The organism is Rhizobiales bacterium NRL2 (assembly GCA_001664005.1).
In the GTDB taxonomy this organism is placed as follows: Bacteria; Pseudomonadota; Alphaproteobacteria; order Minwuiales; family Minwuiaceae; genus Minwuia.
Map to the genome: position 1 here is coordinate 2,457,644 of CP016093.1, position 113,992 is coordinate 2,571,635.

Below are 113,992 nucleotides of genomic sequence, written 5' to 3' on the forward strand. Positions count from 1 at the left end.
CATCCATTGCGGCGCTGCTGCACAACAAGTCCGCGACGATCCGCACGCGCACCCTCGACAATGTCGCCGAGGAGGCCGAGCGGTTCGAGGAACTGCATGAGCCGGTCGTCATGCGTCCGGAACTCTCCCAGCGCGCGATGCGCCGGATCGCGTCGTTCATCTCCCGCTCCCTGCTGGAACAGCTTTCCGAGCGCGGCGGCCTGGACAACAAGACCCGCCGCGTGCTGGCCGAGGCGGTTTCCGAGCGCCTGTCCGAGGATCGGGACGCCGACGGCAAGCTGGACGCGGACTTCGCCGAGCACCTGGCCAGACAGGGCAAGCTGGACGACGAGGTGCTGCGCGGCGCCCTGGAAAAGAACCGCCGCAGTTTCGTGATCCGCGCCCTGGCGCTGCTCGCCGGCCGTTCCGACGCGGGCGTCGAGCGGATCATGGAAATGCAGAACGCCAAGGCGACAACGGCGCTGGTCTGGGAGGCCGGGCTGTCCATGCGCACCGCCCTGATGGTGCAGCAGCGCATTGCCAAGGTGGCGCCGAGCCAGATCCTGCCGGCCCGCAACGGCGTCGATTTTCCGATGACGCCGGAAGAGATGGAAATCCAGATCGCCCACATCGCCGATTGATCCGCGCCGCTTCGCGCGGCCACACTCGGGACATGAGTGATCGTACCGCTTTCGTCACCGGCGCGACCGGGTTCCTCGGGCTGCATCTCGTGGAACAGCTCCGCCGGCGCGACTGGCATGTGGTGGCGCTGCGCCGCCGGACGTCCGATACCCGCCTTCTGGACCGCATGGGCGCCGAGCAGGTGGTCGGCGACATCACCGATATCGACAGCCTTCGCCGCGGCATTCCGGTCGGTTGCGACGCGGTCTTCCATGCCGCGGCGCTGACGTCGATCTGGAAGAAGCAGGCAGAGGAGCAGGAAGCGGTGAATGTCGGGGGCACGCGAAACGTCATCCGCGCGGCGCTCGACAACGGGGTCGGGCGCGTGCTGCACACCTCGACCTGGAACGTCTTCGACTGGTCGGGCGGGGAGATCACCGAGGATACGCCGAAGGGCGGCGACACGGTCTGGATCGACTACAACCGGACCAAGCTCGCCGCGGAGGAAGCTGTGCTGGACGCCGTCGGATCGCAGGGGCTGGACGCGGTGATCCTCAATCCGAGCCACATCATCGGGCGCTACGACCGCCACAACTGGGCGCGGTTGATCTCGATGGCCGCCATGGGGCGGCTGCCCGGGGTGCCGCCGGGAGCGGGCGACTTCGCGCACGGTCCGGCGGTGGCGGCGGCACATGTCGCGGCGTTCGAGAAGGGCGGGCGCGGGCGGAACTACCTGCTCGGCGGGCCGCACGCCCGCTTTCTCGATCTCGTCCGCCTGATCGCCCGCCATGCGCGCCAGGAGAAGGTGCCGAAACGCACGGTGCCCCCGTTCCTGCTGAAAGCGATGGGGCATTTCGAGGAGAAGCTGGCCGCGATCACCGGCTGGACGCCTGAAGTGACGCCGGAGGCGGCGGAGATGGTTTCGCGGCGGGTGACCATCGTCTCCACGCGGGCGCGGGACGAACTGGGCTACGCGCCGACGCCGCTCGATGAGGCGGTGGAGGACGCCTATGTCTTCCTGATGCGGGAAAAGCTCATCACTTCCTGAAGGTTTCGCCGACGCGTTGCGGCGTGGCGACGACGCCGGCGCGGGCGCGGCGCCGTTTCCGCTTGCGCTCCGCCGCCATCAGCGGCGTGGCCGCATAGACCTGTTTCTGCGCCTCCACCATGATCAGCCCGCCGAAGCCAGGCCAGAGCCGCTGGCCCATCCGCTCCAGCAGGCGGTTGGCGCGCAGCACCGGCCGCCAGCGGCTCGGGGGCAGATGCAGCGCCGTCTCGACCCGGACGGAATCGAACATGTTGTCGCGCAGAAGCCGCACGAGCTGGCCCTGGGTATAGGGCTGGCCGTGGCCGAAGGGCGTGTTCTCGGCCCGGCTCCAGAGACCGCGGCGGTTGGGCACCACGAACAGCGCCCGGCCGCCGCTGTCGAGGACCCGCCAGATCTCCCGCAGCATCGGGCGGAGGTTCTCGGCCGTCTCCAGGCAATGCACAACCAGGATGCGGTCGAAGCTCTGATCGGGCAGGGGCAGTTCCAGTTCGTCCGCGAGCATCACCCGATTGGGGCCGGTGCGCGGCCAGAGCCGGACACCCTGGTTGGCGGGCATCAGCGCGAGCGTCCGCTCGGCTTCGTCCGCGAATGGCCTGAGAAACGGCGTGGCGTAGCCGATGCCCAGCACGCGCTGGCCCTTCACGTCCGGCCAGATCCGGCGGATGTCGCCCGTCAGGTGACGGCGCGCCACACGCCCCAGATGGCCGGCATAGAACTGGCCGAGATCGACGATATCCGGACGCCACATGGCGGCAATCTATCACGCGGGCCGGCGGCGGCGCAGCATTTCGCGGGCCGCCAGCGCCGCGCCCCCGGTGATCAGCAGGCAGGCCAGGCCGATCCGCCAGGTCGGCTCCGCCTCCCGTGCCGCAATCAGGATCACCGTCGAGATCAGCGGCGCGAGATAGGCCGACGCGCCGAGGACCCGGATGTCGCCGTGCTTGGTGCCGTGATCCCAGAGGAAGAAGGCGCCGCCCACCGGCCCCAGGCCGAGCCCCAGCACCGCCAGCCACTGCCATGCGGTCTCCGGCCAGACCGTCTGCTCCAGCCCCAGATGAAGGCCGAAGGCGAGGATTGCGGTGACGCCGCAGAAGCCGCCGACTGCGTCGGTCGGCACGCCGGGAAAGCGGCGATTGAGGACCGAGTAACCGGACCATATCAGCGCGCAGGCCATCGCGGCGAAATAGCCGCCGGAGAGCCCGGCGAAGGTGAGGCCGCCCCGGGAGATGATCAGGATGGCGCCGGCGAAGCCCAGAACGGCTCCTGTCAGGTGAAACCAGCGCAGCTGCTCGCCCGGCAGAAGGGCGGAGAACAGCACGATCAGCAGCGGCCAGAGATAGGCGATCAGGCTGGCGTCGACCACGGGCGCGGTGCGCAGCGCCAGGAAGTACATCGCGTGATAACCGAACAGGCCGGTGACGCCCAGCAGCCAGGCCGCCGGCGGCTGCCGCAGGCGGCGAAGTGGGTTGCGCCGTCTGAGGATCCACAGCGCCAGCGCGATCAGGAAGGCGACCAGGAAGCTCATGGCCGTCAGTTGCAGGGGCGGCACGTCGCCGCTGGCGGCTGTGAACAGCGCCAGCAGCGCCCAGAGCAGGACGGCGCCGATGCCGACGAGGGTTGCGCGCGCGCTGCGGGCGTTCATGCTTCCGGTCCGGAGATCTGGTCGGTGATGCGGAAAGCTATGGCGCGGCGGCGGCTGTTGCAATTGATGTTCACCGCCCAGGGATCAACCACACATGCCGCCAGTCATGGCACGGCGAGGGAGTAGTTCGGTGACCGCCCTTATCCTGTTCCACACCGCCGCAAGCAATGTCGCGGTGTTCAGCCGTGTTGCGATGGCGTTTCCCGACGTTCGCCATGTCGTCCGCCCCGATCTGTTGGCCGCGGCCGAAGCCGATGGCGGGTTGACCACCAATGTCCGGCGCCAGGCCGTCGAGGCGATGAGGGCCGAACTTCGCGGCGAACGGATGATCTGCACCTGCTCGACGATCGGTCCGGCGGCTGAGGATCTCGCCGGCGAAGGGCTGCCCGTGCGGCGGGCTGACGCCATGCTGGCGGAGCGGGCCGTCGCCGACGGCGGACGCGTGGCGGTGCTCTATGCGGTTGCGACAACCGAGGCGTCGACACGGGAGCTGTTCGAACGCGTGGCCGCAAAGTCGGGCAACCGCACGGTGGTCGAACTTGTTCTGGTGCCGGATGCCTGGGAGCGGTTCCGGAACGGTGAGGCCACGGCCTACTACCGGGCCATCGCGGCGGCAGTCGACAAACTGGACGAGGGTTTCAACGTGATTGCCCTGGCCCAGGCGTCGATGGCGCCGGCGGCCGAGCTTTGCCGCCGGCGCATGCTGACCTCTCCGGAGGCCAGCTTTCCTTCCGACTAGCCGGCCCGTTCGAGTCCGGCGCCTTCTGTCCGCCAGGCCACCAGATCCTCGATCGAGAGCACCGGCATATCATGGCGCCGCGCGAACGCGGCAATCTCCGGCAGCCGGGCCATGGTCCCGTCAGGATTGGCCAGTTCGCACAGCACAGCGGCGGGCTTGAACCCTGCCAGCCCCGCCAGATCGACGCTGGCCTCCGTGTGGCCGCGCCGCGAAAGGACGCCGCCGTCGGCGGCCCTGATCGGGAAGATATGGCCCGGCCGCGCCAGATGATCGGCGCGGGCCTGAGCCGCAATCGCCGTGCGCACCGTCGTTACCCGGTCCGTGGCCGAGACGCCGGTGGTGACGCCTTCGCGGGCCTCGATGGAGATGGTGAAGGCGGTGCCCATCCGCGAGGTGTTGGCGTCCACCATCTGCGGCAGTTCCAGGCGGTCGATCAACTCGCCCCGCATGGCCAGGCAGACGATGCCCGAACATTCGCGGATCAGCATCGCCATCTGGCGCTCGCTGACCGTCTCGGCGGCGAAGATGAGGTCGCCCTCGTTCTCCCGATCCTCGTCGTCGACGACCAGGATGCCGTTGCCCTGGCGCAGGGCCGAAAGGGCGGCCTCCACGCGCTGCAACGGCGTTCCGAATGATGACAGAAGGGGTTCCTGTCCGAGTGTCTGCATGGTGTCCTCCCGCAGTGTCCAGCGGGTGACTCATGCCCAGGGCGCGGTGGCGGGCGGATGCCCGACAACCGTGAACGCGGCGCGCGCCCGCTCGGCGGGGTTGCGCCGCATGCTCTCTCTCCCATCCGGACTGTTACCGTCGGCCCCGGAATTGCACCGAGTCTGCTGACCCTCAACGTCGCTGAGGCGCTCGCGGGCTTCGAGGCCTGAGCCCCGTTACCGCCGGTCGGGAATTTCACCCTGCCCTGAGAAAGCGTCACCAGTCATGTAAGCGGCAAACGCGCCGCGTCGACAAGGTTAGCGGGGGTTACGTCAACGTCAATAGCCCGCGATCATCGTCTTCAGCATGGCTGCCGTTTCCTGCGGCTTGTCCAGAAGCAGGTGATGATAGGCGCCGGGCATCTCCACGAACCCGGTTCCGGGCGGGGCGATCGATTTCATGAACTCCATCGTTGCCGGCGTGCAGAGCGCGCTTTCGGCGCCCCAGAAGACAGTGGTCGGCGCCTGGACACGCGGGAAATAGTCGCGCTGCTCGGCCCAGAACGCCGGGCCGAAGGCGGGGTGCCCGAAGATGTTGGTGCGCGCCTTCCAGGTCCAGCCCTTCGGCGTCTCCATCACGCCATCCTCGGCAATGTAGCGGACCGCATAGGGTGTCACGACCGGCTGCTCGGGGATCAGGCGAAACCGCTCCAGCGCGATTTCCCGGCTGGGATAGAGGCGCTTCGCGACCCTGGGCGGGCTGTTGCGCGGCGCGTCCGGCGGGTAGACGGGCGAATCCATCATGATGAAACCCCGGATCAGTTCCGGGCGGTCGGCGGCCAGGCGCATCGACATGCCGCCGCCGAAGCTGTGGCCGACCAGAACCGGCGGCGCGGCGAAGTCCATCCCGGCGATGACCTGCACGATATCCTCGACGAACCCGTCGGGGGTGACCAGGGCGCGCTCCTCCGAATCGCCCATGCCGGCGAAGTCCATCGCCGCGACGCGGTAATCCTGTGCGAGCGCGGGCGCAATGAAGTCCCACCAGCCGCTGTGGGCGGCGTTGCCGTGGCACAGCACGACGCCCGGCGCGCCCGCCGCCCCGCGCACGCGGTAGTGAATCTTTGCACCGCCGCTGTCGGCGTAGCGCCTTTCCCAGGGGCTCTCCACCGCCTCGACGAACCAGTCGGGCGCCTCCGCGCGCCATCCGCTCATGAAATCCTCCCCACCTCCGATGCGCTTCCTTCATAATGGCTGCGGACCGGATCGCGAAGGGGAGGATGCGATGACCCACCAGTACAAATCCGCAAGGTTCGACATCGACGGCGACGGGATCGCCCGCTTCACCATGTGCAAACCGGAGATCCTCAATCCGCTGACCGACGATCTGCGCGATGATTTCGAGGCCATGGTCAATACCGTCGAGGGCAACCCCGACGTGAAGGTGCTGATCCTGGCGGGCGAGGGCCGGGCGTTCTCCGCGGGCGGCAACGTCAAGGGCATGGCGGAGCGCAAGGACGCCCAGGCGGCGCAGGCGCGCACGCGTCTCTACGACGCCCACAACTGGCTGCAGCGGCTCTACAACATCGATTGCCCGGTGATCGCAGCGGTCGACGGCCTGGCCTTTGGCGGCGGCTTTGCCTTTGCGCTGGTTGCGGATTTCATCTTCGCCAGCGAGAAGGCGCGTTTCTGCAGCGTGTTCGGCCGCATAGGCCTGATGCCTGATCTGGGCGTGCTCTACACCCTGCCGCGCGTCGTCGGCATGGCGGCGGCGAAGGATCTGATGTTCACCTGCCGCTCGATCGACGTCGAGGAGGCGAAGGCGCTGGGCATCGTCCACCAGATTCACCGCTCCGAGACGCTGATGGGCGCCGTCGATGATTTCGCCGCCCGGCTTGCGCAGAGCTCCAAGGACGCCATCGCCATCACCAAGCGGACGGTCAACGGCGCCTTCGAATCGACCTATGGCGATGTCGTCGATGCCGAGGCCAATGGTCAGGCGGTGATGTTCACCACGCCCTTCCACAAGGAAGCGGTGCGGCGGTTCATCGCCAAGGAGCCGTCGCTCTATGACTGGGACCGGATGACGAAGTAGCCGCCCCGCCGGCTCTCACAACTCGTCGAAGCCGGTGATCGTTTCATCTTCCGCTTCGCGGGCGGCCTCCGCGGCAGGCCTCGGCCTGTCAGGCGCGCCGCCGGCATCGATCCCGTCCGTGCGGGGGGCGGTCTCCGCTGCAGACGCCGGAGGCGGTGCTCCGGTTCCGGCTCCGGACGTATCCTCGTCGGTGCCGGACGATTGGCGTGCGCCGCTCTCCCCGGACCCGGCCTCGATTTCGGCGGCGTTCCCGGATGTTGCCGGCGATAGCTCGGGCGTTGCGGGCGCCGTGGATGGCTCGCTGGCCAGTTCCAGTGCGCCGCCGATCAACGCGTCGCAATCCAGGCTCGGCTGATCGCCGGTCTCGAAGAAGGGCAGGGCGTCCAGCCCGCCGATGCTGTAGTCGGGATCGGAGAGCGGGCCGCTCAAGTGGATGGGCGCGTTCGCATCGATCAGGCTGAAATCCTTGGCGCGCGCCTCGAGCCGCATGTCGATCGTCCGCTGCATCAGGTTGAGACGACCCTTTGCGACCAGGACTGATTCCGCCGCATCAACAATGGCCCGGGTGACGATCAGATCGCTGCTGTCGACTTCCAGGTCGGCGCGCCCGCAGCGGATGGGCAGCATCGCCCGCTCGGGTCCGGCCAACCCCAGCGCCTCCAGCGGGTCGAGGCCGATCCTGCCGAGCAGTTGCGCGCCGATCGAGCCGCCGCGCATGGCGAGCATGCCATCGCCCTGAAGGCTGTCGAGGATGGCGGCGAAGGACCGGCCCCGGCCCTGAAGGTCGATCCGGCCGAAGAAGGCTCCGCCCAGCTCGAGCGCGACCCCCGGCTCGGCAAAGAAGGGCCTGAGGTCCAGATCGCGGAACTCCATGCCGGCATCGGCGGCAAGCGGCGCCGAGCGCCCGTCGAGTTGCATTGCGCCGAAGGCCGTGCCGTCCGCAATGCCGAGTTCCAGCGGATCGGCGCGGAGCAGTCCGTCGGTCAACCGCACCCGCGTATCCAGCGAGCTGATCGGCAGGCGGCCGGAACGGACGCTTTCGGCGCGCCAGCCTATGTCCATGTTCATCGCCTGCAGCCGGCCGGTACGGATCGCCTGGCCGGAGACCGGCCCGGATCCGTCATTTGGTGCGTCGCCGATGTTGCTCGGTTCTCCGGCGCCGGTCGGCGCTCCGAACAGGGCCGCGGCGTCCGTCAGGCGAAGGGTCTGCGAAACGATGTCGGCGGACAGGAACGGTTTGCCACCGTCATGGCGGATCTCGAATGAACCGGCGAGATCGCTCTCGCCGACCGTGCCTGTGAAATCGCTGAAGCGGGTCCGTGCCGGCTCATGGGTGAGATGGCCCTGCAGGCCGTATGGCGGGGTCGTGGGCAGGGGCAAACCGAAGATCGGGTAGATCGCGGCCATGGTCGGGCCCTCGACGGCAAGGTCGAGATCAAGGCCGGCAAGATCCAGCGGCCGTCGGGCGCTGCCTTCGGCCTCGATCGATGTGCCGCCGACATCGAGCGCCAGATCAACGGGATAAGGTTCGTTCCCGCGATTCAGGGCGAACGGCGAACCGCCGGTGAAGACGAGATCGACGGCCTTGTCGCGGAGCTGGCCAGTCAGATCGAGGTGCAATCGTCCCTCGCGGCGGTCGGGTGAGGCAGACGCGGCGATGGCGCCTTCGAGACGCAGATCGTTGCGCGCGTCGCGGTAGACGACCTCGCCGTCGTTCATCTCCATGCGGCCAAGGTCGGGCAGGGCGCCAGTGGCCGGTCCCTCGCCCGCGAATGGGCCGAAGCGCCAGTTCGCCGCGCCATCGGGCGCGATGTAGAGGTCGTAGCGGGGCTGCTCCAGGACCACGCGGGGGAACTCGTAGTCGCCCTGCAGAAGCGGCAGCACCCTGACGTCGATTTCCGTGCGCGCGACCTCCGCGAAAGGCCGCTCCCGGGCCTCCACATTGGCGATCACGAGGCCGGTGAAGATGACGCGGCTGGTCCAGCCGGGCTCCACGTCCAGCGCCTCGATGGTCACCTCGCGCCCGGCGGCGGCGCTCAGCCGGTCCTGGGCGAACGGCTTCAGCCAGTTCCAGTCGAAAACGAGCGCGGCGGCCACGACGATGACGGCCAGCGCCGCCAGCGCGCCGCCGGCGATCTTCAGGGGTCTCATGCGCGTCCTTCCTTCTTGTACGGCGGCGGGCTTGTCGGCGCCCGCGCGAAGGTTCACGCCTGTTGGATATGGGATCGGGATCGCGGCATTCAGCCGCCGGCCGCCGCGACAAACCTACGCCCCGCCGGGTAGGGCGGTTATTCGAGGCGGCTCAGCGCGAGGCCGGCGTTATCGGAGGAACCGGCATAGAGGTACCAGCGCGGGATATACAGGCCCGGACAGGCCGATATAATCCGGCGCTCGAACGGCAAGGGGAGGACCGGGACATTGAGCGACAAGGCGACCGACGTCGAGATCATGGACGTGCGTCCGCACCATCGCTTCGATGAGGGCGCGCTGGAGAGCTACCTCGCGCAGCACGTGCCCGGCTTCCGCGGGCCGCTCACGGTCCGGCAGTTCCAGGGTGGCATGTCGAATCCGACCTACTTCCTGGAGACCCCCTCGCGCCGCTACGTCATGCGCAAGAAGCCGCCCGGGGAACTGCTGAAATCGGCGCACCAGGTCGACCGAGAGTACCGGGTGATGAAGGCGCTTGCCGACACGCCGGTGCCGGTGCCGGAGGTGCTGGCGCTCTGCATGGACGACGACGTCATCGGCCAGGCGTTCTACGTCATGGAGCATGTCGAGGGACGGGTGCTGATCGACCCCGCGGTGCCGTCCATGACCAACGCCGAACGCAGCGCGCTCTACGACCATTTCATCGAGGTCCTCGCCGCCCTCCACAAGGTCGATCCCGAGGCTGTCGGCCTCGGCGATTTCGGCCGTCCGGGCAATTACTACGCCCGCCAGATCTCCCGCTGGTCGAAGCAGTATGTGGCCTCCAAGACCGAGGAGATTCCGGAGATGGAGGCGCTGATGGAATGGCTGCCCGAGAACATCCCGGACGCCGAGGAGGTTTCCATCGTCCACGGCGACTATCGTATCGGCAATTGCGTGCTGCACCCGACCGAGCCCCGGATCGTCGCCGTGCTCGACTGGGAGCTCTCGACCCTCGGCCATCCGCTGGCCGACGTGGCCTATTGCGCGCAGGAATATTACGGGCACGCCGCGGACGGCGGTTTCGCGCACCTGGACGACCCGCGCGAGATCGGCATTCCGACCGAACAGGAATTCCTGCAGCGCTACGCGGATCTCACCGGCCAGGGCGAGATCGAGAACTGGCCCTTCTACATCGCCTACACGATGTTCCGCTCCGCGGCGATCGTGCAGGGCGTCTACCGGCGCGGCCTGGACGGCAACGCCAGTTCGGACGCGGCGAAGAACTTCGCCGGCTTCGCCGAACAGCGCGCGAAATGGGGCTGGAACGTGCTCAGGGACGCGGGCCTGGTTGAACGATGATTCTCCGTCCCGGACCTTGACCGCAGGATCCTGGCAGGCGGCGTTTCAGGGCTGCGCCCCGGGATCAAGTCCCGGGGAGCGCGTACCGACGCCAGCCGACAACCGTTACCCGACGATCACGTGTTCCTTCGTGATCGCGAAATCGAGGCGGTCGTGGTCGATGAAGTTGGCTTCGTCGGCGATGGTCGCCTGGTATTCCTTCGTCGACGGCGAGGCGCGCATGTCGTCCATGGAATCGAACCAGACCATGGCGTAGCCGTCACAGATCGGGCTTCGTCCCCGGTCATAGGCCGACAGGCGGGCATGGTTCTGCACATAGCGCCGCACCTGCGGGATCGACGCCCCGAGGGGGCCGTGGATGTCACGCCAGTGGCGTTGGAAATCCTCGACCGCCATGCCCTTCTTGCGCGGCACGATCTCGACGATCTTGAAGCCGTGATCGGCCACGGGTTCGTCCTTCATCACGTGTTCCTCGACCAGCAGCAGGTTCATGGTATCGCGGTCGACGAAACGCTCCTCGTCGGCGATCAGCGCTTCCCACGCCGCCGTCCCCGTATTGCGCTTCATGGTTTCGGTGTCCGGCCACCAGGTCTCGGCGATGCCGTCGACGGGCAGGTCGCGCTTGGCGTAACCCGAGCGCAGCGGGTGGCTCTGCACATAGCGCTGCAGCCCGTCGAGCTGCAGCACGGCCTTCGGGTGCTCGTTGAGCCAGTAGTCCTGGAACTCGTCGACAGGCATGCCCGGTTTGCGCATGAACGTCAGCACCGATTTGATCATGATTTCCTCCTCCCCTTGGTCGTCGGGCCGTAACGCGCGGCCCGTTCAGACGCGCCGGTCGCCGGGCAGCACTTCGTGCGGCTCGATCACGGGACGTGTCCTGAGCGTTTCATAATAGGGCGTGAAGTCGGGCCGTGTCGCCTCGAAGAGCTGATCGTAGGAACCGATGACGAAATAGGTCTGCTGGTAATGGTCGATGATGTAGTCGGTCTGCATGATACGCATGAGGTCGAAGGCGAGGCGGTTGGGCGTATCGCTTTCCAGGGCGTAGAGCGTCTCGCCCTTCGAGGAGACGATGCCCGAGCCGTAGATGCGCAGGCCCTCCTCGCTCATGATCAGGCCGAATTCGACCGTGTACCAGTACAGCCGGGCGAGATAGCCCAGCGCATCCTGCTCCAGCGCCTTCAGCCCGCCCTGGCCATAGGCCTGCATGTAGTCGGCGAAGACCGGATTGAACAGCATCGGCACATGGCCGAAGCAGTCGTGGAAGCAGTCCGGTTCCTGCAGGTAGTCGAGCTGTTCGGGCTTGCGGATCCAGTTGGTGACGGGGAAGCGGCGGTGGGCGAGGTGATCGAAGAAGACATCGTCGTCGATCAGGCCGCGCACGGCGACGATGCGCCAGTTCGTGGCCGTCTCCAGCCGGTCGGAGAGTCGTTCGAAGTCCGGAATGCCGCCGGCCTCGACCCCCAGCGCATCCAGTCCTTCGATGAACTCCGGCGCCGCGCGGCCGGGCAGCAATTTCGCCTGGCGCTCGAACAGCGTGCGCCAGACGCCGTGATCCTCGCTGGTGTATCGGTCGTGGCCCTGATCGATGACGGCATTGTCGTTCATGGCGCCGCTCCCGTGTCCGGACATGTTGCATCGAATATGGTCATTGCCCGGGTTCCGAAACAGACCGGCGGGATAACGCCGCGGCCCTGCGCCCTTGACTAGCGCCCCCCCGGTCATAAAGTCCGCCGCCTGTACCGCCGTCGACACGGCCAACCGGATCGGAGAACCAAAATGAGCGTGCAGGAGTCCGCGCCCGTCGTCATCACCTTGCCCGACGGCAAGTCCATGACGTTCGAGCGGACGCCCACCGGTCTGGACGTCGCCGAAGCCATCGGCCCCGGTCTCGCAAAGGCGGCCCTCGCCGTGCGGGTTGACGGGGAACTGCGCGATCTGGCCCGGCCGATCGAAGACAGCGCCGAGATCGAGATCGTGACCGCGAAGTCGGCCGACGAGACCGTGCTGCCGCTGATCCGCCACGACGCGGCGCACGTGCTGGCGCAGGCGGCGCAGGAGCTGTTTCCGGACACCCAGGTGACCATCGGACCGGCGATCGAGAACGGATTCTACTACGACTTCGCCCGCGAGGAACCCTTCACGCCCGAGGACCTGGAGGCAATGGAGCAGCGGATGCACGAGATCGTCGACCGCGATCTCGACATCGAGCGCGAAGTCTGGGACCGCGATGCCGCCGTCGAGCATTTCCGTTCCCTCGGCGAGGAGTACAAGGCCCGCATCATCGAGGATCTGCCGGCCGACGAGGAAATCTCGCTCTATCGCCAGGGCGACTGGAAGGATCTGTGCGTCGGCCCGCATCTGCCGTCGACCAGCAAGCTCGGCCACGCCTTCAAGCTGACCAAGCTGGCGGGCGCCTACTGGCGCGGCGACGCCAAGAACGAACAGCTCCAACGCGTCTACGGCACCGCCTGGCGCAATGAGAAGGAGCTCAAGGCCTATCTCACCATGCTCGAGGAGGCCGAGAAGCGCGACCATCGCCGCCTCGGCCGGGAGATGGACCTCTTCCACATTCAGGAGGAGGCCCCGGGGATGGCCTTCTGGCATCCCAAGGGCTGGAAATTCTACCTGGAGCTGGAGCACTACATGCGCCGCCGGCTCGACGCCTCGGGCTACAAGGAGATCCGGACACCGCAGCTCATCGACAGGAAGCTGTGGGAGGATTCCGGCCACTGGGAGAAGTTCGGCGAGCACATGTTCGTCTCGGAATCGGACGAGCGGCTCTATGCGCTGAAGCCGATGAACTGTCCCGGTCACGTGCAGATCTTCCGTCAGGGCCTGAAGAGCTACCGCGACCTGCCGCTCAGGCTGGCGGAATTCGGCTGCTGCCACCGCTACGAGCCGTCGGGCGCGCTGCACGGGCTGATGCGGGTGCGGAACTTCACCCAGGACGACGCGCACATCTTCTGCGCCGAAGACCAGATCAACGCCGAAAGCGAGAAGTTCTGCGATCTGCTGCTGGCGGTCTACCGGGATTTCGGCTTCGAGGACGTGAAGGTGAAGTTCTCCGACAGGCCGCCGGTCCGCGCCGGCTCCGACGAGACCTGGGACCGGGCCGAGGCGGCGCTCCGGGAAGCGATCGAGGAAGTCGGCCTGCCCTACGAGATGAATCCGGGCGAGGGCGCGTTCTATGGCCCGAAGCTGGAATTCGTCCTGCGTGACGCCATCGGCCGCGACTGGCAGTGCGGCACGCTGCAGGTGGATTTCGTGCTGCCGGAACGGCTCGAGGCAAGCTATGTCGGCGAGGACGGCGACCGTCACCGGCCGGTGATGCTGCACCGCGCGATCCTTGGCTCATTCGAGCGTTTCGCCGGCATCCTCATCGAGAACTTCGCCGGCCGCTTTCCGCTGTGGCTCGCGCCGGTGCAGGCCGTGGTCACGACCATCACCTCGGACGCCGACGGCTACGCCCGCGAGGTCGCCGCGGCGGCGGCGGCGCGCGGCCTTCGTGTGGAGGCCGACCTGCGCAACGAGAAGATCAACTACAAGGTGCGCGAGCACAGTGTGGCCAAGATTCCGGTGATGCTGGTGGTCGGCAAGCGTGAGGCCGAGGAAGGCCGTGTTTCCGTGCGCCGGCTGGGCGAAAAGGACCAACAAGTCCTTGCTCTCGAAGACGCGATTGATATCTTAGTGAGAGAGGGGACGCCACCGGACCTGAAGTGACCGGTGTGCGTTCCGTCTCTTGTGGCGAATGGCCCGCACGGATCGGGCCGGATGAAGAAGTAACTGTAAGGAAAAGGGGAAACTCATAGCTCGCCCGCCCATGCAATCAGCGCCGGTCCGTGACGGACCCCGCGCGAACGACATGATCGACAGCAGGGAAATCAGACTGATCGATCATGAGGGAAACAACCACGGGGTCGTGGCCACCGTTGACGCGCTCAAGGCTGCGCGCACGATCGGGCTGGACCTCGTCGAGGTGTCTCCCACTGCGAAGCCGCCTGTCTGCAAGCTGATGGACCTCGGAAAGTACAAGTACGAGGAGCAGAAGAAGGCGAACGTCGCGCGAAAGAAGCAGAAGACCGTCGATGTCAAGGAAATCAAGATGCGTCCGAACATCGACGATCACGATTACACAACCAAGATGAAGAAGGTCGTCGAGTTCATCGGCGACGGCGACAAGGTGAAGGTCACCATGCGCTTCCGCGGCCGCGAGATGGCGCACCAGGAACTCGGTCTGAACGTGATGAAGCGCGTTCAGGAGGAGATGGCCGAAAGCGCCAAGGTGGAGCAGCATCCCAAGACCGAGGGCCGCCAGATGATCATGGTTCTCGCTCCGCGCTGAACCGCCGCGGCGCAGGACGACTATTCAAAGGCCCGTTCGGGAAACCGGACGGGCCTTCGGCGTTTCAGACGAGGTGCGCGAAAAGCGCCGGCTGCGTAACCGGTCCCATATGACCGACACCGGCGATGCGCTCTTGCCGGGCTTGAGGCAGGACCTCGCGCAGGCGCCGGATCACCGCCTTCGCGGTCTCAGGGCCATGCTCGGTTTCGATCAGGGTGACGGGGACGTCGATCATGGCGTAGAAGCCGGCGTGGACATGTTTCAGCGCGCCCGAGGCGGTGTCGGCATGAATTTGCGGCGCCTGACGCAGGATTGCGGTCCGCATGCGTTCGGGTATTTCCGCCCAGGGCTGGCCGTTCCACAGCGATATGAAGTCGCGGATCGCGTCCTCGTGACGGCCTTCGGCCATCGCCGGCGCGATCCTGGCGACCGCCGCGTCATCGGGCGCGAGCGCCGGGGCGTCCTCGGCATGTTCGCGCAAGACGCCGATCGCAACCGGCTCGACGGCGGCTATGGAGGCGATGCCGGCATGACCGCGCGCGGCGGCGATCAGTGCCACCAGCCCGCCCATGGAATGCCCGAACAGTTTCGCGGGCTCGGTCTCCCGCGCCAGCATGGTCATGAGTACCGTGCAATGGCGCTCGATGGCGTCATCGCCGGCTGAAACCTGCGTGCCGCCATAGCCGTCGAAGGCGGGAATGACGACGCGATGACCCCGCGCGGCCCAGGTCTCCGCCAATGGCAGCAGGGTCGGCGCGCCGGCGCCGGAGGCATGAAGCGCCATGATCGCCGGGCCGTGGCCCAGTTCGAAATACTCGATGCGGCCGAATTCGCCTTCGGCGATCCGGGGCGCGGGAACGCTCAAGCGGCCGGATCCACGGGCACGTTGTCGATCAGCCGCGCCTTGCCGAGAAAGACGGCGGCAAAGGCGCGCGCGGGCTGCGTCGGCCGGGTCGTCAGTTCGAGGGTTTCGGCATCCCGCACCTCGAGGTAGTCGAGTTGACCGAACCCGGCGCGGTCGAGCCGCGCCTTGCCCCGATCGATGGCGCGGCGCACGTCCTCGCCCTGGCCGGCGGCTTCGGCAATGTCGGTCAGCACCCGGAACAGGGTGGGGGCCGCGGCGCGCTCGGCTTCGGTCAGGTACCAGTTGCGCGACGACATGGCGAGCCCGTCGGTCTCGCGCACCGTGTCGATTCCGCGGATCTCCGTCGGGATATTCAGATCGCGGGCCATGCGGCGGACCACCATGAGCTGCTGATAGTCCTTGCGGCCGAAATAGGCCCGGTCCGCCAGGCATTGCAGCAGCAGCTTGGTGACGACCACGGCCACGCCGCCGAAATGGCCCGGCCGCGACGCCCCGCAGAGACAGTCGGTCAGGCCGCTCACATTGACGGAGGTCGAGAAGCCGTCCGGATACATTTCCCCGGCCTCGGGTGCCCAGAGCACGTCCGCGCCCGCCGCGTCGAGCAGCGCCGCGTCGCGTGCTTCGTCCCGGGGATAGGCCTCCAGGTCGGTGGCCCTGTCGAACTGTTTCGGATTGACGAAGATCGACACGACCGTGCGGTCGTTCTGGGCCATCGAATTGCGGACCAGCGACATGTGGCCGTCGTGCAGCCAGCCCATGGTCGGCACCAGTCCCACGCTTTCTCCGGCGGCTCGCCAGCCGCGCACGGCCTCACGCAGCTCCGCCACCGTCCTGACGGTCTTGAGATTCATGGCGTCGCCGTCAGCTTTCCTTGACCCGGCTGTCCTTGTCGGCCTTGTCGGAGCCGGTCTGCAGCAGCTTGGGCATCGATGTCGGCAGCGGCGCGCGCGGATCGTCGACCTTGCGGACCTGGCCTTCCAGATGGGCGCCGGCCTCCATGGCCAGGCTGCGGTGAAGAATGTCGCCGACCACCTTCGCGGTCTTTGAGAGGCTGACTTCGGAGCCGCGGACCCGGCCGTTCACCTCGCCGCGGATCGTCACCGCCTCGGCAATGATCTCGCCCCTGACGGTTGCGCTCTCGCCGATGACGAGCTGGTTGCAGTTGATGTCGCCGGTGACCTCGCCGTCGATCTGGATCTCGCCGTCGCTGTGGAGATCGCCGGTTATCGCCAGGCCGCGATTGATCAGGGAAGGGGCCGCCGGGGCCCTGACGGCGGGCTTATCCGCTGGCGTCCTTGACTTTGAAAACATAACGACCTGCCCTCAGGAAATTGGATGGATCGACCTGCTCGCCCTGGAACAGTACCTCATAGTGGACGTGACTGCCCGTACTGCGTCCGCTGGAGCCCATCGTGCCGACCTGATCGTGGAACTCGACGCTCTGGCCGGCCTCCACATCGATGGAGCGGAGATGGGCGTAGCGGGTGACGAAACCATAGCCGTGATCGATCTCGACCAGCCGGCCATAGGCCGACTTGCGCCCGGCGAAGGTCACCAGACCCCGCGCGGTGGTGTAGATCGGCGTGCGCGCCGGAGCTGCGATGTCGATACCCTTGTGCACCGCACGGCGCCCCGTGATCGGGTCCTTGCGGGGACCGAACTCACTGGAAACATAACCCGTGGTCGTGGGTCGGGCGAGAGGCGCGTTCTCCAGCAGCTCCTGCATCGCCTCCCAGCGCAGCAGATCCATTTCCAGGGTGCCGACCATGGATTCGAAGCTCTCGTCCTCGGCGAGACCCTCGTCGTCCAGGGCGATCATCGGTCCGCCGATGCCGGGCCGGTAGGCATGGGTGGTCTCCAGCAGCTCGTTCAGCGGGATCTCGGTCATCTGCAGCGTTGCTTCCAGCGCGGCGATGTTGCGTTGCGCCCTGGATCGAATGCCGCGCAGCAGTTCGAGCTGCGTCTGGCGCACCTGGTCGAGCCGGCCTTCCAGGGACGAGACGGTGCTGGCGAGACGGTAGCCCTTGCGCTCCGCCTCGATCTGTTCCTCGTGGGTGCGGGTCAATGCATCGGCGGTTGCCGCCAGGCGCTTGCGCAGCGAGGCGTTGGAGCGTTGCGTCTGGTCGAGATCGGAAGTCAGTGCGGCGATGCGCGAGGACATCTGGCGGATTTCCGCGCGGGCGACGTCGCGGGAACCCTCCACGGTTTCGATCGCCTGCTGCTGTTCGTAGAGACGCTGTCGGACCACGTCCTGATTGGCGGTGCTCTGCATCAGCGCGCTTTCCAGGGCGCTGAGGCGGCTCTCATAGGCGCGCCGGCGTTCCGCCTCTCGCTGGCGTCCGCTGTTCGCGCCGGCCAGTGCCGAAGCGGTTTCCCGCAGACGGGTCTCCATGAGGTGGTTGGAAGCGACGCTGACCTGGAGACGCTGCCGTAGATGCCCGAGATGCTGGTCGAGTTCCCGGCTTTCGTTCAGCGCAACGTGGAATGCGGTCTCGACTTCGGCCAGACGGGTCTGGGCCTGAACGAGATCGCGCTCCAGCACGCCGCGCGTGGCGATCAGGCGGTGCAGTTCGCGGTACTGACGGACGATCTCAGTGGTCGCGTTGGAATACTGGGCGCGCACGGCCGCCAGTTCGCCGCCCAGCCGGGTCCGGTCCCGCTCCAGCGCGCCCATGCGTTCCTGGCTCTGCGCCAGCATGGCCTGCTGCTCGCTGGCGGTCCATGTGGCGATGCCCGCCCAGAGCAGGGTGCCTAGAGCCACGCCGCTCACAAAGATCTGCAGGCCGGATGAGACGCGCAGGAAGCGCAGCCGGCCGTCGGTTCGCACGAATATCTGTCGGTCCCGGTAGACCCGGCCCCACATGCGCGCAAAGGCTGTCACGGATACGCCCCCTCCGCCAACGGTCTTGCCCCTCGCAAGTCCACGGATAGAACCGGAAGCGCCGCAGTGATTCAACGTCTAAGTTCGGAACGAACTTTCAGCTTCCCCGATTCGGCCCCGGGAAGGTAGCGGGATCGTACAGTTCCGGCGGCATTCCCGCGCGGCGGCGGGCCTCGACATTGAACGGCGGCTTCAGGCCACCGCGGAAATTGTGCGCCACCAGTTCGCGCCAGTAGGACTGCGGTTCCCGTCCGCGCGATCTGGCCAGCCGGTCGAACCAGCGCGCGCCGGCGGCCACGTGCCCGATCTCCTCGTCGTGAATGGTCTGCAGGATATCGGCGCTTTCGCCGTCGCCGGCGCGCCGCAGCCGCGCCACCATCGCCGGCGTCACGTCGAGGCCGCGCGCCTCCAGCACCATGTGGGCGACAGCCAGCCGCGCGCAGGCATCGTGCGCCGTGCCCGAGGCCGCCTCCCACAACCCGTCATGGGCCGGAAGGTCGCCATAGGCGGCGCCGAGATCGGCCAGCCGGCCGGCGAGTATGGTGAAATGCCGCGCCTCGTCATCGGCCACCCCCAGCCAGTCATCGACGAACGCGTCATCTGCGACGACCGGTGCGAACCGGGCCACCATGTCGACGGCGAGGTCGATGGCGTTGAGTTCGATATGGGCGATGGCGTGCAGCAAGGCGATACGGGAGTGCCCGGCGCCGGCCTTGCGGCGCTTCGGCATATCGCGGGGGGCGCGAAGTTCGGGCCGCTCGGGCCGGCCAGGTCGGTCGGGCGGAATGTCGCCGCCCATCCCGGCCAGTTCACCCGCCCGCCAGCGGCGCCCGAGCGATCGCGCGGCCCCGGCTTTCGATGTCGCGTCCGAAGTCTTCAGTACGGCGCAGGCCGCCGCTGTCAGACTGGCGCCATCGTTCATCCGCCCCGGACGGCCTCCAGCACCGCCTCGGCATGTCCGGGCACCTTGACCTTGCGCCAGACCTTCGACAGATGGCCCGCGGGATCGATCAGGAACGTGGAGCGCTCGATCCCCATCGACTTTCGGCCATACATGTTCTTCTCGACCCAGACACCGTAGGACTCGCTGACCGAACCGTCCTCGTCGGCGGCGAGGATGACGCCGAGATCGTGCTTGGCCTTGAACTTCTCGTGCTTGGCGACCGTGTCGCGCGAGACCCCGATCACGACCGCATTGGCCGCCTCGAATTCATCGGCCAGGCCGGTGAAGGCGATCGCCTCCTTGGTGCAGCCCGGCGTGTCGTCGCGCGGATAGAAATACAGAACCACGTTCCGGCCCTGAAGCTCCTTCAGGCTGATCTCGCGGCCGCCGTCCGCCGCCATGGTGAAGTCGGGGGCCTTGTCGCCCGCCTCCGGTTTGCCACTCATGCGCTGTCTCCTGTCGCCATGGTCTCGTTCTCCTCGCCAAGTATCTCCTGGAAAGCCCGATATACGTCGGCCTCCGCTCTGCGGACCGCCGCCCTGACGTCGTCGAAATCACCGCCGCCAACGATCTCGGCCGCCAGCAGGCGGAAATCCTCGGAGGCGTTCTCCTCCTTGAAGCCGTGATGAAAGCAGAGCCGCAGCAGCATCTGTGTTGACTTGAGGACGCGGTTGGCCTCGCTCAACGCCTCGTACTGCGCATCTGTCAGCAGACCCGCCTCGTGCAGGCGGTCCATCGCGGCGCCCACATGGCCCCGCACGACCGCGGGCCGGTCGCTGGCGTGGGCCAGGATCAGGTACTGGGTCAGGAACTCCAGGTCGACCAGGCCGCCCCGCACCTGCTTGACCGACCACGGATCCCGCGTGCCGTGCTGTTTCGCGATCCGCCGGCGCATGTCCAGCACGCTCCGCCGCAGGTCCTCGCCGTCGCGGCGGCGCAGCACGATCTCACGCAGCGTCGTCAGCAGATTCTCGGCCAGGTCCTCGGGCCCGGCGATGATCCGCGCACGGGTGGCCGCCATGACTTCCCAGGTCCATGCGTCGTTCTGCATGTAGGTGGAATAGGCCGACAGCGGCACAGCGACGGCGCTCTTGTTGCCCGATGGCCGTAGGCGCATATCGATTTCGTAGAGCTGACCTTCCGAGGTCATGGTGTTCACCGCGGAAATGAAACGCTGGCTGAGGCGGGAGAAATAGGGCCCGATCTGCAGCGCCGCCGGGCCGTCGGAATGCTTCGCTTCACCGCGGTCGTCGTAGACGAAGACGAGATCCAGATCGGAACCGAAGGTCAGTTCCTCGGCGCCCAGCTTGCCCATGGCGATCACCGCCATGCCGGCGCCGGGAACATGGCCATGGCGGCGGGCCACCTCGTCGGCGACATGGGGCAACAGGGCCCGGATCGACGTGTCGGCGATACGGGTGAGACCGCGGCCGACCGCGTCGGGCGTGAGGCTGCCGTTCAGCAGGCCGACACCGATCTCGAATTTCCGGTCGTTGGCGAAACGCCGGACACCGTCCAGCACGTCCTCGTAGTTCTCCGCCATCGACAGTTCGCGGTCGCAATGCGCGACGATGGCGGACAGGTCGTCCACGGCCTCGTCGCCCGGATCCAGCAGGATGTCGAGCAGACCCGCATTGCGGCTGAGCGTATCGGCCAGAGCCGGCGCGGTGCCCATGATGCGGGCGATGAAGGTCAGCAGTCCGGGATTGGCGTGCAACAGTGACATGAACTGCACGCCCGCGGGCAGGCGGGAAAGGAAGCGGTCGAAGTTCGCCAGCGCGCCGTCCGGGTTGGATGTCCTGGACAGCGCCGTCAGGATCGTGGGGGCTAGGGTCGTCAGAAGCTGGCGGGCGCGGGTGGTCCGCAGGGCGCGGTAGCGGCCGCTGTGCCAGCTCTTCACGCTGCTGATGACGCTGGATGGCGAGCCGAAACCCATGTCGGCGAGGGACTCGACCGTGCCCGGATCGTCGTCGGTGCCGGTGAAGACCAGGTTGCCCTGGTCGGCCGCAAGGCTCGGCTCCTCGGCGAAGAGGTCGGCATAGTGCGCCGCGACGCGGCGCATGTGACCGGTCAGGGCGCCGGCGAAGCCTTCGCTGTCCTCATAGCCGCAGAACCGCGCCAACCGCCGCAGGCCGGCCTCGTCCGACGGCAGCTTCTGGGTCTGGGCGTCGTCGAGCATCTGCAGGCGATGCTCGACCGATCTGAGGTGAACATAGGCCGCCTTCAGTTCCTCCGCCGTGTCCGGTTCCACGCGCCCGGTCTCCACCAGCGCATCGACCGCGGCGACCGTGGCGGGAACCCTCAGCCGCGGGTCGCGCCCGCCCGCGATGAGCTGCTGTGTCTGGGCGAAGAACTCGATCTCGCGGATGCCGCCGCGCCCGACCTTGATGTCGTGGCCAGCGACGGCGATACGGTCATGCCCCTTGCTGGAGTGAATCTGGCGCTTGATCGACTGGATGTCCGCGATCGCCGCGAAATCCAGGCTCTTGCGCCAGATGAACGGGGAAAGTTCGTGCAGGAACATCTCGCCCAGCGCGATGTCGCCGGCGGCGGCCCGGGCCTTGATCATGGCCGCCCTTTCCCAGTTCTGGGCCATGGTCTCGTAGTAGGTCAGTGCGTTTTCCAGCGACACGGCGAGCGGCGAAACCGAGGGGTCGGGGCGCAGCCGGAGGTCGGTGCGGAAGACGTAACCGTCGCCGGTGCGCTCCTGCATGAGCTGCACCAGAGAGCGGGTGAGGCGCGAGGCGTGCTCGGAGATGTCGCGCGCGCCGCGGTAGCGGATCCGTTCGGGATCGTAGACCACGATCAGATCGATGTCGGAAGAATAGTTGAGTTCGAAGGCGCCCATCTTGCCCATGGCGATGGCGACCACGCCGCACGTCTCGGCCGGATCGTCGCCTTCGGGGATCTCGATATCTCCCTTCTCGGCGGACTGGCGGAGCAGCACGCCAAGACCGCGGTGCACCGCCGCATCCGCAAGATCCGTGAGGGCCGAAGTGACCTGCTCCAGCCGCCATGCGCCGCTAAGGTCGGCCAGCCCGATGAGCAGGGCCGCGCGGCGTTTGGCGCGCCGCAGTTCCGGCGCCGCGACACGATTCGACTGGACGGCGGTCACCGGCGCGCGCAGCTCGTCGAGGATGGTTGCGAAAACCTCCTCCGGCGACCGTGTGGCCAGCGACAGCACGACGTCGGTTTCCTTCATCGCCAGCCCGGTCAGATAGGGGCTGCATCCGAAGACTCCGTCCAGCAGGGTGCGGAATCCGTCGTGCGTTTCGGGCCCCACCGGGCCATCATCGCTCTCGGCAGTTGCGGTCCTTGCGGCTGCGCGCCATCTCTCCCAGGCGCGCCCGGCCGCTTCGGCGTCGGACGGGAGAGGGGCACTCCGGATCATGTCGGGGAATGGGGTCACGGCGATCGCTGGTCAGTTGAAAGAGGGGGAGACTGGGGCCGCCGACGGCGAGAATCAAGCCACGCGCTCCCGCTGGCGCCTCGGCTTTCTCATCCCGGTCTACTTCGTCGGCGGCGTATTCGCCTTTGCCGCCGTACTGGCGGTGCTGGCCGCCTGGCGGCTGTCGGAGGGCCCGGTGCTGATCGGCTTTCTGACGCCCTATCTGCAGGAGTCCATCGGCGGGCTGCCAGAGGGCTGGCGGCTGGAGGTGGGGGAAACGGCGATCGCCTGGGACGGCGCCGCGCGCACGGTCAACCTGACGGCCGACAACGTGACATTCGTCAACCAGAACAACCAGCGCGTCCTGCTGGTGCCGGAGATGGCCTTCTCGCTCTGGGGCGACGCGCTGTTGCAGGGCAATCTGCGGCCGCGCGAGGTGACGGCCCGGGGCGTGAGCCTGCTCCTGACCCGCACGGAGGACGGCGGCTTCGCCATGGGATTGACCCGCAGCACCGAGGAGGGCGGCCACCCCCAACGGCCCGTGCCGCAGATTGTCGCCGAACTGTTCGGCGTGGGCGCGGCCGAGGAGGATGCGCTGCGGCGGGTACGTTCCATATCGCTGGTGGACTCCCGGGTGCGCATTGTCGATCAGGTCAGCGACCGCGTCTTCGGGCTGGAGGGGCAAACGATCCGGATTCGCTCCGCCGGCGATCACCTGACCATCCAGGCCTCGGTCGATCTCAGCGCCCGCGACCTCATCCTGCCGCTCTGGATCGAACTGGACTACCGACCCGAAGGCGAGCAGGCGAGCGGCCTGGTGCGCTTCGAAGCCGTCCGGCCTCCGGAACTGGTGACAGCACTCGAAGCGCCGGACTGGCTGGCGGGCGTCCGCTTTCCTGTCTCGGGAGAGGCCCGGTTCGGTTATTCCGCCCGGACCGGCCCGGAACCGCTGACGCTCCGGCTCTATGGCGGGGAAGGGGAGTTCGATCTGCCCGGGCACCTGCCTGCGCCGGTCCCGGTCGCCGCCATGGAAATCGAAGGCGCCGTCGACATCGAGACCCAGTCGATGGAGATCCAGCGTCTGGTCTATGACGCCGGCGCGTTCGTCGCCCGCGCCGAAGGAAGGGTGCGCGTGCGCGACATCGGACCGGATCTCGCTCTCACGATCTCGGGCGTTGAGGTGCCGGGCGACCTGATCGGGGACTACTGGCCGCTGGGCGTCGCCGAACCGGTGCGCGACTGGGTCACCGGGCATGTGCGGACCGCGACCGCCGAAAGGGTGGTCGCCGTCCTCGACATCGCCGCCGAGATGTGGAGCCTCGATCAACCGCCCGGCGAGGCGTTCGACATCGACATCGCCTTCCGTGACGCCACGGTCACGCTCTACCCGCCCTTCGACCCGGTGACGCAGGGCAGGGGCGAACTCACGGTCACCGGCGACAGCTTCGAACTGAACCTCGAATCGGGGCGACTGGGCGATCTCGCCCTGTCCGACGGGCATGTCGCCATCGAGAGCTTCGCGGCGAAGCCGCCGGTTCTGACCACGGAGTTCGTCACCCGCGGAACCATTGCCGAGACCGTTGCCTCCGTGCTGCACGATCCGATCGCGGCCGGCGTGGAAGGCGGCGGTGCGCTGCTCGGGGTCGGCGGTACGGCGGCGACGCGGGTCCGCCTGAACCTTCCGATCCATGCCGGCGTGTCGCTGGAGGACACGGACTTCGTGGCGAACGCCAATCTGACCGGGGTCGTCGCAGACGGACTGCTCGGTGATCTCGCTCTCAGCGCCGAATCGATGGCGTTGAGCGTCGACCGCCGCGGCGCCGAACTGGCCGGCCGGGTCCGTTCCGGGGCGTCGTGGCTGGACATCAACTGGATCGAGCATTTCGGGGTCGAAGCCGGGCGTCGCGAACTCGCCTTTTCCGGTCTGGTGCAGTCGGCGCTGCTGGCCGAGCAGGGACTCGACCAGGCCAGGCGGCTCCAGGGCCCGCTGGGTCTGAGCGGGCGGCTGACGTTCCGGGGCGCGGATTCCGTCGAGGGAGTCGTCGAGGCGGACCTGACCGAAGCGGCGCTTGAGATCGGCGAGATCGGTTGGCGCAAGCCGGCCGGGGAGCCGGGACGGCTCGGTTTCGTCCATGCCCCCGGACCGGGCGGGAACGTCGCGATCCGCAATCTCGACTTCCACGGCGGCGGGCTCGATATCGCCGGCAGCTTGATGATTTCCGGCGCGGGCGAGTTGTTGCGCGCGGATCTGGAACGCGCGCGTCTCGGCGGCAACGACCTCGCGCTTTCCCTGGCGAAGATGGATGACGGCGCCTGGCGAACCCGGATCAGGGGCGCCAGTCTCGACCTCCAGCCGCTTCTGGAAGCCGATGACAGGGAGGGCACTGACCTGACCGCGTTCGAGGGCGCGGCGATCGACATCGCGGTCGACAGCCTGCGGCTCCGCCAGGAAACCGCGCTCGAAAGCTTCACCGGCGATCTGCGGATCGAGCAGGGCATGCCCGTCGGCCGTGCCGAGGGCCGTCTGAACGGCGAGGCGGCTTTGACCTTCGCCGCCGACCATGACGGCTCCGGATGGCGCTTCGACCTTGCCTCCGCCAATGCCGGACTCGCGCTGTCGGCGGCCGGTCTGACCGATGCGATCAGCGGCGGCGACCTGTCGATCGGCGGCGTGGCGGCCGCGCCGGACGTCATCACGGGCGTCGCCACGGTATCCGACTTCACGCTGCGGGAGACGCCCGGCTTTGCGCGACTGCTGAGTCTTGCTTCCTTCACCGGCATTGCCGAGGCGCTGTCGGGCCGCGGCCTGTCATTCAGCCTTGCCGAACTGCCGTTCGCCTATCGTGAAGGCCGTTTGGACGTGCGCAAGGGGCGCATGGTCGGTCCGTCGATCGGCCTGACCGCGGAGGGCTACTACGCGCCGCAGACCGAGCAGATCCGCTTCGTGGGCAATCTGATTCCCGCCTATTCGATCTCGCAGGTGCTGGGCGCGATACCGCTGCTGGGCGAGATCCTGGGCGGTGACCAGGGCCTGTTCGGCGTTACCTATGTGGTCGAGGGCAATGCATCCGACCCACAGGTCGCGGTCAACGCGCTGTCGGCGCTGGCCCCCGGCATCCTGCGCCGGATGTTCCTCGCCCCCGTCGATCCGGTGGAGTCGACGCCTCCGCCCACCGGTTCCATGCAGTCGCCCTAACCGGCGCGCAGCAGGACGTGGCGCTTCTTGCCGGCCGAGAGCTTGGCCGCGCCGTCGCTGACGAGGTCCGCTTGGGAAATGCTGAGGCGGAAATCGTCGATGCGCCGGTCGTTCAGGCGGGCGCCGCCGTTCTGGATCAGCTTGCGCGCTTCGGAGTTGGACTTCGCAAGTCCGGCGCGGACCAGGGCGTCGAGAATGCCGACGCCGGCCAGCAGTTCCGATTGCGGCAGGGAGACTGTGGGCAGGCCTTCGGCGCTCTCGCGCGCCTCGAAGGCGCGCCGCGAGGTCTCGGCCGCCTCGGCCGCGGCCGAGGCGCCGTGGGCTAGCATCGTCGCGGCATCGGCCAGCGCCTTCTTGGCCTCGTTGATCTCGTTGCCCTCGAGGGCGGCGAGGCGGTCGATCTCGTCCAGCGGCAGTTCGGTGAACAGCTTCAGGAAGCGCGCGACATCGGCGTCGGCGGTGTTGCGCCAGAACTGCCAGTAGTCATAGGGGCTGAGCCGGTCCGCATTCAGCCAGATCGCGCCTTCGTGGGTCTTGCCCATCTTCTGGCCGCTGGCCGTGGTCAGCAGCGGCGAGGTCAGGCCATAGAGGTCCATGCCGTCGACGCGGCGGCCCAGCTCCACGCCGTTGACGATATTGCCCCACTGATCGGAACCGCCCATCTGCAGGCGGCAGTTCATCCGCCGGCCGAGTTCCAGGAAGTCATAGGCCTGGAGGATCATGTAGTTGAATTCGAGGAATGAAAGCGGCTGCTCGCGCTCCAGCCGCAGCCGCACCGAATCGAAGCTCAGCATGCGGTTGACCGAGAAATGCCGCCCCACTTCCCGCAGGAAGGGGATGTATTCCAGCTTGTCCAGCCAGTCGGCGTTGTTGACCATGATGGCGTCGGTCGGCCCGTCACCGAAGGTCAGGAATTTTTCGAACACGCGGCGGATGCCGGTCATGTTGCGTTCGATCTGGTCGTCGGTCAGCAGTTGCCGGGCGCTGTCCTTGCCGGACGGGTCGCCCACCCTGGTGGTGCCGCCGCCCATGAGCACGATCGGCTTGTGCCCGGTCTTCTGCATCCACCGCAGCAGCATGATCGGCAACAGGCTGCCGACGTGCAGGCTGTCGGCGGTGCAATCGAAGCCGATATAGCCCGTCACCGTTTCCTTCGAGAGCCTGGAATCGAGATCGTCCCAGTCCGTGCACTGGTGCACGAAGCCGCGGGCGCTGAGAGTCGAGAGGAAATCGGATCGGGCGTCGGTCATCTGTCTTCGAGTTGGTTCTTTGCATTCAGGCGGCGGCGTGTAGCACACTGCTTCAATGAGGCAAAGCACACCCGGATCCCCGACCCGCGCGATCGGGCTGATGAGCGGCACGTCGGCCGATGGCGTCGACGTCGCCTGGCTGGCCAGCGACGGCCTGAGCATCGCGGAAACGGGGCCATTCGAGAGCTATCCCTTCGAAGACGGGGAACGCGCCCGGATCCTTGCCGCCATGGGCGACGCCGCCCCGGGACCGGACGCCGTCCGGGCGGTGACCGAAGCCCATGCGCGGGCCGTCGAGGCGTTCCTGTCCGCCCATCCCGACCTGCGCGGCAGGACCGACGTCATCGGCTTCCATGGCCAGACCACCTTTCACGATCCCGAAAACCACCGCACCGTGCAGATCGGCGACGCCGAGGCGCTGGCCGGGGCCACGGGACTCCCGGTGGTTCATGATTTCCGCAGCGCGGACGTGGCCGCGGGCGGGCAGGGCGCGCCGCTCGCGCCGCTCTATCACGTGGCGCTGGCCGAGGGGCTGACGCAGCCGCTCGCGGTCCTGAACCTCGGCGGCGTGGGCAACGTCACCTGGATCGGTCCGCAGGCGCCGCCCATGGCCTTCGACACCGGGCCGGCGAATGCGCTGATCGACGACTGGATGGCCGCCGGCAGCGGCGAACGCTTCGACGCGGACGGGCAGACCGCCGCCAGCGGTCGGGTCGACCGAAGCCGCCTCGACGCCTGGCTCGGTCATTCCTATTTCGGAAGAAAGCCGCCCAAATCACTGGACCGGAACGATTTCACTGCGTCCGTTGATGGCATGAGCCTGACCGATGGCGCCGCCACGCTTGCCGCTTTCACGGTCGAGTCGGTGGCGCTGGCGCTGGTTCACATGCCGGCGCCGCCTGTGCGCTGGCTGGTCACGGGCGGCGGGCGGCACAACAGGCACATCATGTCGGAACTGGCGCAGCGTCTCGGCGCGCCGGTGGCGCCCGTCGAGGCCGTCGGCTGGAACGGGGATGCGCTGGAGGCCCAGGCCTTCGCCTTTCTGGCGGTGCGCTCCCTGCGCGGCCTGCCGCTCAGCCTGCCCTCGACGACAGGCGTCCCCCGCCCGATGCCGGGGGGACGGCTGGTTCAGCCTACGGGCTCTGCCTCCGAGCGGCGGCCATCGACATATCTGCCGACCAGCCCGTCCACCTCGTCGAGTTCGTTCTCGTAGAAGTGCGAGGCGCCGGCGATCTTTTCGTAGTCGATGACGATACCCTTCTGGGACTTCAGCTTGTCCACCAGCTTGCGCACGTCGGGCTCCGGCACCAGGTCATCGTCCGTGCCGTGAATGATCAGCCCGGACGACGGACAGGGCGCGAGGAAGGAAAAGTCGAACATGTTCGCCGGCGGCGATACGGAGATGAAGCCCTCGACCTCCGGGCGGCGCATCAGGAGCTGCATGCCGATCCAGGCGCCGAAGGAGAAGCCCGCGATCCAGCAGGCGCCGGCGTCGGGCTTGATCTGCTGCATCCAGTCCAGCGCGGAGGCCGCGTCGGACAGCTCCCCCACGCCCTGGTCGAATTCGCCCTGGCTGCGGCCGACGCCGCGGAAGTTGAACCGCAGCACGGCGAATCCGCGCGCCTTGAACAGCTGGAACAGGTTGTAGACCAGCCGATTGTTCATGTTTCCGCCATACAGCGGGTGGGGATGCAGGATCAGTGCGATTGGGGCCGTCTCGTCCTCGACGTGATGATATCGGCCTTCAAGTCGCCCGTCGGGTCCGTTGAAGATGACTTCGGGCATGTTGTTCCGGTACAGCTTGAGGGGGTTCCGGCGCGAAGCCGCCAGCGCGCCTTCATATAGAAACATTATGTCTCGCGCCAGTATTTGTAGCCCTTGGCTTTATTGACGTAATCTGGCTGTGAAATATATTCCGCCAGACCGACAGGCACCCGACAAGGGGGAGGTCCGGCATGTGGCGGGCTCTGAAAGACGACATTGCGGCGATCAAGGAACGCGATCCGGCGGCGAAGTCCGCGCTCGAGATCGTGGTCTGCTATCCCAGCTTCCACGCCGTCATGTTCTACCGCGTCGCCAATGCGCTCTGGCGGCGGCGGCTCTACTTCGTCGGCCGCTTCATCTCCCAGACCGGCCGGTTTCTGACGGGCATCGAGATACATCCCGGCGCGAAGATCGGACGGCGGTTCTTCATCGACCACGGCATGGGCGTCGTGATCGGGGAGACGGCGGAGATCGGCGACAACGTCACGCTCTATCACGACGTCACCCTGGGCGGCGTCGCGCCGTCGGTCGATTCCGCCGCGCAGGTAGGACAGAAGCGGCATCCGACGCTGGAGGACGACGTGATCGTGGGCTCCGGCGCGCAGGTGCTGGGTCCGATCACGGTGCGCAAGGGCGCCCGCGTCGGCGCCAATGCAGTCGTGGTCAAGGAAGTGCCCCCGGGCGTGTCGGTGGTGGGCATCCCCGCGGAAATCGTCGGCAAGTCCAGGCCGAAGCTGGTCGATGACCCGAAAGACGCGCGCCGCGCCTTTGCCGCCTATGGCATGCCCCTGGAAGGCGTCACCAACCCGGTCGACCAGCGCATGAGCGAGATTCTGGACGAGATGGAGCAGCTTCGCGAACGCGTGACCGAGCTGGAAGGACGTCTTGCCGAGCGCGAACCGAAGGTCAGGGTCGTCTCCGGCGGCGAGGACTGATAAACCCCCGCATATGCGGACTGATTTCCATTATCTGGACTGCAACGCCACCGCGCCGCTTCGTCCCGAAGCGCAGTCGGCGATGGCATCCGCCATGGCGGTTTCCGGCAACCCTTCCAGCGTCCACGGACCGGGCCGCGCCGCACGGGCGGTGATCGAGCGCGCGCGGGAGCAGGTCGCGGCGATGGTCGGGGTTCCGGCCGCGGCGGTGCATTTCACGGCGAGCGGCACCGAGGCGAACAACTGGGCGCTGGCCTCTTCCGGCCGGGCGCCGCTGGCCATGGCGAGTTCCCACGATTCCGTCCTGCGGGCGGTGGAGCGCGCGGGCGGCGAAATCCTCGCGGTCGACGGTCACGGCCTTCTCGACCCGGCGGAACTCGGCCGGGCGATGGACGAGGCGGACCTTGCCATCGTCTCGGTTGTGGCGGTGAACAACGAGACCGGCGTGATCCAGCCGCTGGCCGCGATCGCGGAGATATGCCGGGACCGTGGGGCGCTCCTTCACATCGACGCCGTGCAGGCGCCGGGCCGGATCGACATGACCGCGATCGCAAGCGCCGGCGACCTGATCAGCCTCTCCGCCCACAAGCTGGGCGGACCGGCGGGGGCCGGCGCGCTGCTGGTGCGCGAGAGGCTGGACCTGGATCCCCTGATAGTCGGCGGCGGGCAGGAGAAGCGGCGGCGCGCGGGCACCGAGAATCTGATTGGCATCGCGGGCTTCGGCGCGGCCGCCGAGGCCGTGGCGCAGGAAGCCGGCGAAGCGGCGCGTCTCGCAACATTACGGGACAGGCTCGAGCGCCGCTTGAGCGACGTTTGTGAAGCGGCTGAAATCATAGGCCGAAGTGCCGAACGTGCGCCCAACACGACCTGCGTCCGGATGCCCGGCGTGCCGGCGGAAACCCAACTCATGGCGCTCGATCTGGCCGGGGTGGCGACAAGCGCCGGGGCCGCTTGCAGCTCGGGCAAGGTCCAGCCCTCCCACGTGCTCCGGGCGATGGGCTTCGACGAAGAGGCGGCGGGCGAGGCCATCCGCATTTCCACCGGCTGGACCACGACGGAGGCCGACATCGACGCCCTGCTGGCGGCCTGGGAAGCGCTCTGGCGGCGGAAGACGGCGGCATGACAAGGCCCGTCTATCTGGATCATCACGCCACCACGCCGGTCGATCCGGACGTGCTGCAGGAGATGCTGCCCTGGTTCACCGAACGGCCGGGCAATCCCCATTCGCGTCATCACGAGCACGGCTGGGACGCGGAGGCCGCCGTGGATCTCGCCCGCACCGAGATCGCGCGGCTGCTCAACGCCGCCGACGAGGCGGTTGTCTTCACCAGCGGCGCGACCGAGGCCAACAACTGGGCGCTCAAGGGTGCTGCACGGGTTCTGCCCGAAGGCCGGCGGCGCATTGTCGTCTCGGCGATCGAGCATCCCTGCGTGCTGGAAAGCGCGCGCGCCCTGGCGGCGGAGGGCTTCGACGTCACCGAACTGGCTGTCGACGCCGGCGGCGGCGTCGGGCCCGACAAGGTGGCCGCCGAACTGGCGAAGGGCGATGTCGGCCTGGTTTCCGTGATGCTCGCCAACAACGAGATCGGCGCGATCCAGCCCGTCGCCGGAATCGCGCGGCAATGCCGGGAGGCTGGCGCGTGGATGCATTGCGACGCCGCCCAGGCCGTGGGCCGCATACCGGTCGACTTCGAACGTCTCGGCGTCGACATGCTGAGCCTCACCGCGCACAAGTTCTACGGGCCGAAAGGCATCGGCGCGCTGATCCTGTCGGAGCGGGCCATGGCCGATCTGCCGCCGCTGCTCCACGGAGGCGGGCAGCAGGAGGGCCGCCGGTCGGGCACGGTGCCCACGCCGCTGGCGGTGGGCTTCGGCGCGGCTGCGCGCGTCGCGGCCGGGAACATGGCCGACGACCGCCGCCGCATCGCCACCCTGCGCAACACGCTCTGGGCGGGGCTCAGGGAAACCACCGAAGGCGTGCACCTCAATGGCGGCGAGGTCATGCGCCTGCCGGGCAACCTCAATTTCCGCATTGATGGCGCCGACGCCGACGACGTCATCCGGGAAGCGCCGGAGATCGCCGTATCGACGGGCTCGGCCTGCTCGTCGGTCTTGTCCGCGCCCTCCCACGTTCTGGCGGCGATCGGATTGACGGAAGCGGAAATCCGTTCCTCGATCAGGATCGGCATCGGCCGGCCGACGACCGAGGCTGATATCGAAATCGCCATCGTCGCGCTGGCAGAGGCGATCCGGAAGGCGAGAACATGATCACGGTTCACTTCATCGACGCGAAGGGCAGGCGGGTGACGGTCGAGGCGAAGCCGGGCGATTCCGTGCTCGACGTGGCGCATGCCAACGACATCGACATCGAAGGGGCCTGCGAGGGCTGCATGGCCTGTTCGACCTGCCACGTCATCGTCGCCGATCCGTGGTTCGACCGCCTGCCAGACCCGAAGGAGGAGGAGGAGGACATGCTGGATCTCGCCTTCGATCTGCAGGAGACGTCCCGTCTCGGCTGTCAGATCCTGCTCACCGAAGAACTCGACGGTATCGAGTTCCATCTGCCGCGCGCCACGCGCAACCTGCTGATCGGATGAGCCTGTTCCAGCGGTTGAAGGCCGCAGCCGGCGACGACTGGCGCGACTATGTCGAGCACGGCTTCGTCCGCGGCATGGCCGACGGCACGCTGCCCGAGCGCGCATTTCGCCACTATCTGGTTCAGGACTATCTGTTCCTGATCCACTTCGCGCGGGCCTATGCGCTCGCCGTCTACAAGTCCGATAGCCTGGCCGAGATGCGAGCGGCCGGCGAGGTCATGAACGGCATCCTCGACACCGAGATGAAGCTCCACGTGGACTACTGCGCCGGTTTCGGCATCACGCCCGAGGAAATGGAGCGCGCGCCCGAGGATGTCGCCACCATGGCCTATACCCGCTATGTGCTGGAAGTCGGGCTGCAGGGTGACGTGCTGGACCTGCATGCCGCACTCAGCCCCTGCGTCATCGGCTATGGCGAGATCGGCCGCAGGCTGGCGGACGATCCGGCGACGAAACGCGAAGGCAATCCCTACCTCTCCTGGATCGAGATGTATGCTGGCCAGGAGTATCAGGAGGTGATGCAGGGCGCGCTGGCCCATCTGGACCGGCTTGGCGAACAGAGGCTGACCGAGGCCCGCTTCGACCGTCTGGCCACCGTGTTCGCCCAGGCGACGCGGCTGGAGAGCGCTTTCTGGCAGATGGGGCTGGACGCGGCCTGATCGAAACAACGGGGAGGGGGAGGGAAGATGCCCTTTGCGAAGATCCGGGATCTGGACATCCATTACGAGCAGGCCGGCGAAGGGCCGGACATGCTGGTCATCAGCGGCACCGGGGGCGATTTGCGCCGCCATCCCAATGCGATGGACAGCCCGCTTACGAAGCGTTTCCGGGTCACCAGCTACGACCAGCGCGGACTTGGGCAGACGACCAAGCCCGAGGACGGCTACACAATGGCCAACTACGCCGAGGACGCCGGGGCGCTGATGGATCATCTGGGTCTCGCGCCCTGTCCGGTGTTGGGCATTTCCTTCGGCGGCATGGTCGCCCAGAACCTGGCGGCGCGGTATCCGCAGAAGATCAGCCGTCTTGCGCTCTACTGCACCTCCCCCGGCGGCGCGGGCGGCGCGTCCTATCCGCTGCACGAGCTGCCCGAGGCCGATCAGGAGACCGCCTTCCGGCGCATGATGAAACTTTCCGACAGCCGGGTGACGGACGACTGGTTCGACACCGACGCTGCCGAAGTCCTGCGCAAGCGTGCCGACAAGTCCGAGTTCGCCGGCGAGGAGGGTTTCCTGCGCGGCGCGCGTGGCCAGATCCAGGCCCGCGCCGGGCACGATTGCTGGGAGGCCCTGGCCGGCCTGCCCATGCCGGTCCATCTGGCGGGCGGGCTGCACGACCAGATTGCGCTGCCGGAAACGATGCGGCGCATGGCCGAGCGGATCCCAGAAGCCGAACTGAAGCTCTATGACGGCGGGCACCTGTTCTTCATCGGAGACCCGCAGCCCTACAGGGACCTGATCGAATTCCTTGAGCGGTAGCGCCGTGGTTTCAGGCCGGTATCAGCGTCGCCATCAACGCGTAGTGATCGGACAGGGGAACATGGCGGCCAGAGGGCAGGGGAACGGCCGGCTCGGTCAGGATATGGGCGGTTTCCACCCGAAGCGACGGCGCCGCGTCCTTCATGAAGATCAGGTCGATGTCATGCGCGGGCCCGCCCGGCGCGCTGACGGCGATCGGATTGTCCAGCGACCATGTCCGCACGCCGGCGTCGTCATGGGCGTCGGCCGTCTCGCGCAGGTCGCGCCAGCCGCGCGCCGTGGCGACACCATGTCCTGCGGGCTCGCTGGCGAGGCTGAGGTTGAAATCGCCGCCGAGCAGCTTCAGGCCACCGCCGCTGCTTTCCAGCAGATCGAGCGCCTGCCCGACTTCCTCGGCCCGCAGGCCGGGAGCCTTGCGCCGGATGCCTTCACGTCCTCTTCCGTCATAGCTGGCGTGCAGGTTGCCCACCCGCGCCGGGCCGAGCGGGGTTTCCACGTCGATGCGCATGGCCCCCTTGCGCGCGACGACGGTCTCGACCCAGTCCAGCGCCCGGAACCGCACCACCGCCAGCCCGTCCGAGGGCCAGTCCCGGCGCACCAGGACGCAAAGCCCCGTGTCCGCGCTCCTCTCCGCCGCCGCATGCAGACGGAACCCGCTGACCCCGCCGAGGGCGGCGCGCACGCTGTGGTGATAGGCTTCCTGGATCAGCCAGATGTCGATGCCGGGCGCGTTGGCGCTCAGCGCCTCGACAATGCGGGGCAGACGGCGCCCGGCGTGGGCAACCGCGTCCACGAGGGGAACGCCGCCCGCCCGCAGACGGGCAAGACCGATATTGAAAGTGGCAATGCGGAGCATTTATCTCGCTCTGTGCTCGGGTTGCGGCCCGTGGCGGCTGATCCTATATACCGTTGCGACCATAGGGTGGTTTTGAGTCGCTTTTGTCACACCGCCCGCGACAACCTGCAAATCGAACCGTAAGGGGATGCGCGCGGCGCCTGATGGGCCAAGCGCATCGGCCAGAAATGAGAGGCATGAATGTCTAAAGTTATCGGGATCGATCTCGGTACCACGAACTCCTGCGTGGCCGTCATGGAGGGCAAGAACGCCAAGGTGATCGAGAACGTGGAGGGCGCGCGCACCACGCCCTCGATGGTCGCGTTCACCGAGGATGGCGAACGTCTTGTCGGCCAGTCGGCGAAACGGCAGGCGGTGACCAATCCGTCCAATACGCTGTTCGCGATCAAGCGCCTGATCGGCCGTCCGCACGGCGATCCGGTGGTCGCGGAAATGCAGAAGACCGCGCCCTATGACATCGTCAAGGCCGACAGCGGTGACGCCTGGGTCCAGGCGGGGGGCGAGCAGTACGCACCGTCGCAGATTTCCGCCTTCATCCTGCAGAAGATGAAGGAAACCGCCGAATCCTATCTCGGCGAGACGGTCGACAAGGCGGTCATCACCGTCCCGGCCTATTTCAACGATTCCCAGCGTCAGGCCACCAAGGATGCCGGCAAGATCGCCGGCCTGGAGGTTCTGCGCATCATCAACGAGCCGACGGCGGCGGCGCTGGCCTATGGCCTGGACAAGTCCGGCGACGGCAAGACCATCGCGGTCTATGACCTGGGCGGCGGCACCTTCGACATCTCGATCCTCGAGATCGGCGACGGCGTCTTCGAGGTGCGCTCGACGAACGGCGACACCTATCTGGGCGGCGAGGACTTCGACATGGCCCTCGTCAACTACCTGGCCGACGAGTTCAAGAAGGAGAACTCGATCGATCTCAGGAACGACAAGCTGGCCCTGCAGCGCCTCAAGGAGGCTGCGGAAAAGGCCAAGATCGAGCTGTCGTCCTCGACCCAGACCGACATCAACCTGCCCTACATCACCGCCGACCAGTCGGGGCCGAAGCACCTGACCATGAAGCTCAGCCGGGCCAAGTTCGAAAGCCTGGTCGAAGGACTGGTCAAGCGCACCGTCGGTCCCTGCGGCGCGGCGCTGAAGGATGCGGGCCTGCAGGCCGGCGACATCGACGAGGTCGTCATGGTCGGCGGCATGACCCGCATGCCGAAGGTCATCGAGACGGTGAAGGAGTTCTTCGGGCGGGAGCCGCATCGCGGCGTGAACCCCGACGAGGTCGTGGCGATCGGCGCAGCGATCCAGGCCGGCGTGCTGCAGGGCGATGTCAAGGACGTGCTGCTGCTGGATGTGACCCCGCTGTCGCTGGGCATCGAGACCCTGGGCGGCGTGTTCACCCGGCTGATCGACCGCAACACCACGATCCCGACCAAGAAGTCCCAGGTCTTCTCGACCGCCGAGGACAACCAGTCCGCGGTGACGATCCGGGTCTTCCAGGGCGAGCGCGAGATGGCCGCCGACAACAAGATGCTGGGCCAGTTCGACCTAGTCGGCATCCCGTCGGCGCCCCGTGGCGTGCCGCAGATTGAGGTCACCTTCGACATCGACGCCAACGGCATCGTCAACGTCTCGGCCAAGGACAAGGCGACCAACAAGGAGCAGGCGATCCGTATCCAGGCTTCAGGCGGCCTCTCCGACGACGACATCGAGCAGATGGTCAAGGACGCCGAGGCCAACCGTGAGGCGGACGAGAAGCGTCGCAAGGTCGCCGAGGCGCGGAACCAGGGCGAAAGCCTGATCCACGCCACGGAACAGACGCTGTCCGATCTTGGCGACAAGGTCCCGGCCGAAGAGAAGGCCAATGTGGAGAAGGCCGTCGAGGAACTGCGTTCGGCTCTGGAAGGCGACGACGCCGAGGCCATCGAACAGAAGGTCCAGGCGCTCTCCCAGATCTCCATGAAGCTGGGCGAGCAGCTCTACAAGCAGCAGGCCGAAGCCGGTGAATCCGCGCCGGAGGGTGAGGCCGGCGAGAGCGGCCAGTCCGGCAAGGCGGATGACGACATCGTCGACGCGGACTTCGAGGAAGTCGACGACGACGACGACAAGAAGAAGTCGGCCTGACCGACTCCAGACGAAAGGGACGGCCCGCCTCGCGGGCCGTCCCGATTCTGGACCACTGGGAGGGGCTGGCGACTAGATGGCGAAGACGGACTACTACGAGATGCTCGGCGTCGCCCGCGATATCGACGCGAGCGAACTGAAGCGCGCCTACCGCAAGAAGGCGATGCAGTATCACCCGGACCGCAATCCGGGCGATCAGGATGCCGAGCAGAAGTTCAAGGAACTCTCCGAAGCCTATGACGTGCTGCGCGATCCGGAGAAGCGCGCGGCCTATGACCGGTTCGGCCACGCGGCGTTCGAGGGCGGCGGCTTCGGCGGGCAGCAGTCGGGCGCGGACTTCGCGCACTCCTTCTCCGACATCTTCGACGACCTGTTCGGCGAGTTCATGGGCGGCCGCCGCGGCCCGCGGGGCGGCCCGGCCCGCGGCGACGACCTGCGCTACAATCTCGAGATCACGCTGGACGACGCCTTCATCGGCAAGCAGGTGCAGATCACCGTGCCGACGACCGTTGCCTGCGGCAGCTGCGCCGGTTCAGGCGCCAAGCCGGGAACATCGCCGGTGCAATGCACCGCCTGCCAGGGCGCCGGCCGGGTCCGCATGCAGCAGGGCTTCTTCATGATCGAGCGGACCTGCCCTCAGTGCGGCGGTCAGGGCCAGGTCATTTCCGATCCGTGCGACGACTGCTCCGGCCGCGGCGTGATGCATGAGGACAAGACCCTCTCGGTGAACATTCCCGCCGGCGTCGAGGACGGCACGCGGATCCGCCTGACGGCCGAAGGCGCGGCCGGCGCCCGGGGCGGACCGGCCGGCGATCTCTACATCTTCCTTTCGATTGCGCCGCATCCGATCTTCGACCGCGAGGGGCGCAATCTGCATTGCCGCGTACCGATTCCCATGACCTCGGCCGCGCTCGGCGGCACGGTGGAGGTGCCGACCATCGATGGGGGCCGGGCCAAGGTGAACATTCCCGCCGGCACCCAGAACGGCCGGCAGTTCCGGCTCAAGGGCAAGGGCATGCCGCAGCTCCGCGGCGGCGTCTTCGGCGATCTCTATATCCAGACCCAGGTCGAGGTGCCGGTGAATCTGACCAAACGCCAGAAGGAACTGCTGCAGGAATTCGAGAAGGCCGGCGACGGGCACAGCCAGTCGAACAATCCGGAATCGGAGGGGTTCCTGGGCAAGGTCAAGGAATTCTGGTCGGATCTGACGGACTGACCGGCGTGAGGGAAGGGCCCGGCCAATGAGCCAGAACAGCGACATACTCGATCGCCTTCATGCTGTGGCCGAAGAACGGAAGAGTGCCGATCCATCGACGTCCTATGTCGCGAAGCTGCACGCGAAGGGCGTCGGCAAGATCGCCCAGAAAGTCGGCGAGGAAGGGGTCGAAACCGCACTCGCCGCCGTCTCGGAAGGGCGTGAGAAGGTCATCGGGGAAAGCGCGGACCTGATTTTCCACCTTGTGGTCCTGTGGTCGCATCTGGGAATCACGCCCGGCGAGGTGCTGGAAGCCCTGGCCGCGCGAGAGGGCGTGTCGGGGCTTGCCGAGAAGGCGGCCCGCGGGGAATAGTCGGGCCGGTTCGCGGATATCGGGAGGGAAGCGGTCGTGGCCTATGACAGGGACAATATCTTCGCGAAGATCCTGCGCGGCGAACTGCCGTGCTCGAAGCGTCACGAAACCGAATGGGCGCTGGCCTTCGACGACATCGCGCCCAAGACACCGGTCCATGTTCTGGTGGTCCCGAAAGGCGAGTATGTCGATTTCAACGATTTCACGGCCAGGGCGACTTCCGAGGAACAGGCCGGCTTCTGGCAGGCCGTGAAGGAGACGGCGGAAATCTGCGGCGTCGGCGGCGAGGGTTTTCGTCTGACCACCAACAACGGCGAGGTCGCCGGGCAGATCGTCTTCCACTTCCACGTTCACATCTTCGGCGGACGGCCGCTCGGCCGCATGGTGCGCTCCAGCGACGGCTGAACGGCGCGTGAAACCGCGTCTCAACCACCTGCTGGTCCTGCCGTTCCTGCTGGGCGCGGCGGCGATACTGATGCTGCCCGCGGCGGTGATGCCGCCCCAGGCCGCCATGGGCGGCGCCCTGGCCCTGGCCGCCGTCGGGTTCTGGGCCACGGGCGCGCTGCCGGAATACGTGACGGCGCTGATCTTCTTCCTCATCGCCATGGTCTTCGGGATCGCCGAGGCGCCTGCAGTCTTTTCCGGTTTCGCCGCCGGCGCCTTCTGGCTGCTCTTCGGCGGCATGATCCTGGGCACGGCGGTCGGCAAGACGGGTCTGGGTGCGCGGCTGGCCCGTTCGATGGCGCGACGGATGGGGGTTTCCTACACTGGCGTGCTGGTCGGTATCGTCGGCGTCGCCCTCGCGCTGTCCTTCCTCATGCCCTCGGCGACGGGCCGGGCGGTGCTGCTGATTCCGGTCGCGGTCAGCCTGGCCGCCGTCTTCGGTTTTGCGCCGGGCAGCCGCGGCGGCAACGGGATCGCCATTGCGGCGGCCCTCGGCGCGGTCATACCCGGCTTCGGCATCCTGCCCGCCAACGTGCCGAACCTCGTTCTGGCCGGTGCGGCCGACACCATCCACGGCCTGAAGCTGAACTATGGCGAGTTCCTGCTGCTGCATTTCCCGGTGCTCGGGCTCTGCAAGGCGATCGCCATCGTGGTCGTCGTGCGGACGCTGTTCCCCGACCGCATGCCGGACGATCCGGCGGCGGACGAGGAACTCGGGCCGCCCAGCCGCGAGGAATGGCGGCTCGCGCTGATCCTTGCCGGTGCCCTGGCGCTCTGGGCGACGGACTTCGCCCATGGCGTCTCGCCGGCATGGGTGGCGCTGGGCGGCGGCGTGCTCTGCCTGCTGCCGAGGATCGGCATGATCCCGACCGAGAAGCTGGGAGAAGCCGTGCAGATCCGGCCGCTCATCTACATCGCCGGTGTTCTCTCGCTGGGCGCGGTCGTGACCTCGACGGGCTTCGCCGACCGGATGGCCGCCGCCTTCCTCACGGTGGCCGGGCTGACGCCGGGCGCGGGCGCGGCGAACATCGCCACGCTGACCGGCGCGCAGATCCTCACCAGCTTTCTGGGTACCGCGCCGACCGTGCCGGCGGTCTGGACGCCGCTGGCCGACGAACTCGCCGGCGCCACGGGGCTGCCGGTCCGGACCGTGCTGATGACCCAGGTGCTGGCCTATTCGACCGTCATCCTGCCCTACCAGGTGCCGCCGGTCGTGGTGGCGCTGCAACTCGCCGGCGTGCCGATGGCGAAGGCCGTACGCGCGGTGCTGGCGCTGGCGGCGGTGACGCTGCTGGTGCTGCTGCCGCTGGACCTGCTGTGGTGGTCCGTGCTTGGACTGCTGGATGGCTGAACCGGTCGTGCATCTGCTGAAACTCTGCGTCGGCGTCGAGAGCGTGGAACAACTCGAGGCCTTTCAAAAGGCGCGGCTGGCGCGCGGCGAGACGCTGCGGCACGTCACCCGCAACCGGCCGCGGCGCGACGCGGAGGTGCTGGCCGGCGGCTCCATCTACTGGATCATCGCGGGCGCCATCCGGGTGCGGCAGCGCATTGTGGGCCTGGAGAGGGTCGAGACGGAGGTGGGCGTGAAGTGCGGCCTCGTCTTCGATCCGCAACTGATCCGCACGGAGCCATGGGCCCGGCGTCCCCACCAGGGCTGGCGCTATCTGGAGGCGAAGGACGCGCCGCCCGACCTCGCCGAGGGTTCCGGAGCCGATGACCTGCCGCCCGACCTCAGGGCGAAGCTGCGGGAAATCGGAGTCGTCTAGGCTGCCAGAAGGCGTGCCTTTTCGCGGGCTTTCGCGATGACCTCGCGGGCCACGCGGTCGGCCATGCGGTGCGTGGCGACGTCTTCGGCCTCGGCCCGGGCGAAGAGGTCGGCCAGGGTCTGCCGGATTGTCGCGACATGACGCATCGCGGCCGCCCGGTCGTAGTCGGGGCCTTCATGGGTGATGTTGATGACGCCGCCGGCGTTGATGACATAGTCGGGCGCGTAGAGCACGCCGCGCGCCGCCAGCATGTCGCCGTGGCGGTCTTCGGCAAGCTGGTTGTTGGCGGAGCCCGCCACGATTTCCGCCTTCAGTTCCGGGATGCTCCGGTCGTTGATGGTGGCGCCCAGCGCACAGGGTGCGAAGACATCCGCTTCGACGGCATGGATGCGGTCGGCGGCGACGGCCTCGGCGCCGAATGCCTTCGTGGCGCGTTCGCAGACCCCGTCGCGGATGTCGGCGACGAGCAGCTTCGCGCCCGCCTCGTGCAGCTGACGGCAGAGATCCCAGCCGACATGGCCGAGGCCCTGCACCGCGACCCGAACGCCGGCGAGGTCGTCATCGCCGCGGCGATGCTGGAGGGCGGCGCGGATGCCGACGAAGACGCCATGGGCCGTGGCCGGGGAGGGATCGCCCGACAGGCCGGCAAGGCCCGCGACATGGCGCGTGCTCTCGCGGACATGGGCCATGTCGTCCGGTGACGTGCCCACGTCCTCGGCGATGATGTAGCTGCCCCCCAGCTTCTCGACGAAACGGCCCAGAGCCCGGAACAGTTGGGGCGAACGCAGCTTTGCCGGATCGCCGATGATCACCGACTTGCCGCCGCCGCGGCCGGTGCCCGCCAGGGCCGCCTTGTAGGTCATGCCGCGGGAAAGGCGCAGAACGTCCGCCACGGCCTCGTCTTCGCTGGCGTAGGGCCAGAAACGGCAACCGCCCAGGCCCGCACCGAGCGTGGTGTCGTGGACCGCGATGATCGCGTTCAGTCCCGTTTCCGCATCCCGGCAGAAGACCACTTCCTCATGGTCGTCGAAGTGTTCCGAACCGAAAACAGACATGGTGACCTCGCGTAAGCTCGCTGGTTTCTGGTTCCCGAATTCAGCACAACAGGGTTAATTTTCAACTCACGCGACGGAGAGTCCCAAACAAAGCACGAATGCTTTCGCGTCCGGCGCCGAATGGACCCGGCGGTTACTTGCAGGGGTCGCCGCGCGAAATCTTGTTGCGCGGATGTTGCGCTGCGGCATGCGGGATTCCGCCGGTTTCGTCACGCGTGGACGGTTCGATTACACGCCGGAAGAACCTTCGAGCGTCCGCAGCAGCCACCGGTTCGCCGTTTCGGACGCTTCGTAGAACAGCCAGTGCCCGGCGCCCGGCACGACCTGGAAATCCATGTCCGGGTCGAAACGGCGCAGCGCCGCCACCTGTCCGGCGAGGCGTTCCGGATCGGAGAAGGCGTCCGCGCCGCCCCAGATACCCGACAGGCGCGCCCGGACCCGGGGCAGGGCGTCCAGCAGCGCCGTCGTTTCGGGAATCCTGCCGCAGCGGACGCGGGCGGCGGCGATGTTCTCACGCTGGATGCGGACGGCCAGATCGTCGACGCACGCGGGGTCGGCGATCATCAGCCGGCCCAGATTGTGGCGGTGGACGGCGTCGATCTCGGCTTCCGACATGCCTTCACGCACGCCCTTCAGATCGACACCGGGCGACGGCCCGCTCCGCATGCCGAAACCACCCGGTCCGCTGAGTAGCAGACGGCCGACACGGGAGCCCAGCATTGCCGCCAGATGTCCGGCGACGATGCCGCCATAGGAGAAGCCGACGATATCCAGTTCGGCGTCCGGCCCGAGCAGTTCGTCGACGCCCGCCGCCAGCGGCGCCGCCAACCGGTCCGGCAGGTGCGGTTCGGGCGGCGTGTCCGAGCGTCCGTAGCCCGGCATGTCGGCGGCCAGCACGCGGAACCGTGCCGAAAGGGCGTCGATGTTGCGGACGAAATGCGTCCACGATCCGAAATCGCCGTGCAGCAGGACCACGGGACGGCCCTCGCCGAAGCACCGCCAGGCCGTCCGCAGTCCCTGCCATTCGGTTTCCCGGTAGTCGGCCGCGGCCGCCAGCCGCTCGACCGAATTCATTGCCGTCTCGTCCATTCTTCTCCTCCCCAGGAAAGCTCTCGAGTCCTAGGCCAACGGGCGCCGGTCCGCCAATCCGATTCCTGAGCCGGTCACGGAAACCGTCACGGCCTTGTGTGTCGCCGGTGTTCCGCGCCCCTCGCTAGCATCGCCCGACGCACAGGGGAGGCACGCATGCGCTGGTTCATCGCCGTCCTGCTGGTGGCCGGGTCGTTCGCCCAGGCGGCGGCCCAGACAGACGAGCAGTACATACGCCACTGGCAGTCCGAATGGCCCGACACCGACTTCTCGAAACGGTCGGTCGATTTCGACGAGATCAAGTCGGGCGGCCCCCCGAAGGACGGCATTCCACCGATCGACGAACCGGAATTCCGTCCGGTCGGCGAGATCGAGGGGCTGGAGGACGCGCAGCCTGTGATGGGCCTGATCGTCGACGGCGAGGCGAAAGCCTATCCGCTCTCGGTCCTGATGTGGCACGAGATCGTCAATGACGAGATTGCCGGCGTCCCCGTCGCCGTCACCTTCTGCCCGCTGTGCAACGCCGCCATCGTCTTCGACCGGCGACTGGGCGGGCGTGTGCTGGATTTCGGCACCACGGGCAAGCTGCGCAACTCCGACCTGGTGATGTGGGACCGCCAGACCGAAAGCTGGTGGCAGCAGTTCGTGGGGGAGGCGATCGTCGGCGAACTGACCGGCGCGCGGCTGGAGGTCATTCCCTCGCGGGTCGAATCCTTCGCGCGCTTCCGCGAACGCGCGCCGGACGGCCAGGTCCTGGTGCCCGGCGGCCGTTATCGCCGGAACTACGGCCAGAACCCTTATGTCGGTTACGACACGCTGGGCCAGCCTTACTTCTGGCAGGGCGAGATGCCCGACGGCGTGCCGCCGCTCATGCGGGTCGTGTCCCTGGGAGAGCGCGGGGCCTGGACGCTGGAACTGGTGCGGACGAGGGGCGAGGTGCGGCTGGACGACGGCACCGTCATCCGCTGGACGCCGGGGCAGTTCTCCGCCCTCGACGCCAATGTCATCGCCGAAAGCCGCGACGTGGGCAATGTGACGGTCACCCGGGACGGCGCCGACGTCGCCCATGGCGTCGATTTCGCGTTCGCCTATCACGCCTTTTATCCGGACGCGCCGATCCGTCATCTGGCGGATTGAAGCCCGGACGCATAGAAGGAGGGGGTGTCGTTTCTGGAGGGATTCGCGTCACCCATGTCCGCGTCCGCACATGCCATCGTCGTCGGCAACGAGAAGGGCGGTACTGGCAAGTCCACCACCGCCATGCACATCATCGTCTCCCTGCTGAAGGCCGGCCACACCGTCGGCGCGATCGATCTCGACGCGCGGCAGGGTACGCTCAGCCGCTATTTCGCCAACCGCCGGGGCACGGCCGCGCGGCTCGCGCTCGACCTGGAAATGCCGCGCTTCGAGGTCGTGGAGAGCACGGATGATGGCGCGGCCGACCGGGAGCGGCTGCTCGGCGTGCTGGGCGAACTGGCCCCGGCCAGCGATTACGTGGTCATCGACTGTCCCGGCCATGACACGCCGCTCAGCCGCCTGGCCCACAATTTCGCCGACACGCTGGTCACGCCGCTGAACGACAGTTTCGTCGACCTCGACAACCTGGCCGATGTCGACCCGCAGAGCTTCGAGATCCGCCGTCCAAGCCGCTACGCCGAGACGGTCTGGGAGGAGCGCAAGCGCCGCATGCTGCGCGACCGCGGCTCCGTCGACTGGGTGGTGCTGCGCAACCGGCTGAGCCAGCTCGACGCCCGCAACAAGCGCCGTGTCGGCGACGTGCTCGACCGCCTGGCCAGCCGCGTCGGCTATCGCGTCGCGCCCGGCCTGTCGGAGCGGGTGATCTACCGGGAACTCTTCCTGGACGGACTCACCCTGCTGGACGTCATGGAAAGCGATTCCGGCGTCGACGTGACCATGTCGCACGTCGCGGCCAGACAGGAGTTGCGGGCGCTGATGGACGCCCTGCAGCTTCCCGGCGGGACACGCGCTGAGGACGCCGCCTGAAAGCGGCATTTTTGCCCCGCACGGCTTGCCCCGCGCGCTCATTCGGGCTATGAAAAGAAAGTATCTATCTAACTGATTCCCTGACGTTTCGTGATGGTCGCGATGACGTTGCGGCAGGCGCCGGAAAGGCGTCTCCCGCGCATGATCCGGACAGGGACGGAGACGCATCCAATTGGCCGATAACGACGAGACCCCACCGGCTCCGCCGGAGCCGCCGACCGACATTTCTCCGATCTCCATCGAAGACGAGATGCGGCAGTCCTATCTGGACTACGCCATGAGCGTCATCGTCAGCCGCGCGCTGCCCGACGTGCGCGACGGGCTGAAGCCGGTGCACCGGCGCATCCTGTTCTCGATGAACGAGAACGGCTACACCTCCGACAAGCCGTACCGCAAGTCGGCCCGCGTCGTCGGCGACGTCATGGGCAAGTACCATCCGCACGGCGACAGCGCGATCTACGACGCGATGGTCCGCATGGCGCAGGACTTCTCCATGCGCCTGCCGCTGCTGGACGGGCAGGGCAATTTCGGCTCCATGGACAACGATCCGCCGGCGGCCATGCGCTACACCGAGATCCGCCTCGACAAGGCGGGCGAGGCGATGCTGGAGGACATCGACCTCGACACGGTCGACTTCACCGAGAACTACGACAACACCACCGAGGAACCGTCGGTCCTGCCGGCGCGCATTCCCAACCTGCTGGTCAACGGGGCCGGCGGCATCGCCGTCGGCATGGCCACCAACATCCCGCCGCACAACCTGGGCGAAGTCATCGACGCCTGTCTGGCGCTGGCGGAGAACCCGGCGCTGACCGCCGAGGACCTGCTGCAGTACGTCCAGGGCCCCGATTTCCCGACCGGCGGCATCATTCTCGGCCGGGCCGGCCTGCGCGCCGCCCTGCTGACGGGCAAGGGCTCGGTCATCGTGCGCGGCAAGGTCGAGATCGAGGAGATCCGCAAGGACCGCTACGCCATCGTCGCCACGGAAATCCCCTATCAGGTCAACAAGGCGGCCATGCTGATCCGCATTTCCGAGGCGGTGAAGGCCAAGCGCATCGAGGGCATCGCGGAACTGCGCGACGAATCCGACCGCGACGGCGTGCGCGTGGTGGTCGAGCTGAAACGCGACGCGACGCCCGAAGTGGTGCTCAATCAGCTCTACCGCTTCTCGCCGCTGCAATCGAGCTTCGCCGTCAACAGCCTGGCGCTGCGGGGCGGGCGGCCCGAGGTGATGAACCTGCGCGACATGATCGACGCGTTCGTCCAGTTCCGTCAGCAGGTCATCACCCGGCGGACGCGTCATCTGCTGGGCAAGGCCCGCGACCGCGCCCACGTACTGGTCGGACTGGCCATCGCGGTCGCCAATATCGACGAGATGATCCGCATCATCCGCGCCGCGCCCGATCCGTCGACGGCCCGGGCGGAGATCATGGGCAGGGACTGGCCGGCCGAGGACGTCCGCGCCCTGGTCGAACTGATCGACGACCCGACCCACAAGGTGGTCGACGGCCGTTACCGCCTTTCCGAAGGCCAGGCGCGCGCCATCCTGGACCTGCGCCTGCATCGCCTGACCGCGCTCGGCAAGGACGAGATCGGCAGCGAACTGGAAGGTCTGGGCGAGAAGATCGCCGACTATCTCGACATCCTGTCCAGCCGGCCGCGGCTGATGGATATCCTGCGCGCCGAGCTGCTCGAGACCCGCGAACGGTTCGCCAACGACCGGCGCACGGCGATCGAGGATCTGGAGTTCGAGCAGGACGACGAAGCGCTCATCCAGCGCGAGGACATGGTCGTCACCGTCAGCCACAAGGGCTACATCAAGCGCGTGCCGCTCTCCACCTACCGGGTGCAGCGGCGCGGCGGCAAGGGCCGGGCGGGCATGTCGACGCGCGACGAGGATTTCGTGGCCAAGGTCTACGTGGTCAACACCCACACGCCGGTGCTGTTCTTCTCCTCGGCCGGCAAGGTCTACAAGATGAAGGCCTATCGCATTCCCATGGCGCAGCCCAATGCGCGCGGCCGGGCGATGCAGAACCTGCTGCCGCTGGAGCAGGGCGAGGTGATCCAGACGCTGCTGCCGCTGCCCGAGGAAGAGGAAAGTTGGGAGAACTACCAGCTGATGTTCGCCACGCGCTCGGGCAATGTCCGGCGCAATCTGCTGTCCGACTTCGCCAACGTGATGTCGAACGGCAAGATCGCGATGAAGCTCGATCCGGGCGACTACATCGTCAACGTGCGGCTCTGCACCGAGGACGAGGACGTCCTGGTGGCGATGGCCGGCGGCAAGTGCATCCGGTTCCGTGTCGGCGACGTCCGCGTCTTCAAGGGCCGGGACTCCACCGGTGTGCGCGGCGTGCGGCTGGCCCGGGGCGACCGGGTGATCTCGATGAGCATCCTGCGGCACGTCGACACCAGCACGCCGGAGGCGCGGGCCTATCTGAAGCACGCCAACATGCTCAGACGCGGTCAGAACGTCGAGCCGGAAGCACCTGATCTGCCGGTGGAAAGCGATGAGGAAGAAGTCTCGCTGGATTCCGGGCGACTGGCCGAGCTCGGCGCCGCCGAGCAGTTCATCGTCTCGATCACCGAGAACGGCTACGGCAAACGCAGCTCCGCCTACGAGTACCGCGTCACCAACCGGGGCGGGCAGGGCATCGTCAACATCGTCACGGGCGAGCGCAATGGCGAGGTCGTGACCTCCGGACCGGTCGAGGACAGCGATCAGCTCATGCTGGTGACCAATGGCGGCAAGCTGATCCGTATCCGGGTTGACGAAATCAGGATCGCCGGGCGGAATACCCAGGGCGTGACGCTGCTCGACGTCGGCGAGGGGGAGCGCGTCGTTTCTGTCACCCGCCTGTCGGACGAGGATGCCGACGGCGACAACGAGGATGAGGACGGCGATGCAGAAGGCGGGGAGGACGCCTGATCGCCGGCGCTCTTGGGGAGGGGCAAACCAGCATGAACCGTGAAATCGTCGGGCTCTATCCCGGCACATTCGATCCGATACACCTCGGCCATTTCGACATCATCCGGCGCGCTGCGCGGCTGATGGACCGGCTGGTGATCGGCGTCGCCATCAACGCCGGCAAGGGGCCGCTCTTCACGCTGGAGGAGCGCGTCGAGATGGTGGAGCAGGAGGTCGCCGGTTTCGAGGGCCAGGTCGAGGTGCGGCCCTTCGAGGGGCTGCTGATGCATTTCGCCGAGGAGGTTGGCGCCCGCGCCATCATCCGCGGCCTGCGCGCCGTTTCGGACTTCGAGTACGAGATGCAGATGGTCGGCATGAACCTGCGGCTGAACGCCGACATCGAGACGGTCTTTCTGATGGCCTCCGACAGCCACCAGTTCATCGCCTCCAAGCTGATCAAGGAGATCGGCACGCTGGGCGGCGACGTGAAGCCGTTCCTCTCGCCCGCCGTGGCCAAACGGCTCTCGAACAAGATCGAAAGCCGCTAGAGGAGGCGGGACGGGAAGCATTTGAAAGTCGACCTCTTCGATTTCGATCTCCCGTCCGATCGCATCGCCCTGCGCCCCGCCGAACCGCGCGAGAGCGCGCGCCTGCTGGAGGTGCGCGCGGCGGGTCTCGGGCATTTCCGCATCGCCGATCTGCCCGGTCTGCTGCGCCCGGGCGACATGCTGGTGGTCAACGACACACGCGTGATTCCGGCGCGGCTGAAGGGCCGCCGCGGCGAAGCGAATGTCCAGGCGACGCTGCACATGCGGATCGACGGGTGCACCTGGGCCGCCTTCGCCCGCCCGGCGAAGCGATTCAGGCCCGGCGACCGGATCGATTTCGGCGGCGCCCTGTCCGCCGAGGTGGTGGAGAGACGCGACGGCGGGGAGGTGGTGCTGCGCTTCGACCGGGCCGACGACGCCCTTCTTCAGGCGCTGCACGCCGCCGGTGAGATGCCGCTGCCGCCCTATATCGCCTCGAAGCGGCCGGTCGATGCCCGCGATCTTTCCGATTACCAGACCGTCATGGCCGACAGGCCGGGCGCCGTCGCCGCGCCGACCGCCGGGCTGCACCTGACAGAGGCCCTGTTCACGGAACTGGCCGCGCGGGACATTGCCGTCCACCGGCTGACCCTGCATGTCGGCGCGGGCACATTCCTGCCGGTGAAGGCCGACGACACCGCCGATCACCGCATGCACGCGGAGGTCGGTGAGATCGCCGACAGTACCGCCGAGGCGCTGAACCGGGGCCGCGCGGAGGGCGGGCGCATCGTGGCCGTCGGCACGACGTCGCTCCGGCTGCTGGAGAGCGCGGTCGATGCGGCGGGCGACATACGGGCCTTTTCAGGGGCGACGGACATCTTTATCACCCCCGGGCACCGATTCCGGACCGCCGACATGCTGCTGACCAATTTCCACCTGCCGCGTTCCACGCTCTTCATGCTGGTTTCGGCCTTTTCCGGCCTCGAACGCATGAAGGCGGCCTATGCCGAAGCGATCGGGCGCGACTACCGCTTCTACTCATACGGCGACGCCTGCCTGCTGCACCGGGTCGAGCCGTGAGCGCCTTCGGATTCCGGCTGGAGGCGCAGGACGGCCGGGCCCGGGCGGGCCGGCTGGAGACGGCCCATGGCCCTATCGAGACGCCGGTCTTCATGCCGGTCGGCACGGCGGGGACGGTCAAGGCGATGCTGCCCGAATCGGTGAAGGCGACCCGCGCCTCCATCATCCTGGGCAACACCTACCACCTGATGCTCCGGCCGGGCGCGGAGCGGGTCGCCGCGCTGGGCGGGCTGCACCGCTTCATGAACTGGCCGGGACCGATCCTGACCGACTCCGGCGGCTTCCAGGTCATGTCGCTGGCGGGGCTGCGCAAGCTGGACGAAGACGGCGTCACCTTCGCCAGCCATATCGACGGCGCGAAGGTCCGCCTCACGCCGGAGGGCTCGACGGAAATCCAGGATCTCCTGGACGCCACGATCACCATGGCCTTCGACGAGTGCACGGAGTACCCGGCAACCCACGAGGCGGCCGCCCGGTCCATGCGCCTGTCCATGCGCTGGGCCGAGCGCTGCCGCACGGCCTTCCGCCGCCGCGAGGGTTACGGGCAATTCGGTATCGTCCAGGGCGGCACCTTCGAAGACCTGCGCCGGGAATCGGTCGAGGCGCTCACCCGGATTGGCTTCGAGGGTTACGCCATCGGCGGCCTGGCGGTGGGCGAGGGGCAGGCGGAGATGTTCCGCGTGCTGGACGGTACCGCGCCGGCGCTGCCCGCCGACCGGCCGCGCTATCTCATGGGCGTCGGCAAGCCCGACGACCTGGTCGGCGGGGTCGAACGGGGCGTCGACATGTTCGATTGCGTCGCGCCGACGCGCTCGGGCCGGAACGGACAGGCCTTCACCCGCCGCGGCACGGTCAACATCCGCAACAGCCGCCATCGCGACGATCCGCGCCCGCTCGACGAGACCTGCGGCTGTCCCGCCTGCCGCGACTACAGCCGCGCCTATCTGCATCACCTGGTGAAGGCGAAGGAGATCCTCGCCGCCATGCTGCTGACCTGGCACAACCTGCATTTCTATCAGGAACTGATGCGTGGAATGAGGACGGCGATCCTCGCCGGCGCGTTCGCGGATTTCGCCGCCGCGTTCCGCCGCGAACTGGCGCAAGGCGACATCGCGCCGCTCTGACCGCGGCCGCGTCTTGACCGCCGGCGGACCGCGGCCTAGGTTCCGCGCCGCTGTCCGGCGCGCCGCACAGCCACGGTGGGCCCGTAGCTCAGTTGGTAGAGCAGCTGACTTTTAATCAGCGGGTCACAGGTTCGAATCCTGTCGGGCTCACCATTTATCTTATTAAATTCAATATTTTATACGAACGACTGCCAAGCTAATCATCCACAAATTTCGCTGTTGTAATGACTTTGTAATGAGCGTGCGAGAACCTCACTGCCAGGGCGCGCGGCGGCTCATGCGCTGACGCCAACGCGCTCGAACACCGCTTGAGCGATTCGGTTCAAGATCAGGGTCGTTGCTGGCCTTCGACAACGGCGCTCTCGGAGAACATGAGCGATATGGGTTCAGGGGGCTTACCGGAGGCCGTGGTTCCGGGGGCTCCGGGTCACCGGCGTTGGGCCACCTGGGCTGACGACATCACAACAACTTCCTGCACATCATCGCCCGACACCGCGTCCATTATTTGGCGTTGATATTCAGCCCGCGCGGTACTTTGCTTGCCCGGTTCGGCAGCGAGTTCGCCGGGGATGTATGGGTGTTCACGAGCTCATGCCAATACGCTCAGACGTTCCGGCCGGCGCCAGCGTCTTCAATCAGCGCCGAGTTCTTTTGCCGGTGATGTCACCCCTGGCTGACGATTGCAGCGATTTCATCAGCCATCTTTTCCACGTCTAGCTCACCCAGGCATTGGTCCATGCCCTTGGTTAATTTGGCGCGAATGACCTTGTGGTCCTTCTCGCCTGCCACCAGCGGGGCCAGACGCAGGGGGAAGGTGTAAAGCTGGGTGCGAAGGCGGGCCACATAATCCACCATGACCCCGTCCACAACCTCCATGGGTATCAGCCTCCCAGCCATTTCCGCCAGGCGAAGTTCAGCCATTTCCGCATCCGCCTTCGCCTTGCGTTCCTTGCTGCTGTCCAAGGGCACCAGCCTTCCTTGGGCCGCATCCCGTAGGTGGTTGATGTAAGTGACCCGGACTTCATCCAGGTCATAGTCCTTGGCCTTGCCCTTGCCCTCCCCCTTGGGGAGCACTCCCTCGGCCTGAAGCTGGCGAAATCGCCCTATGGAAAGATTCAGGTGTTCCGCCATTTCCCGGCTGGTCGCCATGTCTCACCGGCTCCAGAAGTATATTAGGGGGGTATGTCGGAAACCTTCAAAAGTAGACGCTGTCCGGGGTCGCGCGTTACCCGCAAAGGATTGATCCTGAAAGGACCCGAAGACGGGGGGCCACCCCGTCACCGTCTGGTCCTCATAGCCTGCCGCCATCGCTTCACGAAATGTCGCGCGAAGTCCCGCCGCAGGGTGATGATCGCATCTTCCTCGGGCCTCCACCGCTTGGGGATGTGGGCTGTGTTCTCCAGCACATAGAGCACCTGGAGGGGGTACCGGCCCCGGCCTTTCCGCCGAAGGATCATCAACTGTCCGCTGTTGGCATCCTTGGCCACAAAGGTCCGCTTCCTTCCCAACTGGGTGCGGGGGCGCAAAGCCTTGGGGACACCACGCCTTCCGCGCTTGCCCTCCACAAAGGTGGAAGGAATAGCCAGGTTCCTGCCCCTGGCCTTCCGTGTTCCACCTGTGGCCTGGTCTGAAATTGCGCGAGACTTCAGGCGGTCATAGATGACGGCGGTGAGGGTAGACTTGTTCGCCTTATCCACCCGCATGGCCACACCCAGGAACCGCTTGTTGCGTACCACCACGGCACGGGGCCAGGACTTGTTCACCATCCTGTGCCGTACTCCGAATGCCGTATCATTCAGCGCACCAGCCGCCGCGAATGGGACCTGGTCACCATAGGCCCCGATCCGCCGCTGAAGCCGTCGCAAGTCACTGGATACGTTGACTGTAAATCCGCCTCTAGCCATGCGCTGAAGATGGCCGGATTTGCCCTGATTGCCAACACTTCATGGCCTATGGCGGATGATGGCGGATAAGATAAACCATCCGCCATAGTCATTTCCCCTTATGGCTCAATGGGTTATGCCGATCTATGGCGGATGGCATATGTTTTTTGAAACCTTCACGCAAGACCCCCTACAGGTAATCAATCCGGGATTACCTGTAGGGTGCTACTGGATAAGTTTTGAAACACCTATCCGCCATCCGCCATCCGCCATAGCCAAGCCCGCAGAAAACTGGGAAAGCGCGCTATGGCGGATGCCAGACGTATTAGATGCAGGGGGTCTACAGGTAATCACGCGGTGCGGTTCTGATGGCGGATGCCGCCGTTTCGCGTGGTGCTATTGGAACACATGGGGGTGGGCAGGTAATCGCCCTGGGGTCAGGTGCCGCCCAAACGGAAAGGGCCGCCCCGGTGTTACCCAACGCGGCCCCCTCTGCGGCGTCCGCTCCACCGGCTCTTTATGGGGAGCCGGAAACCCCAACCGTCAGGCGGTAACGTGTTTGACCGCCCACATAACCGCTTCCTCGGCCTTGGTCTTGGCGATGGATAGTTCCCGGCTCACGCCCATGGCCTCGCATTTGGCGAGGAAGGCGGCCCCCAGGTCCTTCAGTTCCACCATGTCCTGTTTTTCTTCATCGGTCAGCTTCCGATACTGATGACGCATGGCGTTATTCACCACCCGCTCATCACTTGCGCTGTCTACCTTGTCGCCCATGTCATCTCTCGAGTAACTGGAAGATTAAGTACTCAATATGATTTACCGGTCGACTGTGGCGTGAGCGCGGTCACGTGATGATTAGTCATCGATCCTAATAGCACCGACCATGCCCCGTTCGAAATGCCCCGGCATGTTGCAGGCGAAGGATAGCTCTGTATTCGTATTGAAACGCCAAACGATTTCGGCTGTGTCTCCTGGTTCCAGAAGTACACTCGAAGGCTCTTTGTGATGCGGACCGGGGCCAGATCGACCATGAACATGCTTGGCGTGATCATGAACATCGGTGCGGGTAACGACCCCTTCCCGAACCAATTTAAGAAGTTCCTCCTGATGCGCCCGATGCACAATATCTGTGCCAATATTAAATTCATGAACATTTTCACCAGTATTTTTTAGATAGAATTCTATAATCTCACCGTTTTTTATATTGATAGCATTTATCGAAAAGAAATAATCTCCTATACTTATTTCGATTCGCCGCTCCGCCATATCGGTGGAAGCGGGCGATCCAATGTTTTCTACATGATGTCCATATGCATGGCCGCTAAGTGGTTCCCCTAGCTGATCATCGAAATTCGCAAACGCCGCCGTACTTGAAACAAGAATGGCGAATACGGTGACCGTCGAGTTGAACAAGAAATCAGATTTTGAGATTCTTGACACAATTGCCTCCAGTTGAACCATATCTGCTGGAAAGTCGGGCAATCAGCGATTGAACCGACTGTGGGCCCCGACACCGATCTGGTATCGGGGCCCGTCGGGCAGCCAAAGAACGCTCAGAACATGAAGCGCGTGCCGATGACGAAGAAGACGGTGCCGGCCTCTTCGCCATCCGCCCGCGCAAGATCGGCGGTTTCGCCGAACTTCCGTTCGTAGTGGACGCCGACATAGGGCGAGACGAGCCGGTCCACCAGGTCGTAGCTGATGCGTCCGCCCACCTCCAGCGTCGGACCGAACGCGCCCTGCCCCGCCGCCGCGTCATCGGTGAACGGCAGGTCGAACTCGATCGACGGCACGAAGACGATCCGGTTGGTGATCAGGCCCTCGTACTCCACCTCGAACCGGAAGGACGGATGGTCCGAGACGAACAGATCCGCGTCGACCTCGAACCACTGCCGGGTCAGACCGTGCAGACCGATCACACCGTGGAGCCGGTTCGGGCCCTTGGGCGTATCGAGCCGCACGCCGGCGACGGCGTCGAAGAATTCCGTCACCGGCGTCTGAAGCCGAAGCTGGTTCTCCAGCGTCTCGAAGGCTTCTTCGCCCGTGGCGTATTCCCCTTCGCTGCGCCAGACGACCTTCAACTCGTCGCTGCCGGCCAGCACGTCGAAATCCCACGCGGCAACGTCCGAACCCTCATCGACCCGGTATTCAGCCTGTTCGACCTGAATGCCCCAGATCAGCGGTTCCGCCTCGGCGGCAGGCACGGCCAGAACGGCCGGGACCAGCGCCCCGGTCAGTCTTTTCCAGAATGTGCGCATGGTTCAGCCGCGCTCCCTTGCATCCAGTTCCGCGGCCTTGTCCTGCGGACCGCCCTCGACGATGACCTTCCGGAACATGCCGGCGTCGGCGTGATAGGACAGGTGGCAGTGGAACGCCCACTGACCCGGCGCGTCGACCTCGGTCTCCATGTAGACCGTGGTCCCCGGCGCCACGCTGATGACGTGCTTGACCGGGTTCCATTCGCCGCTGCCGTTGTCGAGGATCGACCACATGCCGTGCAGGTGCATGGGATGGGTCATCATGGTCGTGTTGACGAACCTGAAGCGCACACGCTCGCCGTACTGCAGCCGGATCGGCTCGGCGTCGGCGTATTTCACGCCGTTGATGGACCACATGTAACGCTCCATGTTGCCCGTCAGCTTCAATTCGATTTCCCGCGTGGCCGGACGATGCGGGTAGAGCGGCGTCCGGGCCTTAAGATCGGCATAGGACAGAAACCGTCCGCCATCCGCCGCCTCAGGGGCAAGGCCGCTGCCCGGCGCATAGAAGGGATCGGGGCCCCGCAGCGGCTCGGTTTCTCCGTGGCCCATTGCCGCGTGGTCCATTTCCGAGTGGTCCATCGTCTCCGGCTTCGGCGCATCGTGCCCCATCGCGGCGTGGTCCATCTTCGAGTGGTCCATCGCTCCCGGCTTCGGCGGCTCGTGCCCCATCGCGGCGTGGTCCATCTCACCATGATCCATGCCGCCATGTTCGCCATGGGCCATGCCCATGTCGGCCATGGTCAGCAGGGGCGCATCGCGCAACGCCGGCACCTCGGCCGCCATGCCTTCCCGGGGCGCGAGCGTCCCGCGGCCATAGGCCGTGCGGCCCATGGATTCGGCGAAGATGGTGTAGGCGCGGTCGTCCTTCGGCTCCACGATGACGTCGAAGGTTTCGGCCACGGCGATGCGGAACTCGTCGACGGCGACCGGCTGGACCTCGTTGCCGTCGGCCTGCACCACAGTCATCTCCAGGCCGGGAATGCGGATGTCGAAATAGGTCATCGCGGAGGAGTTGATGAAGCGGAGCCGGACCCGTTCGCCGGGCTCGAACAGACCCGTCCAGTTCTGCGCCGGGCCCTTGCCGTTGATCAGCGGCGTGAAGCCCTGCAGATCCTCGATGTCCGTCGGCATCATCCGCATGTCGCCCCAGGCCTTGCGGTCGCTCAGGGCCGCACCGAAGCCCTTGTCCTCGGCATCGCCCAGGAAGTCGAACAGCGTCCGCTGTTTCCGGTTGTAGTAGTCCGGCATCATCTTGAGATTGCGCATGATGCGGTTGCCCGAATGGGGGTGCGCATCGGCGAGCTGGACGACGTACTCCCGGTCCCAGGCGTAGGGCTCGGGCTCCTTCGGCTCAATGACGATGGCGCCGTAGGCGCCGTCAGGTTCCTGGAAGCCCGTGTGGCTGTGGAACCAGTAGGTGCCACTCTGCACTATGGGAAAGCGGTAGGTGAAGGTCTCGCCGGCCGGAATGCCGGGATAGCTGATACCCGGCACGCCGTCCTGCTGATAGGGCAGGATCAGCCCGTGCCAGTGGATCGAGGTGCTTTCGGTGAGGTTGTTGGTGACTCTGATGGTCACGTCCTCGCCCTCCCTGAACCGAAGGACAGGCCCGGGGCTGGCCCCGTTGAAACCGACACCCGTGCGGGTGAAATCTCCGGTGTCGATCTTGACCCGGTCGACGGTGATCTCGTACTCGCCCGCCGAGACGGTGCCGGCGCCCATGACGAGCGTTGCCGCGGCGAGCGCGATTGCGAAATTGCGCATGTGTTGTCTTCCCTGTTTCGGATGAAGAGCGATCATTGGTGCAGCCGGATCGGGCCCTTCATGCCGGATTCGTAATGCCCGGGTACATTGCAGGCGAATTCAAGTTCGGCGTCCGTGTCGAAGGTCCAGACGACCTCACCGCTCTCGCCCGGCTCAAGCAGGATGCTGTTGGCGTGATCGTGGCGCATGCCGTGCTCGCCCATCCTGTCATGATGGATCGTGTCGGCGCCCAGCACGCCCTTCTGCATCATCTCCATCATCTCGGCCTGATGGGACGAATGCATGGCCGCGGTGGCGATGTTGAACTCGTGAACCAGTTCGCCCTTGTTGGTGACCACGAAGCGGACAGTCTGGCCCTCCTCGATCGTCAGCTTCTCCGGCTCGAAACTGTTGTCGAGCATGGTGATCTCGACCGTGCGGTCGGCATTCGCCGGGTCGCCGGCGTGGCCGATCGAGCCGCGTTCACCTTTGCCATGCTCGCCGTGACCGTGGCCGCCTTCGGCCTTCTCTTGCTTGTGGCCGTGCCCCCCGTCGTGGTTCCCGGCGGCCAGTGCGGGATGGCTCGCGGCGATTCCCAGTGCGGCGCCGGCCGCAACGGCGATGAAACGCAGATTCCTGATGGTAGTCATGAGACAGTTCTCCTGAACGGGCGCACGCGTGGTCTCGCGGACGCCGGAAAGTCATGGCCGCCGGAGACCGGCGGACGGTGATCGGTTCAGGAGAAGCGTTTCGGAGGTGGCGGAACGGGCCGCAGTTCGCGACCGTCAAAAACGGCCACCGGTCCGGGCTGGCAGGTGTCCCCGCGCCAGGCGTGCGAGGGAGCCGGTGACGCCAGAGCCATGCTGGCGCAATGGCCGTGATCACAGGCCAAGACTAGCGAACAGGGCAGTTCACCGTGATCCATGGCCATGTGATCATTCGGCGCCGAGGCGACGCCGCCGGCATCGTGGCCCGCGTGAGCGGCGAATGCCGTTTCCACGCCGCCGAACGCCAGTGGCGCGAGCAGCAGACAGAGCACGGCCGCAGCGACGTATCGACGAATATTTCGCCACCAGCGCATCATCGGGGAAGCGAACCCCGCACGGCTCGGGCAATCAAGTCAAACGGATGTGAACGATACCGCACGGCTAATCCATCCCGTTGGCACACTGTAAAACACTACCGACATAAACGGAATTCACACCTTCCTCCTGATGGAAGGTCAAGGTCATTGTTAGACGTTCCCGCTGTTCTCGCGACGTTTCGTCCGGACGGCGTTGGCATTTGGCAGGGCGCCGCCTAGCTGTAACTGCAACAACCAATAACGAGGGAAGCCGATGGAAACCCTCCTTGGGCCTGCCGTGCTGGTCGCCGTGGCGGTGGGTCTGGCGATGGTGCTGCAGAAGGTCGGAGGCCGAGCGGGGCTGACCGACCCCGGTTGCGTGCCGTGGCTTGGGGGCGGCACGCCCGAGACGCATGCCTGGCAGCGCTTCCATGTCCGCTACTACCCCATGACGCTGCTCTTCATCGCCTTCGAGATGGAGATGATGTTCATGTACCCTTGGGCCGTGGTCTACGTCGAGGAAGGCGTGAAGGCGCTGGCCGAGATGGGCATGTTCCTGGCGATTCTTTCGCTCGGCATTCTCTATGGCTGGCGCGAGGGGGTCTTCCGGTGGCAGTAGCCCGGCACAGGTTCCTGGCCGGCGGCGCTGCGGCGCCGGTCTTCGCCGCGGTCGGCGAGAACGGACTGGCCTCCGTCGAGGCGCTGGCCCGCCGTCCCGGCCTGCGTCTGGTTCAGAGCCCCCGGCAGGCGGCGATCCTGCTGGTGGCCGGCGAGCCAGGCCGGGCCGTCGAAGAGGCGCTCCAGCGGATCCATGATCAGCTCCCGCCGCCGCGCACGACCTTGTGGTGGGGCGCCCGGCCAATGTTCGAGGGGGAGGCGATTACCTCCGATACGGATCCGCTTCCGACGCTCAGGGCCTTATGGCTCGAACTGCTGGACGGCGCACGGCGCGGCGAAGCAGCGCTGCTGCCGGACGAGCCGCCCAACCCCTGGCGCGGACTGGGCGACCGGGGACATGGCGGCGAGGGGATGATGGGCGGCACACCCTATGGCCGGCCCATGGCGATGACCGCCGAGGATCCCCGCGACGGCCTCGCGCTCGATCCGTACACCGCCCGCTACGGCCCCTTCCTCCCCATGCTGCCGCCCGGCCTTCAGATGGAGATCACGACCCAGGGCGACATGATCGTGGAGGCGCGGGCGCTGCATCCGCCGTTCGGCCAGGAGCCGGCGGCACTGACCCCTTCAGCGCATGCCGCGAGACTGCTCCGCCTGCTCGGCCTGCCGCCGCTTTCCATCCGCGGCGCGCGCTGGCGCGGCGTCTTCCGCGCCATCCCGCCGGGGCTGGGGGTGGACGGCCATGGCGACGACGTCCGCGCGCGGCTCCGTCGCTGGCTGTCGGGGGAAGCGAATGCGCCCGGCGCGCCGCCACTGGGCGAAATGCTGCCCGGCCTGGAATGGCAGGAAGCCATGCTGGTGCTGGCGAGCCACGAACTGGACGCGTTGCGGCTTGCCGTTCTCTCCGTAGACGCGCCCGGGGAGGCGGCATGAACGTCCTCCTGTCGCTGCTTCTCATTGCGCTTTTCATCAGCGCGGGCGTCTGGCTCGCGGCGGTCGTTGACAGGGCGCTCGGCGCCTGGCGCGCCGGGACCCGTCCGGATGGTCTCTTCATGGGACCGTTCAGGGAAGCCGCGGCGATGCTGGCCCGGCCGCGCGCCGAGACCGAGGCCCCCGACGCGCTGTTCCGCCTGCTGGCCCCCGGCTGGTACCTGGCGCTGGCGGCGGTGAGTTTCAGCGTCGTGCCGTTCGCGCCCGGCATCGTGGCAACCGCGCCGAGCACCGGGCTGGTGCTCTGGGGCGCCTGCGAGGCGCTGGTGATCGTGGTGGTCTTCATCCACGGCTGGGCGCCGAACTCGCCGTTCCCGCTCATCGGCGCCTATCGCTACGTCGTCATCGGCCTGCCGGCCATGCTGCCTTCCATGTTCGTGCTCATCGCCGCCGCCCTGCCGGCGGAATCGCTGGCACTGCCGACGGTGGTGGAGAGCCAGCGGGAACTGTGGAACGTGGTGCGGCAACCGCTCGGTATGGTCCTGTTTCTGGCCATCGGGCTGACGATCACCTTGCGCGGTCCCTTCGACTATGCCGATCCGGAAGATCTCGCCGGCGGCACCTCTGCCGAGGAATCCGGCCCGGCGCTGGCGCTTTGGCGGCTGGCGCGGCTGGCCATGCTGGTTTCATTTTCGGCCATGGCCGCCACGGTCTTTCTCGGCGGCTTTCTCGGCCCGTGGTTGCCCGGTCCCGTGTGGCTGGCGCTGAAGGCGCTGGCGGTGATGGTCGCGACCCAGGCCGTGGGGCACCTGCTGCCGCGTATGCCGGCGCCGCGGATGCTGGCGGCGCTCTGGCTGATGGCGCTGCCGCTCAGCTTCGCCGACCTTTTGCTCGTCGGTCTGGAGTCGCTGGCATGAGTCTGTTCGCCGACATCGCCTTCTGGGCGCTCGCGGCACTGGCGGTCTGGAGCGGCTGGCGCGTCTTTCGCGTCGACTCCATGGTCCGGGCCTCGTTCCAGCTGATGACCTCCTTCATTGCCGTGGGGCTGATCGGTGTGCTGCTGGCGGCCCCCTATATCGGCATCGCCACGGTTTTCATGATGGCGGTCGAGATGATGGTCATGGCGCTGTTCATGGTCATGTTCATGATGAACCCCGCCGGCCTCAATCCGATGGTCATGGTCCATCAGCACAGGTTTTCCATCGTGGCGGGAATCGTGGCTTTTCTGGGTCTGGCGGGCGCGGCCGTCCTGACTGAACTGCCCAGCGACAAGGTGCCGGCCGACCGTGAAGTGGTTCGCGACCTGGGCGGCGAACTGCTCGGCGGCTCCATGCTGATCTTCGAGACTGCAGGCGTGACACTGCTGGCGGCGATGGTCGCCGCCGTGGCGCTGTCCGCCCGATCCGGCCGGGCCGGTCCTTCGGATGCCGGATCCGTCCCGCCCGGCCTGGAACCGGGCGGCGACCCGGCCGGGCGGCGGGGGGAGGACGGCGAATGACGCTGCTTTCGGTCCTTGTCGTCGCGGCCGCGCTGATCGGCATCGGTCTCTACGGCGCACTCTCCCAGCAGAGCTTCGTCATGCTGATGATGGGGCTCGAGCTGATGCTGAACGGCGCGATCCTGGCGGCGATGGGCTTCTGGTCGTTCGCCCTCGGCGGTATGCCGGAAGGGCAATTGCTCGCCATCATCGTCATGGCGGTCATGGCCGTGGAGATGGCTGTGGGCTTCGCGCTCGTCGTCGCCGTCTACCGCAAGCGCCAGACCGACATGACCGAGGGGCTGGAGACGCTGAAGCAATGAACCTGTTCCTCGTGCCACTCCTGCCGATTGCCGCCGGGGCCGTTGTCGTCCTTGCCGGCGATCGTTCGCGCGCCGTCCTCGGCTCGGCCGCCGCGGCGGTACTGGCCGGCACGCTGGCGCTGTCTGTCGTGGCGGCGCTTTCGAACTGGAGCGGCGAGTACGCCTGGGCGCCGGGGATCGCGCTGCGGGCCGGGCTCACGCCGCTTTCGGGCGCCGTTCTCGTGCTCGTTCCGCTGATCGCCCTGCCGGTTCTGGTCTTTGCCGCCGCCCATGAGGCGGGCCGAGGCCTCGGCCGGCTGGTCGGCCTCCTGCTGGTCTTCACCGGCGGGATGCAGCTTCTGGTGACCGCAGACGACCTGATGACCCTGCTGATCGGCTGGGAACTGGTCGGCGCCTGCTCTTGGGCGCTGATCGGCCATCACTGGCGCGACCCGGCCAATCCACGGAGTGCGACCTACGCCTTCGTCACCACCCGTATCGGCGATCTGGGGCTTTTCGCGGCGCTGCTGGCGGCGTGGAACGGCGCGGGCTCGCTCGACTACGCCGCGCTGGAACGCCTGGACGGTTTCCATCTGGCGCTTGTGGCCTGGGGCGTGCTGATCGCCGCGGCGGCCAAGGCCGGACAGATACCTTTCGCCCCCTGGCTGTTCCGGGCCATGGCCGGCCCCAGTTCCGTTTCGGCATTGCTGCACGCCGCCGCGATGGTCGCCGCCGGCGCCTACCTGCTGGCGCGGCTGCACCCCCAAATCGGCCACGCCCCCGGCTTCGCCGAAGGCGCCATGACCATAGGCATCGCGACCGCTCTCGCAGGGGGACTGGTCGCCGTCCTGCAGGGCCATGCCAAGAAGCTGCTGGCCGCCTCGACGTCGGCCCATCTGGGACTGATGTTTCTCGCCGTCGGTGCGGGCTATCCGGGTGTCGCCATGCTGCACCTGATCGCACATGCGGCGTTCAAGGCGCCGCTTTTCCTTGCGGCGGGCGTCGCCGGAGAAAAGGCGGGAAGCTACGAGATGCATCGCATGCGCCTTGGTCGGGCGCTGCCGGCGCTGGCGCTGGCCGCGGGCGCCGCCTCAGCCGCTCTGGCGGGCGTACCACCGTTTGGCGCGGCCTGGACCAAGGAGGAAGTTCTCAAGGCAGCCGGCCACGCTGCGCCCTGGCTGGCCCTGCTCGCGATCGTCGCCGGGGGGCTCAGCGCCAACTATGCCGCGCGTTTCCAGCTTCTCGCCTTCGGCCGGGACGGGGAGGGCGAGAGGGGCCGGATGCGCCCAGGGGAGCTCTGGCCGATCGCGGGTCTCGCGCTCTTGACCGTGGCGCTCGGGGTGCTCTGGCAGCCCGGCATTCACGGGCCACTGGAAGAATCTCTCGACGCCACGCTACCTGCCGGAAAAGCCTGGGAAATTGTCGTCTCTCTGATCGTCGTGGCGCTCGGACTGCTGGCCGGGCGGGAGATGGCGCGCTTGCCGCTGAAATACCGTTGGGAACCCGGGGCGGTATGGCTTGGTCTGCCGGTCCTGATTGACCGGGCGGTGGTGCGCCCCTTCAAGGGCAGCGCCGACGCCGCGGGCCGCTTCGACGACAGGTGGCTGGACGGCCTGCCGCGCGGCGCCGTACGCGGAGTCTTCGGTCTCGCCGACAGTCTGGCCGGGCTCGACCGCAGCGCGGTCGATGGTGGCGTCCGCGCCGTTCGCCGCCTGACCGAATGGGTCGCACGGACCGCCGACCGCATCGGCGAAGCCGTCACGGACGGTCTGCCGGAGGGCGCGGGGCGGTTGGCGGGGATTGCGGGGGCCGATGCGCGGCGTCTCCAGACCGGGCTTTCCCATCACTACTACGCGCTGATGGCGGCCGGGCTCGCGGCAATGGTCGCGCTGCTGACCATGGGAGGATGAGATGCTGACGCTCGCCATTCTGATGCCGCTTCTGGGCGCCTGCGTGCTCGCCTTCGTGCCGGCGATCGGCGAACGGTCGGCGCGATGGCTGGCCGTCTTCGTCTCCGCGCTTCCGCTCGCGCTGCTGCTCGCAGTATGGGCCGGCTTCGACCCCGGCCCGGGGGCTGCTGCCTTCCAGGCCGTGGAGGCGCGGACATGGCTGCCATCGCTCGGCGTCGCCTGGCGCGTGGGCGTCGACGGCGTTTCCCTGGCGCTCGCCCTGATGACGGCGCTGCTCTTCACGGTTTCCATCTTCTGGCCGATGAAGGACCTGGCGCGGCCGCGGCACTACTACGCCTGGTTCCTGTTTCTGGAGTTCGCCTCGCTCGGGCTATTCCTCGCCCTCGACCTGCTGGTCTTCTACGTCTTCTTCGACCTCAGCCTCGTGGGCATGTTCTTCCTGATAGGACGCTGGGGCCATGGCGACGCCCAGCACGCCGCGCTCAAGTTCTTCATCTACACCCTGGCCGGCTCGCTCGCGGTCCTGCTGGGGATCATCCTTCTGGCGCTGGCCATGACGCCGATGAGCTTCGACATGCGCGCCATGATCGAGGCTCAGCCGCTCGCCGGGCAGGATCCGCGCGCCGCATTGGTCCTGCTGGCCTTCGTCTTCGGATTTGCCGTGAAGACGCCCCTCTTTCCCTTCCACACCTGGCTGCCGCCGGCTCATGTCGATGCGCCGGGGCCAGCCTCGGCGATTCTTGCTGGCGTGATGCTGAAAATGGGGACCTACGGCCTGCTCCGGATACCGTTCCAGATGATGCAGGAGACCTTCGCCGAATATGCCCTGCCCATCGCCACCATGGCCCTGATCTCGATCCTCTGGGGTGCGCTGGTGGCGTTCGCCCAGCAGAACCTGAAACGCCGTATCGCCTACACTTCCGTCAACCACATGGGCTACGCCGTGTTGGGCATCGCCGCCGCCGGCGCGCTGCTCAACGGGGAGGAAGCGGCCCGGGAGCTGGCGCTGACCGGTGCAGTGGTCGAGATGGTCGCGCACGGTCTGATCACCGGCGCCCTTTTTCTGATCGCGGGCGCCGTCTGGCAACGGGCGGAGGACTACGACCTCGCCCATTTCGGCGGACTGGCCGCCCGCGCGCCGCGGCTGACCGCGCTCACGGTGCTTGCCGCCTTCGCCAGTCTGGGTCTGCCGGGCCTCGCCGGCTTCGTCGGCGAAGTTCAGATATTCCTCGGCGCCTTCGCCATCTGGCCCTGGCTCGCCGCGATCGGGCTGCTCGGCATCATCGTCTCGGCGGCGCTCTTCCTGCGCATGCTGCAGTCCCTGTTCTTCGGCGAACTGCCGAAAAGCCGCGCGGACTTCCCTGATCTGAGCCGCGCCGAAGCGGCGGCGCTGGGCATTCTGCTGGCGCTGGTGGTCTTGATTGGCGTCTGGCCGTGGTGGCTTCTGGAGACCATCAGGACCGGCGCGGCGTTCGCCACCGGGGCGCCCTGACATGCCGATCGGGGACGTGGCGCCCGAGATCGCGCTGCTGCTGGGCGGTTGCGCTGCTCTTGTGCTCGCCCTGTTCGCGCCGCAGCGGGCGCAGTGGCTCTGCAGTGTCGTCGCGGCGCTGGCGCTGGCTCTCGCGGCGGGATTCGCCTGGTCGCAGATGGAGGCGGCGAAGCTGAGTTTCCAGGGCGTCTGGGCGCTGGACGGCGCTACCGGCTGGGCGCGGCTGCTGATCCTGGCCGCAACGGCCTTGTGTCTGCCGCTTTGTCCGCGCTGGTTCGCCACCGACCGGCGCCACGGTGAGTTCTACACCATGCTGCTGTTCTCGGCGCTGGGGGCCGTCGCCATGGCCGGCGCGGCGGATCTGCTCCAGTTGCTCATGGCCGTGCTTCTCTCCTCGGTGACCGGCTACGCCATTGCCGCCTGGCACCGGGACTGGGCCCTCTCCGTCGAGGCCGGCATGAAGTACTTCCTGGTGGGCGCGCTGGCCAATGCGATGATGGCGATCGGCGTCGTGCTGTTGCTCGGCATGTTGGGAAGCAGCGGCTACGCGGACCTCGCTTCGCGGCTGGCCGCGCCGCAGCAGGCGCCGCTCACGGTGCTGGGTCTTGCGCTGACCCTCCTCGGTCTCGCCTTCAAGATGGGGGCCGCGCCGGCTCATGCATGGATGCCGGACGTGGCCGAGGGGGCGCCCGTGCCGGCCGCCGCCTTTCTGACGGTGGTTCCGAAGATCGGCGCGGCGATCGCCATGGCCCGTCTCGTCGCGCTGTTCCCTGAAGCGGAGGCCGGGGTCCGCTTGCTGGTTGCGGCACTGGCCGTCGCCACCATGACCCTGGGCAATCTTGCCGCGTTCTGGCAGCAGGATGTCCGGCGTCTGCTCGGCTGGTCCTCGGTCTCGCAGTCCGGCTATGCCCTGATGGCCGTGGCGGTGACTGGCCTGACCGACAGGGCGCTGCCGGCGTTGATCGCGTTCCTGGCGGCTTATGGCGTGGCCAACATCGCCGCCTTTGCGGCCATCGCCCACCTGCGGGGGCGGACGGCGCTCGGCGATTTCGCCGGTCTCGGCCGCGCGAGGCCGGTCACCGCCGCAATCCTCATTATGGCCATGCTCTCGCTAGTCGGTATCCCGCCGCTGGCGGGCTTCGTCGGCAAGCTGGAACTGTTCGTGGCGGCGATCCAGGGCGGTCTTTCCTGGCTGGCGGTGGCCGCCCTGGTCAATACGGTGGCCTCGCTGTTCTACTACGCCCGGGTCATGGGGCCGATGTACTTCGCTCGGCCCGGTGGACAGGTTCATGTTCTCGGACGCCAGACCCTGGTGGCGGCGAGCGTCGCAAGCGTACTGGTCGCTCTTGGAGGGATCGGAGCCGGTCGCCTGCTGGTCATGGCCGGAAAAGCCGCCATCCTTCCCTGATCTGTTCCGTGTCCTTGGAGCGGCGGCCACGGCCGTCCGGCTTGCCTGCGAGCCCCGTCGATGGGACGAGCGTCGACGGAATGCCGCGGTTCATATCCGAACCGTTTTCCCCATTTCCTCGATGCACCGGGCTTCTCCACGCCCCTCGCGGCCGAAAGATGAAGGATCGGGAAGATGGCGAAGACCGTCGCGGATTTCATGCTGGAGCGTCTGCGCGACTGGGGCGTGGAACGGGTCTATGGCTACAGTGGCGAAGGCATCGGCGGTATTCTCAGCGCGGTCGAACGCACCGATGGCGACGGTCTGGACTTCATCCAGCCCCGGCATGAGGAGGAAGCCGCCTTCATGGCCTGTGCCCACGCCAAGTACACGGGCGAGGTGGGCGTCTGCATGTCGACCAGCGGACCGGGCGCCATCCATCTGCTGAACGGCCTCTACGATGCGAAGCTGGACCATCAACCGGTCGTCGCCATCGTCGGACAGCAGCCGCGGCCCGCCCTGGGCGGCGACTTCCTGCAGGAGGTGGACCTGCCGGCGCTGTTCAAGGACGTGGCCCACGAATACGTCCACATGTGCGCATCGCCCGAGCAGATGCGCCATCTGCTGGATCGTGCATTCCGGATCGCGAAGGGCTATCGGACGGTCACCGCGCTGATCGTGCCCGCCGACGTGCAGGAAGCGGACGCGGTGGAGGAGCCGCCGCATGGCCACGGCACGATGCACAGCGGGGTCGGCTGCACGCCCGGAGTGGTGACGCCGGACCAGGCGCAGCTGGAACGCGCCGCGGCGGTTCTCAACGAGGGCGAGAAGGTGGCGATGTTCGTCGGCGCGGGCGCGCTTGGCGCGGGCGACGAAGTCATGGAGATTGCGGACATCCTGGGCGCCGGCGTCGCCAAGGCGCTGCTCGGCCGCGCCGCCGTCGGCGACGACGAGCCGGGCGTGACCGGCCAGTCGGGGCTGCTCGGAACCAGGCCTTCCTGGGAACTGGTCCGTGACTGCGACACCTTCTTCATGATCGGCTCCGGCTTTCCCTATGCCCAGTTCCTGCCGAAGGAAGGCGACGCGCGCGGGGTGCAGATCGATATCGACCCGGGGATGCTGTCCCTGCGCTACCCGATGGAGGTCAACCTTCAGGGCGATGCGGGGGTGACGCTTCGGGCGCTGAAGCCGCTGCTCAAACGCAAGACCGACCGCAAATGGCGCAGGAAGGTCGAGGACAATATCGACGACTGGTGGAAGGCCGCGGAGAAGCGGGCGCACCAGAAGGCCGACCCGGTGAACCCCCAATTGCTGTTCTGGGAGCTGTCGCCCAGATTGCCGGACGACGTCATCCTGTCGGCCGATTCAGGCACCTCGACCAACTGGTTCGCGCGCGCGCTGAAGGTGCGGCGCGGCATGAAGGCATCGCTGTCGGGCACGCTGGCCACCATGTGTCCGGCTGTCCCTTACACGACGGCGGCGAAGTTCTGCTATCCGGACCGGCCGGCGATCGGTTTCATCGGCGACGGGGCGATGCAGATGCTGGGTCTCAACGCGTTGATAACCATCGCCCGGTACTGGCGGCAATGGGACGACCCGCGCGCCATCATCTGCGTGCTCAACAATGGCGACCTCAATCAGGTCACCTGGGAACTGCGCGCACAGGCGAAGACGCCGAAGGTCGAGGATACGCAGGACGTTCCCGCCTTCGACTACGCTCACTATGCCGGGACGCTTGGACTGAAGGGCATCCGGATCGAGAAGCCGGAGGACATTGCGCCGGCGTGGGATTCGGCGCTGGCCGCCGACCGGCCGGTGGTGATCGATGCCCTGGTCGATCCAACGGTGCCCACCCTGCCGTCCCACATCACCCGGAGCCAGGCGAAGAGCTACGTCAAGGCGCTGATGAAAGGCGACCCGGAAGCCCGCGCCATCATCTGGCACAGCCTGGAGCGCGGGCTGACACGTTAGTCGCGGCGGGCAGCCGGTGCTTCTGGTCGCATTGGCTTGGTGAAGTTCTCGGTCCTCCCACTCCAATGCGTTCAGCCGCGCAAGCTAATCCGTCGTAGGGCCAGCCCGCGCCTGAACTTCCGGGGAATAGCGTGTCGTCATAGCTCCACCTTCTCAAGGTTCAGAGCCTCCGACAAACCCATCCGCGTGATCCTCGACAACTACGCCGCGCATAAGAAGGACAAGGTCCGCGACTGGCTCGCCCGTCATTCGGGCTGGACCTTCGACTTCACGCCGACCTCATGCTCCGGGCTCAATGCCGCCGAGGGCTTTTTCGCGAAGCTCACGCGGCGCAGGCTCAAACATGGTGTCACCCATTCCGTCGCCGACCTTCAGGCCGCCATCAACTTCTTCGTCCGTGAATACAATGCCCAGAACCTCCGACTGTTAGTCTGGAAAGCCAGTCCCCACGACATCATTGCCGATCGAAATCGAGGGCTCCAAGCGTTGGGATCCATCCACTAGCCGCTAATCAGCTTTCACTTTATCTGATCTGTGAAAAATGATCAGAACGCACCCAAAAAAAATTGCGCTGTCCGCCAGATTGAACACGGGCCAAGCCCAGCTTTCATAGTAGAGAAGGATGAAGTCTGTAACCGCGCCCTGGCGAAACCGGTCGATGATGTTGCCCAAAGATCCGCCGACAATGAGCGCGGCTCCCTGAAAGGGGAAGAATGAGTTTCGCCGGAATGCAAACACCCCAATCCCCAGCGTTACTGCGAGCAATACTGATGCGAGGACGATCTGCTGATTGCCCAACACGTCTGTCAAAAGACCAAAGCTGACGCCGGTGTTGAAGCTCAAGACGAACGAGAAGAACGAGGTGACCTGAATTTCCACAGCGCGGCTGGCGATAAGGACAATAGCCGCGTACTTCGAAGCTTGATCAACGACGATGACCGACACGATCATCATGACGATGACTGCAATTCTCGACTTTCGAGTCGTTTCAACCATCATATCCCGATCTCTAATTGAGCAAGGCCGTGGGCAACCAGATCACGATCTGGGGTATGAATAATACAAGCCCGATGACCATTAGCTGCATGGCCACCAAGGGCACAACACCCCTATATATCTGCATGATATTGATTTCGGGCGGCGCTGCACCTTTCAGGAAAAACAGCGAAAACCCGAACGGCGGTGTCAGGAATGAGGTCTGCAGCACAAGCGCGATCAGCGCTGCAATCCAGACTTTCGCCAATGGTTCAGATCCCACGTAGGCGGCGAAATCCAGGTCCCTGATAACCGGGTACAATATTGGCAGAGACACCAGAATGATCTCAATCCAATCGATGAAGAACCCGAGAATGAACAGGATCAACAGGATGATCAGCAGGACCTGAAAGTCCGAGATGGCAAGCCCGTCAAACAACCCCTCGGCAACATCGTCGCCGCCGTAGAAGCGAAACACCAAGGAGAAGATACTGGCGCCCAGCACGACAAAAAACACCATTGCCGTCAGGATCATTGTGCGATGAAGCGCCTGCTTCAAAAGTGAAAAATCCTGGCCGCGATAAACAAAAATCAGTCCGGCGGCGCCAATGGCGCCAACCGCCGCTGCTTCAGAGGGCGCAACGATGCCGGAAATGATCGCGGCAAGAACCAGCAGGATCAAACCTACCGGTAACACGAAGCTGCGCAATACGTATTTGACGATGGAGATATCGGGCTTTTCGTCACCGGCCATCGAGGCCGCTCGCGGCCTCAGAATGTCCATGACGACAAAGTAAGTCGCAAATGCCAGAGCGAGGATGAGCACTGGCACAATCGGCGCGAGGAACACTGATGCGATTGTTGCTTCGAGCGCGTCAGAAAGGAAAAATAGCATGATGGCCGGGGGCGCGATCACGCCGAGCGTCCCAGCTGCCGCAATCGCTCCTGTCGCAATCTCGGGCCGGTAACGCTGCTCCAGCATCGTCGGCAGTGCAGCAAACGTTATCGTCGCCACCGATGCTCCGACAACACCAGCCATCGGCGCCAGCAGAAGGCCGATGATGATGACCGAAACGCACATGTTGCCGGGAATTTTGGAGATCAGCTTTTGCAGACAAAGCAGGAGCTCGCGCGCCGCGCCGCTCATCTCCAGCGCGACCCCCATGAACAAAAGGAGCGGCACTGCTGGGTAAACAAGGTTCTCTCCAATCGCGCTGTAGATGCGATACGGGATCAGGAAGAACGATTGGATCGGAAATTCGTCGATTACCAATCCGAGGACTGCGAAGCCAGCTCCAACCCCAGCCAGAACGGCGCCTACCGGAAAGCCGCTGAACAACAGCAACGCAAGCGTGACCAGCATCAGAATGGGAAGATAATCGACCAGTATCATTTCCGGTCGCCCCTTTTTCGCCTGCCAGATGCGGCAAGACGAATGCAAGCGGCAAGAAAGAGAAACAGCGCCCCGGCCGGCAGTGCCGCCTTGATGATCCAACGGGAGGACAAGCCCAAAGCGGCCCGAGAGCCTTCATCCTGCACGAATGAAATCCACGCCATGCGCGTGCCGAACCAAAGGATGATGAGTGCGAGTGGAATCAGGAGGATGATAAGCAGGGTGCGTTCGGTCCTCTCGCGCCAGATTGGCGTAAGACGTTGCCGAATGACATCGACGCGTACATGCTTGTCGATCAAATAGGTGAATCCTATCCCGAACATCACGCAGGCAAAGAAGAAATGCCAGGTCAGTTCCTGTAAGGGTGTCGAGCCGAGCTGAAGGAACCGTCGTGTCGCAATATCGAATATTGAGGTGAGCGCCAGCCCGGGAAGAAAGACGAATGCTGCAATATTCCCCGCCAACGTTACAAAGCGGTGCGCCAAGCCCCCTGATCCTGACATGCTGCGTCTCCACGTCCCCCAACATGCCGTTACCCGAATCGGGTCGGCATGATCAGAGGCCTAACTATGCAAGTTCGAGTAACTAGAGGTTCAAGCGGAAAATCAGTTCGTCTACTCAGCTCATCGCCATTTCAGTTGAGGGTTTTCGGGATGGATTGGGCAGTTGGTTGGTCTTGACCCTTCAAACTGGTCCGATCGGGATGCGAATTTTCGGGCACACTTCGGAAGCGAGAGGAGTGCCCAGATGCCGAAGAAGCGATTCACCGATGAGCAGATTGCGTTCGCGCTCAGGCAGGCGGAGGCTGGCACGAATGTTGGCGAGATCTGCCGGAAGATGGGCGTGTCGGAAGCGACGTTCTACCTCTATGGACGGCTCTCCCATTGCAAGTGATCTACGAACGAGTGCCTGGGTCAGTTGCTGACATCTATCCGGCATCTGACAGGCCATGCCTGTTGTGCCCAAATGGGGAATCCGCTCGCGCCGGCCTCTACAGCTGGTAGGCCTCACCGGCCTCGATAAAAATCAGGCTCCTGGCGCGCCGGTCCGACCTGTGCATCTCATTTCTCGATCAGCTCGCAACCTGCAGGCGGGGCCTTCAGTGAGCGTTGTGGTAGACGTCGCCACTTCGGAGCACGGCCCAGATAATCCGTGCATTCTTGTTGGCGACGGCAACCGTGGCTCGGTTGAAGCCACGTCGCTCCCGAAGCTGGTTGACCCAGGTGTTGAAGGGATCGGTCCTTCTGCCCGCTATCCGAACGACCGATCTGGCGCCATGCACCAGCAGGGTCCGCAGGTGCTGACTGCCGCGCTTGGTTATGCCCAGCAGGACAGTACGATCTCCGCTCGAGTGCTGTCTGGGGACGAGACCGATCCAGGCCGACAGGTGACGACCGTTCTTGAACTCCGAACCGTCCCCAATGACAGCGATCACGGCGGTCGCCGTCTTCGGACCGACCCCTTGATCTTTGCGATCCACTGGCACGCTTTACTGGAGCGGAACACCCGCTCGATCTTCTTGTCGAAGGATGCGATGCGGCGATCGAGATCCATGAACAGGTCTTGCAGTTCGCCAATCGCTTCCCGCGCCAGGCCAGTGAGCTCGTTCTCCAAGTCACCGAGGATCTCGGGGATCATGCGCCTGGCGCGGGTGATGCTCCTGGGGAAGGCGAAGCCGCGATCGTGAAGCAGGCCGCGGATCTGGCTGACGACGGCAGTCCGATGATTGACCATGCGCTGGCGTGCCCGGTGCAAGGCCTGGATGTCCTGCTGCTCGATCGTCTTCTTGGGCACGAACTGCATGTGCGGCTGACGGACGGCCTAGCCATCAAGGTCGCGACGAAGGCATCCGTGTCAACGCAGTACGGCCCGGACTGATCGACACCGATATCTACGAATGCGCCGGCATACCCGACCAGGCGAGCCGCGTGGGATCGACCGTGCCGCTCGGCCGCGCCGGCACGCCGGAGGAGGTGGCTGCGGCCGTGGTCTGGCTGCTGTCCGACGCGGCCTCATATGTCTCCGGCGCGCTTCTGGATGTGGGGGGCGGGTGTTAACGAACCGAGCGTGGCCACCTTCGAACCCCCGGCACAGGCGCTCGAGGGCAGGGACGATCACCGCGGCAAGGTCGGTGCTCGCCCGACAGAGCTTTGGGAGCGACGCGGCGACGCCCTGCTCCTGCGCCAGGCAATACCGTTCCCGAAGATGTGACGTCTTGCATCTTCACATCCGGGATCGGGCAACGTAGAAGCATCGGATGATCCGTCGAAGCCGCATGTTTACCATTGTCCTGTTCGCGCTGTTCGCGGCGGGCATGGTCGTGAATTCGGCGGCGACGGCTTCCATGTCGCTGAAGATGGCTCTCGGCGACATCGGCGCGGTCGACATGAAGGACTGCCAGGATTGCGGTGCTGTCGACGACGGCGAGGACAACATGCTGACGTGCGACATTGATTGCACGATCTCCTTTGCGGCACATCTTGGCCAGGGTGACTCGTACACCCCGCGCGTCGCGGAATTGGGCACGCCACCGAACACAAACCATCTGACAGGACGACTCAGTCAGCCCGACCCCTATCCTCCGCGACTCCTCATCTGATCCGACGGCAATCGGAGTGCGCTCCGATTCCTGCGTGCCGGCGCGATACCCGGATGAACATCCGGATCATCGCCCTGACCTCATGCACAGGCCGACATCTCTGTGCGTGGTGCAACCAGAGCATCAGATGAGCACCCAAAATGTCATCAATTCCTACGCTGCCGCTATCGCGGCGAAGCCTGCTGACAGCAATTTCTGCCGGTGCGGCGGGGCTCACCTTGCCGAACCTTGTGGCAAATGCCGCTCGCGCCACCGGGACCAGGGAATTCACGTTGCGCGCGGCGCCCGGTCGGACACGTCTCGCACCTGATCTGCACGGCGAGACGCCGGTCTGGGGTTACAACGGCGCCGTCCCGGGTCCTGAGATCCGTGTTCGCCAGGGCGAGCGACTTCGCATCACGGTCGAGAACGCTCTGGCCGAGGAAACCACGGTCCACTGGCACGGGGTGCGGCTGCCGAACGCGATGGACGGCGTCCCGCACCTGACCCAACGCCCGATCGCCGCCGGCGAGACCTTCATCTACGAGTTCGACGCGGTCGATGCCGGGACGTTCTGGTATCACCCGCACCAGCGCAGCTTCGAACAGGTCGGGCGTGGTCTCTACGGTCCCCTGATCATCGAGGAGGCGGAGCCGTTCCGTGTGGACCGCGAACTGACCTGGGTCCTCGACGACTGGCGGCTGACGCAATCGGCCGAGATCAGCGACGACTTCGGCAACCGCCACGATATCAGCCACGGTGGCCGGGTCGGCAATACGGTCACGATCAACGGCCGCGTGCCGGGCGAATTCCCGGTGCGTAGCGGCGAGCGGGTCCGGTTGCGGCTGATCAACGCGGCGAACGCCCGCATCTTCGGGCTCGACTTCCGGGATCAGGCCCCCACGGTGATCGCACTCGACGGCCAGCCGGTCACCCCGCACGAGCCGCCGAACGGTCTCGTCGTCCTCGGACCGGCCATGCGCGTCGACCTGATCATCGACATGACCGGTGAGCCGGGCAGCCGGGCGACCGTCGCCGACCGCTTCTACGAGGGCCTCGAATACCGGCTGGTCGATTTCGCATATGACCGGTCCCGGCTCCGGGACGATGCGCCCGACTGGCCCGTCGCCCTGCCGGCCAACCCGCTGCCGGAGCCCGATCCCGCCCCGGCGCGCCGGCACGACGTCGTATTCAACGGCGGCATGATGGGCGCGATGGTGATGCGCGAGATGGGCGGCAGCATGGGGCAAGGCGGCTCGGGCGGCATGGGCGGCGGAATGATGGGCATGATGCGCGGCAACGGCGTCTGGTTCATCAACGGCAAGGCCGCCGAGGGCCACGTGCTCGACCCGATGCTGACGCTCGAACGCGGCCGGAGCCATGTCATCGCGATGACCAACGCGACAGCCTGGCATCATCCGATGCATCTGCACGGCCATTCGTTCCGCGTGATCTCACGCAACGGCGCGCCAACGGCCCACCGCGAATGGCAGGACACCGTCCTGATGGCGCCGCGGGAGAAGGTCGAGATCGCCCTCGTCGCCGACAATCCCGGCGACTGGATGTTCCATTGCCACATTCTCGAGCACCAGGCGGCGGGAATGATGGGCGTCATTCGTGTCGCCTGACCCATCGACAAGGAGGAAATCAATCATGCGCAAGATCATTTCGGCGGCCCTTTTCGGGCTGGCCCTCGCCGTCGCGGCGCCAGCGTTCGCCGATCAGCCGTCCCGTGACGTCACATTGTACAAGGCGCCCCAATGCGGCTGCTGCGGAGGTTATGCCGACTATCTGCGGCAGAACGGGTTCGAAGTTACCGTGAAGCCGACCCACGAACTGCCGCAGATGAGCAGGCTGGCCGGAATTCCGGAGAACTTCGAAGGCTGCCACCTGTCAATGATCGACAATTATGTCGTCAGCGGCCATGTGCCGGTCGCCACCGTCGAGCGGTTGCTGAGCGAGAAGCCGAAGATTGCGGGCATCACGCTTCCCGGCATGCCGCAGGGTTCGCCGGGCATGTCCGGCGTGAAGACGCAGCCGTTCACGATCTATGAGATCGGCCCGGTTCCGCCCACGGTCTATGCGGTCGAATGAGGGCGGCGGCCTCGATGTTTCGCGAACAGGGCCGGTGTGCCCTGTTCGCCGCCGGCGTAGCGGCGGCGGCGGTGGTCGCCTGGCCGGCGTCCGCCACCCAGGCGGATCCTGACGAAAGGGCGCAGGTCAAGCGTGGCGGTGAACTCTATGCGCTTCACTGCGCAGCCTGCCACGGCGCGCGACTGGAAGGGCAGCCGGACTGGCGTCGACGCAAGCCGGATGGCCGGCTGCCCGCACCGCCTCACGACGAGACCGGACACACCTGGCACCATCCTGACGCAATCCTGTTCGCCATCACGCGTGACGGCTTCGCCGCGCATGCCCCGGACGGCTACGAGACCGACATGCCGGGCTTCGGCGACGCGCTCTCCGACAACGACATCCGCGCAGTGCTGGCGTTCATCAAATCGCACTGGCCCGAGCATATCCGGGCCCGCCGCCGCGCGGCGGCGGTGCGGATGGAGAAGGAACCAAGGCAATGATGCACGATTCATACGGAATGATGTGGGGCATGGGACTGATCTGGCTGTTGGTCCTAATCCTCCTCGTCCTGGCCATCGCCGCGCTGGTCAAGTTTCTCTTTTTCCGGCGGCGAAAGGACGACGGCAATGGCTGAGAATCCCGCCATGAGCGCCGGAACCCGTGTTGGAACCCTGGTCAGGAACTGGCGCTTCGCCTTCCCGGTCGCGCTCTTTGGCGTGATAGCGGCGGCGCTCTGGACCGGATTGTCTCTCAATCCAAAGGAAATACCCTCCGCGTTGATCGGCAAGGCCGTTCCCGCATTCGACCTTCCACCGGTACAGGGGCGCGCGCAGGGCCTTTCGGATGCGGACCTCCGGGGTGAAGTCAGCCTTCTCAATGTCTTCGCGTCATGGTGCACGGCCTGCCGCGCGGAACACCCGTTGTTCATGCAATTGGCCAGATCGGGAGCGGTGCCGATTCACGGTCTCAACTACAAGGACAGACCGAACGATGCGGCCGCATGGCTTGACGAGCTTGGGGATCCCTATTCGCGGACCGGAGCGGATCTGAATGGCCGGGTCGGCATCGACTTCGGTGTCTACGGCGTGCCCGAAACCTTTGTCATCGGCGCAGACGGCCGCATTGCCTACAAGCATATCGGCCCCGTGACCCCTCAGGCGTTGAAGGACGTGATTCTGCCGCTGATCGGCCGGCTCCGCGAAGAAGGGAAACCCCTGCCATGAGACTGCTCGCGTTCGTCGCCATATCGGTAGTTCTCGTCACTTCAGCCTTGCGCGCCGAACAAGCGCCTATGTCGCTGCATGATGAACCGCGGCCAATCCCGCCGATCGGGTTCAAGGACGGCGATGGCCGCGACTACGACCTCGATGACTGGCGCGGCCGGATCGTTCTGCTCAACATCTGGGCCACGTGGTGTCCGCCCTGCCGCCATGAAATGCCGACGCTCGACAGACTTCAGGATCAGCTCGGCGGCGAACGCTTCGAAGTTATCGCCCTTTCGATCGACAGGGCTGGCGTCGGAGTCGTTCGGAGCTTCTTCGAGGAGACGGGAGTGCGGCGACTTCGGCTTTTCATCGATGAAACGGGCGAGTCGGTCAGGGAACTCGGCGCCTTCGGATTGCCGACGACCCTGCTGATCGGCCCCCGGGGCAACGAACTGGCCCGGCTCGTCGGACCTGCCGAGTGGGACACTCCGGAGATGGTCGCGTTCCTGGAGACCGTGATCGCCGAACATACAGGAAAGCAGACAAGGCCATGACGACTGAGGATATTCCTGACAAGGGAGCCCATGCCTCGCCGCGACGCACCCTTCCGGCCTGGCTGACAGAGCGCCGCACCCTCTTGCTGGCGGCGGCCGCGGCCGCAGGCGTCGGCCTGTTTTCGAACTGGAGTTGGCTGACGGCGGTCGGGGCCGCGCCGATCCTGCTCGCCTTCGTCCCGTGTCTGGCCATGTGCGCGCTCGGTTTCTGCATGCGCGGCGGCGGTGCGGGCGCGTGCAAGACCCGCGGCAGTGCATCAGTCAGGCCAGGAGTGCCTGACGTTACCCCTCAGCGTTCTGGAGAACTCTGAGATCCAAAACCGAGAAAGGAAACCGACCATGCGCAATACACTCAAGACCCTGACCGTTGTCGGCGGCCTGTTCGCCGCGACATCCCTTGCCTTCGCTGACGAGCAACAGCCGCAGCAGCCGAAGGAACGGATGCCGGGAATGATGCAGGACGAAAACGGGATGTCCGGCATGATGGGCATGATGCAGATGATGCAGCAGATGGGTCCGATGATGGAGGAATGCCGCGAGATGATGGCGGCCATGACGGACCACATGAAATCGGGCCCGCACGCGCCCGACTCTCGCGACGGCTGATTGTAATGGCCCGCCCGGGCATTCTGCGCGGGCGGGCGCATTCCGAGGTGATCCGATGACTTCGTTCACATCCTCGAGGTTGGCCCGCATTCGGTATGCGCTCTGGGGTCTCGCGGTCGTCGCCGCGCTCGTTCTTGCCGGCCTGTACATGACGAGGACGCCAGCGCCGCAGGAAAGCGGGCAGGCGACCCGAACCGGAGAAGCGGTCATCCGCTCCGAATTCACATTGACTGACCACACCGGCAAGCGCGTAACCGAGGCCGAGTTTCTCGGACGCTGGCAGTTGGTGTTCTTCGGTTTCACCCATTGTCCCGATCTGTGTCCCACGACACTGGCCTATATGGCGAGGGTTCTCGACATGCTCGGCGGCGACACCGCGGAAAGGGTCGCGGCCCTGTTCATTACGGTCGACCCCGGCCGGGATACGCCGGAAGCGTTGGCCGAATATGTCTCGGCGTTCCATCCCGGGCTCGTCGGCCTGACGGGCAGCGAGGCCGATATCGCCGCCGCGGCGAACGCCTTTCGCGTCTTCTATGAACGGATGGAGCAAGACAGCGCCCCGGACGGATATGTCATGGCGCATTCGGGCTACATCTACCTGATGACCCCCGACGGACAGTTCGAGACCGGATTCCGCGAAAGCGACCAGCTCCCGGAAGAGATGGCCCGGAAGATCCGGGACGCCATGGAAAGGTATGGAGAATGAGAACCGCCCTGCTGATCGCCTTGATCCTGGCGATGTCGCCACTGGCCGCAATGGCCGAGAATGCGGTCCGGATCATTGACCCGTGGGCACGCGCCACCATTCTCGCATCCCGTCCCGGCGTCGCCTATCTGACCATGGAGAGCGCCCGCGACGACCGGTTGGTGGCGGTCGAAAGCCCCGCCGCCGACAGGGTGATGATCCACGCCATTGAGAACAGCGACGATGTCAACCGGATGATGAACCTCGACGCGCTGGATTTGCCGGCGGGCGAACGGGTCGTCCTCGCTCCGGGCGGCGCGCATCTGATGCTGACGGGGCTGAAGAAACGGCTGACCGAAGGCACGCGATTTCCCCTCACCCTGAGATTCGAACGCGCCGGCGCGATCACGGTCTCTGTCCCGGTGCTCGGCGTCGGGGCCGGGGGTCCGGCGGAGGACATCCAATGAAAGCTCTCCTGATCTTCGGCCTTCTCGTCGTGGCCATGCCGGCTTTCGCCCATCATCCTGGTGAACGGTTGGACGAAGTGATGGCTACCAAGGAGCCGGCCTTCGAGCCGACTGACCAGCGGTCGGTCCCGGGCCTGGCGCTGACGGTTGAGCAGGGCCAAAGCCTGACGCTCCGCGACCTCGGGGACAGCATCGTTGTTCTGAGCTTCGCGCCTCGCGATTGCGGCGCTCCCTGTGCGGAGCAACAGGAAATCCTCGCCTCCGTGCAGGAGCAGGTGAACGTCACGCCCATGAAGCAGATGGTGACCTTTCTGACGATCCTTGATCGCCCCGACGCCAACGGTCCGTCATGGGACCGCGCAAACTGGCGATCAGCGTCGCCCTCGGACGAAACGGTGGCCGAAAGCGCTCGCCGCTTCACCGCACTGAGTGATCGGAGTCCATCGTTCCCGCTGGTTCACGTCATCGACAGGGGAGGCCGGCATGCCGGCCTGTTTCACGGAACCGCGTTCCGGCAGATCAATCTCGTCCTCTACATAAACGGCCTGACGAACGCGCCCCCGGTTGCCGACACCTCGGAACCCGACAGCTGGTGGGACAGGGTCATCGGGTTCTTCAAATGAACGGTTCCCGGACAGCGGGCGCGCACGTTCCTGCCAGCGCGCTCACATGGCTGACGGCTCTGAGACGTTACATGGGGTTCGTGGCGGCCGCGAACCTGATCTGGGAGTTCGCGCACATGCCGCTCTATACGCTGTGGGAAACCGGCTCCGCAGCAGAGATCGTTTTCGCCGCTGTTCATTGCACCGGCGGCGATATCCTCATCGCGCTCAGCGCCGTCATGCTGTCCTTGTTCCTGTTCGGGAACACAGGTTGGCCCGCCGAACGACGGGTTCAGGTTGTAGCGGGCGCTATCGCCTTCGGGCTTGCCTATACGATGTTCAGCGAGTGGCTGAACATCGAGGTGCGGGAAGCCTGGGCCTATCGCGAGTTGATGCCTGTGATCCCCGTTCTTGATGCGGGCCTCAGCCCGGTCCTGCAATGGATCGTGGTGCCGCTCGCCGGCTTCTGGTGGGCGCTCCGGATCAATACGGTTCCTGCTCGCGGAGAAGCAGAGGCATGACAGCCGAACTCAGTCTTGTCGGCCTGGTCGTGACCTTCCTGGCCGGAGCGATTTCGTTCCTTTCTCCCTGCGTTCTGCCGCTTGTGCCCGGCTACGTCTCCTACATCGCCGGCGGCACGGCCCGGATCTCCGCCTCGCCGGGCCCTCGGCGTTTTCCATTCGCTGCAGTGGCGCTCAGCCTCTTCTTCGTGCTGGGGTTCTCGACGGTCTTCATCATCCTGGGCGCCAGCGCGACGGCGTTGGGTCAACTGATGCTCGGCTATCGCTACGAGCTGAACATCGTTGGCGGCACGGTGGTCATCGTTTTCGGGCTTTTCATGCTGGGCTTCGCCCGTTTCGGCCTGATGCAGCGGGATCTGCGTTTTCACCTGTCGATTCCCGGTGGCCGCCCGGTCGCTGCCTATGTCCTCGGTCTCGCATTCGCGTTCGGCTGGACTCCTTGCATCGGGCCGATTCTGGGCGCGATTCTGACGACAACAGCGGCGTCCGCGACGGTCTCCGAGGGCACGACCCTGCTTGCGGTCTACTCGGCCGGGCTTGGCGTGCCCTTCCTCCTGGCTGCGGCGTTCACCGAGCGACTGGCGCGGCGTCTGCGGCCCATCGGCCACCTGGGCCGCCGTCTGCATCAGGTCGCCGGGGTGATCCTGATCGTGATGGGCGTTGCGATGATCACCGACTATCTCTCTGCCTTCGCATTCTGGCTGCTCGACACCTTTCCGATCCTGGGACAGATCGGATAGCGAACGCCCGTGCGGGATACCTGGTGCTCGAAGCAGTTGCGAGAGTGATCGGACACTGCACGGTCCAGCTATCGCGGGGCCGGTTCAGTGATCGATCCGACATGATTATTCCGTCAGCGCATCCAGGACCGGGCATTCCGGGATTTCATCGCCTGAGCATTTGGCAGAGGTATCCGACAGGACCTGCTCGATGCGCTTGAGGTCGGCGATCTTCGCACGCACATCGGCGAGGTGCCGTTCGGTGCGCTCCTTCACCTCTGCGCAGGTTTGCGTGCCGCCATCGACGAGGGCGAGCAGCCCTCGGATGTCGTCAAGTGAGAAGCCCAGCTCGCGTGCCCGCAGAATGAAGCGCAGCCGTTCCACATGGCCGTTGTCGTAGAGGCGATAACCGGCCTCGGTGCGCGGCGGTTCCGGCATCATGCCGATCTTCTCGTAGTAGCGGATGGTCTCAAGGTTGCAGCCGGTGCGGCGCGCAAGCGCGGCGCGGTGCAATCCCGTCCCTGACGTTTCGTGCGCCATCTGATCTCCAGAAACCTCTTGAGCCTGTAGTCGCTACAGACCCTACCTTCAAGGATGAACAAGATCGAGGACAGACCGACATGCATGAGGTGCGAACCAGTTCGGAGGCCCACGGAACCCCGGAAAACGCCGGAGATAGCAGAAAGCGCTGGTATGCGGCCGGCGGGCTGATCGGCGCGGTCCTGGCGTCATCGTGCTGCATTGCGCCGCTCGCCCTGCTCACGCTCGGCGTCTCGGGGGCGTGGATCGGCAATCTGACGGCGCTGGAGCCTTACAAACCATACTTCGCCGCAGTCGCCCTCGTCTTCATCGGGCTCGGCTTCCATCAGGTGTATGTGAAGCCGAGGAAGGCTTGCGCCGAGGACAGCTACTGCGCGCGCCCGCAGTCCTCAATCATCACGCAAGCGGCCCTCTGGATCGGGACGGCGTTGGTCATACTGGCGCTGACGATCAACTGGTGGGCGCCGCTGTTTTACTAGGAAACAAACACATGAAACGACCTCTCATCGTTGCCACGGCGGCGGTTGTCCTGGGCATCGGCGCCTCGCTTTTCCTCGTACCCCAGTCGCAGGTGAACGCGCAGTCGACCAACGTGGCGACGGAGACCGCCACTGCAACCTTCGCCATCGAGAACATGACCTGCGCCCTGTGCCCGATCACCGTGCGCAAGGCCATGGAAGGAGTAGAAGGCGTGCGCTCCGTCCAGACGGACCTGGAGGCCAGAACCGCCACGGCCGTGTTCGACCCAAGGGTCGTGTCTCCGGCAGATATCGCCGCCGCCTCGACGAATGCAGGATATCCCGCCAGATCGAAACCGTGATGGCGCGCGGATGAAGGACGCCACGATCATCAAGACCGGTGTCATCGGCACGGCCATCGCCGCCATCTGCTGCTTCACACCCCGTGCTGGTCATCGGGCTGAGCGTGGTTGGCCTCTCGGCATGGCTCGGCTGGCTGGACTACGTGCTGCTGCCCGCGCTCGCGACTTTCATTGGCATCACGGCCTACGGCCTCTGGCGGCGGCGGCAGTCTATCGCCTGCCGCCAATCCGATCCCGAAGCAACGAAGGAGACCAGATAACATGGTCGATTGCTGCACACCGCCCTCGGGCGGACGCTACGACCTCGCCGTCGTCGGCGCAGGCTCCGCGGGGTTCTCCGCCGCCATCACCGCCGCCGAACAGGGCGCCAATGTCGCCCTTATCGGCCACGGCACAATCGGCGGCACCTGCGTCAATGTGGGCTGCGTGCCGTCGAAGACCATGATCCGCGCCGCCGAGGCCCTGCACGCTGCGCGCACCGCCAGCCGTTTCCCGGGCCTTGCCGGAGAGGCGCAGGTGACGGACTGGCAAGCCCTCGTGAGCGCCAAGGACGATCTCGTGGCGAGCCTCCGTCAGGGTAAGTACATCGACCTGCTGTCCGCCTGGCCCGGTATATCCTATCTCGACGGGACCGCACGCCTGAGCCCTGACGGTATCGCCGTGGACGGGCAGACCGTGCCGGCAGGGAAGGCCGTCATCACGACCGGCGCCGCGCCGGCAAAGCCGGATATTCCCGGTATCGACGATGTTCCCTGGCTGTCCAGCACAACGGCGCTGGAACTGACGGCGCTGCCCCGCTCGCTGATCGTCATCGGCGGTGGCTATGTCGGCTGCGAGCTCGCGCAGATGTTTGCGCGCATGGGCACGGAGGTGACGCTGGTAACCCGCTCGCGTCTGCTGCCCGAGGCCGAGCCGGAAATCTCGGAAGCGCTGACCGGCTATCTGCGCGACGAAGGCCTCATCGTTCGCGATGGCCTCGCATACCGGCAGATTGCACGAGCGGACGACCGCGTTGCGCTGACCGTGGAGATCGAGGGGCGAGGGGAGACGTTGAGGGCGGAACAGGTGCTGGTCGCGACGGGGCGGACGCCCAATACGCGCGGGCTCGATCTTCCGCAGAACGGCGTCCAACTCGCCAACAATGGCGGCGTCGCGGTCGACGAGCGGATGCGCACCTCCAAGGCCGATCTCTACGCCGCCGGCGATGTGACCGGCCGCGACCAGTTCGTCTACATGGCCGCCTATGGCGCCAAGCTCGCCGCCCTCAACGCGCTGAATGGCGACAGCCTTGTCTACGACAACAGCGCCATGCCCTGGGTGGTGTTCACCGACCCGCAGGTGGCTGGCGTCGGTCTGAGCGAAGCCGCGGCCCGAGAAGCGGGCTACGACGTCAAGACCTCGGTCCTGCCGCTCGACCAGGTGCCCCGGGCGCTTGCGGCGCGCGATACGCGCGGGCTCATCAAGCTGGTCGCCGACGCGGAAACCGACCGCCTGCTGGGCGGCCAGATCCTTGCGCCCGAAGGCGCCGACAGTGTCCAGACGCTCACGCTTGCCCTCAAGGCCGGCATGACGGCAAGGGGACTCGGCGAGACGATATTCCCGTATCTCACCACCGTGGAAGGGCTGAAGCTGGCCGCACAGACCTTCGAAAAGGACGTGGCGATGCTGTCCTGCTGTGCGGGGTGACTCCCGTCGTCGCCGCGCGTGAGAACCGCTCGCCCGGTACAGGTCATCGCTGCCGCCGTGCTTGACCCTGCACCATGGTGCGGGGATCAGAATGATCAGCAGGGAGGAAGCGCATGGCGAAGGCGAACATGACAATCGGCAGAGCGGCGAAGGCGGCAGGCGTGCGGATCGCGACGATCCGGTTCTACGAGCGCCGCGGCCTGATTGCGCAGCCGCGCAAGCCGGAGAGCGGATACCGGACCTATCCCGACGAAACCGTCGCGCGCATCCGCTTTATCCGGCAGGCCCAGGAGATCGGCTTCTCCCTGGCCGAGGTCGCTGAGCTTCTCTCATTGCGCGCCGACCCTCGCGCAGACTGTGGCGACGTACGCGCTCGCGCGATCGGGAAGCGCGTCGAGGTCCAGGCCAAGCTCGATCAGCTTACGCAAATGCGCGCCGCGCTTGATGAGCTGATCGCCAGTTGTCCGGGCGGCGGCAACGTCAGGGCCTGCACGATTCTCGATGCCATGCAGTGCGAACCGGCAGGTGCCGGGACAGCGACTTCTTCGACGACGTTCGGATCTAGAAAAGGCAGCGGGACATGAAGACGACGACCCTGACCATCGAGGGTATGCACTGTGACGGCTGTGCCCGGACAATCGAGGTGCTGGTTGCCCGGGTGCCGGGTGTTCGACAGGCTGAGGTCTCCTTCGACGAACGCCGCGCCCGCATATTGCACGATCAGTACGCGGCCTCGACTACCGACCTCATAGAGGCGATCGCCAAAGGCGGTTTCACCGCAAACTCAAACTGAACATGCTTGAAACCAGCTTCATGGGCATCGTCGCGATCCCGGCCGGTCTTGGCCTGATCGGCTTTGTCGAACCGTGTTCGATCGGCTCAAGCCTGGTCTTCATCAAGTACCTGGAAGGCAAAGGCCCGCTCGCCAAGCTTGCCGAAACATCCCTGTTCGCGCTTACGCGGGCAGTTTTCATCGGGCTGCTGGGCGTTCTGGCTGCCGTGATCGGGTCGTTGTTTCTCGATCTGCAACGCGGCGCCTGGCTGCTTCTCGGCGTGGCCTATGTCGGCTTGGGCCTGTTGCTTGCGACAGGGCGCGCCCGGGCGCTCATGGTCTCGTTGGGCCCAGGCCTCAAACGGCTGAGCGGGCGACGCGGGTCCGCGGGGCTGGGCCTGTTGTTCGGGCTCAACATCCCGGCCTGCGCCGCGCCATTGCTGTTTGCGTTGCTGGCGGGAGCGGCCGCATCCGATGACGCGAGCGCCCTCACCGGGTTTGCCGCCCTCGCTGTGTTCGGCTTCGCGCTGTCGCTACCGCTGGTGGCGATCGTGCTGATCCCCGGCGCACACGCCCTTCTCGATCGTTTTGCCGCGCTGTCGAGGCGTTATCCGGTCGTCGCGGGACTGGTCCTCGTCGCGCTTGGCGCGTGGTCGATCGGGTTCGGCCTGTTTGCCGAAATTAACGCCGGCGCGACATCGTGACCTGAAAGGATACACGTCATGACGACAGTGCAGATGCCGCAGGATTCGGTCTCGCCGTGGCGCGAGGAGCCTTCCGAACGTCAGGGGCGCGCCCGCATCCGCGCCCGGATTGGCGGGCTGCACTGCTCGCTGTGCACCGGCACGATCGAGAAAGCGCTCGGCCGGCAGAAGGGCGTCGACAAGGTCGCTGTGAGCCTGACGCACGAGCAGGCGCTGGTCGAATACGATCCAGAGATCACAACGCCCGAGACCCTGCTCGGCACGCTCCGCGACATCGGCTACACGATCCACGATCCGAACAAGCTGCGACCGTTCGACGAAGAGGAACGCGAACTGGTCGCCGAGGGCCGTCGGTTTCTGACCGCCACGGCCTTCAGCCTCCTGTCGATTGCGCTGATCACCGATCCGGCCGGCCCGTTATCCCTGATCCTGCCGGCGCTGGCGACGGTCAGCCTGGTGGCCTTCGTCTTCCTCGTGCTCAGGGCGCGCGGGCTGTGGCCGGCGATCGCCGGCGCCGGGGGGCTCGGCACCATCACGGTCGGACTGCTCGCCCTCAAGAGCGAAGGAATGCTGGCCGGCGCCACGCCCTGGATCGTGGGCGTGCTGGCGGCGGTGCTCGTCTTCGGCGTCGCACGTCACATACTCACAATGGCTTATCAGGCGCTGCGCCGCGGCATCCTGAACCAGCACGTTTTGCTGGAAGCGGGCGCCTTTGCCGGGCTGGCCGGCGGGATCATCGGGCTTGTGCTTGATCGCCCCGGCTATCCGACGGCGCCATTCTTCGCGGTCGCGGTCATGGTTGCGACCTATCACATCTTCTCCGAATGGCTATCGCTGATCGTCAAGACGAGATCCTCCCAGGCGGTCAAACGCCTCCTCGACCTTCAGCCGGACACCGCCCGCGTTCAGCGCGACGGTCAGGAGGTCGAAATCCCGCTTTCCGAAGTGGCGCAAGGGGACCTTGTGCGTGTCCGCCCGGGCGAGCGCCTGCCCGTGGACGGCGAGGTTGTCGAAGGCCGCTCCGCCGTGGATCAGTCGCTCGTCACCGGCGAACCCATGCCGGTCGAGCGGCAGGCAAGCGACACGGTTATTGGCGGCACCATCAACGGCAATGGCACCCTGCTGGTCCGGGTCACGGCCCTTGGCGCGGAGAGCTTCCTGCAACGCGTCGCGCGCGAGGTGGAAGATGCCCGCGCCTTGAAGCCCGGCCTGCTGCATCTCGTCGACCGCGTGCTCAGGGTCTACACGCCCGCCGTGCTCTCGATCTCGATCCTCTCTTTTCTTGGCTGGGCGTTTCTTCCCCAATTGCTGGGCTTTTCACCGGACCTTCAGCGCGCGGTGTTCGCGGGCCTCAGCGTACTCGTCATGGGCTATCCGTGCGCCGTTGGCATATCCGCGCCGCTCTCGATCGTTCGTGGCGCGGGCGAGGCGGCCGAGAAAGGTATCCTGATGCGCACCGGTGAGGCGTTCCAGGGCTATCGTCTGGTGCGCCAGATTGCCTTCGACAAGACCGGCACGCTGACCGAGGGCCGGCCACGCGTGCACGAAGTCGAAGCGGTGTCGGGCGATACCGATGGGTTACTCGCGCTCGCCGCGGCCGCCGAAGCCGCGTCAGAACACCCGCTGGCCGAAGCAGTCGTCGAAGCGGCCTTCGAGATGGGCCTGACCCCGCCCGATGCCGAAAGCTTCGAGGCGGCGCCGGGCAAGGGGGTCGTGGCCCGCATCGATAGCACGGAGGTACTGGTCGGCAGTCAGCGCTTCGTCACGGAGGGCGGTGTCGATCTCACGTCGCTTGAGCGACGGGTCGGCGAACTGGAAGATATCGGGCGCACGGTCATCGTAGTCGCTCGGGACGGCGAGCCTGTCGGACTTCTCGCGCTCGGTGACACACTGCGCGACGATGCGGCCGAAACTATCGCCGGGCTTCGCGATGCCGGTGTTCGCACTGTGCTTGTCACCGGAGATAACGAACGCACCGCAGCCCGCGTCGCCGGATACCTTGGCATTGATGAGGTTCACGCCGGAGTGCTGCCGGGCGAGAAGGCTGAGGTGATCCGCGATCTCCAGACGCGCGGGCGCACGGCGGTGGTGGGCGACGGCATCAACGACGCGCCCGCCCTGATGCAGGCCGATGTCGGCATCGCCATGGGCTCGGGCACCGACATCGCCATCGACGCCGCCGACGTCATCATCCTCAACAACCGGATATCGAATGTCGCCCGAGCGCAGGAGATCAGCCGCGGGGGCTATCGGAAGATGCTCCAGAATGTCTCCCTTGCTTTCCTGTTCAACGGCATCGGCGTGCCGGTCGCCGCGACAGGCTTGCTCTATCCCGTCTGGGCCATGGTCGCCATGGCGGCCAGCGTGACCGCGATCTTCGTCAATTCGCTCTGGGGTCGGCCGCGCCTGTTCTTCGACGCGATCCTCAGTGTGGGACGGCCGTTGGAGAAATAGGAACTCGTAGCAAGACCAGCCGTCTCAGGAATCGTCCGCACGATGGTTAACAAGGGTACCTGTGTGAAAGGACGCTATGCATGTTCTCCGAAGATATATAGAAACGCGCCGCCCATCGTGCTGTTCCAGTTGCTACCTCCATCACCTCGAAGGATTGCGCGGGGCGGCGCCTTCGAACAGGTCCTGCATCACCTGATCGATCTCGGACGCGCGGAAGACATTCTTGCCGATGCCCGGGATGGTCCGTGGCATCGGTATCGTGCCCCGTCGGATGAGTTCGTAGATCTGGGGTCGGCTGACGCCGATCCGGTCCGCGACCGCCTTGATGCTGGTGATGTATTGCTCGGTCACGTCGTTCTCCGCCGCGGTTGCACGATGATGACGGCAGATTGGTGCCAGCGACGTCGGCGGCGTAAGTGTCAAGTCGTCAGCAAAAATCGACGAGACCTTCGCGTTCCTTTCGATAAGCGCGGATGCGTCGGTTGAGGGTGGCGAGAGACGGCGCCCGATAGCCTGCCGCCACGCAGGCATAGCCGACCAGGCGTCGGATATCGGTCTCGCGGGTGTCGTCTCCGCAGATCATTGGCAGCTGCATCTTCCACTCGACCCAGATATCGAAGAGGCGGAACAGCAGCATGTCCCGGCCTTCCGAGCCACGTGGGCCGAACCTGGGTCTCTCCGCAAGCTCGGCGGCCCGCTCCAATATCGGCACATCCGCGGAGTCGCAGGCAGAGAGGAACTGCCCCGGAGAGAGGTGGCTGAGGGACAGCCGCTCTGAGCCAGGCGGCATCTCGTCCAGCGCCATGGCGATCCACGGCAGGGCGCCTTCCGGCCAATGTTGGTTGCCGACACTGTCCGGCGCGTAAGAGGTGATGGCGCCGTTGTCCTTGATCTCGCCGATCCAGTCCCGGATCTGGCGTGCGAAGAGCTTCCGCGCCGGTCGGTCGTCATCGAAGCAGGCCCGGTTCACGGGAGCCCGGACGATCGCGCTGTCGATCAGCCTGGCTGTCCGCTCATCCGCGTCGAAGCGCTCTATGATTTCGCCCAAGTGCCTGCCGAACTGATCCCGGGCAATGCTCCCACCGCGCGACCAGACGGGCAGGGGGCTGCGGGGGCGTCCCCGACTACGTGGCATGCCGGATGTCCTGGACCGTCCTCGACCACTGCTCGAGCGCATCGCGTTTCTCGGCCAGATAGCTGAACCGGTTATAGACCTGCGCCACCATGCCCACGGATTGCCCGGACCTGAGCTGGATCCGCTCGATCAGGCTCTCGGCGACGCCCAGGCGGGCAAGCCCCGTTGCCTGAGTTCGCCGCAGATCGTGGAGCCGCCAGTCCGTCACGCCCGAACCCTTATCGAGGCTGCGTTTGAGCTTGGAGAGTCCCTTGATGGGGCCGCCGAAGCGACCACCGAAGACGACATCGCCTTGCCGTTCGATGGTGCGCAAGATCGCTCGGGTGGTGCGGGGCAGGGGCACCTCGGCGGCGGTACGGCTCTTGGTGGTTTCGCCGCGGACGTGCCAGACTTCGACGTCGATGTCGCGCCATTGCATCTCGGTGACCTGACCCACACGCTGTCCCGTGAGCAAGAGGAAGCGGATCATCGCGCCGTAGGTTCCAAGACTGCCACAGGCCTTCCAGATGGCGGCGACCTCCGGATCGGTCAGGACCCGGTCCCGTGACGCGGGCGGCTTCGGGCCGCGCATCGAGACGATCGGCGACTGGTCGACGAGTTCCCGGTCAACGGCATAGCTGAACAGTGCGGACATGGTTGACCATATGGCCCGTGCCACAGCCGGCTTGTCGGCATGCCGGTCGAGCAGGCGGCGAATGTCCGTCCGCAGGATCTCACGGATCGGTCGGTCGCCGAGCTCCCCCAGAACGTAGCGTCGAAGGGTGCCCTCATAGTGCGAGACAGTCCGGGGGCTTTTGCCTTCCTTCAGCTTGAATTCTGTGAACCGTTCGGCAACGGCACGCAGGCGCCCGGCGTCATGAGCCCGTCGTCGTGCTGCAACGGATGCCTTGGCGGCTACGCCTTCACCGGCATGGATCTCGGCCCGTGTCGACTTCGCCGCCTTTCGCGCATCGGCCAGGCTCAGCTCCGGATATCGACCGAGCGTCACGGTCCGCTGACGGCCATCCGGCCCGAAGGCGCGCAGCTGGAAACTTTTCAGGCCGGTGGGCGCCACGCGGACGCAGAGACCGTCCACCAGGCCGTCCTTCTGCAGGTAGGATTTGGCACCCGGCCTGAGGCTCTTGAGGGTGCGGTCGGTCAGGCTACGTTGTAATGACATTGTAATGGAATCCCTGAGCTAGGCTCGTTTACGGATTCTGACACAAGTGACAATAATATAGCAATATCAGTGTGATGGCGGACGTTCTCAGATTACGCGCATTGACGCAAATGACGCAAAAATAAAACTTTTAATCAGCGGGTCACAGGTTCGAATCCTGTCGGGCTCACCATTATTCCCTTCCTTCTGTTCGGACCCGCGGCATCGGCCCGGGGGTCGACATTCGCGCGCCAGTTCCCAAATGCCCCGGATCGCGGCGGCGTCAGGCCGTCAGTCCACCGCCTGCATTGCAAGGAGGAGCGCGTGTCGATCGTCCGCAGCGCACCGGGCCGGCTGTTCGCCATGGCCATCGTGTTCGCCTGCGCGCTGCCGCTGGCGGCCCAGGAACCGGAGCCGACCGTCTTCGAAGCCGAGAGGCTCAATGCGGGTCTCGGCGCGCCACCCGAGAATTTCGTGCGCGAGACGCCCCGGGGCACGCTCGAAACCTTCCTCGATCTCGCCGACCGCCGCATGTTCGATGCGGCCGCTCACGCGCTGAACCTGAACGGCGTCGAAGCGGACCGTCAGCGCCGGCGCGGCGCGGAGCTGGCGCGCATGCTCTACGAAGTGATCGAGCGACGCGTCGTGATCGACTGGCAGGACGTGCCGACCCGGCCGGACGGTCTGGACGAGAGCCTTTCGACCGACCATCCCTTCGCCGGCAAGCAGCGCCGGAGCATCAGGCTCGGTTCGCTCATGCTCGACAACCGTTCGGTTCCCATCCGTCTGAACCGGATCGGGCCAGCCGATACCGAACCGGTCTGGGTGTTCAGCCGCAAGACCGTCGGGATGGTTCCGCAGTTGCACGCCGCCTTCGGGCCCACCTGGTTCGAACGCAGCCTGCCGGCGTCGCTCAGGGAGTCGGTGACGGCGAGCATCCGCGCATGGGAACTGATCGCCCTGCCGGTCCTGTTCCTGGCCTCGCTGGCCGCGGTCATGGTCCTGCGGGCCGTGGTCGGGCGGACGAGCGCGAATTCGCGTATCGGATGGATCAGCCGCGCGTCGGACGAGGCGCGCACGCCCCTTGCGATCGGTCTGGTCAGTGTGGCGCTGCTGATCGGCGTCGACTGGGCGCTGTCATTCTCGAGCGCCGTGACCCTGTTCCTCTATCCGCTGCTCTGGGCCCTCGTGATCTTCAGCCTGACCCTTGCCGTGGTCAGGACGATCGACGCCACGCTGGAGGTGGTGACGGAGCGCTATGTCGGCGAAATCGACGGCACGGACGATTCCGCGCGGCGGCATCTCTACACCAATGTCTACGGCCTGCGCCGTTTCGTGCTGCTGGTCGCCTTTGTCCTCGGCTCGGTCCTGCTGCTTCACAAGCTGCAGCTCTTCGAGAGCTTCGGCATGTCGCTGCTGGCGTCCGCGGGCGTCGCGACCGTCATTCTGGGCATTGCCGGGCAGAGCATTCTCGGCAACATCCTGGCGAGCCTGCAGGTCGCCATCGCCAAGCCCATCCGCATCGGCGACAGCGTGCTCTACGAGGATCGCTGGTCGCACGTCGAATCGATCTTCTACACCTATATCGTGCTGAAAACCTGGGACGAGCGGCGGCTGATCGTGCCGGTGAAGTACTTCCTGTCGCGGCCCTTCGAGAACTGGACGATGATCGATTCGACCACCGTGCGCAGCTTTGCGATCGAACTCGATCAGGCGGCGCGGCCGGCCGACCTGCGCGATGTGTTCGAGAAACTGGTCGCCCGGGACGACGACGCCATGGAGGACGGGTTGCTGCTCGTCGCGGTCGAGGGGCAGACCGAGCATGCGCAGACCGTCAACTTCTACGCGACCGCGTCCAATCCGACGGATGCCTGGATGATGGAGGTCCGGCTGGCCGAACGGATGGGGGACTGGATACGGGAGAACCACCCCGAATGGTGGCCGCGCGTGCGCCTGGAGCGGCCCGGCCGGGCCGGCCGGCTCGAGCCCCGGGTCATCGACGCGAACGGGGCGGAGTGATCCGCCGGCCCGGTTCGGCGCCGCCTCCTGTGGCCGCATCTCGTCATCCGTCATCCCGATCATTCCGGCGTTGAGCGCTTTACCCTGACCGGCGATCCGGACAGGATGATGCCCGCCGTCAAACGCGGGCGTCGGATATCCGAGTCAGTCCGCCATGTCCCGGTGGAAGACGGTCGGAAGTACGTATTCAATCTTGCGGCGAGGGCAGCGTGGCTGAACCGGAAGATCCGACAGGACGCAGGGACATCATTGACCGCCGGACCCTGCTCGGGTGGGGCGTGGCCGCGGCGGGATTGCCGCTCTTCGGCGCGATCTCCGTCGCCCGCGCCGCCACCCCGCCGGACATCCGCTTTCGCGCCATACACGGGGGGACGACGGTCGGCGAGCATCGTGTCCAATTCCGGTCGGACGGCGATTACCTGGTGGTCACCACGCACATCGATATCACGGTCAGGATCCTTTTCTTCACCGCGTTCCGCTTCTCGCACGACGCCGTGGAGGTGTGGCAGTCGGGCCGGCTGATCTCGGTGGAAGGCACCACGGACGATAACGGTGTGCAGCTCTCGGTGACCGGGTCCGCAGTCGAGGACGGCTTTCGCATCACCGGTGTCGACGGGCCGTACCTGGCGCCGCCGCAACTGCTGACGACGAACACGCTGTGGGACAGAAGGCTGTTGCACGAGAGCAGGATGATCGACGTCCAGCACGGTGGCGAGGTCGGGCTGGTAGTGAAGCCTCGCGGCGAGGAAGACGTGGCGACGCCGCGCGGCCCGGTGCGCAGCCGCCGCTTCCAGATCATCACCCCGAACTACGCCGGAAGTGTATTCTTCGACCGCAACTGGCGCTGGGTCAAAGGCCTGATGGAGAGAAACGGCGAGATCCTGGAATATGCGCTTGCGTCCTAGGATCCCTGCAACAGGCTCGCGCAGGCCGTTCGCCGCCTGCCTCTCGATCGCCTTGATTGCCGCGCTCGCCTCCTGCGCGTCCCTTGTACCGGGCCCGGACGTGGTCGTGGGGACGGGGAGCCCGAGCGGCGCGTACCATCCGCTGGGCGGCTCGATCTGTCGGCTGTTCAATCTCGGGAGCGCGCGTGACGGTCGACGTTGCGCCGTCGTGCCATCGGCCGGTCCCGTCGCAAACCTTGCGATGCTGCGGGACGGCCGCATCGATATCGGGATCCTGCAGTCCGATGTCCTGGCTGATGCCGTGGCGGGCGCCGGCGCGTCCGCTTCACGCGGCCCGAACGCCGACCTGCGGGTGCTTTTCGCCGGCCATTCCAACGCCTTTGCGATCGTGGCCCGCCGGGAACTGAGAATCGAAAGCGTGGCCGATCTGCTCGGCAGGCGCATCAACATGGGCAGCCCCGAGTCCGGTGAACGTATCGCCATGGAGCGCATCATGGCGGCGCTGGGCGCGACCCGTGCCGACTTCACCGAGACCCGGGAGCTGACCCGGGCCGAGCAGTATCGCGCTCTCTGCGCCGATCAACTCGACGCCATCGTGTTCGAGGTCGCGCATCCGAACGGCCTGATCGAGGATGTCGTCCGCAGCTGCCAGGGCGTGCTGGTCGATCTCGGCGGGCCAGCGCTCGACGACATGCTGCGACGCCATCCGGAGTACGAACGCGCAGTGATTTCCGGCGGCACGTATACAGGCAATCCCGACGATGTCCGGACCATCGGTACCCGCGTCGTGGTCGTCACCACTGTGCGGCTGCCCGAGGCGCAGGCCTATGAGATCACGAAGAGCGTGTTCGAGAACTTCGAGGACTTCCGCCGCCTGCACCCGGCTTTCGCCATGCTGTCGATCAACGACATGATCGAGTCCGGCGAGCGTGCGCCGCTTCATCCAGGTGCGATCCGGTATTTCCGTGAGCGGGGCCTGCCGGGGCACCAATGAAGCGCATCCGAATGGCATCGGACGCGGCTTCGGGCGGCCTTGGCCGGAGTCCGGCACAAGGTCGCGTGTCGGCTTCGCCGTTTCACCCCGACCCCGGCTCTCCCCCATCGAGTGAGTAAGCCGGGGTGGGGATCAAATGGTGGACGGCTTCAGCAGGCGTAGGTGGGGAACTGCTCCAGCGCCGACTCGTCGCGGATGCGGACCAGCGCGCGCCCCGCTGCGATCTCCACGGCGTCGCCGGGCAGTGCAGCCTTGCGTCCGCCCAGGCCGAAGACCGGCCCTTCGGTTTCGAGCACCCAGGTCAGCGGCTCGCCATCCTCATTGGTCACGTTCGCGATCACCTTGCCCAGAACATCGCCGCCGGCGCTGAACGCGTCGTACTGCCGTTCAAGGGGCTTGGCGCATTGTTGCTGGGCGGCGGTGTCACCTGCGGGCGGCAGGACGAACAGGCTGGCGACGGCGATCGCCGCAGCGGACACGAACGCAGGACGCATGGCATGGTTCTCCATTCTGTTGAGAATCGAAACGTCGGTCTGGTCGGAAAATCAGGCCGCCCCCATATGGTCATGGATGAGCAGCACAGCGCCGGCGACGACGCCCAGGCCTGCGATGGCGAGGCAGATCAGGCCGGGGACGCGAAACCACGTCCAGCGCATCCCGGCGCCGCCGTCCGGGCGGCTCCGGCCGCGGATACGGTCGGCACTCCGAAGCAGGACATAACCGGCCAGGCCGCCGGCGATGATGGCGACGACGAGCCAGTGCCAGAAGGAGAACGGACCCATGTTCGACCTCCGCAACCACGGGGGCCCGGCCGCGGTCGGCCCCGGGTCCGCAAGACATTTTCTAGATGTGGCCGCCGCTCCGGAATGCAAGCGCCGGATCCTCCTGCCAGGCCGTCCGGGAAGGCCATACGCGGCTCACATGCCTCCTCCGCCAAGGGGAATATCGTCGGGAGAGTGTATTTGAGGTATCATTCGACCGGCGTGAGATCACCATCGCCCAGACAGGCGTGCCGGCCGGGCCCCGACCGGGCAGGTTCGAAGGACCGGGGACGAACGCCATGAACATCAGCCTGGCTAACGACTTCAGACACGCGCTGGACCGCGGTGAGCTTTCGCCGGCATTCCAGCCGGTCCGCCGCCTGAGCGATGGCACCATTGCCGGGGCCGAAGCGCTGATGCGCTGGACCCATGCCGAACATGGCCGCATTGAATCGGCCGAGTTCATTCCCGTCAGCGAACGGACCGGCTCGATCCATGCTCCGGGCGCCTGGATGCTGGAACAGGCGCTGTCTGCACTCACCGGCTGGCGAAAGCAGAGCGCCGGAAGGTCGATGTTCGTGGCTGTAAACCTGTCAGTGGTCCAGTTGTCGAGGTCCGATATCGCCACACAGTGCACCGGAATCCTGAACGCCCACGGCATCGCGCCCGAATGCCTGCATCTGGAAGTGACGGAGACTGCGCCGCTTGATCATCCGGCGGCGGAAGAAGGCATTCGCGCCCTTGGCGCCGCCGGCTTTCGCCTGGCGATGGATGACTTCGGTGCAGGATTCAGCTCCTTCACCCATCTCCACCGGCTGCCCTTCGACACGCTGAAGATCGATCGCTCCTTCGTGGGCGGGCTGGACGACAGCCGCCGCTCGCGGGCGATCGTCGCCAATGTGGTGCGTCTGGCGCACGATCTGGACATGACCGTGGTGGCGGAAGGCGTCGAGACGGAGTGGCAATTGCGGTTCCTGCGCGACGCCGGGTGCGATCTGGGCCAGGGATATCTGCTTGGTCCCCCCGCCGCAGCCGCGGACCTCGCCCGCGAACTGGGCGGCTAGTCGACGGCCGCGGGCATCAGACGCAGCGCCCGCCATCGACCTCGATACAGGTTCCGGTGATGAAGACCGCATCGTCGGAGGCCAGGAACAGGCAGGCATTGGCGATGTCGAGCGGCGTGCTCATGCGCCCGAGCGGCACCGTCGACACGAACTTTTCCCTGATCTCCGGCGTGTCCTCGCCGCCCATGAACTCGGCCACCATTCCCGTGTCGCCGATCACCGGGTGAATGGCGTTGACCCGGATATTCATCGGCGCCAGTTCCAGCGCCATGGACTTGGTGATGACCGTCGCCGCGCCCTTGGAGCCGTTGTACCAGGTGAGGCCGGGGCGGGGGCGCACCGCGGCAGTCGACGACGTGACGATGATCGACCCGCCATTCGCCTTCATCAGGTCCAGGCCGTGCCGGGCGGCGTGGTAGAGGCTCTTCACGTTGACGGCGTAGATCCGGTCGAAGGTCGCCTCGTCGATCTCCCACATCGGCCGGTTGCGCTGCGGCACGCCGGCATTGCAGACGAGACAGTCGAGACGGCCGTCGAAGATTCCGCCCGCGTGCTCGAACAGCCTGCGCACGCTGTCGCCGTCCGCAACATCCGCAACGGCCGCCTCCGCCGCGGGTCCGATCGCCTCGGCCACCCGGCCGGCGGCATCAGCGTCGATATCGACCACCAGCACGCGCGCGCCTTCCTCGGCGAAGCGCCGCGCGATGCCTTCGCCGAACCCCGAACCCGCACCCGTGACCAGCGCGGTCTTGCCTTCCAGCCGCATGTCTTCCTCCCGTTGTCGCTGTCGCAGTCCCAGCTTAGCGGCGATGCGACCGCATGCCACGCGGAACCCTGCGGAGTGGCGGCGTAATCGTTTCCGCATGCAACGCCATCACATCTTCGCTCTCATCGTACTGGTGATCGCCGCCGTCATCGGCATCTCCGCCATCATCGTCTGGCAGAGCCGGAGCGGGGAGCGCGTCGCCGGGGCCGTCAACGTCACGAAGGGCGTCGAGATCGGCGGGCCCTTCACCATGACGGACCACCGCGGCCGCGAAGTCACCGAAGCGATGCTGCAGGGCCGTCATGCCCTGATCTATTTCGGCTACACCTTCTGCCCGGACGTCTGCCCCACCGAATTGCAGGACATGGCCGTGGCCCTCGACCTGGCCGGCGAAGCCGGTGAGAAGGTTCTGCCGGTCTTCGTCACCATCGATCCCGCCCGCGACGGCCAGCAGGAGATGGCGGCCTATGTGGAGGCCTTCCATCCGCGCATGGTCGGTCTGCGGGGCACCGACGAACAGACCGCGGCCATGGCCAGGGCCTACCGGGTCTTCTACGCGCCGGTGAACAGGGAGGACGAATACTACCTGATGGATCACTCCAACTTCATCTTCCTGATGGGTCCGGACGGCGACAATATTGCCATCTTCAACGGTCAGGCCTCGCCGGAGACGATAGCGGCCGGCATCCGCCAAGCGGTCGACGGCTAGGGTCCGCCGGGCGCAACGAAAAGGGCCGGACCGGCAGATGCCGGCCCGACCCCAACCTGTCGCGAATCCGTCGGTTCAGTTGGACTTCGCGGCTTCTTCCTTGATCATCTCGAAGACGACATCGCGGTAGCCCTTGAACCAGTCGGTCTTCGGTTCGAAACCGTTCTCGGTGATCGTGAAGACACGGACCCAGCCGCCGCCCTCATGGTCGCCGCCCGCAAGATTCAGCGGGGGCACCAGACCGCCCAGCGAGAAGTCCTTGATGGCCCGGAAGCCGTCGCGCACCTGGGTTCCGGTGATGTCGGCGCTGCCGCCATTGGCCTTGACGGCATTGCGGACCGCCTCGATATGCAGCGCGCCGATCAGCAGGCCGCGATTGTAGAACACCGTCGAGTTGAAGGTCGCGGGCAGATCCTGCCCCCGATCCTTGTACATGGCCTCGATCTCGCGGCGGAGTTCGAAGTCGTCGCCGACACCCGCGAACTGGATGCCGTTGTAGCCGACATTGGCGGCATAGCCGCCGCCGGCCTCGATGTCCGCCTCGGACTGGCCCCACACGAAGGACACGACCTTGTTCAGCGGGTAGCCTGCGCGGCGCAACGCCTGGAGCTGCACGGACGGGGCGCGCCCGAACAGGTGGCTGATCACGTAGTCGGCCTTGAACCGGCGGGCGATGTCACGCGCCTGGTTGTCCATCTCGATACCCGGAGAGGGGACCGGGAACTCCTGCAGCTCGAAGCCTTCCATTTCCGCGAGCTTGCGGATAACGGGAAGACCCTCGCGCCCGGCCGGGTTGTCGAAGAACAGGTAGGCGATCCTCTTGCCCTTCAGTTCGCCGCCGAGTTCCTGCTTGGCGAACTCCACCGCGCCGCCGGCCTGCGACCAGTAGCTCGCCGCCGCCGGGAAGAGGTAGGGGTAGCTTTCGCCGTCCGCCGACGCGGCGGTGCCGAAGCCGGGCGAGGTGCCGGGGATCTGGTCCTTCGCCAGATCCGCGGTCAGCGCCTGGGTGATCGGCGTACCGTAAAGGCCGACGAGCACCGCACCTTCGGACTTGAAGCGCTGATAGCCTTCGACCGCCGGTGGGACCTTGTACTGGTTGTCGATCTCGATGACGCGGATCGTGTGCCCTTCCACGCCGCCCTTCGAGTTGACGAGAGCGACATAATCCTGAACGGCGTCGCCCATCGGGTTGCCCACGTTGGCGGTGACGCCGGTGCGGTCCGTCATCTGGCCGATGACGATCTCGGCGGCCTGAGCCGTCGAGAAGGATGCGACCGCGCCGGCGATGACGCCGGCGGCAGTCAGGGTCTTCAAGAGACGTTTCATATGGTTCTACCTCCCTTTATGGCATCCGCCTGTCTCTCCCGAGGCGGACTTGGAAGTAGTTTATTACGTTTTTTGCCGGAATCGAAATTATTACGCTGTTTCAATCACCTTGACAGCGACGCCGCGCGGCGCGCGCCGGCGTGGTGCGCAATGCTCACGGCTGGCGCCAACGCGAAACGCGCCGCCCCCGGAAGGAGCGGCGCGTTCTCGGTAATGGAATGATTGTGCGGCCGGTTCAGGAAAGCCAGCGTTTGCGGCGCCGGTAGCGTTTGACGTCCCGATAGGACCGCTTCTCGCCGGATTCGCCGATGCCGAGATAGAATTCCTGGACCTCGGAATTGCTGGCGAGCTGCTTGGCGGGACCTTCCATGACGATGGAGCCGTTCTCCATGACATAGCCATGATCGGCGATGGAGAGCGCCAGATTGGCGTTCTGTTCGACGAGCAGGACGGTCACGCCGGCCTCTTCGCGCATCCGCTGGATGATGCCGAAGATCTCCTCGATGATCAGCGGCGCCAGGCCGAGGGACGGCTCGTCGAGCATGATCACCTTCGGGTCCGACATGAGCGCCCTGCCGATGGCCAGCATCTGCTGCTCACCGCCGGAAAGGTAGCCGGCCTCGCTGGTGCGGCGTTCCTTCAGGCGGGGAAAGAAGGTGTAGGCCTGCTCGATCTTCTCCTTGACCTTGCTGTAGTCGGGGACGGTATGCGCCCCGGCCAGCAGATTGTCCTCGACGCTGAGGTGGGTGAAGATCCGGCGGCCCTCGAAGACCTGAACGATGCCCTTGCTGACGACCTCGTGCGGCGGCAGGCGGTCGATGCGTTCGCCGTTGAACTCGATCGAGCCACGGGTGACGGCGCCACGCTCCGGCTTCAGAAGCCCGGAAATGGACTTCAGCGTCGTCGTCTTGCCGGCGCCGTTGGCGCCCAGGATCGTGGTGATGGACTGGGGCTTCACCTCGATGGAAATGCCCTTGAGCACCAGAACGACGTTGTCGTAGACGACTTCGATATTGTTGATCGTGAGCATCCCGCCCTCACCTGAAAATGTACAAAGCGCCGGACCGGCCGAAGCCGGTCCGGCAATGATCCAAGGATCAGTTCTGTTTCGCGGCCTCTTCCTTGATCATCTCGAAGACGACGTCGCGATAGCCCTTGAACCAGTCGGTGGCCGGCTCGAAGCCGTCCTTGGTGACCGTGAAGACGCGGACCCAGCCGCCGCCCTCGTGGTCGCCGCCGGCGAGGTTCAGCGGCGGGACGAGTTCGCCCAGCTTGAACTCCTTGATCGCCCGGAAGCCGTCGCGGACGTCGGTGCCGGTGATGTCGGCGCTGCCACCATTGGCCTCGACCGCATTGCGGACCGCCTGAACGTGCAGCGCGCCGATGAGCAGGCCCCGGTTATAGAACACCGTCGAGTCGAAGGTGTCCGGCAGATCCTGGCCTTCTTCCTTGTACATGGCTTCGATCTCGCGGCGGACCTCGAAGTCGTCGCCCACGCCGGCGAACTGGATGCCGTTGTAGCCGACGTTCTCGGCGTAGCCGCCACCGGCCTCGATGTCGGCTTCCGACTGACCCCAGACGAAGGACACCACCTTCTCCAGCGGGAAGCCGGCACGGCGCAGCGCCTGGAGCTGCACCGACGGGGCGCGGCCGAACAGGTGGCTGATCACGAAGTCGGCCCGGAACCGGCGGGCGATGTCACGCGCCTGGTTGTCCATCTCGATGCCGGGCGAGGGGACCGGGAACTCCTGGAGTTCATAGCCTTCGACCTCGGCCAGTTTGCGGATGACGGGCAGTCCTTCGCGGCCGGCCGGATTGTCGAAGAACAGATAGGCGATCTTCTTGCCCTTCAGGTCGCCGCCGAGGCGCTGGCGCGCGAATTCGACCGCGCCGCCGGCCTGCGACCAGTAGCTGGCCGCGGCGGGGAACAGATAGGGGTAGTTCTCGCCGTCGGCCGAAGCGGCGGTGCCGAAACCGGGCGAAGTGCCAGGGATCTGGTCCTTCTCCAGGTCCGCTGTCAGCGCCTGGGTCACCGGCGTGCCGAACAGCCCGACCAGAACCGCGCCCTCGGACTTGATGCGCTGATAGCCTTCGATCGCGATCGGCACCTTGTACTGGTTGTCGATTTCGACGACGCGGATCGTGTGACCGTTGACGCCGCCTTTCTTGTTCACCAGGCGGACGTAGTCCTGGACGGCGTCGCCGACGGGATTGCCGACATTCGCGGTGATACCGGTACGGTCCGTCATCTGACCGATGACGATCTCGGCCGCATTCGCTGCGGTGAAGGACGCAACGGCGGCGGCGAGTACGCCCGCGGCCGTCAACGTCTTGATGAGTACTCTCATGAGTTACTACCTCCCTTTGTTACACATCCGCCACCTCTCCCGGGGCGGAACGCTTGCGGCCGCTCAGTACGAGAACGGCCAGACCCGGAAGTAATTCCGGATATTCAACCAGAGCCGGTTCAGCCCTTCGGGCTCCACGACCAGGAAGAACATGATCAGTCCGCCGAAGACGACGAGCCTGAGATGAGACTTGATCCCCGACAATCCGCTCGAGTCGCCCATGAAGAACGGCCCGATATAAGACATCACCAGGTCGATCACGATGGGTAGCAGGGTGACGAAGGTCGCGCCGAAGATGGCGCCCAACACCGAACCCATGCCGCCGATGATGACCATGGCCAGATAGTCGATGGAAATGAGCAGCGGAAAGAACTCGTTGTTCGCGACGCCCGAATAGTAGGTGTAGAGCACCCCTGCCACGCCCGCGTAGAACGAGGATATGGCAAAGGCCATCAGCTTGTAGCGGCGGACGTCGATGCCGATGATCTCGGCCGCGATGTCCTGGTCGCGGATCGCGATGAAGGCCCGGCCGATGCGGCTTCGGGCCAGATTCAGCGCGCCCACGATCGCGATCGTCACCACGCACAGGATGAACATGTACAGTTCAACCTGGGTGTCGAGCTGGATTCCGAAGATCCAGGGCCGGGGCACCTGGATCGAGGCCGACGCGCCGCCGGAGATCGCAGGCGTGTGAATGATGATCCAGTCGATGATGAACTGCGCCGCCAGCGTCGAGATCGCCAGGTAGAGTCCCTTGATGCGGACCGAGGGGAAGCCGACGATGATGCCGACCGCCGCCGCCATCAGGCCGCCCGCGGGCAGCGTGATGTAGAAGGGCAGGTCCAGCCGCGTCGCCAGGTTCGCCGCCGTGTAGGCGCCGACCGACATGAATGCGGCGTGGCCAATGGAAATCTGTCCCGTCAGCCCCAGCAGGATGTTGAGACCCAGCGCGCCGACGATTGCGATGCCCACCAGGTTGAGCATGGTGAGGTAGTAGCTGGGCACCAACAGCGGCACGATTGCGAAGAACAGGATCGCGAACCCGATAACCGACCAGCGTGCGATCGGCAGCGGGTAGAGGGCGAAGTCTGCGGCGTAGGATGTCTTGTAGAAACCGCTCTCACGATGAAACATCGATCAGACCCTCTCGATCTGCACTTTGCCGAACAGACCGTAGGGCCGGAAGAACAGCACCGCGATCATCAGCAGGTAGGGCAGGAAGTCCTTGGTGCCGCCGCCCTCGAAGGGGAAGAACTCGCGGAACCAGGGCTGGGTCATGGCCGGGTCGATATAGGTCCCGCCCCAGGCCTCGACGACGCCGACGATGATGCCGCCGACGACGCAGCCCTTGATGGACTCCAGCCCGCCCAGGATCACCACCGGGAACACCTTCAGGCCGACCACGGCCAGGGTGTTGTCGACGCCGATGGCGCTGCCCCAGAGCAGGCCGCCCAGCACGGCGACGACGCCCGCCATGGACCAGGCCAGCACGAAGTAGCGCTCGACGTTGATGCCCATGGCCATTGAGACTTGGTGGTTGTCGGCGACGGCGCGCAGCGCGACGCCCTTGCGGGACTTCATGAAGAACCAGCCGAAGCCCGCGAAGAAGGCGATGGCGACCAGGGCGCCGACCACGTTGATCGGCGTCAGGTAGATCTGCCCGATGATCCAGGGATCGTTCGGAACGCCGATGTCGAGCGAGCGCGTCGCCGAGCCGAACATCATCGGGAAGACACCCTCGAGGAAGGCGGCGAGCCCGATCGTGGCCATGATGATGGCGACGACCGGCCGGCCGATCATGGGCCGGAGCACGACGCGTTCCAGCGCGACGTTGAACAGCACCATGAAGACCAGGGCCATCACGGCCGCGATGAAGACCGGTATCGAGTAGTCAGCGGCCAGCGCCGCGACCATCATGCCGGAAATCATCACGAACTGGCCCTGCGCGAAATTGATCGCGTCGGTCGACTTGTAGATCAGCACGAAACCCAGGGCGACAAGGGCATACATCAGACCGATGAGCGCCCCGTTGATCGTCGACTCCAGGAAATACCAGACAACGAACATGTCCATGTTCCGAATTCCTCCCTCTAGGCCGCGTCCTGGATGGTCAGATGCGCGTCCATCGTCGCTTTCCGACCGTCCTCGAACGTGACCTCAGTCGTGATGTCGACCTCCTTCTCTCCCCCGTAGAAGGCCTCGATCACTGGTTCGTACTTTTCCGCGATATAGCCGCGCCGGAGCTTGCGCGTGCGTGTGACCTCGGCGTCGTCCGCGTCGAGGTCCTTGGCGAGCAGCAGGAAGCGCTTGATGCGGCTGACTTCCGGCAAACTCTGGTTGATGCGGACGATCTCGTCATGGACCAGGTCGCGGACCTTCTGCTTCTGCGACAGATCCATGTAGTTGGAGTAGGCGATGCCTTCCTTCTCGGCCCAGTTGCCCACCGTGTTGTAGTCGATGGCGATCATCGCGCAGACATAGGGCTTGTCGTGGCCGAAGGAGACCGCCTCGGAAATGTAGGGGCTGAACTTCAGCTTGTTCTCGACGTACTGCGGCGCGAAGGGCGAGCCGTCGACCAGCTTGCCCACGTCCTTGGCGCGGTCGATGATGATAAGTTCGCCCGTGCTCTCGAGAATGCCGGCATCGCCGGTGTGGAACCAGCCGTCCTCGTCGATCGTCTCGCGGGTGGCCTTCTCGTTCTTGTAGTAGCCGACGAAGATGCCCGGACTTCTGACCAGCACCTCGCCATTCTCCGCGATCTTCACTTCGATGCCGGGACAGGGTTTGCCGACATTGTCCGGCGACGCTTCACCGTCGCGCTGCAGCGTGACCGTGCCGCAGGCTTCCGTCGAGCCGTAGAGCTGCTTCAGGTTGATCCCCATCGCGCGGAAGAAACGGAACGTGTCGGGCCCGAGCGGCGCGCCGCCAACATAGCACCAGCGCGCCCGGCGGAAGCCGTACTGGTCGCGGATCGGACCGTAGACCAGGATCTCGCCCAGCCACTTCATCAGCTTCTTCCCGAACGGCGCCGGGCGCCCTTCGGCCTTGAGGTTCTCGATCTCGACGGCGGCGTCGCGGAAGGTATTGAAGACCCAGCGCTTCAGCGGCGGCGCGTCATTGGCCTTGACCTGGATTTCCGACAGGATCTGCTCGAACGTGCGGGGCGCGGCGACAAGGCCGGTCGCCCCCAGCTCGCGGCCGTCGCGGCGGAAGGTCTCGCCCGATTCCGGACAGTTGGAGGCGCAGCCGGCGGTGATGCTGACGGCGGTGTTGTAGAGCGCCTCGCCGACCCAGGCCATCGGCAGATAGGACAGGAAGTCATCGGATTCCCTGACCGTCTCGTTTTCCAGGAAGATCCGGGAGGCGGACACCAGATTGTGGTGCGAAAGCATCACGCCCTTCGGGTTTCCGGTGGTGCCGGAGGTGTAGCACATGAAGGCGATATCCTCCGCCTTCACCGCTGCGGCGGCCTCATAGAACCCGGCGTCATCGAGCTTGTCGCCCTCGATCTGAATGGAGTCGAAGTCCTTCAGGATCGGGTCGTCGTACTTCGACATGCCGAGCGGGTCGTCGAACACCAGAAGCTCCAGCCCCGGCAGGTTCTCGCGCAGCGACAGGATCTTGTCGACCTGCTCCTGGTCCTCGGCCACGATGACCTTCACGTCCGCGTCGTTGAGGACGAACATCAGTTCCGTGGCGATGGCGTCGGAGTAGACGGGAACCGCGGTGCCGCCGAGGCAGACGGCGGCCATCTCGGCCCAGTAGAGGCGGGGCCGGTTGTCGCCGGCCACGCAGAGCTTGTCGCCGGGGCCGAAGCCCCGCGCCTTGAGGCCCAGCGCGAAGCGCCGGACATTGTCGACGTAATCCTTCCAGGTGTAGGTCTGCCAGATGCCGAGGCTCTTCTCGCGCATCGCGGGTTTGGTCGGCCGAAGCTTCTCGTTGTTCAGCAACAGGCTCGCGAGGGTATCGGTCATGTCTCCCTTGTCTCCTGTCAGTCCGAGGTGCCGAGATAGGCATTGATCACGGCCGGATCGGCCTGGACCTCGGCCGGGGTGCCCTCGGAAATCTTGGTGCCCTGGTCCAGCACGGCGATACGGTCGGAAATGTCCATGACCACGCCCATGTCGTGCTCGATCAGGATGATCGTGGTGCCCAGTTCCTCGTTCACGTCGAGAACGTAGCGGGCCATGTCCTCCTTCTCCTCCTGGTTCATGCCGGCCATTGGCTCGTCCAGCAGCAGGAGATCGGGTTCCACGGCCAGCGCCCGGCCGAGCTCGACGCGCTTCTGGAAGCCGTAGGGCAGGGCGCCGGTGGTCTGTTTGCGCAGATCGTTGAGCTTGAGAAAGTCGATGATCTCCTCGCACTTCTTGCGGTGCTCGATCTCCTCCTTCTGGGCCGGTCCCCAGTAGAGGAAAGAGGTGAGCACGTTCGAGTGCATGCGCACGTGGCGGCCCAGCATCAGGTTCTCGAGCACCGACAGACCCCGGAACAGGGCGATGTTCTGGAACGTGCGGGCAATGCCCAGTTCGGCGCGCTCGTTCGGCCGCAGGCCGCCGATGCTCCTTCCCTGGAATTCGATGGACCCCGTGTCGGGCGTGTAGAAGCCGCTGATCATGTTGACCAGCGAGGTCTTGCCGGCGCCGTTCGGTCCGATGACCGAGAACACCGAACCCTTCGGGACGTCGATCGAGACATCCGCGACGGCGCGAACCCCGCCGAAGTATTTGGATACTCCGACAACCTTCAATATGGCATCGCTAGACGCCGATGCTGCTTGCATCGCGGCCATTTCCCTCCCCATAGCAATGTCATTCTTGTTGTTGCGGCAGAGACTATCAGCGCGCCGCGAAAATTTCCAAGCCTGTAATTTTTTCAGTATTCAGGCGTCGTCGCCGGCGGGCATGACACGTGTCGCCGGCAGATGCAGTTCCGCTGTCGTGCCCTGGCCTTCCACGCTGTCGATCTCCACCGTTCCCCCGTGCAGTTCCGCAAGCGAACGGGACAGCGGCAGTCCCAGCCCGGTGCCGTCGAACTTCCGCGACAGCCCGGTATGTCCCTGGGTGAAGGCCTCGAACATCCGGCCGATCCGGTTGCGGGGGATACCGATTCCGGTGTCGGTGATGCTCACCACGAATCGCGGGCCCCTCACGCCGGCCTCGATGCGGACCTCGCCGCCCCGCTCGGTGAACTTCACCGCGTTGGACAGCAGATTGAGCAGGATCTGCTTGATCAGGCGCTCGTCGGCGTGGATTTCCACGACCGGAGCGTCGGCCAGGCAGTTGACGATGGTGACGCCCCTGCGGTCGGCACGTTCCTGGACCAGCCGCAGGCACGCCTGCAGGCAGAAGGCCAGATCGAAGGTCGATTCGTGGATGTCGAACTGGCCCGACTCCGCCTTGGAGAGATCGAGGATGTCGTTGATGACCGACAGCAGGTGCCGACCGCTTTCGTGGATGTCGGCTGCATAGGTCTCGTACTTCTCGTGGCCAAGAGGCCCGAACATGCGCCCGCTCAGGATTTCGGCGAAGCCGATGATGGCGTTGAGCGGGGTGCGCAGTTCGTGGCTCATGTTGGCGAGAAACTCGGACTTCGCGCGGCTCGCCAGTTCGGCTTCCTCCTTCGCGCGGCGCAGGGCCATTTCGCGTTCCCGCCGGGCGGTGACGTCGCGTGCGATGACCTGGACGGCCGGATACCCGTCGAAGGGGACGATGGAGGTTTCGGTCTCCAGTTCGAACACCTCGCCATCGAAGCGCATCGCCCGGTAGTTCATGGAGCCGCGATGGCTGCCGACGCCTTCGGCCAGCATGGCGCGAACGTCGCTGTCGATGCGGGGCAGATCCTCGGGATGCATCAGCGCCTTGCTGCCTCGCCGCAGCAGGGCTTCGCGGGTGCCGGCGCGGAACATGCGCACGCATTCGCGGTTGGCGTAGAGGATGCGGCCGTCGCGATGCACCAGAATGGAATCGGGGTTGCTCTCGACGAGCTGTCGGTAGCGCTGCTCGCGCTCCTTCAGGCTCTCGCGGAAGCGGTAGCTCTCCGTGATGTCCATGACGCTGATGATCATGCCGCCGTCACGTAGGGGGTCGGCCTGGATCTCCAGCGCCGTGCCGTTGGGCCGGCGGCGTTCGAAGCGATGCGCTTCCCGGCGCGCCAGCAGGTCCGCGAAACTTTGGACACGCCGGCTCTGCGCCGCATCGCCGTATTCGTCCCGCGCGAGGTTGTGCTCGACGATGTCGAGGAACGGGCGACCGGGCGCGAGCATCACGGCGGGCAGATCCATAAGGTCGCGATAACGCTGGTTGGTGGTGCGGATGCGCAGCGCCGAATCCACCACGCAGATACCCTGCTTCATGCTGGCGAAGACGGAACGCATCAGGTCGCGCTGTGTCTGCAGTTCCTGCTCGCGGCGCTTGCGCTCGGTGATGTCGGTCGACACGCCGATCACGCCGACGCCGGGCAGGGCATGCTCGCTGATGGAGAACCAGCGCCCGTCGCCGGTCTGCACTTCCTCGTTGAAGCTTCCGGTGCGATGGCCGGCCAGGCGCCGCTGCAGCCAGCTCTCGTGGTCGGAATGCGCCGGACCGATCTGGCGGCGGTCCACCATGCGGCGCAGGATCTGTTCGAAGGTGTCGCCGATGCGCACACAGACATCGTCGGGATCGAAGAACTCCCGGTAGCGCTGATTGGCGATGACGCAGCGGTCCTCGGCGTCGAAGAAGGTGAAGCCCTCGTTGATGGTCTGCAGCGCCGTCTCGAGTTGGGACTGGGCGCGGTCGGCGCGTTTCTCGGTCTCGACCTGGTCGGTGACGTCGACGCCGGTGCCGCGATAGCCCAGGAAGCCGCCGTCGGGTCCGAAAACCGGCCGGCCGCTCACGCGGAACCACAGATTCCCTTTCGGCGTATCGCCCCGATAGACGTAGTTGTGGAACGGACGGTGCGCCGCCAGGTCGGCCAGATGCTCCCGGACCGATGGCGCATCCGGGTCGGCGGACATCTCGACCCGGTGGCGTCCGATGTAGTTGGCCGGGTCAACACCGGTGATGTCGCGGAGCTTCTCGCTCAGGAAGGTGAAGCGGTGATCCTGGTCTGTTTCCCAGAACCATTCGTTGGCGATCTCGAGGAAGTCCTTCAGCCGTCCGTTCGGTTCCGCATTGGACAATGCCGTACCGTAGCCTGGCAGATCCCGGTCGGGTGGTCCGCCCGGCGCAACCGTTCTGTTCGCGTGACGAGTACTCAATTCATGCCACCCGCGTGGGCTGTCGGACAAGAGATGATAGTTGAACCGGCGCGCTTAAGGCACCGTTAATCCTGCCGTCGCGGCGCCAGCGCTGCATTCTCCACGCGGACGCGCCACGCCAGAAGGGCGAGGTTGAGAACCGAGAAGACGACCGCGACCTCCAGCAGGCCCGCCATCAGGGGCACGACGGCGATCTCCCCGATCACGATCAGGTAGTTGGGATGGCGCACGAAGCGGAACGGTCCCCGCCGGACCAGCGGCGCGCCGGGAACGTCGATGATCCGTGTGGTCCAGTAGGGGCCCAGGCTGGCGATGACCCAGATCCGTCCCGCCTGGAGCAGCACGAAGACGGCGAACAGCCACGGGTTCACCGTGCCCTCCGCCGGCGCGGCGACGATCAGCGCCGCCAGCCAGGAGGCGTGCAGGACGACGAACAGCGGATAATGCCGCGCGCCGTGCTCCACGGCGCCGGCGGCGAGGAGACGCCCTGTATTGCGCCGGGCCAGCCAGAGCTCGGCGAAACGCTGGGCAATCAGAAAGGCGATGACGCCGTGAAAGACGGTCATGGCAGATCCAGCGTCAGGAAGCCGGCCGTGAACCCCGGTCCCAGCGTCGACAGCAGCGCGCGCCCGTGCAGTCCGTCATCCATCGCCGCGCGCACCACGAACAGGACCGTCGCCGCCGACATGTTGCCGAACTGAGCCAGGACACGGCGCGAATGCACCAGTCCGCCCGTCTCCAGTCCGAATATCTCCTCCAGTGCATCGAGCACCTTGGCGCCGCCGGGATGGCTGAGGAAGTGCCGGAAGTCGTCCAGGTTCAACCCCTCCCGCGCCAGGTAGCCGTCCATCGCCTCGCCCATCCGTGCGCGGACATGGGTCGGGATATCGCGGGAGAAGATCACCGACAGGCCGTCATCGGTGACGTCCCAGCCCATGACGTCGAGCGTGTCCCGCCAGGTGTGCTCGGCGAAGCTGTGGATCGCCGCGCCGCCCGTCAGATGCGTGCCGACCAGGGCGGCAGCGGCGCCGTCCCCGAACAGCGCCGTGGCGATCACGTTGCTCTTCGAGTAGTCGCGGCTGCGGAAGGTGAGGCCGCACAGTTCGACCACCAGCAGCAGATAGGTCTTGCCGGGCTGGCTCATGGCCATCTGCGCGGCGCGCGCGAGGCCCAGCACGCCGCCCGCGCAGCCCAGGCCGAACACCGGCAGGCGCTGCATGTCGCGGCGCAGGTTCATGCGCTCCATCAGCAGGGCGTCCAGGCTTGGCGTCGCGATGCCGGACGTCGATACCGCCACGATGCCGTCGATCTGGTCGGCCGTCATCTCCGCCTTTTCGAGTGCGCCGCGGGCGGCCCGTTCCAGCAGGTCGACGGCGTTGCGGATATAGAGATCGTTGCGCGCGCCGAAGCCGTGCGCCTCCTGATACCAGTCGATCGGCACACAGGAATAACGCGTATCGATCGCCGCGTTCTCGTAAACAGGGCGCAGCCGGTCGAAACTGGCCAGCGCCCCGCCGAACAGTTCGCCGGCGCGCCGCGCCACCTCCGCCTGTTCAAGCACGTGGTCGGGGTTGGCGACCGTGAGCCCGGCCATATGCGCGGCCGGCCGGTTGGTGTCTGTCATGCTCGCGTTGCTCCCGACTGGCTGGCCCCTGCAGGGTGAGGATATGGGCAACAATCCGGCCCGTGACGATATTCGATGCCGCGCCGAAAGCCCTGTTCGGCCCTTTCCACGTATTGAGACGCTCCCATATGATATGGCACACATTGGAATGGTGTCTCGACGGTTCCGCCCGTGACGGAGGCGAGGCGCCGCCCCCCGTGCTTTTTCCGGCTTGCCTGCACCGGAGTTGGAGAACCGTAGCGAATGAACGACAAGACGCCCGCAGGCCGCCCGGTCAAACTCCGTTCGCCCTTCATGAAGCGTATCAGGGCGTATTTCTTTACCGGCGTCATCGTGGTCGCGCCTGTGGCCATCACGATCTACCTCACCTGGTCCTTCATCGAATGGGTCGATCAGGTGGTCATCCCGCTGATCCCGATCGAGTACCGTCCCGAAGCCTTCCTGCCGTTCACCGTGCCGGGGCTGGGCGTCATCCTCGCCCTGGTCGGACTCACACTGGTTGGCGCGCTGACGGCAAATCTTCTGGGCCGCACCGTGGTCCGTCTCGGCGAACAGATCGTCGACCGCATGCCGGTGATCCGGGGAATCTACAACGTCTTCAAGCAGATCTTCGAGACGCTGCTGAAGGACACCAGCGACGCCTTCCAGTACGCCGCGCTGGTCGAGTATCCGCGCCGCGGCCTCTACACCATCGGCTTCGTCGCCGGCACCACGAAGGGTGAAGTCGTCCGGCATGTCGACAAGGACCTGGTCAGCGTCTACGTGCCGACCACGCCGAACCCGTCGTCGGGCTTCATCCTGTTCATCCCGCGCGAAGACGTACGCATACTCGACATGACTGTCGACCAGGCGATGAAATACGTCGTTTCGGTCGGCGTCGTCGTGCCGCCCGACCCGAGCGCGCCAACGCTTCCGGGCTTCGAGACTGCGCCCGGGACCGAGACACCGGAACGCAAGTCAGCCTGATTCCAGGTAGCGGATCGCCGCATCGCGCTCGAACAGATAGAGCAGAATCCGAAGCGCGCGGCCGCGCTCCTTCCTGAGTTCCGGATCGGTTTCCACGATCAGCCGCGCGTCGTCGTGGGCGATCTCCATCAGGTCCTGATCGCGTTCGATCGCGGCCAGCCGCATGCCGGGCAGGCCGCTCTGGCGCGTGCCCAGCAGTTCGCCCGCGCCCCGCAGCCGGTAATCCTCCTCGGCGATGCGGAATCCGTCGTCGGTTTCACGCAGCGTACGGAGCCTTGCCCGCGCGGTCTCGCCCAGCGGGGGCCGGTAGATCAGCAGGCAGACGCCGGGCCGGTCGCCACGCCCGACCCGCCCGCGCAACTGGTGCAATTGGGCGAGGCCGAAGCGGTCCGCTTCCTCGATGACGATGATCGTCGCCTCGGGCACGTCCACGCCAACTTCGACCACGGTCGTCGCCACCAGAAGGGTCGCATCCCCATCGGCGAAGCGCTGCAGCGCCGTGTCCTTGTCCTCGGCCCGCATCCGGCCGTGCACCAGCCCGACGCGGTCGCCGAAACGCTGACGCAGTTCCCGGTACCGCTGTTCGGCGGCGGCGAGTTCGCTGTCTTCGGTTTCCTCCACCAGCGGGCAGATCCAGTAGGCACGGTCACCGCGGTCCATGGCGGCGGCGAGACGCTCGATCACGTCGTCCAGCCGTTCCGCGGAGACGACGCGCGTATCGACGGCCGCGCGGCCTGGAGGGCGTTCGTCGATCCGGCTGACGTCCATGTCGCCATAGGCGGTCATGGCCAGCGTGCGCGGGATCGGCGTCGCGGTCATGACCAGGATGTCCGCGGGACGCTCCGATTTCTCCGACAGCAGCATTCGCTGGTGCACGCCGAAACGATGCTGCTCGTCGACGATGACGAGGCCCAGATCGCGGAAGTCGACGCCTTCCTGGAACAGCGCGTGCGTGCCGACCAGCAGGTCGATGCGGCCCTCGTTCAGGTCCTGCAGGATCGCCCGCCGCGCCTGCGCCTTGTCGCGGCCCGTAAGGCAGGCGATCCGCAGCCCGGATTCCCCGGCCAGATCGACGAGCGTCCGCGCGTGCTGGCGCGCCAGCACTTCGGTCGGCACCATCAGCGCCGCCTGGGTGCCGGCCTCGACCGCGGCGGCGGCGGCCAGCAGGGCGACCACCGTCTTGCCGCTGCCCACGTCGCCCTGGATCAGCCGCATCATCCGGTGCGGCGAGGCCATGTCCTCGAGGATTTCCGCCAGCACGCGCCGCTGTGCGCCGGTCAATTCCCAGCGCAGCCCCTGCCGGACCTTCTCAGCGATGCGGCCGTCGCCCTGGAGACGCCGTCCGCCGCGGCGTTTCAGCCGGCGCCGCACCAGGGAGAGGGCGAGCTGGTTGGCCAGCAGTTCGTCATAGGCCAGCCGGCGCAAGGCCGGCGTGCTTTCGATCGCCGCGGCGCGCTCCGGAGCGTGAACCGCGCGCACCGCATCGCGCCAGGCGGGAAAGCCGTGCCTCTCCTTCATCGGCAGATCCAGCCATTCGGGGAGATCGGGCGCCTGTGCTGCGGCCCTGGCGACGATGTGGCGAAGCGTCTTCGGGGCCAGCCCTGCGGTCAGCGGATAGACCGGTTCGATGGCCGGTATTTCCTCGCCCGTCGCGGGATCGACGGCATAGTCGGGATGGGCCATCTGGAGCGCGTCGCCATAGCGGTCGATCCGTCCGCTGATCAGCCGGCGCGCGCCCGGCGGATAGGTCTGCTCCAGCCAGTCGCGGCGGGGATTGAAGAATACCAGTGCCGCGCTTGCCGTGCCGTCGGTGACGATCACGCGATAGGGCTGACGGCCCCGCCCGGCGCGATGCTCGGTGACGGTGACGTCGATCGTCGCCACGCGGCCGGTCTCGGCGTCTTCCAGCTTCGGGCGGTAGCCGCGGTCGATCACGCCGCTGGGCAACAGCCAGATCAGATCCAGCACGCGGCTCGCCCCCAGCCGGTCCAGCAATGCCGCCACGCGCGGGCCGACGCCCTTCAGATTGGTCGCGGGCTGGAACAGGGCAAAGAGGATCTCCGGGCGCATGGCCCTTTATGATGCGGCCCGCGCCCCCGTGACAAGCCGGACCCTGACATCTCGCCGCCGGACGGTTATATCAGCGGTTCGATTCAGCGAGGCCGGACCCATGGACGCGACCGACGACGATCTCGAGCTGCGGCGGAAGAAGCTGCTCTACCGGTCCCACTACACGGGCACCAAGGAGACCGATATCCTGCTCACGCGCTTCGCGGAGCGGAATCTGCCGACGTTCGACGCCCGGCAACTCGACCTCTACGAGGCGATGCTGCACGCCGGAGATCCGGAGATTCTCGCCTGGGTCGTGGGCCGCAAGCCCATACCCCCGGAATACGACAACGAGGTCAGCCGCATGCTCGTCCGTTTCAACTTCGCCCAGCCCGGATCGTGACGGTCACAGAACGCGCGCCACTGAGCCACAAGCTCGCCGGCCCGGGACGGATCACCGTCCAGAACGCGCCGGAGGGTCTCGACGCACGCCTGTTGGCGGACCTGGCGCGGGAACTCGACCGCGGCGTCGTGTTCGTCGCCCGCGACGACCAGCGGCTTGCCGCGACAGCCGACATGATCCGCTTCTTCGCGCCGGCGCTGGAGCCCGTGGTCTTTCCGGCCTGGGATTGCCTGCCCTTCGACCGGTCCTCCCCCAACCGTCAGATCCTGGCCGAGCGCATGGAAGCGCTTGGCATGCTGGCGGAAAGCGGCGCCGCCGGCCGGCTGATTCTCACGACCGTGAACGCCATCACCCAGCGCGTGCCCGAGCGCGCCGAGGTCAGCGGCGGCCACTTCGCCGCGCAGGTCGGCGATCCGATCGACGAGGCCGAACTGATCGCCTTTCTGGTGGCTCAGGGCTACGGCCGCACCGGCACGGTCATGGAACCAGGCGAGTACGCGATCCGCGGCGGCTTGATCGACATCTTCCCGCCCAATGACGACCAGCCGGTGCGACTCGACCTGTTCGGGCGGGAGCTGGAAAGCATCCGGCGTTTCGACCCCATGAGCCAGCGAACGCTCGCCAGGGTCGACAGCTTTGCCCTGACGCCGGTCAGCGAACTGGTCCTGGACGAACGTCGCGCCAACCATTTCCGGGCCCGCTACCGCGAGCTGTTCGGCATCAAGGCCGAGTCCGATCCGATCTACGAGGCGGTCTCGGAAGGCCGGAGCTTCCCGGGGATGGAGCACTGGCTGCCGATCTTCTATCGCCGTCTGGAGACGCTGTTCGACTATGTCGGCGAGGCTGCGGTCGTGCTGGACCACCTGGCGGACGACGCCGCCGAAAGCCGTTTCGCGGCCATCGAGGACTACCAGGTCACCCGCGCCGAGGCGGTGAAGGCGACCGCCTCGGGGCAGGGGAGCGCCGGAGCGGTTTTCCGCCCGCTGCCGGCGGACGCGCTCTATCTCGCACCGGGGGAATGGGCCGAATTTCTCGCCGGTCAGCCGGTGGCTGCCCTGACGCCATTCAATGTCGGCGACGGGGAAAGCCCGGTCATCCACGATCTGCAGGGCCGCAGGGGACGGGACTTCGCGCCGGAGCGGGCCACGCCGCACGCCAATGTCTACGAGGCGCTCGCGCGCCATATCCAGGATCTGGTGCCCGACCGCCAGATCACGGTGGCGAGCTATTCCGACGGCGCCCGGCAACGCCTGGGCGGCATGCTGCGCGATGCCGGAATCCGGGCCATCGCCGAGGTCGAAACCTTCGACGAGGCGATGAAGCTCGACCGCAACGTGGTCGGCCTCGCGGTACTTTCCATCGAAGCCGGGTTCGAGGCGCCCGATGCGGTGCTGATTTCGGAACAGGACGTTCTGGGCGACCGGCTGGTGCGCAAGCGGCGCCGGCGCCGGCGCTCGGAGAACTTCGTCGCCAACGCGTCGGACCTGCAGCTCGGCGACCTGGTGGTCCACAGCGAACACGGCATCGGCCGCTACGAAGGACTCGAGACCCTCGACATCGTCGGCGCGCCGCACGACTGCGTGCTGCTGATCTACGACGGCGGCGACAAGCTCTACCTGCCGGTGGAGAATATCGAGCTGCTGTCCCGCTATGGCTCGGGCGAGGGCGAGGTCACTCTGGACCGGCTCGGCGGCAAGGGCTGGCAGACGCGGA

The 113,992-nt window shown here is 66.1% G+C and carries 112 protein-coding genes, 1 tRNA gene, 2 pseudogenes and 1 other annotated feature (2 of these 116 cut by a window edge); of the genes and pseudogenes, 68 read left to right on the forward strand and 47 right to left on the reverse strand.

Annotated elements, in window-relative coordinates:
* Together TEF_11445 and TEF_11450 are read left to right on the forward strand one after the other, a co-directional pair.
* Positions 1-620 carry the 3' portion of a hypothetical protein gene (locus TEF_11445; GenBank protein ANK83434.1) on the forward strand. The gene continues 607 nt to the left of window position 1, outside the view, so the window shows 620 of its 1,227 coding nt (coding positions 608-1,227); the start codon falls outside the window, past its left edge; its stop codon occupies positions 618-620.
* 32 nt (positions 621-652) lie between these two features.
* Positions 653-1,648 (forward strand): hypothetical protein, encoded by a 996-nt coding sequence (locus TEF_11450; protein ANK81343.1) that lies wholly within the window; start codon positions 653-655, stop codon positions 1,646-1,648.
* Here the strand turns inward: TEF_11450 and TEF_11455 are convergent.
* The gene (locus TEF_11455) at positions 1,638-2,396 is read right to left on the reverse strand and encodes a methyltransferase type 11 (protein ID ANK81344.1); all 759 of its coding nucleotides are present in this window, start codon (positions 2,394-2,396) and stop codon (positions 1,638-1,640) included. The two genes, TEF_11450 and TEF_11455, sit on opposite strands and share 11 nt — an antisense overlap.
* A 12-nt stretch (positions 2,397-2,408) precedes the next feature.
* Entirely contained in the window at positions 2,409-3,290 is an 882-nt protein-coding gene (locus TEF_11460; protein ID ANK81345.1) for a hypothetical protein, read from the reverse strand.
* Positions 3,291-3,396: 106 nt separating this feature from the next.
* On the opposite strand from TEF_11460, the gene TEF_11465 reads away from it, so the two are divergent.
* Positions 3,397-4,029, forward strand: coding sequence for a hypothetical protein (locus tag TEF_11465; protein ANK81346.1), 633 nt, complete (start codon positions 3,397-3,399; stop codon positions 4,027-4,029).
* On the opposite strand, the gene TEF_11470 is transcribed toward TEF_11465, so the two are convergent.
* Together TEF_11470 and TEF_11475 are read right to left on the reverse strand one after the other, a co-directional pair.
* Positions 4,026-4,697 carry a 3,4-dihydroxy-2-butanone-4-phosphate synthase gene (locus tag TEF_11470; GenBank protein ID ANK81347.1) on the reverse strand — a complete coding sequence of 224 codons (672 nt, stop codon included), beginning with the start codon at positions 4,695-4,697 and terminating at the stop codon, positions 4,026-4,028. The genes TEF_11465 and TEF_11470 overlap by 4 nt on opposite strands.
* A gap of 109 nt (positions 4,698-4,806) precedes the next feature.
* Positions 4,807-4,954 (reverse strand) — a binding site (FMN riboswitch).
* 61 nt (positions 4,955-5,015) lie between these two features.
* Entirely contained in the window at positions 5,016-5,891 is an 876-nt protein-coding gene (locus TEF_11475) for a hypothetical protein (GenBank protein ID ANK81348.1), read from the reverse strand.
* Between the two features lie 70 nt (positions 5,892-5,961).
* On the opposite strand from TEF_11475, the gene TEF_11480 reads away from it, so the two are divergent.
* On the forward strand, positions 5,962-6,771 hold the full coding sequence (locus TEF_11480; protein ANK81349.1) for a hypothetical protein: 810 nt from the start codon (positions 5,962-5,964) through the stop codon (positions 6,769-6,771).
* A gap of 15 nt (positions 6,772-6,786) precedes the next feature.
* On the opposite strand, the gene TEF_11485 is transcribed toward TEF_11480, so the two are convergent.
* Positions 6,787-8,922, reverse strand: coding sequence for a hypothetical protein (locus TEF_11485; protein ID ANK81350.1), 2,136 nt, complete (start codon positions 8,920-8,922; stop codon positions 6,787-6,789).
* Between the two features lie 297 nt (positions 8,923-9,219).
* Between TEF_11485 and TEF_11490 the strand changes: the two genes are divergently transcribed.
* Entirely contained in the window at positions 9,220-10,260 is a 1,041-nt protein-coding gene (locus TEF_11490; GenBank protein ANK83435.1) for an aminoglycoside phosphotransferase, read from the forward strand.
* A 105-nt stretch (positions 10,261-10,365) separates the two neighbouring features.
* Here the strand turns inward: TEF_11490 and TEF_11495 are convergent, their stop codons facing one another.
* Together TEF_11495 and TEF_11500 are read right to left on the reverse strand one after the other, a co-directional pair.
* Positions 10,366-11,037 carry a hypothetical protein gene (locus TEF_11495; protein ANK81351.1) on the reverse strand — a complete coding sequence of 224 codons (672 nt, stop codon included), beginning with the start codon at positions 11,035-11,037 and terminating at the stop codon, positions 10,366-10,368.
* Positions 11,038-11,082: 45 nt separating this feature from the next.
* Positions 11,083-11,868, reverse strand: coding sequence for a phenylalanine-4-hydroxylase (locus TEF_11500; GenBank protein ID ANK81352.1), 786 nt, complete (start codon positions 11,866-11,868; stop codon positions 11,083-11,085).
* Positions 11,869-12,039: 171 nt separating this feature from the next.
* Between TEF_11500 and TEF_11505 the strand changes: the two genes are divergently transcribed.
* Both TEF_11505 and TEF_11510 read left to right on the forward strand, forming a co-directional pair.
* Positions 12,040-13,983, forward strand: coding sequence for a threonine--tRNA ligase (locus TEF_11505; protein ID ANK81353.1), 1,944 nt, complete (start codon positions 12,040-12,042; stop codon positions 13,981-13,983).
* 100 nt (positions 13,984-14,083) lie between these two features.
* Positions 14,084-14,605: a translation initiation factor IF-3 gene (locus TEF_11510; protein ANK81354.1), complete on the forward strand. Its 522-nt coding sequence runs from the start codon at positions 14,084-14,086 to the stop codon at positions 14,603-14,605.
* A 64-nt stretch (positions 14,606-14,669) separates the two neighbouring features.
* Here TEF_11510 and TEF_11515 read toward each other — a convergent pair whose 3' ends face one another.
* The 7 genes from TEF_11515 to TEF_11545 form a co-directional block, all read right to left on the reverse strand.
* Positions 14,670-15,470: a hypothetical protein gene (locus TEF_11515; protein ID ANK81355.1), complete on the reverse strand. Its 801-nt coding sequence runs from the start codon at positions 15,468-15,470 to the stop codon at positions 14,670-14,672.
* Positions 15,467-16,321: a pantoate--beta-alanine ligase gene (locus TEF_11520; GenBank protein ID ANK81356.1), complete on the reverse strand. Its 855-nt coding sequence runs from the start codon at positions 16,319-16,321 to the stop codon at positions 15,467-15,469. The genes TEF_11515 and TEF_11520 overlap by 4 nt, the downstream gene beginning before the upstream one ends.
* 10 nt (positions 16,322-16,331) lie before the next feature.
* Positions 16,332-16,781 (reverse strand): hypothetical protein, encoded by a 450-nt coding sequence (locus TEF_11525; protein ANK81357.1) that lies wholly within the window; start codon positions 16,779-16,781, stop codon positions 16,332-16,334.
* Complete coding sequence (locus tag TEF_11530) at positions 16,750-18,333, reverse strand: hypothetical protein (protein ID ANK81358.1); 1,584 nt, start codon at positions 18,331-18,333, stop codon at positions 16,750-16,752. The genes TEF_11525 and TEF_11530 overlap by 32 nt, the downstream gene beginning before the upstream one ends.
* Before the next feature lie 115 nt (positions 18,334-18,448).
* The gene (locus TEF_11535) at positions 18,449-19,273 is read right to left on the reverse strand and encodes a rhamnosyltransferase (protein ANK81359.1); all 825 of its coding nucleotides are present in this window, start codon (positions 19,271-19,273) and stop codon (positions 18,449-18,451) included.
* Positions 19,270-19,740, reverse strand: a complete 471-nt coding sequence (locus TEF_11540; GenBank protein ID ANK81360.1) for an alkyl hydroperoxide reductase — start codon at positions 19,738-19,740, stop codon at positions 19,270-19,272. Before TEF_11540 ends, TEF_11535 begins: the two co-directional genes overlap by 4 nt.
* Entirely contained in the window at positions 19,737-22,577 is a 2,841-nt protein-coding gene (locus TEF_11545; GenBank protein ID ANK81361.1) for a hypothetical protein, read from the reverse strand. The genes TEF_11540 and TEF_11545 overlap by 4 nt, the downstream gene beginning before the upstream one ends.
* Before the next feature lie 142 nt (positions 22,578-22,719).
* Between TEF_11545 and TEF_11550 the strand changes: the two genes are divergently transcribed.
* Positions 22,720-25,878, forward strand: coding sequence for a hypothetical protein (locus TEF_11550; protein ANK81362.1), 3,159 nt, complete (start codon positions 22,720-22,722; stop codon positions 25,876-25,878).
* Here the strand turns inward: TEF_11550 and TEF_11555 are convergent.
* Complete coding sequence (locus tag TEF_11555) at positions 25,875-27,128, reverse strand: tyrosine--tRNA ligase (protein ANK81363.1); 1,254 nt, start codon at positions 27,126-27,128, stop codon at positions 25,875-25,877. The two genes, TEF_11550 and TEF_11555, sit on opposite strands and share 4 nt — an antisense overlap.
* A gap of 55 nt (positions 27,129-27,183) precedes the next feature.
* Here TEF_11555 and TEF_11560 point away from each other — a divergent pair, with 55 nt between their 5' ends.
* Complete coding sequence (locus TEF_11560) at positions 27,184-28,341, forward strand: anhydro-N-acetylmuramic acid kinase (GenBank protein ID ANK81364.1); 1,158 nt, start codon at positions 27,184-27,186, stop codon at positions 28,339-28,341.
* On the opposite strand, the gene TEF_11565 is transcribed toward TEF_11560, so the two are convergent.
* Positions 28,257-28,913 (reverse strand): alpha/beta hydrolase, encoded by a 657-nt coding sequence (locus TEF_11565; GenBank protein ANK83436.1) that lies wholly within the window; start codon positions 28,911-28,913, stop codon positions 28,257-28,259. The two genes, TEF_11560 and TEF_11565, sit on opposite strands and share 85 nt — an antisense overlap.
* 170 nt (positions 28,914-29,083) lie before the next feature.
* On the opposite strand from TEF_11565, the gene TEF_11570 reads away from it, so the two are divergent.
* From TEF_11570 to TEF_11595, 6 genes are read left to right on the forward strand one after another with little or no spacing between them, the layout of a single operon-like run.
* The gene (locus TEF_11570) at positions 29,084-29,827 is read left to right on the forward strand and encodes a serine O-acetyltransferase (protein ANK81365.1); all 744 of its coding nucleotides are present in this window, start codon (positions 29,084-29,086) and stop codon (positions 29,825-29,827) included.
* Between the two features lie 13 nt (positions 29,828-29,840).
* On the forward strand, positions 29,841-30,950 hold the full coding sequence (locus TEF_11575) for a hypothetical protein (protein ID ANK81366.1): 1,110 nt from the start codon (positions 29,841-29,843) through the stop codon (positions 30,948-30,950).
* A complete protein-coding gene (locus tag TEF_11580) occupies positions 30,947-32,095 on the forward strand; it encodes a hypothetical protein (GenBank protein ANK81367.1) in 1,149 nt (382 codons plus the stop codon). Before TEF_11575 ends, TEF_11580 begins: the two co-directional genes overlap by 4 nt.
* The gene (locus TEF_11585; GenBank protein ANK81368.1) at positions 32,092-32,424 is read left to right on the forward strand and encodes a 2Fe-2S ferredoxin; all 333 of its coding nucleotides are present in this window, start codon (positions 32,092-32,094) and stop codon (positions 32,422-32,424) included. The genes TEF_11580 and TEF_11585 overlap by 4 nt, the downstream gene beginning before the upstream one ends.
* On the forward strand, positions 32,421-33,083 hold the full coding sequence (locus TEF_11590) for a thiaminase II (GenBank protein ID ANK81369.1): 663 nt from the start codon (positions 32,421-32,423) through the stop codon (positions 33,081-33,083). Before TEF_11585 ends, TEF_11590 begins: the two co-directional genes overlap by 4 nt.
* Before the next feature lie 27 nt (positions 33,084-33,110).
* On the forward strand, positions 33,111-33,902 hold the full coding sequence (locus TEF_11595; GenBank protein ANK81370.1) for a hypothetical protein: 792 nt from the start codon (positions 33,111-33,113) through the stop codon (positions 33,900-33,902).
* A gap of 10 nt (positions 33,903-33,912) precedes the next feature.
* Here TEF_11595 and TEF_11600 read toward each other — a convergent pair whose 3' ends face one another.
* Positions 33,913-34,758, reverse strand: a complete 846-nt coding sequence (locus TEF_11600; GenBank protein ID ANK81371.1) for a hypothetical protein — start codon at positions 34,756-34,758, stop codon at positions 33,913-33,915.
* Positions 34,759-34,938: 180 nt separating this feature from the next.
* Here TEF_11600 and TEF_11605 point away from each other — a divergent pair, with 180 nt between their 5' ends.
* The 6 genes from TEF_11605 (at position 34,939) to TEF_11630 (ending at position 40,654) form a co-directional block, all read left to right on the forward strand.
* Positions 34,939-36,876, forward strand: coding sequence for a molecular chaperone DnaK (locus TEF_11605; GenBank protein ANK81372.1), 1,938 nt, complete (start codon positions 34,939-34,941; stop codon positions 36,874-36,876).
* A 76-nt stretch (positions 36,877-36,952) separates the two neighbouring features.
* Positions 36,953-38,092, forward strand: a complete 1,140-nt coding sequence (locus TEF_11610) for a molecular chaperone DnaJ (GenBank protein ID ANK81373.1) — start codon at positions 36,953-36,955, stop codon at positions 38,090-38,092.
* A 25-nt stretch (positions 38,093-38,117) separates the two neighbouring features.
* Entirely contained in the window at positions 38,118-38,444 is a 327-nt protein-coding gene (locus TEF_11615) for a phosphoribosyl-ATP diphosphatase (GenBank protein ANK81374.1), read from the forward strand.
* 18 nt (positions 38,445-38,462) lie between these two features.
* Positions 38,463-38,849, forward strand: a complete 387-nt coding sequence (locus TEF_11620) for a histidine triad nucleotide-binding protein (protein ANK81375.1) — start codon at positions 38,463-38,465, stop codon at positions 38,847-38,849.
* Positions 38,850-38,895: 46 nt separating this feature from the next.
* Positions 38,896-40,239, forward strand: coding sequence for a hypothetical protein (locus tag TEF_11625; protein ID ANK83437.1), 1,344 nt, complete (start codon positions 38,896-38,898; stop codon positions 40,237-40,239).
* Positions 40,232-40,654, forward strand: a complete 423-nt coding sequence (locus TEF_11630; GenBank protein ID ANK81376.1) for a lysophospholipase — start codon at positions 40,232-40,234, stop codon at positions 40,652-40,654. The genes TEF_11625 and TEF_11630 overlap by 8 nt, the downstream gene beginning before the upstream one ends.
* On the opposite strand, the gene TEF_11635 is transcribed toward TEF_11630, so the two are convergent.
* Together TEF_11635 and TEF_11640 are read right to left on the reverse strand one after the other, a co-directional pair.
* On the reverse strand, positions 40,651-41,709 hold the full coding sequence (locus tag TEF_11635; protein ID ANK81377.1) for an amino acid dehydrogenase: 1,059 nt from the start codon (positions 41,707-41,709) through the stop codon (positions 40,651-40,653). The genes TEF_11630 and TEF_11635 overlap by 4 nt on opposite strands.
* A 228-nt stretch (positions 41,710-41,937) precedes the next feature.
* The gene (locus tag TEF_11640; GenBank protein ANK83438.1) at positions 41,938-42,765 is read right to left on the reverse strand and encodes a hypothetical protein; all 828 of its coding nucleotides are present in this window, start codon (positions 42,763-42,765) and stop codon (positions 41,938-41,940) included.
* A gap of 189 nt (positions 42,766-42,954) precedes the next feature.
* On the opposite strand from TEF_11640, the gene TEF_11645 reads away from it, so the two are divergent.
* The 7 genes from TEF_11645 to TEF_11675 all read left to right on the forward strand — a co-directional run bounded on the left by TEF_11645 (position 42,955) and on the right by TEF_11675 (position 50,594).
* Positions 42,955-43,935: a hypothetical protein gene (locus TEF_11645; protein ANK81378.1), complete on the forward strand. Its 981-nt coding sequence runs from the start codon at positions 42,955-42,957 to the stop codon at positions 43,933-43,935.
* 54 nt (positions 43,936-43,989) lie between these two features.
* On the forward strand, positions 43,990-44,802 hold the full coding sequence (locus TEF_11650; protein ANK81379.1) for an ATPase: 813 nt from the start codon (positions 43,990-43,992) through the stop codon (positions 44,800-44,802).
* A 172-nt stretch (positions 44,803-44,974) separates the two neighbouring features.
* The gene (locus TEF_11655; GenBank protein ID ANK81380.1) at positions 44,975-47,731 is read left to right on the forward strand and encodes a DNA gyrase subunit A; all 2,757 of its coding nucleotides are present in this window, start codon (positions 44,975-44,977) and stop codon (positions 47,729-47,731) included.
* Between the two features lie 32 nt (positions 47,732-47,763).
* Positions 47,764-48,258, forward strand: coding sequence for a pantetheine-phosphate adenylyltransferase (locus tag TEF_11660; protein ANK81381.1), 495 nt, complete (start codon positions 47,764-47,766; stop codon positions 48,256-48,258).
* A gap of 21 nt (positions 48,259-48,279) precedes the next feature.
* Positions 48,280-49,317 (forward strand): tRNA preQ1(34) S-adenosylmethionine ribosyltransferase-isomerase QueA, encoded by a 1,038-nt coding sequence (locus TEF_11665; protein ID ANK81382.1) that lies wholly within the window; start codon positions 48,280-48,282, stop codon positions 49,315-49,317.
* Complete coding sequence (locus tag TEF_11670) at positions 49,314-50,441, forward strand: tRNA guanosine(34) transglycosylase Tgt (GenBank protein ANK81383.1); 1,128 nt, start codon at positions 49,314-49,316, stop codon at positions 50,439-50,441. Before TEF_11665 ends, TEF_11670 begins: the two co-directional genes overlap by 4 nt.
* A 77-nt stretch (positions 50,442-50,518) precedes the next feature.
* Positions 50,519-50,594: transfer RNA gene (locus TEF_11675), tRNA-Lys, on the forward strand.
* A 510-nt stretch (positions 50,595-51,104) separates the two neighbouring features.
* Here TEF_11675 and TEF_11680 read toward each other — a convergent pair.
* From TEF_11680 to TEF_11705, 6 genes are all read right to left on the reverse strand, one after another.
* Entirely contained in the window at positions 51,105-51,590 is a 486-nt protein-coding gene (locus tag TEF_11680; protein ID ANK81384.1) for a hypothetical protein, read from the reverse strand.
* A gap of 128 nt (positions 51,591-51,718) precedes the next feature.
* The gene (locus TEF_11685) at positions 51,719-52,207 is read right to left on the reverse strand and encodes a hypothetical protein (GenBank protein ID ANK81385.1); all 489 of its coding nucleotides are present in this window, start codon (positions 52,205-52,207) and stop codon (positions 51,719-51,721) included.
* A 660-nt stretch (positions 52,208-52,867) separates the two neighbouring features.
* Positions 52,868-53,098: a hypothetical protein gene (locus tag TEF_11690; GenBank protein ANK81386.1), complete on the reverse strand. Its 231-nt coding sequence runs from the start codon at positions 53,096-53,098 to the stop codon at positions 52,868-52,870.
* A gap of 779 nt (positions 53,099-53,877) precedes the next feature.
* The gene (locus TEF_11695) at positions 53,878-54,582 is read right to left on the reverse strand and encodes a copper resistance protein CopB (protein ID ANK81387.1); all 705 of its coding nucleotides are present in this window, start codon (positions 54,580-54,582) and stop codon (positions 53,878-53,880) included.
* A gap of 3 nt (positions 54,583-54,585) precedes the next feature.
* Positions 54,586-56,349 carry a copper oxidase gene (locus tag TEF_11700; protein ID ANK81388.1) on the reverse strand — a complete coding sequence of 588 codons (1,764 nt, stop codon included), beginning with the start codon at positions 56,347-56,349 and terminating at the stop codon, positions 54,586-54,588.
* Between the two features lie 32 nt (positions 56,350-56,381).
* Entirely contained in the window at positions 56,382-56,978 is a 597-nt protein-coding gene (locus tag TEF_11705; protein ID ANK81389.1) for a hypothetical protein, read from the reverse strand.
* Positions 56,979-57,665: 687 nt separating this feature from the next.
* Here TEF_11705 and TEF_11710 point away from each other — a divergent pair.
* The 10 genes from TEF_11710 to TEF_11755 all read left to right on the forward strand — a co-directional run bounded on the left by TEF_11710 (position 57,666) and on the right by TEF_11755 (position 67,982).
* Positions 57,666-58,010: an NADH dehydrogenase gene (locus TEF_11710; GenBank protein ANK81390.1), complete on the forward strand. Its 345-nt coding sequence runs from the start codon at positions 57,666-57,668 to the stop codon at positions 58,008-58,010.
* Positions 58,001-58,942, forward strand: a complete 942-nt coding sequence (locus tag TEF_11715) for a hypothetical protein (protein ANK81391.1) — start codon at positions 58,001-58,003, stop codon at positions 58,940-58,942. The genes TEF_11710 and TEF_11715 overlap by 10 nt, the downstream gene beginning before the upstream one ends.
* On the forward strand, positions 58,939-59,856 hold the full coding sequence (locus TEF_11720) for an NADH:ubiquinone oxidoreductase subunit 1 (chain H) (GenBank protein ANK81392.1): 918 nt from the start codon (positions 58,939-58,941) through the stop codon (positions 59,854-59,856). Before TEF_11715 ends, TEF_11720 begins: the two co-directional genes overlap by 4 nt.
* Positions 59,853-60,437 carry an NADH dehydrogenase gene (locus TEF_11725; protein ID ANK81393.1) on the forward strand — a complete coding sequence of 195 codons (585 nt, stop codon included), beginning with the start codon at positions 59,853-59,855 and terminating at the stop codon, positions 60,435-60,437. The genes TEF_11720 and TEF_11725 overlap by 4 nt, the downstream gene beginning before the upstream one ends.
* Positions 60,434-60,739 carry an NADH-quinone oxidoreductase subunit K gene (locus TEF_11730; protein ANK81394.1) on the forward strand — a complete coding sequence of 102 codons (306 nt, stop codon included), beginning with the start codon at positions 60,434-60,436 and terminating at the stop codon, positions 60,737-60,739. Before TEF_11725 ends, TEF_11730 begins: the two co-directional genes overlap by 4 nt.
* Positions 60,736-62,628 (forward strand): NADH dehydrogenase, encoded by a 1,893-nt coding sequence (locus TEF_11735; protein ANK81395.1) that lies wholly within the window; start codon positions 60,736-60,738, stop codon positions 62,626-62,628. Before TEF_11730 ends, TEF_11735 begins: the two co-directional genes overlap by 4 nt.
* A 1-nt stretch (position 62,629) precedes the next feature.
* Positions 62,630-64,120, forward strand: a complete 1,491-nt coding sequence (locus TEF_11740; GenBank protein ANK81396.1) for an oxidoreductase — start codon at positions 62,630-62,632, stop codon at positions 64,118-64,120.
* A gap of 1 nt (position 64,121) precedes the next feature.
* Positions 64,122-65,528, forward strand: coding sequence for an NADH-quinone oxidoreductase subunit L (locus TEF_11745; GenBank protein ANK81397.1), 1,407 nt, complete (start codon positions 64,122-64,124; stop codon positions 65,526-65,528).
* A 174-nt stretch (positions 65,529-65,702) separates the two neighbouring features.
* Entirely contained in the window at positions 65,703-67,478 is a 1,776-nt protein-coding gene (locus TEF_11750; protein ANK81398.1) for a thiamine pyrophosphate-requiring protein, read from the forward strand.
* 186 nt (positions 67,479-67,664) lie between these two features.
* On the forward strand, positions 67,665-67,982 hold the full coding sequence (locus TEF_11755) for a hypothetical protein (GenBank protein ID ANK81399.1): 318 nt from the start codon (positions 67,665-67,667) through the stop codon (positions 67,980-67,982).
* A gap of 3 nt (positions 67,983-67,985) precedes the next feature.
* Here TEF_11755 and TEF_11760 read toward each other — a convergent pair whose 3' ends face one another.
* The 3 genes from TEF_11760 to TEF_11770 are packed head-to-tail and all read right to left on the reverse strand — an operon-like array spanning position 67,986 to position 70,310.
* Positions 67,986-68,432 carry a signal peptidase II gene (locus TEF_11760; GenBank protein ANK83439.1) on the reverse strand — a complete coding sequence of 149 codons (447 nt, stop codon included), beginning with the start codon at positions 68,430-68,432 and terminating at the stop codon, positions 67,986-67,988.
* A 55-nt stretch (positions 68,433-68,487) separates the two neighbouring features.
* On the reverse strand, positions 68,488-69,846 hold the full coding sequence (locus tag TEF_11765; GenBank protein ANK81400.1) for a C4-dicarboxylate ABC transporter: 1,359 nt from the start codon (positions 69,844-69,846) through the stop codon (positions 68,488-68,490).
* Positions 69,843-70,310, reverse strand: a complete 468-nt coding sequence (locus TEF_11770; GenBank protein ID ANK81401.1) for a hypothetical protein — start codon at positions 70,308-70,310, stop codon at positions 69,843-69,845. Before TEF_11770 ends, TEF_11765 begins: the two co-directional genes overlap by 4 nt.
* 283 nt (positions 70,311-70,593) lie before the next feature.
* Here TEF_11770 and TEF_11775 point away from each other — a divergent pair, with 283 nt between their 5' ends.
* Positions 70,594-70,740 (forward strand): transposase, encoded by a 147-nt coding sequence (locus TEF_11775; GenBank protein ANK81402.1) that lies wholly within the window; start codon positions 70,594-70,596, stop codon positions 70,738-70,740.
* Between the two features lie 205 nt (positions 70,741-70,945).
* Here the strand turns inward: TEF_11775 and TEF_11780 are convergent.
* A pseudogene (locus tag TEF_11780) lies at positions 70,946-71,667 on the reverse strand (transposase).
* A 454-nt stretch (positions 71,668-72,121) separates the two neighbouring features.
* On the opposite strand from TEF_11780, the gene TEF_11785 reads away from it, so the two are divergent.
* The 12 genes from TEF_11785 to TEF_11840 all read left to right on the forward strand — a co-directional run bounded on the left by TEF_11785 (position 72,122) and on the right by TEF_11840 (position 79,880).
* Complete coding sequence (locus TEF_11785; protein ANK81403.1) at positions 72,122-72,445, forward strand: hypothetical protein; 324 nt, start codon at positions 72,122-72,124, stop codon at positions 72,443-72,445.
* Positions 72,446-72,585: 140 nt separating this feature from the next.
* Positions 72,586-74,052 (forward strand): copper oxidase, encoded by a 1,467-nt coding sequence (locus tag TEF_11790; GenBank protein ANK81404.1) that lies wholly within the window; start codon positions 72,586-72,588, stop codon positions 74,050-74,052.
* Positions 74,053-74,077: 25 nt separating this feature from the next.
* The gene (locus TEF_11795; protein ID ANK81405.1) at positions 74,078-74,518 is read left to right on the forward strand and encodes a metal-binding protein; all 441 of its coding nucleotides are present in this window, start codon (positions 74,078-74,080) and stop codon (positions 74,516-74,518) included.
* Positions 74,519-74,532: 14 nt separating this feature from the next.
* Positions 74,533-75,000 (forward strand): cytochrome C, encoded by a 468-nt coding sequence (locus TEF_11800; protein ANK83440.1) that lies wholly within the window; start codon positions 74,533-74,535, stop codon positions 74,998-75,000.
* Between the two features lie 144 nt (positions 75,001-75,144).
* Positions 75,145-75,723: a thiol:disulfide interchange protein gene (locus TEF_11805; GenBank protein ID ANK81406.1), complete on the forward strand. Its 579-nt coding sequence runs from the start codon at positions 75,145-75,147 to the stop codon at positions 75,721-75,723.
* Positions 75,720-76,259: a thiol:disulfide interchange protein gene (locus TEF_11810; protein ID ANK81407.1), complete on the forward strand. Its 540-nt coding sequence runs from the start codon at positions 75,720-75,722 to the stop codon at positions 76,257-76,259. The genes TEF_11805 and TEF_11810 overlap by 4 nt, the downstream gene beginning before the upstream one ends.
* 339 nt (positions 76,260-76,598) lie before the next feature.
* A complete protein-coding gene (locus TEF_11815; protein ANK81408.1) occupies positions 76,599-76,865 on the forward strand; it encodes a hypothetical protein in 267 nt (88 codons plus the stop codon).
* Positions 76,866-76,920: 55 nt separating this feature from the next.
* The gene (locus tag TEF_11820; GenBank protein ANK81409.1) at positions 76,921-77,571 is read left to right on the forward strand and encodes an electron transporter; all 651 of its coding nucleotides are present in this window, start codon (positions 76,921-76,923) and stop codon (positions 77,569-77,571) included.
* Positions 77,568-78,017: a hypothetical protein gene (locus TEF_11825; GenBank protein ANK81410.1), complete on the forward strand. Its 450-nt coding sequence runs from the start codon at positions 77,568-77,570 to the stop codon at positions 78,015-78,017. The genes TEF_11820 and TEF_11825 overlap by 4 nt, the downstream gene beginning before the upstream one ends.
* Positions 78,014-78,640, forward strand: coding sequence for a hypothetical protein (locus tag TEF_11830; protein ID ANK81411.1), 627 nt, complete (start codon positions 78,014-78,016; stop codon positions 78,638-78,640). The genes TEF_11825 and TEF_11830 overlap by 4 nt, the downstream gene beginning before the upstream one ends.
* Positions 78,637-79,140 carry a hypothetical protein gene (locus TEF_11835; GenBank protein ANK81412.1) on the forward strand — a complete coding sequence of 168 codons (504 nt, stop codon included), beginning with the start codon at positions 78,637-78,639 and terminating at the stop codon, positions 79,138-79,140. Before TEF_11830 ends, TEF_11835 begins: the two co-directional genes overlap by 4 nt.
* Positions 79,137-79,880 (forward strand): cytochrome C biogenesis protein, encoded by a 744-nt coding sequence (locus TEF_11840; protein ANK81413.1) that lies wholly within the window; start codon positions 79,137-79,139, stop codon positions 79,878-79,880. The genes TEF_11835 and TEF_11840 overlap by 4 nt, the downstream gene beginning before the upstream one ends.
* 105 nt (positions 79,881-79,985) lie before the next feature.
* On the opposite strand, the gene TEF_11845 is transcribed toward TEF_11840, so the two are convergent.
* The gene (locus TEF_11845) at positions 79,986-80,399 is read right to left on the reverse strand and encodes a MerR family transcriptional regulator (GenBank protein ANK81414.1); all 414 of its coding nucleotides are present in this window, start codon (positions 80,397-80,399) and stop codon (positions 79,986-79,988) included.
* Between the two features lie 89 nt (positions 80,400-80,488).
* Here TEF_11845 and TEF_11850 point away from each other — a divergent pair, with 89 nt between their 5' ends.
* The 8 genes and pseudogenes from TEF_11850 to TEF_11885 all read left to right on the forward strand — a co-directional run bounded on the left by TEF_11850 (position 80,489) and on the right by TEF_11885 (position 86,835).
* A complete protein-coding gene (locus tag TEF_11850; GenBank protein ID ANK83441.1) occupies positions 80,489-80,878 on the forward strand; it encodes a mercury transporter MerT in 390 nt (129 codons plus the stop codon).
* An 11-nt stretch (positions 80,879-80,889) separates the two neighbouring features.
* Positions 80,890-81,219: a heavy metal transporter gene (locus TEF_11855; protein ANK81415.1), complete on the forward strand. Its 330-nt coding sequence runs from the start codon at positions 80,890-80,892 to the stop codon at positions 81,217-81,219.
* A gap of 10 nt (positions 81,220-81,229) precedes the next feature.
* Positions 81,230-81,479: pseudogene (locus TEF_11860) on the forward strand (hypothetical protein).
* 1 nt (position 81,480) lies between these two features.
* Positions 81,481-82,905, forward strand: a complete 1,425-nt coding sequence (locus TEF_11865; protein ANK81416.1) for a mercury(II) reductase — start codon at positions 81,481-81,483, stop codon at positions 82,903-82,905.
* A gap of 113 nt (positions 82,906-83,018) precedes the next feature.
* Positions 83,019-83,489 (forward strand): heavy metal-responsive transcriptional regulator, encoded by a 471-nt coding sequence (locus tag TEF_11870; GenBank protein ANK81417.1) that lies wholly within the window; start codon positions 83,019-83,021, stop codon positions 83,487-83,489.
* Complete coding sequence (locus TEF_11875; protein ID ANK81418.1) at positions 83,486-83,698, forward strand: cation transporter; 213 nt, start codon at positions 83,486-83,488, stop codon at positions 83,696-83,698. The genes TEF_11870 and TEF_11875 overlap by 4 nt, the downstream gene beginning before the upstream one ends.
* 2 nt (positions 83,699-83,700) lie before the next feature.
* Complete coding sequence (locus TEF_11880) at positions 83,701-84,381, forward strand: hypothetical protein (GenBank protein ANK81419.1); 681 nt, start codon at positions 83,701-83,703, stop codon at positions 84,379-84,381.
* Positions 84,382-84,399: 18 nt separating this feature from the next.
* Positions 84,400-86,835 carry a copper-translocating P-type ATPase gene (locus tag TEF_11885; protein ID ANK81420.1) on the forward strand — a complete coding sequence of 812 codons (2,436 nt, stop codon included), beginning with the start codon at positions 84,400-84,402 and terminating at the stop codon, positions 86,833-86,835.
* Positions 86,836-86,976: 141 nt separating this feature from the next.
* Here TEF_11885 and TEF_11890 read toward each other — a convergent pair whose 3' ends face one another.
* The 3 genes from TEF_11890 to TEF_11900 all read right to left on the reverse strand — a co-directional run bounded on the left by TEF_11890 (position 86,977) and on the right by TEF_11900 (position 88,604).
* Positions 86,977-87,186, reverse strand: a complete 210-nt coding sequence (locus TEF_11890; protein ANK81421.1) for a hypothetical protein — start codon at positions 87,184-87,186, stop codon at positions 86,977-86,979.
* 76 nt (positions 87,187-87,262) lie between these two features.
* A complete protein-coding gene (locus TEF_11895; protein ID ANK81422.1) occupies positions 87,263-87,883 on the reverse strand; it encodes a hypothetical protein in 621 nt (206 codons plus the stop codon).
* Between the two features lie 76 nt (positions 87,884-87,959).
* A complete protein-coding gene (locus TEF_11900) occupies positions 87,960-88,604 on the reverse strand; it encodes a hypothetical protein (protein ID ANK81423.1) in 645 nt (214 codons plus the stop codon).
* A 39-nt stretch (positions 88,605-88,643) separates the two neighbouring features.
* On the opposite strand from TEF_11900, the gene TEF_11905 reads away from it, so the two are divergent.
* The 4 genes from TEF_11905 to TEF_11920 all read left to right on the forward strand — a co-directional run bounded on the left by TEF_11905 (position 88,644) and on the right by TEF_11920 (position 93,026).
* On the forward strand, positions 88,644-89,123 hold the full coding sequence (locus TEF_11905) for a hypothetical protein (protein ANK81424.1): 480 nt from the start codon (positions 88,644-88,646) through the stop codon (positions 89,121-89,123).
* Between the two features lie 309 nt (positions 89,124-89,432).
* Positions 89,433-91,127: a hypothetical protein gene (locus TEF_11910; protein ANK81425.1), complete on the forward strand. Its 1,695-nt coding sequence runs from the start codon at positions 89,433-89,435 to the stop codon at positions 91,125-91,127.
* A gap of 278 nt (positions 91,128-91,405) precedes the next feature.
* Positions 91,406-92,032, forward strand: a complete 627-nt coding sequence (locus TEF_11915) for a hypothetical protein (GenBank protein ID ANK81426.1) — start codon at positions 91,406-91,408, stop codon at positions 92,030-92,032.
* Positions 92,016-93,026, forward strand: coding sequence for a hypothetical protein (locus TEF_11920; protein ANK81427.1), 1,011 nt, complete (start codon positions 92,016-92,018; stop codon positions 93,024-93,026). The genes TEF_11915 and TEF_11920 overlap by 17 nt, the downstream gene beginning before the upstream one ends.
* Before the next feature lie 149 nt (positions 93,027-93,175).
* On the opposite strand, the gene TEF_11925 is transcribed toward TEF_11920, so the two are convergent.
* Together TEF_11925 and TEF_11930 are read right to left on the reverse strand one after the other, a co-directional pair.
* Complete coding sequence (locus tag TEF_11925; protein ID ANK81428.1) at positions 93,176-93,535, reverse strand: hypothetical protein; 360 nt, start codon at positions 93,533-93,535, stop codon at positions 93,176-93,178.
* Positions 93,536-93,571: 36 nt separating this feature from the next.
* Positions 93,572-93,808, reverse strand: coding sequence for a hypothetical protein (locus TEF_11930; protein ANK81429.1), 237 nt, complete (start codon positions 93,806-93,808; stop codon positions 93,572-93,574).
* Between the two features lie 278 nt (positions 93,809-94,086).
* Here TEF_11930 and TEF_11935 point away from each other — a divergent pair, with 278 nt between their 5' ends.
* Complete coding sequence (locus tag TEF_11935; GenBank protein ANK81430.1) at positions 94,087-94,851, forward strand: hypothetical protein; 765 nt, start codon at positions 94,087-94,089, stop codon at positions 94,849-94,851.
* A 16-nt stretch (positions 94,852-94,867) separates the two neighbouring features.
* Here the strand turns inward: TEF_11935 and fabG are convergent, their stop codons facing one another.
* Entirely contained in the window at positions 94,868-95,617 is a 750-nt protein-coding gene (gene fabG / locus TEF_11940) for a 3-oxoacyl-ACP reductase (protein ANK81431.1), read from the reverse strand.
* 97 nt (positions 95,618-95,714) lie between these two features.
* Between fabG and TEF_11945 the strand changes: the two genes are divergently transcribed.
* Complete coding sequence (locus TEF_11945; protein ANK81432.1) at positions 95,715-96,326, forward strand: hypothetical protein; 612 nt, start codon at positions 95,715-95,717, stop codon at positions 96,324-96,326.
* Between the two features lie 75 nt (positions 96,327-96,401).
* On the opposite strand, the gene TEF_11950 is transcribed toward TEF_11945, so the two are convergent.
* From TEF_11950 to TEF_11995, 10 genes are all read right to left on the reverse strand, one after another.
* Positions 96,402-97,652 carry a hypothetical protein gene (locus TEF_11950; GenBank protein ID ANK81433.1) on the reverse strand — a complete coding sequence of 417 codons (1,251 nt, stop codon included), beginning with the start codon at positions 97,650-97,652 and terminating at the stop codon, positions 96,402-96,404.
* A 235-nt stretch (positions 97,653-97,887) separates the two neighbouring features.
* A complete protein-coding gene (locus tag TEF_11955) occupies positions 97,888-98,682 on the reverse strand; it encodes an ABC transporter ATP-binding protein (GenBank protein ANK81434.1) in 795 nt (264 codons plus the stop codon).
* Between the two features lie 67 nt (positions 98,683-98,749).
* A complete protein-coding gene (locus tag TEF_11960; protein ID ANK81435.1) occupies positions 98,750-99,979 on the reverse strand; it encodes a hypothetical protein in 1,230 nt (409 codons plus the stop codon).
* An 84-nt stretch (positions 99,980-100,063) separates the two neighbouring features.
* Complete coding sequence (locus TEF_11965; protein ID ANK81436.1) at positions 100,064-101,134, reverse strand: hypothetical protein; 1,071 nt, start codon at positions 101,132-101,134, stop codon at positions 100,064-100,066.
* Between the two features lie 3 nt (positions 101,135-101,137).
* The gene (locus TEF_11970; GenBank protein ID ANK81437.1) at positions 101,138-102,073 is read right to left on the reverse strand and encodes a hypothetical protein; all 936 of its coding nucleotides are present in this window, start codon (positions 102,071-102,073) and stop codon (positions 101,138-101,140) included.
* A gap of 17 nt (positions 102,074-102,090) precedes the next feature.
* A complete protein-coding gene (locus tag TEF_11975; protein ANK81438.1) occupies positions 102,091-103,974 on the reverse strand; it encodes a hypothetical protein in 1,884 nt (627 codons plus the stop codon).
* Between the two features lie 17 nt (positions 103,975-103,991).
* Complete coding sequence (locus TEF_11980) at positions 103,992-104,801, reverse strand: ABC transporter ATP-binding protein (GenBank protein ANK81439.1); 810 nt, start codon at positions 104,799-104,801, stop codon at positions 103,992-103,994.
* Between the two features lie 78 nt (positions 104,802-104,879).
* Positions 104,880-107,159 carry a hypothetical protein gene (locus tag TEF_11985; protein ID ANK81440.1) on the reverse strand — a complete coding sequence of 760 codons (2,280 nt, stop codon included), beginning with the start codon at positions 107,157-107,159 and terminating at the stop codon, positions 104,880-104,882.
* 143 nt (positions 107,160-107,302) lie between these two features.
* Positions 107,303-107,803, reverse strand: a complete 501-nt coding sequence (locus tag TEF_11990; GenBank protein ANK81441.1) for a hypothetical protein — start codon at positions 107,801-107,803, stop codon at positions 107,303-107,305.
* Positions 107,800-108,861 carry a chalcone synthase gene (locus TEF_11995; GenBank protein ANK81442.1) on the reverse strand — a complete coding sequence of 354 codons (1,062 nt, stop codon included), beginning with the start codon at positions 108,859-108,861 and terminating at the stop codon, positions 107,800-107,802. Before TEF_11995 ends, TEF_11990 begins: the two co-directional genes overlap by 4 nt.
* 294 nt (positions 108,862-109,155) lie before the next feature.
* Between TEF_11995 and TEF_12000 the strand changes: the two genes are divergently transcribed.
* On the forward strand, positions 109,156-109,827 hold the full coding sequence (locus TEF_12000) for a hypothetical protein (GenBank protein ANK83442.1): 672 nt from the start codon (positions 109,156-109,158) through the stop codon (positions 109,825-109,827).
* Here TEF_12000 and TEF_12005 read toward each other — a convergent pair.
* A complete protein-coding gene (locus TEF_12005; GenBank protein ANK81443.1) occupies positions 109,819-111,897 on the reverse strand; it encodes an ATP-dependent DNA helicase RecG in 2,079 nt (692 codons plus the stop codon). The genes TEF_12000 and TEF_12005 overlap by 9 nt on opposite strands.
* Positions 111,898-111,997: 100 nt before the next feature.
* On the opposite strand from TEF_12005, the gene TEF_12010 reads away from it, so the two are divergent.
* Together TEF_12010 and TEF_12015 are read left to right on the forward strand one after the other, a co-directional pair.
* Positions 111,998-112,279, forward strand: a complete 282-nt coding sequence (locus tag TEF_12010) for a hypothetical protein (GenBank protein ANK81444.1) — start codon at positions 111,998-112,000, stop codon at positions 112,277-112,279.
* A 20-nt stretch (positions 112,280-112,299) separates the two neighbouring features.
* Positions 112,300-113,992: the 5' portion of a transcription-repair coupling factor gene (locus tag TEF_12015; GenBank protein ID ANK83443.1), read on the forward strand. 1,784 nt of this gene lie beyond the right edge of the window; only the first 1,693 of its 3,477 coding nucleotides appear in the window; the start codon lies at positions 112,300-112,302; its stop codon lies beyond the right edge, outside the window.

Bases quoted from the DNA above. Each gene is read 5' to 3' on its own strand.
- TEF_11805 (ANK81406.1), top strand. From the start codon at position 75,145: ATGAGCGCCGGAACCCGTGTTGGAACCCTGGTCAGGAACTGGCGCTTC.
- TEF_11690 (ANK81386.1), bottom strand. From the start codon at position 53,098: ATGGGCGACAAGGTAGACAGCGCAAGTGATGAGCGGGTGGTGAATAAC.
- TEF_11990 (ANK81441.1), bottom strand. From the start codon at position 107,803: ATGACCGTCTTTCACGGCGTCATCGCCTTTCTGATTGCCCAGCGTTTC.
- TEF_11930 (ANK81429.1), bottom strand. From the start codon at position 93,808: ATGGGTCCGTTCTCCTTCTGGCACTGGCTCGTCGTCGCCATCATCGCC.
- TEF_11975 (ANK81438.1), bottom strand. From the start codon at position 103,974: ATGACCGATACCCTCGCGAGCCTGTTGCTGAACAACGAGAAGCTTCGG.
- TEF_11705 (ANK81389.1), bottom strand. From the start codon at position 56,978: ATGACTACCATCAGGAATCTGCGTTTCATCGCCGTTGCGGCCGGCGCC.
- TEF_11760 (ANK83439.1), bottom strand. From the start codon at position 68,432: ATGATGATCGTGTCGGTCATCGTCGTTGATCAAGCTTCGAAGTACGCG.
- TEF_11980 (ANK81439.1), bottom strand. From the start codon at position 104,801: ATGGGGAGGGAAATGGCCGCGATGCAAGCAGCATCGGCGTCTAGCGAT.
- TEF_11450 (ANK81343.1), top strand. From the start codon at position 653: ATGAGTGATCGTACCGCTTTCGTCACCGGCGCGACCGGGTTCCTCGGG.
- TEF_11695 (ANK81387.1), bottom strand. From the start codon at position 54,582: ATGCGCACATTCTGGAAAAGACTGACCGGGGCGCTGGTCCCGGCCGTT.
- TEF_11995 (ANK81442.1), bottom strand. From the start codon at position 108,861: ATGACAGACACCAACCGGCCGGCCGCGCATATGGCCGGGCTCACGGTC.
- TEF_11845 (ANK81414.1), bottom strand. From the start codon at position 80,399: ATGGCGCACGAAACGTCAGGGACGGGATTGCACCGCGCCGCGCTTGCG.
- TEF_11555 (ANK81363.1), bottom strand. From the start codon at position 27,128: ATGACCGACGCCCGATCCGATTTCCTCTCGACTCTCAGCGCCCGCGGC.
- TEF_11455 (ANK81344.1), bottom strand. From the start codon at position 2,396: ATGTGGCGTCCGGATATCGTCGATCTCGGCCAGTTCTATGCCGGCCAT.
- TEF_11820 (ANK81409.1), top strand. From the start codon at position 76,921: ATGACTTCGTTCACATCCTCGAGGTTGGCCCGCATTCGGTATGCGCTC.
- TEF_11505 (ANK81353.1), top strand. From the start codon at position 12,040: ATGAGCGTGCAGGAGTCCGCGCCCGTCGTCATCACCTTGCCCGACGGC.
- TEF_11500 (ANK81352.1), bottom strand. From the start codon at position 11,868: ATGAACGACAATGCCGTCATCGATCAGGGCCACGACCGATACACCAGC.
- TEF_11950 (ANK81433.1), bottom strand. From the start codon at position 97,652: ATGAAACGTCTCTTGAAGACCCTGACTGCCGCCGGCGTCATCGCCGGC.
- TEF_11855 (ANK81415.1), top strand. From the start codon at position 80,890: ATGAAACGACCTCTCATCGTTGCCACGGCGGCGGTTGTCCTGGGCATC.
- TEF_11835 (ANK81412.1), top strand. From the start codon at position 78,637: ATGAACGGTTCCCGGACAGCGGGCGCGCACGTTCCTGCCAGCGCGCTC.
- TEF_11530 (ANK81358.1), bottom strand. From the start codon at position 18,333: ATGTGGGGCCGGGTCTACCGGGACCGACAGATATTCGTGCGAACCGAC.
- TEF_11880 (ANK81419.1), top strand. From the start codon at position 83,701: ATGCTTGAAACCAGCTTCATGGGCATCGTCGCGATCCCGGCCGGTCTT.
- TEF_11635 (ANK81377.1), bottom strand. From the start codon at position 41,709: ATGTCTGTTTTCGGTTCGGAACACTTCGACGACCATGAGGAAGTGGTC.
- TEF_11730 (ANK81394.1), top strand. From the start codon at position 60,434: ATGACGCTGCTTTCGGTCCTTGTCGTCGCGGCCGCGCTGATCGGCATC.
- TEF_11810 (ANK81407.1), top strand. From the start codon at position 75,720: ATGAGACTGCTCGCGTTCGTCGCCATATCGGTAGTTCTCGTCACTTCA.
- TEF_11765 (ANK81400.1), bottom strand. From the start codon at position 69,846: ATGATACTGGTCGATTATCTTCCCATTCTGATGCTGGTCACGCTTGCG.
- TEF_11725 (ANK81393.1), top strand. From the start codon at position 59,853: ATGAGTCTGTTCGCCGACATCGCCTTCTGGGCGCTCGCGGCACTGGCG.
- TEF_11595 (ANK81370.1), top strand. From the start codon at position 33,111: ATGCCCTTTGCGAAGATCCGGGATCTGGACATCCATTACGAGCAGGCC.
- TEF_11680 (ANK81384.1), bottom strand. From the start codon at position 51,590: ATGGCGACCAGCCGGGAAATGGCGGAACACCTGAATCTTTCCATAGGG.
- TEF_11460 (ANK81345.1), bottom strand. From the start codon at position 3,290: ATGAACGCCCGCAGCGCGCGCGCAACCCTCGTCGGCATCGGCGCCGTC.
- TEF_11585 (ANK81368.1), top strand. From the start codon at position 32,092: ATGATCACGGTTCACTTCATCGACGCGAAGGGCAGGCGGGTGACGGTC.
- TEF_11610 (ANK81373.1), top strand. From the start codon at position 36,953: ATGGCGAAGACGGACTACTACGAGATGCTCGGCGTCGCCCGCGATATC.
- TEF_11685 (ANK81385.1), bottom strand. From the start codon at position 52,207: ATGGTGAACAAGTCCTGGCCCCGTGCCGTGGTGGTACGCAACAAGCGG.
- TEF_11970 (ANK81437.1), bottom strand. From the start codon at position 102,073: ATGGACATGTTCGTTGTCTGGTATTTCCTGGAGTCGACGATCAACGGG.
- TEF_11660 (ANK81381.1), top strand. From the start codon at position 47,764: ATGAACCGTGAAATCGTCGGGCTCTATCCCGGCACATTCGATCCGATA.
- TEF_11785 (ANK81403.1), top strand. From the start codon at position 72,122: ATGTTTACCATTGTCCTGTTCGCGCTGTTCGCGGCGGGCATGGTCGTG.
- TEF_11510 (ANK81354.1), top strand. From the start codon at position 14,084: ATGCAATCAGCGCCGGTCCGTGACGGACCCCGCGCGAACGACATGATC.
- fabG (ANK81431.1), bottom strand. From the start codon at position 95,617: ATGCGGCTGGAAGGCAAGACCGCGCTGGTCACGGGTGCGGGTTCGGGG.
- TEF_11735 (ANK81395.1), top strand. From the start codon at position 60,736: ATGAACCTGTTCCTCGTGCCACTCCTGCCGATTGCCGCCGGGGCCGTT.
- TEF_11925 (ANK81428.1), bottom strand. From the start codon at position 93,535: ATGGAGAACCATGCCATGCGTCCTGCGTTCGTGTCCGCTGCGGCGATC.
- TEF_11645 (ANK81378.1), top strand. From the start codon at position 42,955: ATGCGCTGGTTCATCGCCGTCCTGCTGGTGGCCGGGTCGTTCGCCCAG.
- TEF_11740 (ANK81396.1), top strand. From the start codon at position 62,630: ATGCTGACGCTCGCCATTCTGATGCCGCTTCTGGGCGCCTGCGTGCTC.
- TEF_11480 (ANK81349.1), top strand. From the start codon at position 5,962: ATGACCCACCAGTACAAATCCGCAAGGTTCGACATCGACGGCGACGGG.
- TEF_11700 (ANK81388.1), bottom strand. From the start codon at position 56,349: ATGCGCAATTTCGCAATCGCGCTCGCCGCGGCAACGCTCGTCATGGGC.
- TEF_11790 (ANK81404.1), top strand. From the start codon at position 72,586: ATGTCATCAATTCCTACGCTGCCGCTATCGCGGCGAAGCCTGCTGACA.
- TEF_11560 (ANK81364.1), top strand. From the start codon at position 27,184: ATGAGGCAAAGCACACCCGGATCCCCGACCCGCGCGATCGGGCTGATG.
- TEF_11840 (ANK81413.1), top strand. From the start codon at position 79,137: ATGACAGCCGAACTCAGTCTTGTCGGCCTGGTCGTGACCTTCCTGGCC.
- TEF_11825 (ANK81410.1), top strand. From the start codon at position 77,568: ATGAGAACCGCCCTGCTGATCGCCTTGATCCTGGCGATGTCGCCACTG.
- TEF_11580 (ANK81367.1), top strand. From the start codon at position 30,947: ATGACAAGGCCCGTCTATCTGGATCATCACGCCACCACGCCGGTCGAT.
- TEF_11920 (ANK81427.1), top strand. From the start codon at position 92,016: ATGCGCTTGCGTCCTAGGATCCCTGCAACAGGCTCGCGCAGGCCGTTC.
- TEF_11745 (ANK81397.1), top strand. From the start codon at position 64,122: ATGCCGATCGGGGACGTGGCGCCCGAGATCGCGCTGCTGCTGGGCGGT.
- TEF_11540 (ANK81360.1), bottom strand. From the start codon at position 19,740: ATGAGTGGCAAACCGGAGGCGGGCGACAAGGCCCCCGACTTCACCATG.
- TEF_11800 (ANK83440.1), top strand. From the start codon at position 74,533: ATGTTTCGCGAACAGGGCCGGTGTGCCCTGTTCGCCGCCGGCGTAGCG.
- TEF_11630 (ANK81376.1), top strand. From the start codon at position 40,232: ATGGCTGAACCGGTCGTGCATCTGCTGAAACTCTGCGTCGGCGTCGAG.
- TEF_11750 (ANK81398.1), top strand. From the start codon at position 65,703: ATGGCGAAGACCGTCGCGGATTTCATGCTGGAGCGTCTGCGCGACTGG.
- TEF_11710 (ANK81390.1), top strand. From the start codon at position 57,666: ATGGAAACCCTCCTTGGGCCTGCCGTGCTGGTCGCCGTGGCGGTGGGT.
- TEF_11795 (ANK81405.1), top strand. From the start codon at position 74,078: ATGCGCAAGATCATTTCGGCGGCCCTTTTCGGGCTGGCCCTCGCCGTC.
- TEF_11905 (ANK81424.1), top strand. From the start codon at position 88,644: ATGCCGGTCGAGCAGGCGGCGAATGTCCGTCCGCAGGATCTCACGGAT.
- TEF_11490 (ANK83435.1), top strand. From the start codon at position 9,220: ATGGACGTGCGTCCGCACCATCGCTTCGATGAGGGCGCGCTGGAGAGC.
- TEF_11720 (ANK81392.1), top strand. From the start codon at position 58,939: ATGAACGTCCTCCTGTCGCTGCTTCTCATTGCGCTTTTCATCAGCGCG.
- TEF_11875 (ANK81418.1), top strand. From the start codon at position 83,486: ATGAAGACGACGACCCTGACCATCGAGGGTATGCACTGTGACGGCTGT.
- TEF_11475 (ANK81348.1), bottom strand. From the start codon at position 5,891: ATGAGCGGATGGCGCGCGGAGGCGCCCGACTGGTTCGTCGAGGCGGTG.
- TEF_11535 (ANK81359.1), bottom strand. From the start codon at position 19,273: ATGAACGATGGCGCCAGTCTGACAGCGGCGGCCTGCGCCGTACTGAAG.
- TEF_11495 (ANK81351.1), bottom strand. From the start codon at position 11,037: ATGATCAAATCGGTGCTGACGTTCATGCGCAAACCGGGCATGCCTGTC.
- TEF_11590 (ANK81369.1), top strand. From the start codon at position 32,421: ATGAGCCTGTTCCAGCGGTTGAAGGCCGCAGCCGGCGACGACTGGCGC.
- TEF_11615 (ANK81374.1), top strand. From the start codon at position 38,118: ATGAGCCAGAACAGCGACATACTCGATCGCCTTCATGCTGTGGCCGAA.
- TEF_11650 (ANK81379.1), top strand. From the start codon at position 43,990: ATGTCCGCGTCCGCACATGCCATCGTCGTCGGCAACGAGAAGGGCGGT.
- TEF_11870 (ANK81417.1), top strand. From the start codon at position 83,019: ATGGCGAAGGCGAACATGACAATCGGCAGAGCGGCGAAGGCGGCAGGC.
- TEF_11485 (ANK81350.1), bottom strand. From the start codon at position 8,922: ATGAGACCCCTGAAGATCGCCGGCGGCGCGCTGGCGGCGCTGGCCGTC.
- TEF_12005 (ANK81443.1), bottom strand. From the start codon at position 111,897: ATGCGCCCGGAGATCCTCTTTGCCCTGTTCCAGCCCGCGACCAATCTG.
- TEF_11815 (ANK81408.1), top strand. From the start codon at position 76,599: ATGCGCAATACACTCAAGACCCTGACCGTTGTCGGCGGCCTGTTCGCC.
- TEF_11570 (ANK81365.1), top strand. From the start codon at position 29,084: ATGTGGCGGGCTCTGAAAGACGACATTGCGGCGATCAAGGAACGCGAT.
- TEF_11565 (ANK83436.1), bottom strand. From the start codon at position 28,913: ATGCCCGAAGTCATCTTCAACGGACCCGACGGGCGACTTGAAGGCCGA.
- TEF_11605 (ANK81372.1), top strand. From the start codon at position 34,939: ATGTCTAAAGTTATCGGGATCGATCTCGGTACCACGAACTCCTGCGTG.
- TEF_11945 (ANK81432.1), top strand. From the start codon at position 95,715: ATGCAACGCCATCACATCTTCGCTCTCATCGTACTGGTGATCGCCGCC.
- TEF_11775 (ANK81402.1), top strand. From the start codon at position 70,594: ATGCCGAAGAAGCGATTCACCGATGAGCAGATTGCGTTCGCGCTCAGG.
- TEF_11900 (ANK81423.1), bottom strand. From the start codon at position 88,604: ATGTCCGCACTGTTCAGCTATGCCGTTGACCGGGAACTCGTCGACCAG.
- TEF_11965 (ANK81436.1), bottom strand. From the start codon at position 101,134: ATGTTTCATCGTGAGAGCGGTTTCTACAAGACATCCTACGCCGCAGAC.
- TEF_11935 (ANK81430.1), top strand. From the start codon at position 94,087: ATGAACATCAGCCTGGCTAACGACTTCAGACACGCGCTGGACCGCGGT.
- TEF_11600 (ANK81371.1), bottom strand. From the start codon at position 34,758: ATGCTCCGCATTGCCACTTTCAATATCGGTCTTGCCCGTCTGCGGGCG.
- TEF_11830 (ANK81411.1), top strand. From the start codon at position 78,014: ATGAAAGCTCTCCTGATCTTCGGCCTTCTCGTCGTGGCCATGCCGGCT.
- TEF_11525 (ANK81357.1), bottom strand. From the start codon at position 16,781: ATGTTTTCAAAGTCAAGGACGCCAGCGGATAAGCCCGCCGTCAGGGCC.
- TEF_11470 (ANK81347.1), bottom strand. From the start codon at position 4,697: ATGCAGACACTCGGACAGGAACCCCTTCTGTCATCATTCGGAACGCCG.
- TEF_11885 (ANK81420.1), top strand. From the start codon at position 84,400: ATGACGACAGTGCAGATGCCGCAGGATTCGGTCTCGCCGTGGCGCGAG.
- TEF_11465 (ANK81346.1), top strand. From the start codon at position 3,397: ATGGCACGGCGAGGGAGTAGTTCGGTGACCGCCCTTATCCTGTTCCAC.
- TEF_11955 (ANK81434.1), bottom strand. From the start codon at position 98,682: ATGCTCACGATCAACAATATCGAAGTCGTCTACGACAACGTCGTTCTG.
- TEF_11865 (ANK81416.1), top strand. From the start codon at position 81,481: ATGGTCGATTGCTGCACACCGCCCTCGGGCGGACGCTACGACCTCGCC.
- TEF_11520 (ANK81356.1), bottom strand. From the start codon at position 16,321: ATGAATCTCAAGACCGTCAGGACGGTGGCGGAGCTGCGTGAGGCCGTG.
- TEF_12010 (ANK81444.1), top strand. From the start codon at position 111,998: ATGGACGCGACCGACGACGATCTCGAGCTGCGGCGGAAGAAGCTGCTC.
- TEF_12000 (ANK83442.1), top strand. From the start codon at position 109,156: ATGAAGCGTATCAGGGCGTATTTCTTTACCGGCGTCATCGTGGTCGCG.
- TEF_11575 (ANK81366.1), top strand. From the start codon at position 29,841: ATGCGGACTGATTTCCATTATCTGGACTGCAACGCCACCGCGCCGCTT.